This is a genomic window from Photobacterium rosenbergii (genome assembly GCF_003026455.1).
In the GTDB taxonomy this organism is placed as follows: Bacteria; Pseudomonadota; Gammaproteobacteria; order Enterobacterales; family Vibrionaceae; genus Photobacterium; species Photobacterium rosenbergii.
Map to the genome: position 1 here is coordinate 1 of NZ_PYMB01000009.1, position 115343 is coordinate 115343.

94 protein-coding genes (1 of these 94 running past the window's edge) are annotated in these 115343 nt (G+C 49.3%); 50 read left to right on the plus strand and 44 right to left on the minus strand.

The window, feature by feature from the left end:
* Positions 1–86 precede the first annotated feature (86 nt).
* Positions 87–686: a TetR/AcrR family transcriptional regulator gene (locus C9J01_RS17370; RefSeq protein ID WP_107299405.1), complete on the plus strand. Its 600-nt coding sequence runs from the start codon at positions 87–89 to the stop codon at positions 684–686.
* Between the two features lie 76 nt (positions 687–762).
* Here the strand turns inward: C9J01_RS17370 and C9J01_RS17375 are convergent, their stop codons facing one another.
* On the minus strand, positions 763–1644 hold the full coding sequence (locus C9J01_RS17375) for a LysR family transcriptional regulator (RefSeq protein WP_107299406.1): 882 nt from the start codon (positions 1642–1644) through the stop codon (positions 763–765).
* A gap of 231 nt (positions 1645–1875) precedes the next feature.
* On the opposite strand from C9J01_RS17375, the gene C9J01_RS17380 reads away from it, so the two are divergent.
* From C9J01_RS17380 to C9J01_RS17390, 3 genes are all read left to right on the plus strand, one after another.
* Positions 1876–3093 (plus strand): MFS transporter, encoded by a 1218-nt coding sequence (locus C9J01_RS17380; RefSeq protein ID WP_107299407.1) that lies wholly within the window; start codon positions 1876–1878, stop codon positions 3091–3093.
* Positions 3094–3480: 387 nt separating this feature from the next.
* Positions 3481–4416: a DMT family transporter gene (locus C9J01_RS17385; protein WP_107299408.1), complete on the plus strand. Its 936-nt coding sequence runs from the start codon at positions 3481–3483 to the stop codon at positions 4414–4416.
* Positions 4417–4425: 9 nt separating this feature from the next.
* Positions 4426–5886 (plus strand): sodium:solute symporter family protein, encoded by a 1461-nt coding sequence (locus tag C9J01_RS17390; protein WP_107299409.1) that lies wholly within the window; start codon positions 4426–4428, stop codon positions 5884–5886.
* 61 nt (positions 5887–5947) lie between these two features.
* On the opposite strand, the gene C9J01_RS17395 is transcribed toward C9J01_RS17390, so the two are convergent.
* Positions 5948–6862, minus strand: coding sequence for a helix-turn-helix domain-containing protein (locus tag C9J01_RS17395; RefSeq protein WP_107299410.1), 915 nt, complete (start codon positions 6860–6862; stop codon positions 5948–5950).
* A gap of 361 nt (positions 6863–7223) precedes the next feature.
* Here C9J01_RS17395 and C9J01_RS17400 point away from each other — a divergent pair, with 361 nt between their 5' ends.
* Positions 7224–8456 (plus strand): serine/threonine protein kinase, encoded by a 1233-nt coding sequence (locus C9J01_RS17400; RefSeq protein WP_107299411.1) that lies wholly within the window; start codon positions 7224–7226, stop codon positions 8454–8456.
* A 99-nt stretch (positions 8457–8555) separates the two neighbouring features.
* Here C9J01_RS17400 and C9J01_RS17405 read toward each other — a convergent pair whose 3' ends face one another.
* The 5 genes from C9J01_RS17405 to C9J01_RS17425 form a co-directional block, all read right to left on the minus strand.
* Positions 8556–8900, minus strand: a complete 345-nt coding sequence (locus C9J01_RS17405) for a hypothetical protein (protein ID WP_107299412.1) — start codon at positions 8898–8900, stop codon at positions 8556–8558.
* A gap of 141 nt (positions 8901–9041) precedes the next feature.
* Positions 9042–12137, minus strand: a complete 3096-nt coding sequence (locus C9J01_RS17410; protein WP_107299413.1) for an efflux RND transporter permease subunit — start codon at positions 12135–12137, stop codon at positions 9042–9044.
* A complete protein-coding gene (locus C9J01_RS17415) occupies positions 12137–13108 on the minus strand; it encodes an efflux RND transporter periplasmic adaptor subunit (protein WP_107299538.1) in 972 nt (323 codons plus the stop codon). The genes C9J01_RS17410 and C9J01_RS17415 overlap by 1 nt, the downstream gene beginning before the upstream one ends.
* Positions 13109–13623: 515 nt before the next feature.
* Positions 13624–15906, minus strand: a complete 2283-nt coding sequence (locus tag C9J01_RS17420) for a patatin-like phospholipase family protein (protein ID WP_107299414.1) — start codon at positions 15904–15906, stop codon at positions 13624–13626.
* A gap of 118 nt (positions 15907–16024) precedes the next feature.
* Positions 16025–18025: a replication initiator protein RctB domain-containing protein gene (locus C9J01_RS17425; protein WP_107299415.1), complete on the minus strand. Its 2001-nt coding sequence runs from the start codon at positions 18023–18025 to the stop codon at positions 16025–16027.
* A gap of 1336 nt (positions 18026–19361) precedes the next feature.
* Here C9J01_RS17425 and C9J01_RS17430 point away from each other — a divergent pair.
* From C9J01_RS17430 to C9J01_RS17455, 6 genes are all read left to right on the plus strand, one after another.
* Entirely contained in the window at positions 19362–20576 is a 1215-nt protein-coding gene (locus C9J01_RS17430) for an AAA family ATPase (protein ID WP_107299416.1), read from the plus strand.
* A gap of 7 nt (positions 20577–20583) precedes the next feature.
* On the plus strand, positions 20584–21558 hold the full coding sequence (locus C9J01_RS17435) for a ParB/RepB/Spo0J family partition protein (protein ID WP_107299417.1): 975 nt from the start codon (positions 20584–20586) through the stop codon (positions 21556–21558).
* Between the two features lie 142 nt (positions 21559–21700).
* Complete coding sequence (locus C9J01_RS17440; RefSeq protein ID WP_107299418.1) at positions 21701–23827, plus strand: tRNA(Met) cytidine acetyltransferase TmcA; 2127 nt, start codon at positions 21701–21703, stop codon at positions 23825–23827.
* Positions 23827–24570: a phosphatase gene (locus C9J01_RS17445; RefSeq protein ID WP_107299419.1), complete on the plus strand. Its 744-nt coding sequence runs from the start codon at positions 23827–23829 to the stop codon at positions 24568–24570. Before C9J01_RS17440 ends, C9J01_RS17445 begins: the two co-directional genes overlap by 1 nt.
* 244 nt (positions 24571–24814) lie before the next feature.
* On the plus strand, positions 24815–25219 hold the full coding sequence (locus C9J01_RS17450) for a PIN domain-containing protein (RefSeq protein ID WP_107299420.1): 405 nt from the start codon (positions 24815–24817) through the stop codon (positions 25217–25219).
* A 175-nt stretch (positions 25220–25394) separates the two neighbouring features.
* Positions 25395–27047, plus strand: a complete 1653-nt coding sequence (locus C9J01_RS17455) for a DUF342 domain-containing protein (RefSeq protein ID WP_107299421.1) — start codon at positions 25395–25397, stop codon at positions 27045–27047.
* A gap of 91 nt (positions 27048–27138) precedes the next feature.
* Here the strand turns inward: C9J01_RS17455 and C9J01_RS17460 are convergent, their stop codons facing one another.
* The 3 genes from C9J01_RS17460 to C9J01_RS17470 form a co-directional block, all read right to left on the minus strand.
* On the minus strand, positions 27139–29124 hold the full coding sequence (locus C9J01_RS17460) for an EAL domain-containing protein (protein ID WP_107299422.1): 1986 nt from the start codon (positions 29122–29124) through the stop codon (positions 27139–27141).
* Between the two features lie 219 nt (positions 29125–29343).
* A complete protein-coding gene (locus C9J01_RS17465) occupies positions 29344–30618 on the minus strand; it encodes a sigma-54-dependent transcriptional regulator (RefSeq protein WP_107299423.1) in 1275 nt (424 codons plus the stop codon).
* Positions 30615–32447 carry a sensor histidine kinase gene (locus C9J01_RS17470; protein ID WP_107299424.1) on the minus strand — a complete coding sequence of 611 codons (1833 nt, stop codon included), beginning with the start codon at positions 32445–32447 and terminating at the stop codon, positions 30615–30617. The genes C9J01_RS17465 and C9J01_RS17470 overlap by 4 nt, the downstream gene beginning before the upstream one ends.
* A 176-nt stretch (positions 32448–32623) precedes the next feature.
* Here C9J01_RS17470 and pdxH point away from each other — a divergent pair, with 176 nt between their 5' ends.
* Entirely contained in the window at positions 32624–33268 is a 645-nt protein-coding gene (gene pdxH, locus C9J01_RS17475) for a pyridoxamine 5'-phosphate oxidase (protein ID WP_107299425.1), read from the plus strand.
* 68 nt (positions 33269–33336) lie between these two features.
* On the opposite strand, the gene C9J01_RS17480 is transcribed toward pdxH, so the two are convergent.
* The 3 genes from C9J01_RS17480 to C9J01_RS17495 form a co-directional block, all read right to left on the minus strand.
* Complete coding sequence (locus C9J01_RS17480; RefSeq protein WP_107299426.1) at positions 33337–33510, minus strand: addiction module component; 174 nt, start codon at positions 33508–33510, stop codon at positions 33337–33339.
* A 155-nt stretch (positions 33511–33665) separates the two neighbouring features.
* Complete coding sequence (locus C9J01_RS17485) at positions 33666–34376, minus strand: helix-turn-helix transcriptional regulator (protein WP_107299427.1); 711 nt, start codon at positions 34374–34376, stop codon at positions 33666–33668.
* A 760-nt stretch (positions 34377–35136) separates the two neighbouring features.
* The gene (locus tag C9J01_RS17495) at positions 35137–36096 is read right to left on the minus strand and encodes an AEC family transporter (protein ID WP_107299429.1); all 960 of its coding nucleotides are present in this window, start codon (positions 36094–36096) and stop codon (positions 35137–35139) included.
* A 59-nt stretch (positions 36097–36155) separates the two neighbouring features.
* On the opposite strand from C9J01_RS17495, the gene C9J01_RS17500 reads away from it, so the two are divergent.
* The 7 genes from C9J01_RS17500 to C9J01_RS17530 all read left to right on the plus strand — a co-directional run bounded on the left by C9J01_RS17500 (position 36156) and on the right by C9J01_RS17530 (position 45591).
* Entirely contained in the window at positions 36156–36437 is a 282-nt protein-coding gene (locus tag C9J01_RS17500) for a hypothetical protein (RefSeq protein WP_107299430.1), read from the plus strand.
* Between the two features lie 212 nt (positions 36438–36649).
* Entirely contained in the window at positions 36650–37441 is a 792-nt protein-coding gene (locus C9J01_RS17505; RefSeq protein ID WP_107299431.1) for an AraC family transcriptional regulator, read from the plus strand.
* 503 nt (positions 37442–37944) lie between these two features.
* On the plus strand, positions 37945–41079 hold the full coding sequence (putA, locus tag C9J01_RS17510) for a bifunctional proline dehydrogenase/L-glutamate gamma-semialdehyde dehydrogenase PutA (protein ID WP_107299432.1): 3135 nt from the start codon (positions 37945–37947) through the stop codon (positions 41077–41079).
* 28 nt (positions 41080–41107) lie between these two features.
* Positions 41108–41800: an aldehyde dehydrogenase family protein gene (locus tag C9J01_RS17515; protein ID WP_237157004.1), complete on the plus strand. Its 693-nt coding sequence runs from the start codon at positions 41108–41110 to the stop codon at positions 41798–41800.
* Positions 41801–41937: 137 nt separating this feature from the next.
* Complete coding sequence (gene putP, locus C9J01_RS17520; protein ID WP_107299434.1) at positions 41938–43434, plus strand: sodium/proline symporter PutP; 1497 nt, start codon at positions 41938–41940, stop codon at positions 43432–43434.
* A 325-nt stretch (positions 43435–43759) separates the two neighbouring features.
* Positions 43760–44881 (plus strand): porin, encoded by a 1122-nt coding sequence (locus C9J01_RS17525; protein ID WP_107299435.1) that lies wholly within the window; start codon positions 43760–43762, stop codon positions 44879–44881.
* A 146-nt stretch (positions 44882–45027) separates the two neighbouring features.
* On the plus strand, positions 45028–45591 hold the full coding sequence (locus C9J01_RS17530; protein ID WP_107299436.1) for a sugar O-acetyltransferase: 564 nt from the start codon (positions 45028–45030) through the stop codon (positions 45589–45591).
* Positions 45592–45704: 113 nt separating this feature from the next.
* On the opposite strand, the gene C9J01_RS17535 is transcribed toward C9J01_RS17530, so the two are convergent.
* On the minus strand, positions 45705–47075 hold the full coding sequence (locus C9J01_RS17535; RefSeq protein WP_107299437.1) for an L-serine ammonia-lyase: 1371 nt from the start codon (positions 47073–47075) through the stop codon (positions 45705–45707).
* Positions 47076–47084: 9 nt separating this feature from the next.
* Complete coding sequence (locus C9J01_RS17540) at positions 47085–48644, minus strand: sodium:solute symporter family transporter (protein ID WP_107299438.1); 1560 nt, start codon at positions 48642–48644, stop codon at positions 47085–47087.
* Between the two features lie 352 nt (positions 48645–48996).
* Between C9J01_RS17540 and C9J01_RS17545 the strand changes: the two genes are divergently transcribed.
* From C9J01_RS17545 to C9J01_RS17560, 4 genes are all read left to right on the plus strand, one after another.
* Positions 48997–50289 carry an MFS transporter gene (locus C9J01_RS17545; protein ID WP_107299439.1) on the plus strand — a complete coding sequence of 431 codons (1293 nt, stop codon included), beginning with the start codon at positions 48997–48999 and terminating at the stop codon, positions 50287–50289.
* Positions 50290–50383: 94 nt separating this feature from the next.
* Positions 50384–51400 (plus strand): nuclear transport factor 2 family protein, encoded by a 1017-nt coding sequence (locus tag C9J01_RS17550; protein WP_107299440.1) that lies wholly within the window; start codon positions 50384–50386, stop codon positions 51398–51400.
* Positions 51401–51567: 167 nt separating this feature from the next.
* The gene (locus C9J01_RS17555) at positions 51568–52656 is read left to right on the plus strand and encodes a porin (protein WP_107299539.1); all 1089 of its coding nucleotides are present in this window, start codon (positions 51568–51570) and stop codon (positions 52654–52656) included.
* Positions 52657–52895: 239 nt separating this feature from the next.
* On the plus strand, positions 52896–53906 hold the full coding sequence (locus C9J01_RS17560) for a LacI family DNA-binding transcriptional regulator (protein WP_107299441.1): 1011 nt from the start codon (positions 52896–52898) through the stop codon (positions 53904–53906).
* Between the two features lie 352 nt (positions 53907–54258).
* Here C9J01_RS17560 and C9J01_RS17565 read toward each other — a convergent pair whose 3' ends face one another.
* The gene (locus C9J01_RS17565) at positions 54259–55389 is read right to left on the minus strand and encodes an HlyD family secretion protein (protein WP_107299442.1); all 1131 of its coding nucleotides are present in this window, start codon (positions 55387–55389) and stop codon (positions 54259–54261) included.
* Positions 55389–55826 (minus strand): DUF3302 domain-containing protein, encoded by a 438-nt coding sequence (locus C9J01_RS17570; RefSeq protein WP_107299443.1) that lies wholly within the window; start codon positions 55824–55826, stop codon positions 55389–55391. Before C9J01_RS17570 ends, C9J01_RS17565 begins: the two co-directional genes overlap by 1 nt.
* Before the next feature lie 270 nt (positions 55827–56096).
* Here C9J01_RS17570 and C9J01_RS17575 point away from each other — a divergent pair, with 270 nt between their 5' ends.
* Positions 56097–57407, plus strand: coding sequence for a tetratricopeptide repeat protein (locus C9J01_RS17575; protein WP_107299444.1), 1311 nt, complete (start codon positions 56097–56099; stop codon positions 57405–57407).
* Positions 57408–57473: 66 nt separating this feature from the next.
* On the opposite strand, the gene yieH is transcribed toward C9J01_RS17575, so the two are convergent.
* Positions 57474–58139 carry a 6-phosphogluconate phosphatase gene (gene yieH / locus C9J01_RS17580; protein ID WP_107299445.1) on the minus strand — a complete coding sequence of 222 codons (666 nt, stop codon included), beginning with the start codon at positions 58137–58139 and terminating at the stop codon, positions 57474–57476.
* 205 nt (positions 58140–58344) lie between these two features.
* Positions 58345–58782, minus strand: a complete 438-nt coding sequence (locus tag C9J01_RS17585) for a hypothetical protein (protein ID WP_107299446.1) — start codon at positions 58780–58782, stop codon at positions 58345–58347.
* A gap of 72 nt (positions 58783–58854) precedes the next feature.
* Between C9J01_RS17585 and C9J01_RS17590 the strand changes: the two genes are divergently transcribed.
* Positions 58855–59517: a CatB-related O-acetyltransferase gene (locus C9J01_RS17590; protein WP_107299447.1), complete on the plus strand. Its 663-nt coding sequence runs from the start codon at positions 58855–58857 to the stop codon at positions 59515–59517.
* Between the two features lie 62 nt (positions 59518–59579).
* Here the strand turns inward: C9J01_RS17590 and C9J01_RS17595 are convergent, their stop codons facing one another.
* On the minus strand, positions 59580–60542 hold the full coding sequence (locus tag C9J01_RS17595; protein ID WP_158264555.1) for a helix-turn-helix domain-containing protein: 963 nt from the start codon (positions 60540–60542) through the stop codon (positions 59580–59582).
* A 677-nt stretch (positions 60543–61219) separates the two neighbouring features.
* On the opposite strand from C9J01_RS17595, the gene C9J01_RS17600 reads away from it, so the two are divergent.
* The gene (locus C9J01_RS17600; protein ID WP_107299449.1) at positions 61220–62413 is read left to right on the plus strand and encodes an acetate/propionate family kinase; all 1194 of its coding nucleotides are present in this window, start codon (positions 61220–61222) and stop codon (positions 62411–62413) included.
* Between the two features lie 89 nt (positions 62414–62502).
* Here the strand turns inward: C9J01_RS17600 and C9J01_RS17605 are convergent, their stop codons facing one another.
* Together C9J01_RS17605 and C9J01_RS17610 are read right to left on the minus strand one after the other, a co-directional pair.
* Positions 62503–62946, minus strand: coding sequence for a PACE efflux transporter (locus C9J01_RS17605; protein ID WP_107299450.1), 444 nt, complete (start codon positions 62944–62946; stop codon positions 62503–62505).
* 115 nt (positions 62947–63061) lie between these two features.
* Positions 63062–63985 carry a LysR family transcriptional regulator gene (locus C9J01_RS17610; protein ID WP_107299451.1) on the minus strand — a complete coding sequence of 308 codons (924 nt, stop codon included), beginning with the start codon at positions 63983–63985 and terminating at the stop codon, positions 63062–63064.
* A 118-nt stretch (positions 63986–64103) separates the two neighbouring features.
* On the opposite strand from C9J01_RS17610, the gene C9J01_RS17615 reads away from it, so the two are divergent.
* Genes C9J01_RS17615 through C9J01_RS17625 form a run of 3 tightly spaced genes read left to right on the plus strand, consistent with a single transcriptional unit; the run spans position 64104 to position 68156 of the window.
* Positions 64104–65405, plus strand: coding sequence for a cytosine permease (locus tag C9J01_RS17615; RefSeq protein ID WP_107299452.1), 1302 nt, complete (start codon positions 64104–64106; stop codon positions 65403–65405).
* A complete protein-coding gene (locus tag C9J01_RS17620; RefSeq protein ID WP_107299453.1) occupies positions 65392–66531 on the plus strand; it encodes a DUF917 domain-containing protein in 1140 nt (379 codons plus the stop codon). The genes C9J01_RS17615 and C9J01_RS17620 overlap by 14 nt, the downstream gene beginning before the upstream one ends.
* An 11-nt stretch (positions 66532–66542) precedes the next feature.
* A complete protein-coding gene (locus C9J01_RS17625) occupies positions 66543–68156 on the plus strand; it encodes a hydantoinase/oxoprolinase N-terminal domain-containing protein (protein WP_107299454.1) in 1614 nt (537 codons plus the stop codon).
* Between the two features lie 129 nt (positions 68157–68285).
* On the opposite strand, the gene C9J01_RS17630 is transcribed toward C9J01_RS17625, so the two are convergent.
* The gene (locus C9J01_RS17630) at positions 68286–69341 is read right to left on the minus strand and encodes a LacI family DNA-binding transcriptional regulator (protein WP_107299455.1); all 1056 of its coding nucleotides are present in this window, start codon (positions 69339–69341) and stop codon (positions 68286–68288) included.
* A gap of 219 nt (positions 69342–69560) precedes the next feature.
* On the opposite strand from C9J01_RS17630, the gene C9J01_RS17635 reads away from it, so the two are divergent.
* Complete coding sequence (locus C9J01_RS17635; RefSeq protein ID WP_107299456.1) at positions 69561–71663, plus strand: alpha-galactosidase; 2103 nt, start codon at positions 69561–69563, stop codon at positions 71661–71663.
* Between the two features lie 49 nt (positions 71664–71712).
* Positions 71713–73422, plus strand: coding sequence for a solute:sodium symporter family transporter (locus C9J01_RS17640; protein WP_107299457.1), 1710 nt, complete (start codon positions 71713–71715; stop codon positions 73420–73422).
* A 96-nt stretch (positions 73423–73518) separates the two neighbouring features.
* Here C9J01_RS17640 and C9J01_RS17645 read toward each other — a convergent pair whose 3' ends face one another.
* The 3 genes from C9J01_RS17645 to C9J01_RS17655 form a co-directional block, all read right to left on the minus strand.
* Positions 73519–74913, minus strand: a complete 1395-nt coding sequence (locus tag C9J01_RS17645; RefSeq protein ID WP_107299458.1) for a glycoside hydrolase family 1 protein — start codon at positions 74911–74913, stop codon at positions 73519–73521.
* Positions 74914–75017: 104 nt separating this feature from the next.
* A complete protein-coding gene (locus tag C9J01_RS17650; RefSeq protein WP_107299459.1) occupies positions 75018–75935 on the minus strand; it encodes an ROK family protein in 918 nt (305 codons plus the stop codon).
* 192 nt (positions 75936–76127) lie between these two features.
* A complete protein-coding gene (locus tag C9J01_RS17655) occupies positions 76128–77411 on the minus strand; it encodes a PTS sugar transporter subunit IIC (protein ID WP_107299460.1) in 1284 nt (427 codons plus the stop codon).
* Between the two features lie 186 nt (positions 77412–77597).
* Here C9J01_RS17655 and C9J01_RS17660 point away from each other — a divergent pair, with 186 nt between their 5' ends.
* The 5 genes from C9J01_RS17660 (at position 77598) to C9J01_RS17680 (ending at position 81960) form a co-directional block, all read left to right on the plus strand.
* Positions 77598–77906 carry a PTS sugar transporter subunit IIB gene (locus C9J01_RS17660; RefSeq protein WP_107299461.1) on the plus strand — a complete coding sequence of 103 codons (309 nt, stop codon included), beginning with the start codon at positions 77598–77600 and terminating at the stop codon, positions 77904–77906.
* A 29-nt stretch (positions 77907–77935) separates the two neighbouring features.
* Positions 77936–79264, plus strand: coding sequence for a PTS sugar transporter subunit IIC (locus tag C9J01_RS17665; RefSeq protein ID WP_107299462.1), 1329 nt, complete (start codon positions 77936–77938; stop codon positions 79262–79264).
* 81 nt (positions 79265–79345) lie between these two features.
* Complete coding sequence (chbA, locus tag C9J01_RS17670) at positions 79346–79651, plus strand: PTS N,N'-diacetylchitobiose transporter subunit IIA (protein ID WP_107299463.1); 306 nt, start codon at positions 79346–79348, stop codon at positions 79649–79651.
* A 220-nt stretch (positions 79652–79871) separates the two neighbouring features.
* Complete coding sequence (locus tag C9J01_RS17675; RefSeq protein WP_201797835.1) at positions 79872–80786, plus strand: ROK family protein; 915 nt, start codon at positions 79872–79874, stop codon at positions 80784–80786.
* 208 nt (positions 80787–80994) lie between these two features.
* Entirely contained in the window at positions 80995–81960 is a 966-nt protein-coding gene (locus C9J01_RS17680; RefSeq protein WP_107299465.1) for a LacI family DNA-binding transcriptional regulator, read from the plus strand.
* Here the strand turns inward: C9J01_RS17680 and C9J01_RS17685 are convergent.
* Positions 81952–82686: an alpha/beta fold hydrolase gene (locus tag C9J01_RS17685; RefSeq protein ID WP_107299466.1), complete on the minus strand. Its 735-nt coding sequence runs from the start codon at positions 82684–82686 to the stop codon at positions 81952–81954. The two genes, C9J01_RS17680 and C9J01_RS17685, sit on opposite strands and share 9 nt — an antisense overlap.
* A 324-nt stretch (positions 82687–83010) precedes the next feature.
* Between C9J01_RS17685 and C9J01_RS17690 the strand changes: the two genes are divergently transcribed.
* Both C9J01_RS17690 and C9J01_RS17695 read left to right on the plus strand, forming a co-directional pair.
* Positions 83011–84885: a putative nucleotidyltransferase substrate binding domain-containing protein gene (locus tag C9J01_RS17690; protein ID WP_107299467.1), complete on the plus strand. Its 1875-nt coding sequence runs from the start codon at positions 83011–83013 to the stop codon at positions 84883–84885.
* Between the two features lie 12 nt (positions 84886–84897).
* Positions 84898–85644 (plus strand): 3'-5' exonuclease, encoded by a 747-nt coding sequence (locus C9J01_RS17695; RefSeq protein ID WP_107299468.1) that lies wholly within the window; start codon positions 84898–84900, stop codon positions 85642–85644.
* 88 nt (positions 85645–85732) lie between these two features.
* Here the strand turns inward: C9J01_RS17695 and C9J01_RS29640 are convergent, their stop codons facing one another.
* Complete coding sequence (locus C9J01_RS29640) at positions 85733–85882, minus strand: hypothetical protein (RefSeq protein WP_158264556.1); 150 nt, start codon at positions 85880–85882, stop codon at positions 85733–85735.
* A gap of 106 nt (positions 85883–85988) precedes the next feature.
* On the opposite strand from C9J01_RS29640, the gene C9J01_RS29515 reads away from it, so the two are divergent.
* Positions 85989–86204 (plus strand): hypothetical protein, encoded by a 216-nt coding sequence (locus C9J01_RS29515; protein WP_158264557.1) that lies wholly within the window; start codon positions 85989–85991, stop codon positions 86202–86204.
* Positions 86205–86405: 201 nt separating this feature from the next.
* Here C9J01_RS29515 and C9J01_RS17700 read toward each other — a convergent pair whose 3' ends face one another.
* The 4 genes from C9J01_RS17700 to C9J01_RS17715 all read right to left on the minus strand — a co-directional run bounded on the left by C9J01_RS17700 (position 86406) and on the right by C9J01_RS17715 (position 90224).
* Positions 86406–87029 carry a bifunctional 4-hydroxy-2-oxoglutarate aldolase/2-dehydro-3-deoxy-phosphogluconate aldolase gene (locus C9J01_RS17700; protein ID WP_107299469.1) on the minus strand — a complete coding sequence of 208 codons (624 nt, stop codon included), beginning with the start codon at positions 87027–87029 and terminating at the stop codon, positions 86406–86408.
* Positions 87030–87055: 26 nt separating this feature from the next.
* Entirely contained in the window at positions 87056–87982 is a 927-nt protein-coding gene (kdgK, locus tag C9J01_RS17705) for a 2-dehydro-3-deoxygluconokinase (RefSeq protein WP_107299470.1), read from the minus strand.
* A 59-nt stretch (positions 87983–88041) separates the two neighbouring features.
* Positions 88042–88371: a cupin domain-containing protein gene (locus C9J01_RS17710; RefSeq protein WP_107299471.1), complete on the minus strand. Its 330-nt coding sequence runs from the start codon at positions 88369–88371 to the stop codon at positions 88042–88044.
* A gap of 86 nt (positions 88372–88457) precedes the next feature.
* Positions 88458–90224, minus strand: coding sequence for a sodium:solute symporter family transporter (locus C9J01_RS17715; protein WP_107299472.1), 1767 nt, complete (start codon positions 90222–90224; stop codon positions 88458–88460).
* Positions 90225–90534: 310 nt separating this feature from the next.
* Between C9J01_RS17715 and C9J01_RS17720 the strand changes: the two genes are divergently transcribed.
* Positions 90535–92676, plus strand: a complete 2142-nt coding sequence (locus C9J01_RS17720) for a heparinase II/III domain-containing protein (protein WP_107299473.1) — start codon at positions 90535–90537, stop codon at positions 92674–92676.
* Complete coding sequence (locus tag C9J01_RS17725) at positions 92676–94826, plus strand: heparinase II/III domain-containing protein (RefSeq protein WP_107299474.1); 2151 nt, start codon at positions 92676–92678, stop codon at positions 94824–94826. Before C9J01_RS17720 ends, C9J01_RS17725 begins: the two co-directional genes overlap by 1 nt.
* Before the next feature lie 1063 nt (positions 94827–95889).
* Here C9J01_RS17725 and C9J01_RS17735 read toward each other — a convergent pair.
* The 3 genes from C9J01_RS17735 to C9J01_RS17745 all read right to left on the minus strand — a co-directional run bounded on the left by C9J01_RS17735 (position 95890) and on the right by C9J01_RS17745 (position 97506).
* Positions 95890–96315, minus strand: a complete 426-nt coding sequence (locus C9J01_RS17735; protein ID WP_107299476.1) for a bifunctional diaminohydroxyphosphoribosylaminopyrimidine deaminase/5-amino-6-(5-phosphoribosylamino)uracil reductase RibD — start codon at positions 96313–96315, stop codon at positions 95890–95892.
* A gap of 78 nt (positions 96316–96393) precedes the next feature.
* Complete coding sequence (locus C9J01_RS17740) at positions 96394–97005, minus strand: LysE family translocator (protein ID WP_107299477.1); 612 nt, start codon at positions 97003–97005, stop codon at positions 96394–96396.
* Positions 97006–97098: 93 nt separating this feature from the next.
* Positions 97099–97506 carry a DUF1330 domain-containing protein gene (locus tag C9J01_RS17745; RefSeq protein ID WP_107299478.1) on the minus strand — a complete coding sequence of 136 codons (408 nt, stop codon included), beginning with the start codon at positions 97504–97506 and terminating at the stop codon, positions 97099–97101.
* 238 nt (positions 97507–97744) lie between these two features.
* Here C9J01_RS17745 and C9J01_RS17750 point away from each other — a divergent pair, with 238 nt between their 5' ends.
* Positions 97745–97987, plus strand: coding sequence for an EF-hand domain-containing protein (locus tag C9J01_RS17750; protein ID WP_107299479.1), 243 nt, complete (start codon positions 97745–97747; stop codon positions 97985–97987).
* A gap of 61 nt (positions 97988–98048) precedes the next feature.
* Here the strand turns inward: C9J01_RS17750 and fabG are convergent, their stop codons facing one another.
* A complete protein-coding gene (gene fabG / locus C9J01_RS17755; RefSeq protein ID WP_107299480.1) occupies positions 98049–98828 on the minus strand; it encodes a 3-oxoacyl-ACP reductase FabG in 780 nt (259 codons plus the stop codon).
* 351 nt (positions 98829–99179) lie between these two features.
* Here fabG and C9J01_RS17760 point away from each other — a divergent pair, with 351 nt between their 5' ends.
* Positions 99180–99836, plus strand: coding sequence for a Crp/Fnr family transcriptional regulator (locus C9J01_RS17760; protein ID WP_107299481.1), 657 nt, complete (start codon positions 99180–99182; stop codon positions 99834–99836).
* Between the two features lie 53 nt (positions 99837–99889).
* Positions 99890–100528 (plus strand): Crp/Fnr family transcriptional regulator, encoded by a 639-nt coding sequence (locus C9J01_RS17765; protein ID WP_107299482.1) that lies wholly within the window; start codon positions 99890–99892, stop codon positions 100526–100528.
* Positions 100529–100531: 3 nt separating this feature from the next.
* Here the strand turns inward: C9J01_RS17765 and C9J01_RS17770 are convergent, their stop codons facing one another.
* Positions 100532–101035 carry a hypothetical protein gene (locus tag C9J01_RS17770; RefSeq protein ID WP_146157092.1) on the minus strand — a complete coding sequence of 168 codons (504 nt, stop codon included), beginning with the start codon at positions 101033–101035 and terminating at the stop codon, positions 100532–100534.
* A 146-nt stretch (positions 101036–101181) separates the two neighbouring features.
* Between C9J01_RS17770 and C9J01_RS17775 the strand changes: the two genes are divergently transcribed.
* Positions 101182–102588, plus strand: coding sequence for an alkyl sulfatase dimerization domain-containing protein (locus C9J01_RS17775; protein ID WP_107299484.1), 1407 nt, complete (start codon positions 101182–101184; stop codon positions 102586–102588).
* Positions 102589–102705: 117 nt separating this feature from the next.
* Positions 102706–103239 carry a hypothetical protein gene (locus C9J01_RS17780; RefSeq protein WP_107299485.1) on the plus strand — a complete coding sequence of 178 codons (534 nt, stop codon included), beginning with the start codon at positions 102706–102708 and terminating at the stop codon, positions 103237–103239.
* Between the two features lie 48 nt (positions 103240–103287).
* Here the strand turns inward: C9J01_RS17780 and C9J01_RS17785 are convergent, their stop codons facing one another.
* From C9J01_RS17785 to C9J01_RS17795, 3 genes are all read right to left on the minus strand, one after another.
* Positions 103288–103695: a GNAT family N-acetyltransferase gene (locus tag C9J01_RS17785; RefSeq protein WP_158264558.1), complete on the minus strand. Its 408-nt coding sequence runs from the start codon at positions 103693–103695 to the stop codon at positions 103288–103290.
* A 163-nt stretch (positions 103696–103858) separates the two neighbouring features.
* Positions 103859–104575, minus strand: a complete 717-nt coding sequence (locus tag C9J01_RS17790; RefSeq protein WP_107299487.1) for a FadR/GntR family transcriptional regulator — start codon at positions 104573–104575, stop codon at positions 103859–103861.
* A 201-nt stretch (positions 104576–104776) separates the two neighbouring features.
* Positions 104777–105466 (minus strand): oligogalacturonate-specific porin KdgM family protein, encoded by a 690-nt coding sequence (locus C9J01_RS17795; RefSeq protein ID WP_107299488.1) that lies wholly within the window; start codon positions 105464–105466, stop codon positions 104777–104779.
* 438 nt (positions 105467–105904) lie between these two features.
* Between C9J01_RS17795 and C9J01_RS17800 the strand changes: the two genes are divergently transcribed.
* Genes C9J01_RS17800 through C9J01_RS17810 form a run of 3 tightly spaced genes read left to right on the plus strand, consistent with a single transcriptional unit; the run spans position 105905 to position 110638 of the window.
* Positions 105905–107686, plus strand: a complete 1782-nt coding sequence (locus C9J01_RS17800) for a sodium:solute symporter family protein (RefSeq protein ID WP_107299489.1) — start codon at positions 105905–105907, stop codon at positions 107684–107686.
* Between the two features lie 9 nt (positions 107687–107695).
* Complete coding sequence (locus C9J01_RS17805) at positions 107696–108952, plus strand: alginate lyase family protein (RefSeq protein WP_107299490.1); 1257 nt, start codon at positions 107696–107698, stop codon at positions 108950–108952.
* A 57-nt stretch (positions 108953–109009) separates the two neighbouring features.
* Positions 109010–110638, plus strand: a complete 1629-nt coding sequence (locus tag C9J01_RS17810; RefSeq protein WP_107299491.1) for a polysaccharide lyase 6 family protein — start codon at positions 109010–109012, stop codon at positions 110636–110638.
* Between the two features lie 84 nt (positions 110639–110722).
* Here C9J01_RS17810 and C9J01_RS17815 read toward each other — a convergent pair whose 3' ends face one another.
* Entirely contained in the window at positions 110723–111886 is a 1164-nt protein-coding gene (locus C9J01_RS17815; protein WP_107299540.1) for a C45 family autoproteolytic acyltransferase/hydrolase, read from the minus strand.
* Positions 111887–112193: 307 nt separating this feature from the next.
* On the opposite strand from C9J01_RS17815, the gene hpaC reads away from it, so the two are divergent.
* The gene (gene hpaC, locus C9J01_RS17820) at positions 112194–112700 is read left to right on the plus strand and encodes a 4-hydroxyphenylacetate 3-monooxygenase, reductase component (protein WP_107299492.1); all 507 of its coding nucleotides are present in this window, start codon (positions 112194–112196) and stop codon (positions 112698–112700) included.
* A gap of 80 nt (positions 112701–112780) precedes the next feature.
* Here the strand turns inward: hpaC and C9J01_RS17825 are convergent, their stop codons facing one another.
* The 3 genes from C9J01_RS17825 to C9J01_RS17835 all read right to left on the minus strand — a co-directional run.
* A complete protein-coding gene (locus tag C9J01_RS17825; protein WP_107299493.1) occupies positions 112781–113359 on the minus strand; it encodes an outer membrane beta-barrel protein in 579 nt (192 codons plus the stop codon).
* 160 nt (positions 113360–113519) lie between these two features.
* A complete protein-coding gene (locus C9J01_RS17830) occupies positions 113520–114206 on the minus strand; it encodes an endonuclease III domain-containing protein (RefSeq protein WP_107299494.1) in 687 nt (228 codons plus the stop codon).
* A 60-nt stretch (positions 114207–114266) separates the two neighbouring features.
* Positions 114267–115343 carry the 3' portion of a GGDEF domain-containing protein gene (locus C9J01_RS17835; RefSeq protein ID WP_107299495.1) on the minus strand. 144 nt of this gene lie beyond the right edge of the window, so the window shows 1077 of its 1221 coding nt (coding positions 145–1221); its start codon lies off the right edge, out of view — the gene reads right to left on this strand; it ends in the stop codon at positions 114267–114269.

Consider the following 115343-nt stretch of genomic DNA (forward strand, 5'->3'; position numbering starts at 1 on the left):
GGCTCGGGAATAAACATAGATTAGACTTGAGTCCATGTTCAGCTTAAAATTGAACTATCGTTCACTTATTAGGCTGGAAACTCATCATGGCAAACCATGCAAAATTTGACCGTCAGCAAGTCATCGACAAAGCCACGAGCCTGTATTGGGAAAAAGGGTTTCACGCTACATCTATGCGTAACCTGCAAGACGTCATAGATATGCGTCCCGGCAGCATTTACGCCGCCTTCGGCAGCAAAGAGGGGCTATTCAAAGAAGCCCTGCAACATTACACCGAACAAGGGGTGGCGAGATTGGCCGCTTGCCGAGCAAATAGTGCCTCACCCATAGCTGCTCTGAAACTGTTCATGGAGCAGTTGGTGATCAACACCCAGCAGGGAGCACCGAGTGGGATGTGTATGCTGGCCAAAACGGTGGCCGAGCTCACCGGCGAGCATGAAGAACTGCTGCAAGAGGCCAAACGCTCTTTCCGCAAAATGGAGAGTGAGTTCGAAAAGCTGATCGTCGAAGCCCAAGAGATGGGTGAGATTGACAAAGAGAAAGACCCGCACCAACTGGCCCGCCACATTCAGATCCAGATCTCGGGGCTTCGTACCTACGCCCGCGTCAACGGCCCGGATGACGGTGAAAATGGCGCTCCCCTCAAGCAAATGATTGAGGATGTGTTCAAGCACTATCCGTTCTAGGCGATAGCTCTATTGCCATTACCTATCAAGCCAGCCTCCAGTGCTGGCTTTTTGATATTCACAGCAAACCACGCACCTATAGCGTCAATTGCGGCTGGATAAAATCTATAAAGGCCGAGATCCGCCTAGCAACCGAGGATGATTTATAGAATACGGCATTGACCTGCTCGCGGCCGGTATTGACCAGTTTTTCTGTTTCCAGCAAAGAGACCAAACGCCCTTCCTCCAAATCCTTGTTGACCATAAAGCCCGACAGGCACGAGATGCCATTACCGGCCAGTACCAGCTGGCGGACTGTCTCGCCGTTGCTTGAGATCATTGAAGGGGTGATGGACTCCAATCCTTTGAGCGGCCAGCGATTGAGAATTTTAGCACCGGCAAAACCAATCAAATCGTGCTGGTGCAACTCGTTGACCTGCTTGGGGATACCACGCTTGGCGAGGTATTCCGGCGCAGCGACAATATACAGCGGACTCCTGCCAAGTGGCCGGGCATGCAAGGTGGAATCATCTAGCTTGCCGATACGGATCGCCACATCGGTTCGCTTTTCCAACAAATCAACGAAACCTTCATTGGATGTCAGCTCAAGCTCTATCTCGGGATAAGCGACTTTGAATGGCTGGATCAACGGGACAAGCTGGTGGAATACAAAGGGGCTGGCTGCATCTACCCTCAGCCTCCCCTTTGGCAACTCTCCCCGCTGCATGATGTCTTCTTCGGCCTGTTGGATATGCTGCAGGCCTGTCCTCACCGCCTCGATAAACTGCCGTCCTTCATCGGTCAGCTCGACCCTACGGGTGGTGCGGTTGAGAATAGACACGCCAAGTTGTTTCTCGACCTTACTGACGGCCCTTGAGACCCGTGCAACCTGGATGTCCAATGCCTCAGCAGCGGCAGAGAAACCGCCGCTATCGACCACGGTCAGTAAAATTTCCAAATCATCAGAGCGCGTTAGCATGGCACTTTTCCTTTCAACGTCTTTTATCACCTTTGCATTTTTTCATTTATAGCAAAAATCATTTGTAAAAGGTGCTGTTTTTAGCAATAGCATTTTTTTGAATAATGCCTGCCAACAAAGAGAGTGCCGCGAAGGGTTAGCGATAAAGCTGAAAACCTTGAGACCTTAAAGCTTGAAACCTAAAAGCAGGGTTGTAGCGGCGGTTTGATTACATCAATAGAGAGAAAGACTATGCCTTTAGCACTATTGGCATTGACGCTAAGCGCCTTTGCTATCGGAACCACAGAATTCGTCATCGTGGGCTTGATCCCAACCATGGCAGCCGACCTTAATGTTTCACTACCTTCTGCCGGCCTGCTAGTCAGTTTGTATGCCCTGGGTGTTGCCGTAGGCGCCCCAGTATTAACCGCCTTAACCGGTAAATGGAACCGCAAGGTTGTCCTGCTATCAGTCATGAGCCTATTTGTTGCCGGTAACCTGCTGGCATGGCAGGCCCCGGGGTATAACACTCTGGTATTGGCACGTATCCTGACCGGTCTGGCCCATGGGGTGTTCTTCTCCATTGGCTCGACTATCGCAACCGGCCTGGTATCGAAAGAGAAAGCCGCCAGTGCGATTGCCATCATGTTTACCGGCCTAACTGTGGCCCTGGTAACCGGTGTACCACTAGGTACCTATATCGGCCAAACCTTTGGTTGGCAGGCAACCTTCTTGATTGTTGCTCTGCTTGGCTTGATTGCCCTGATTGGTAGTGCATTTTTGGTCCCAGGCAACCTCAAGCAGCCACCAGCGGCCAAGCTATCGTCACAGCTTAAAGTGTTGACCCAGCCTCGCCTGCTGCTGGTATATGCCATCACTGCGCTAGGTTACGGCGGTACCTTCACTGCCTTTACCTATCTGGCACCTATCTTGGAAGATGTGTCTGGTTTCAACTCCGGTGCGATTGGCCTGATCATGCTGGTATACGGTGTATCCGTGGCTATCGGTAACATCTGGGGCGGTAAGATGGCTGACAAGATGGGCCCAATCAAAGCCCTGACCATTATTTTCACCGGCCTAGCGGTAACTCTGTTGGTGTTCAATGTGACCGCTTACAACCCGATTGCTGCTGTTGCGACAATCTTGGTATGGGGTGCCTTCGCCTTCGGTAACGTACCGGGTTTGCAGGTCTACGTGGTAAAACTAGCTGAGAAAGTCAGCCCGGATGCAGTCGATGTCGCTTCTGGCCTAAACATCGCGGCCTTCAACATCGGTATTGCCCTAGGTTCATGGGGTGGCGGCCACATCGTCGCCGAAGCTGGACTGATGCATACCCCTTGGGCCGGCGCTGCAATTGTGATTGTTGCCTTGCTGCTAACCCGCCTAAGCGGTCGCTTAGACAAGAGAGCATTGAGCAACGAAGTCGAGCCAAACAACAAGGTTGTGACCAATACGACCCAAGTGGTTTAAAGCACACTTCAAGCCTTAACACTCAACACCCAAAAGCCTGACGGCACTGCCGTCAGGCTTTTTGCTTTTCCCGCATTGTTCAACCGACATCACACCAATCCGCCAAGGGCAGCAATCAGCAGTTTTGCAGCAGCTTTTAACTAGTTTATTACCTGCCTGACGGCAATATATTGAGTGATCTGTATATATCTGCCGGCGATATATCGAGTACTTCCATTTCAAGATAAGGGGAAAGAGCATGCTAACGGGGTACTGGTCCACTGATGCCTTCATTATTGCGATGGTGACGCTTTGTATCATTGTCACAATAATTTTTGGCTACCTGGAATGGACAGGAGGAGGCAACTTAGAGCCGTCCCACCACCAGCATAGCTCCAAGGAGTGAACATGAATACGAAGACGCTAGGATATAGCACCATGATCGTCTCGGCGACGCTGATGGGGTTTGTTGGCTTATTTGCCCGTAATATCAACACCTCCGGAGACGTCATTGCATTTACCCGAATGACAGTCGGTGCTATCTGTATTTTGGCTATTTTGTTGTACAAACGGAAAGTACCTTTACTTTCCTCGACCAAGTTAACCCCAAGTGTTATTGCCAGTGGCGCATGCCTTGGCCTTTGCCTTGCAGCGTATGTATCGGCAACGCAATACACCACCTTGGCCAATGCGGTATTTCTGATTTACTCTGGCCCGGTGTTTTCAACCATTCTCGCAGCTATCTTCCTCAAAGAGAAAATATCACGGCTGACTGCGATGCTTCTTACTGCCGTTTTCATCGGCTGCCTTTTTGTTATCGGCATCATCAGTTATGACAGCCAGTCCGGCTTGATAATCACCCTATCTTTCTCAAGGGAAACCTTTATCGGCGACATGCTCGGGCTTGCATCAGGTGTCGGGTACGGCCTGTATTTATTCCTGAGCCGCTACCGTGCTGACGTCAGTTCAGATGTGCGTTCGTTCTTCAACTTCCTGTTTGGTGCCGTGGCAATCGGTGTCTACTTCTTCATCAGCCCGCCTTCGCTAGCAGAGATGGATACCTCCTCTTGGGTTTGGTTGATTGCGATGGGCTTCTTCATCGGCTTTGGTGCCCTTTCCTTGCTCACAATTGCTGCAAAACACCTAAAGGCCGCGGAGTTGGCATGTGTCTCCTATCTAGAAACCGTCGTAGGTGCCGGTATCGGGATCTTGCTGTTCAGTGAGTCGCTCACACTGCTTCAAGCTATCGGGGGACTGCTCGTCATTGGTGGCGGGATGGGAGAAGTGGTCATCGGCATGAGGAAAAAACAACAGCTACCCAAACACGCGCAATTTGAACACTAGGAGGCGAACATGGATGCCTGGCTAAACTGGAGTCTTTTGCTAATCACCGTCATTGTGATGGCCGGGCTCGCACTCTACAGCGATAAAATTGTCCGAAAAGGTAATGGTGAAGGCGGCTTCTTACTGGCCGCTAACACCCTAGGCCCTTTCGTCGGGGCGGCGACCATCGTCGCTACCGGCTTTTCTGGCTGGGGATTTATGGGCTCACCGGGCGTGGCCTATAAATACGGTGCCGTTGAGCTGCTGGGTAATTTTTTCTTCGCTCCGGCAATGGTTTTTGCCGTGTTGTTCTGTGCTCGTTTCTTACATCGGCGTGCGAGCAAAATTGGGAGCCTGACCATCCCAGAGTACATTGCCTGCAGCCATGATGGCCCTGAATCAATCAAGCGGCTCACCCAAGCCATTACCGCAATCATCACAGTATTACTGCTATTGGTTTTCCTCGTTGGGCAAATCAAAGCCCTGGGGCTTCTTGCCGGTCAATGGTTGGGAATTGATGTAACATCAGCCTCATTGCTAATGGTGGCAATTATTATTCTGTATACCTCGATTGGAGGCCTGGCAGCCGTTGCCTTTACCGATTGTTTTATGGTTATCGGCATGTGTGTCTCGGCTTTGATTATTGTGGTCACCATATTTGCAGACCTGTCACCCAGCCAGTTGCTTGAAGGGCTCAATGCTATTGACCCGAGCTTGCTTGCCCCAACGGACTCTGGCCCCTACGGCACTTCCGTTTGGCATGTGTTTTTGGTCTTGCCTTATGCATTCATCTACAGCGCCACTCTTCCCTATATGTCTATTAGGTTTATGGCTCTGGCTAAGACGACCAAGCTCCACCATGTCGCCGCTTATATGACCCCTATAGCCTGCTTACTTAGCCTCGTCCCCCTCGCAGGGCTGTATGTCAAAATCAAGGTCCCCCACTTGGCCACCCCGGATGAGGCCATGCCGACATTCCTGATGCTATTTCTATCCCCAGCGGTGTCAGCGATTGTTACCTTGTTTATCCTGTTTGCAATGAAGTCCACCGCCAACTCGGTGCTGCATGCCATCGCCAGTGCCGTCTCCCACGATCTAAGGCAGGCCGTTTGGCCCAAATGTACCCTCAACCACCGCCAACTTCTGAGGCTTAACCGGCTAGCGGTTATTCTGTTGGGCTTGACCGGATTCCTGCTGATGCTGGTGGCACCACCCTTTATGTTATCAATGCTGGCTATCCTGGGCTCCGGCACCTTGATGGCGGCATTAGTCGCTCCCACACTGCTGGCACAGGTGGTAAAAACCAATATATACGCCGCACTCACCTCAATATTGGTCGGCTTCTTCTCTGGCTGCCTTCTGTTTTGGAAATTCAACCTAGGGTGGGTAGAAGCTCCGCTATATGCCTCATTCCTGGCCTGCGGTAGCTACTGGTTTGTATCACTCGTTTCTCAGCGCCAACACCCTGCGCACATTCTCCGGCCAAGGTAGGCAGATACTGAGAGGGAAAACGCATCATTACGTTTTTGCGTTTTCCCGTTTTCCTCTCCAATCAGCAAACATTATCGAAAAACTGTTTGGTCACTTGGCCTTCCACAGAGCGTGAAGTATCAATCCCTTTTCTCATATCAATATGTTTGGCCCGGTATTCTCGCGGGGTCGCCTTAAGCAACCCTTTAAATTTAGCGTTAAAGTTAGATAATGATGAAAACCCAACTTCCGTACCAATATGGGAAATACTCCAATCCGTTGTCACCAAATATCGGGCAGCCTGTCTCACCCGCTGCTCAATTAAATACTGGCGGAAGGTGATACCCATATTGGCGTGGAAGAAACGGGAAAATGTGCTGTCTGCCATATGGAGCTGATCGGCCACCTTGGCAACCGATATGGGATCCCCTAAATGCTGATCAATATATTTAAGGGCCAACTGCACCCTATCTTCAGCCCGCTTAGAATTGGATATTTCAACGCAATTGTTAATTAAGCGTTGGATAGGTTGCTTAACAGCTAAATGGTTCAGTAGTCCAAGTAAGTTCAGCACTTGAATAAAGTCGAACGTATTTTGCATCGGCTCGATATATTGCCGAATAGCTTCATTTTGCCGGTCCTCAAACAATAGTCCACTGCGGGAATCATCCAGCATCTGTTTAATGGGTTTGAACTGGACACTATCAACAAAAGTCTGGCCCAATGCATTTAACCTAAAATGCAACACGTCACAATCTGCTCTCCCCTGCCCGCCGGACGAGAACAAAGATAGGCGGAAAGGGTTGAAGGGTGCCAATAACACTAACTGGCCGACCTTCAGCTTGTACTGAGTCGATGCAAGGTGCAAGGTACACCCAGCGGTACGTGGCGCAACCAAAATATAGTCGGCGCCGAATATCATATGCTCAGTTTCATTGACTTTCTGCAGGTCAAACATCAGAAACTTCGGAGTATTGGCAATAACCCGTGGACACATGGCCTTCACCTCCCTTGACAGTAGTAGCTATGTTTACCACCGTTTTCATAAATCTCCAGCCCACGAATACCAAATCGTGATATACCCCCAACCAATAGCAAAAATATAGTTAATTCGATATATAAATAATTAAAACCCAGACCTCAAATCCAATTAAATCAATATTTGCGGATAATTATTCTTTTTGAGTGACAGGAATTTCATCGCTATTTACCTAAAATTAATCCAGCAGAAAAACACCAGTTTTCGGCATTTTTCGGCTATTAGAAAACCATTATTTTCGCAAAATAGAGCTCATGGATAGCAACACAGTGTTATTCAACCAACATCATTAATCAGTTTATTTTGTGGAGTGTTTGTCATGAGTGTTTCCAATGATCTATACCCAAATGCATCTCAGCCCCTAGAGAGGAAAGAATCAGGCGTACCCTATGTCCGAGAAGGCTTGCACGTAGAGTCCCATAATGATTTTGACCCACTCCGCCATGTCATTGTCGGTATCGCCGATAACCAACATATCCCTGAAGCCTGCCCAGCTAGTAATGAAAAAATCCCCGCAGACTCCCCGATGCGTGGCAGTAAAGCTGGGCGCCGAACCCAGGAAACCATAGACCGTGCCAATGAGTGCCTCAATGGCTTTGCCAAAACTCTGGAAGATCGCGGGATCATTGTTGACCGCCCGGGAGCGGTGGATTGGCATCAACGCATTACCACGCCGGACTTCACTATCAGCTCCGGATTCGGTTGTATGCCACCACGCGATTGCTTGCTCACCATGGGCAAAAGCATTTTGATGGCACCGATGAGCTTCCGGAGCCGCTACTTCGAATATTTGGCCTACGTAGACCTATTGCGTGAATACTTCGAGTCAGACCCTAACTGTATAATCGAACAGGCCCCACGTCCCCGCCTAGCCGATGAAAGTTTCCGAATGGACTACGTTGCCGCATATGAATATTTATCCGATGAAGAGACCATGGCGCGCTCCCTGCGTAAGGAGTACAGCACCAACGAACATGATATTCTTTTCGATGCGGCGGATGTCATGCGTTTGGGCAAAGATATTTTTGTCCAGCACGGGCTGACAACAAACTTGGCAGGGATACGTTGGATTAAACGCAAATACGAGCCACAGGGATACCGCGTGCATACCCTCAGCTTTGAGGACAACCATCCAATCCATATTGATGCGACTTTCTGCCCATTACGCCCTGGATTGATGTTACTCAACCCACACCGCCCACTATTTAAAGGCCAGCGTGATATCTTCGAGAAGAACGGTTGGGAGATTGTTGAAGCCGTAGCACCAGCTTGGGATAACCCACCACCACTTTGTTACTCAAGTACCTGGCTATCAATGAATACCTTGATCCTTGATCATAAAACAGTATGTGTTGAAGCCTCTGAGCATCCTCAGATGGAACAGTTCGACAAGCTTGGCTTTGAGGTCATTCCTGTCGACCTGCGTGATGCGTATGCCTTTGGTGGCGGTCTCCACTGTGCAACCGCCGATGTTTGGCGAGAAGGTACCTGCGAAGATTACTTTGAAAACCAATTCTTTGGCGCCCACAGTATCGAGCATTGGGAATACTAATCAATCTAACCCCCAAACAAAAAGCCTGGCGGTAATATCGCCAGGCTTTTCTTTGTGTGATTCAATGTCAGAGCGACACAAAACCTATCAACACAAGAATCAATGCAAGAAAGTGCTGCCCTCGCTGGCACTGGTTGCGGTCAAATCACCCGCCGGGTTGATCAGATGCGGAAGGATTTTCGGCAAGTTTAGCTCGATGTCCTGATCTTCAACCGGGTTGATGTTGGCGTGGTACCAACCGAGCAGGCCCAAAACGGCGTAGCCGATAGCCTCATCGGTGTCACGGTGCTCGAGGATGATTTGCAAAAGGCGTAAAATCGTCTTGTCGTTGGTTTTTGCCTGCTCTAAGGTTTCACTGTAGATTGCAACGGCTTCATCTGTAAGCCCGTCGAATTCAGTTTCAATCGCGACTTTGAACGAGCCGCCATCAACAGAAATTTTCATATCAATATCACCAGAATAAGTCTTGCTGTGATAGTAACGAAATCATGCGAGATTGTCGTATCAACAGCCTCAAATTCAGTATAAAAGAGCACTTTTCTTGATGAATTCGAGGCTTTCTAATCTATTTCCCACGCCTCCTACTCAGCTTTCCTCCATCTGCTGCGCCAACTGACGCGAGACAAACTCTGGACTCTGGGTATGGCGGGCCAGCAAGCGGTACATCACAGGGATCACCACCAAGGTAAACAGGGTCGCCACAGTGATACCACATAGCACAACAATACCAATCACAATCCGGTTTTCAGCCCCCGCTCCCGTCGCCAGAATCAGGGGCACTGCACCTGCAATGGTGGTAATCGCCGTCATCAGTATTGGCCGCAGTCGCTCGGAAGCTGCCTCCAGTAAGGCTTCATCAAACGCCATCCCCTGATCGCGCAGTTGGTTGGCGAATTCGACAATCAATATGCCGTTTTTTGCTGACAGGCCGATCAGCATGATAAGCCCGATTTGCGAATAAATGTTGAGGGTCTGGTCGGTGAAATAGAGCCCGAGCAAGGCCCCAAGGGTGGCCAGCGGGACGGTAAGCATGATGATCAATGGGTGGATATAACTCTCAAACTGTGCTGCCAACACCAAAAAGACCACCAGCAGCGCCAGGGCAAAGATGAACACAATCGAGGTGCTGGAGTCCTGATAATCCTTGGAAGCGCCCTTGTAATTGACCACGGCGTCAGTGGGTAGCAACTCCTCAACCAAACCATTGAGGTAACCAAGGGCTTCACCCAAGGTATAGCCCTCAGCAAGATTAGCCTCAAGGGTGATCGCCCGTACCCGGTTATAGCGATTGAGCTGCGGCGCCCCGGCATACTCATCGACACTGATCAGGCTTGAAAGCGGAACCAACTCGTCGGCCTGCTCGGCCCGGACATACAGGTTGGCCAAGTCTGCCGCAGTATTCTGCCGCTCGCGCTGGCCTTCAATCACCACATCGTATTCTTCACCGCGCCAGGTGTAGGTTGTTACCTGACGGGAGCCGAGCATCGACTCAAGTGTCTGGCCAATTGACTTCAACGAGACACCGAGATCGCCAGCCCGGTCACGATCAATAACGATCCTAAGCTGCGGCTTGGTTTCCTTATAGTCATGATCCAGCCCGACGATATTGGCGTTACTGGCAGCAGCGTCAAGCAAGATATCCCGCCATTGCGCCAGTTCTTCATAACTGCCGCCCCCCAGCACGAATTGTACCGGCTTACCGACCCCACGGCCAAACGGCTGCCTCATCACTGGAAAAGCCGTGATCCCAGCCAAATCCCCCAGCCGCTTACGGATATCGCCAATAATGGCCCCTGCAGGACGCCGTTTTGCCCAATCTTCAAGTACCACAATGGCAAAGCCATTGGAGAAGTCGGCAACACGCCCCCAACCTCGCGGCGCTCGGATCAATAACCGTTTAATTTCGCCTGATTCCACCAAAGGCATCAAGCGGTGCTCCACCTCATCCATGTAGGGTTGGATAAAATCAAAGCTTGCCCCCTGTGGGCCATTGATGATGATAAACATCGCCCCCCTGTCTTCGCGCGGGGCAAATTCAGACGGCAGTTTATGCTGCAGCCAACCACAGGTTGCCAGTACTGCCAACAGCACCACGATGACCCGTACAGGACGTTGGATAGCACTGGAAAGCATGGACTTATAGTTGGCTGTCAAGGCCGCCATAGCCCGGCTGATGAACCTTACCAGACCGCGTTCCTGCTCAACGGGCTGCATCAGTTTCGAAGCCATCATCGGGCTAAGTGTCAACGCTACCAACGAGGAGAGGATGACTGCCGCGCTGATAGCAATCGAGAACTCCCGGAACAGTTTGCCCAAGTCCCCCTCGAGGAACCCAATGGGCAGGAAGACAGCAACCAGCACCACTGTTGTCGCAATGATGGCAAAACTGACCTGTTTCGCCCCGAGATATGCCGCCTTGAGCGGCGGCTCACCGGTACTGATCCTTCGGTGGATGTTCTCCAGCATCACAATGGCATCATCGACCACAATCCCGATAGCCAAAATTAATGCCAGCAAAGTCAGCAGGTTGAGGGTAAAACCAAGGGCATAAAGCACCGTGAAAGCACCAATTAACGATACCGGCAAGGTCAAGGCAGGGATCAACATGGCGCGAACGCTGCCAAGAAACAGGTAAATCACCACAACCACCAGACTAAGGGCGATCATCAGGGTCTTGTAGACCTCATCAATCGAGGCCTGGATAAATACCGATGAATCATAGGAGCGTTTGATTTCCATACCCGGCGGTAACGTGGGGTTAAGCTGGTCAACCAAAGCATTGGCTGCCCGGGCCACTTCTAGGGTATTGGCCTTCGACTGACGGGTGATCCCGAGGCCAATCATATCTTGGGTGTTACCGCGGAAGGTGATCCGCTCTTCTTCTGCGGCCAGCTCAACTTCAGCTACGTCTCCAAGACGGATCAGATAACCATCATCTCCCGTACCCACCACCAGGCGCACGAAGTCCTCCGGGGAAATAAAGCTACGCTGGGTTCGCACCGTAAATTGACGGCTTTCGGATTCCACTGATCCGGCTGGCAGCTCGATATTGTCATCGCGCAGGGCATCTTCGATATCTGTCACCGTCAGGCCCCTTGCTGCCAGTTTCTGGCGGTCGATCCAGATCCTCAACGCATAGGACTTACCCCCACCAAGCCGGATCCCCGCTACGCCATCGATCACCGAAAAACGATCGACCAGATAGCGGCGGGCATAATCTGTCAGCTGCAGCGTATCCATCCGATCAGACACTAGATTGAGCCACATGATCACTTCTGAACTGGCTGCCGCTTTCTGTACTTCAGGCGGGTCCGCTTCATCAGGCAAGTTATTGAGAATGCCAGCAATGCGGTCACGGACGTCATTGGCAGCCGCATCGATATCACGGCCAATGGAAAACTCCAGGGTTACACTGGATCGGCCATCGCGACTTCGCGAACTAATCGAGCGGATCCCTTCCAGTCCGGCGATCCTATCCTCCACCAATTGGGTGATCCGCGTTTCGACAATCGCTGCCGACGCGCCGCGATAGCTGGTGGAAATATTCACCACTGGCGGGTCGATATCCGGGTATTCCCGCAGCGGCAACCTGTCGAATGCTACTAACCCAAACACCACCAGCAATAGGCTGATCACCGAGCCCAGCACCGGCCGGGTAACTGAAATGTCCGATAACCACATCAGCCCGCCTCCCGATAGGTGAAGCGCTCCTGTTCGCGGACTTCCACTTTTTGCCCCGGCCTCACCCGCTGGGTCCCACGGGTGATCACCTGCTCACCCTCACGGATACCGGTCACGACCTCTGCTTCACCCCGGCGACGAAAACCCAGTTCGACTTCGCGCTGCTCAACGGCCCCTTCCTCTCCCACCACAAACAAGAAATGTTGCTGCTGGCGGGACACCAGGGCTTCCTCCGGTACCACCAACCCCTGGTGCTCGCCAACAATCAAAGACAAGGTCATCAACATACCGGGCCGCAGCCGCAAGTCCGGATTGGCAATATCTGCCCGGATCACTATGGCCCGAGTCTGTGGATTGATGCGGCTGTCGATACTGGCGACCTGGCCTTTGAAGGTTTCATCAGGATAGGCTGCTGCACTGGCTTCGATCACCGCACCTTGGGATACCAGCCCGAGGAAGGCTTCGGGAATGGAGAAATCGAGTTTTACGGTAGCAATATCATCCAAGGTGGTGATCACCGCCCCCGGCGTCACTAGTGCACCGGGACTGATTTGGCGAAAACCCAATACACCGGAGAACGGGGCATGGATATAACGGGCTGCTAACTCGGCCTCGTTTTGTGCCAGCACGGCCCGGGCAACCTCGATGTCGGTATAGATGGCATCAAGCTCGGAGCGGGCAATAGTGTTGCGTTTGACCAAGCCTTCGATCCGCTTGTATTCGCGTTGCTGCTCCTTGAGGTTGGCTTTGGCGGCCCGTACCTTGGCCTGCTGCTCGTCGGCATTGAGCGTGACCAGCAATTGCCCACGGGAAATCGACTGGCCATCTTCAAACAGCACCCGGTCCACTTTTTCAGTCACCTTGGCCGTAAGCACCACCGACTCACGGGATTTCACGGTGCCAAGCGCTTCGACTTCACGCCGGACCAATTTTTTCTCCACTTCGGCTACCACTACACTCGGGGTAGGCATCGAACGGCTAGCAGTCGCCCCGGACGAGGAATATTCTTTGTAGGTGATGGCGCCCGCCAGCACAACGAGAAGCAATAAACTGATCAGAGTCCCTTTCAATCGCACGCAGTATCCTTCTGAGGGGGGGAGAATTACAGCTGATATAGTCAGTATAGAAAGGGAGATTGAGGTCGGCGCAAATTGGCCGGTTTTAACGAGGAATAGCAGGCAAAAAAAAGCGAGCCGGTCGATGGCTCGCAAAATAACTCATATATTGCATTCCGAGAGGGTGACTAGGAAATCCCAGTATCCTTACCAGTGAAAACCTAACTCTCGAAAGGGACAAAGGTTATATCCGATTTTCATTTTGCCCCAGCACGGCGTGCTGATGTCAGGAAAATGTCAGGAATAACAAAGCAATGTTTACCTATGAGGTAATGGTTCCACTTTTGATGAAACCTTCAAGGCATAAACCGGTATTTCAGGGAGCAACACCCACCAGCCATACCTATTTAGCTGAATTAAGTGATGTATTTTTAATCAAAGGTGGTCCCTAACGATAGGTAAAAGGAATTCTGCCCGTCTTCTGCCATGCCATAGGCGAGATAAACCGGTCCGACAGGGGTATCCAGTCCAAGGAACAAGCTGCCGGCAGTTAAACTGGAGTCAAAATCGATATCCGACTGATCATCCCACACCCCGCCACGTTCCAATGAGCCTCCGAGATACACGGGTATCGACACGGCGCCAAAGTTATTATCCAGCAGGCGGTAGCTATAGACCAACGCCCCGAACAACTTGTAGCGACCGTTGAGTTCATAGCGGTGGTAGCCAGATAGGTTGAACAAGCCTCCCAAATCCTGCACATAGACAGGTAACAGGTCATCACCGTCATATCCACCGGCTTGGAACGTAGTCACAAGGCTGTGCCTGTCATGGCTCAGCGGCTTGATCAGTTTAAGCTGGCCATACACACTGTCGCTCGATATGGTGTCTTGGTCGTTGACAGAGCTACGGCTCGAACCCAGCCCGAACTCAGTCATGAACATCACCCCTTCACGGGGGAAAAACAAGTTGTCCAGATCATCATAGACAAATGAAACATATGGCCCATGGACAGAGTAGTCCTGGCTATTGCTGACGTTGATTTCTTTTACCTCACCGGTTCCGCCCCGGTAGCCTACAGCCAGAGAACTCCACGGCTGGAGGTTCCACCCCAGTTCGGCATAACCGCTGTAGACGCTGTATTCGGTTTCAGCGCTACTGCCCGGCTCCCGGCCAATAAGATCCGCCTGCTCTTCGGACAAAATAAACTCGCGTACTTCACGGTTCCAGTTCACGCCAAACGAGGTATAGCTATTTTTCTGGTAGTCGAGCGGGAAATAAAAACTGGTGTCGATCTTCTTCCAGCTGCCCAGTTGCCATTCAAACTGCCACTCGCCCCCTTTGTCGGTGAGGTTGGTGTAGATATATTGGGTACCGAAGGCAAAATCAGACCGATTGGCAAAATCGTCCTCGAAGGCAAACTTGAGGTTGAGGTATCCCGGCCCCCAGGACTTCTCGCGAACATCCATCACCAAGACATTCTCATCATCCTGTTGCTCAATTTGATAAGTGATCCGCTCAAACACATCCTGCCTGTTGAGCCTTTTCACCGCATCATCCATCTCATGATTGGCGATCACCCGGCCAGCATCGAGATCCATAACCTCAAGCAGGGCCTGATCAGATCGCCGGGTATGATTGACAACTTCAATCCGGTCAATGTAGTACGCCGGGCTTGCCTGCACCTGGGCACGGCGGTCGAGTTTTTCACGTAGGTAGGCTTGATAGTCCGACTCGGACAACTGATAGCGCTTGAGTTCGGGCAGCGCATCCAAGGCGACTTTGCGCCCGGCAACATAGGCCTGCTCCATTTTGTCGAAATCAGGTGCCAGCATGAAAGAGACATCTGGCTGGAGGTAAACATCCCCCTCCCCCATCAGCGCCATTTGCTGGTCGGAACTGGTGTTGGTCATAAAAGTGGTCAGCTGACCGATGATATTGAACGCACTGTTGAGCTGTTGCTCTTCAAACAACGCATCACGAAGATCGACCGCGATAATAGTCTCGGCCCCTAAGGCCTTGGCCGCATCGACCGGCATATTATTAACGATCCCACCATCAACCAAGATCCGGTTATCAATCCGTACCGGCTGCAAAGCTCCAGGGACAGTCATCGATGCCTGCATAGCCGTTGCCAGATGACCACTGTCCAGCACAACCGGTTTTACGTTCACGATATCCGTTGCTACTGCGCGATATGGGATCGCCAGCTGATCAAAACTTGCCAAATCCGGTAGGTTGTCGGTGAGGTTGCCCAACAAGGTTGCCATCCCCTGCCCCTGGAAGGCGCCCGGTTTAGATTGGTAGTTCCCTTTTAGATCTATCCCGATATCGGTATAGATTTGGTAATTGTCATTTTGCTGCTTGCGCCTGAGTTCCAGGTCATTCCGGCCAACACGATCCTCATAGCCACTCAGCCAATCCGCAGACATCGTTTTGCGCCTGACCTCCTGGGCCGATAAGCCCATTGCATACATGCCACCAACGTAAGCCCCCATACTGGTGCCGGTGATCACATCAACAGGGATCCGGTTCTCCTCAAGTACCGATAACACCCCAATATGAGCAGCCCCCTTAGCGCCGCCTCCGCTGAGCACCAGCCCGATCTGCGGACGGGAATCATCCGCAACCGCATTGAAGGTTCCCGCGAACACACCGATCAATGCGAGCAGCACCCCGCCCTGCCGGTGCCGACATATTTTCAGCCACTCCATGACATATCCTAATGGTTGGATTAATAGCAATAATATACCCAAGTTAACTGAACAAGAGGCATAAAAAAATCCGGCCAGCAAAAGCTGACCGGATTTTTTTGTTATTCAATGCGCGAACTTAACTACCGCGGGCAATATCATCCAGTGCATTCATCACTTGTTCGTTGATATGGCCTTCGAACACCAGCTTGCAGACTTTGCGCCTTACAGCCAGCCCCGATATCAGCCGTTCTATCGATAGGTGGCCTTCGTCATGTTGGCTGTTGTACAACTCGATAGTTTTGCTCAATGTTTCGTATGGGACTACCTCTCCGCTTACCTTAAGCCAGTCAAGCTTCTCCAACAAGCCGTGACACTCTTCGCTGATCGAGGCAACAGAATGTCCACTCATCGCTGATAACGCCGTTATACTGCGTTGCAGGGCCTCTGAGGAGGTATATTTAGACAGGGTAATCGTCAACTCATCAGCATTGATCTCTACCAGGTGCTTACGCAGCTTCACTCGGCGCCCCAAACGGCCCTTCGGGCGACTTTCTTTACGTTGGATAGGCTCAAATTCGCCGTCAATGATCTCGGAAAGCTGATCAAGCTCCTGCTTAGGCAAAATTTCATTACGCAGCGGGTTCGGCATGGTCGGTGCCATGGTCCGCTTGCCCTCGTTGGTGGTTTTTGCCCGTGAGAAACGGATCACTTCATCGACATCACAGCGGATATCAATTTGGTAATCGCAGTAGCGCTTACCTTCCTCATGCGGCGTAATGGTTAAGTGGTAACCCCAAAGGTTAACCGCAAACACGTGATCGGTGATCTTATCATCCGCCAGCTTGCGAAGTTCACGGATCAAGTCTGATGAAAAGCGACGCCACTCGATGTTACGTGCCAATTTCTGGTTTAGTTCGCTGAGCATCATCGAGTCATTGAGACGACGTGACATCCGGCTCCGGAAGAAGGAATACAACTGGAAGACCAGGGTATGCTGACGCAAGATTTCTGGCGGGAACAGGAAGAAATAATCCCGAGTCAGTAGCTCGTCGAAGAACGAAGGTTCCCATACCAAGATATAAAGATTCGGTTTGATCCGGATCTCACCGTCATCCCCTTCCTTCGGAGCTTCCTCAGAAGCCGTGATAGTACGGGCAAGGAAACGGAACCGGTCACTCTTGAAGCCTTCCGGCATATTCTCGCTCATCCAGCGACCAGTCAATTCGTGTAGCTGGAAATCTGTAAATTCAATTCGATCAATACTTTCACGAATTGAATCGCGAGCAGGACCACTGTCTTTCTTACCACGCAAGGCCAGAATATCAGTGATGTATACCGGGGTTTTATTACCCATATTGCGCGACTGGATTTCATAGTCCGCAATGTGATGATCATGGTATTGGACCGTCAGTGTGAACAAGGCAAATAATGTCATCAGATCATCGACAGTCATGATCGACTTTGAAGATCGTGTTTCAATGATCGCCTTGGTACCGCTGATTGCCACCATTGATTTCTGGTAGCTTTTCTTGGTCCGAGGTGGGGCTAGAGCCTGGTCAATGATCCCTGCCCAGCTGGTGGGGGAGATCACAATTTGATCCGCTTCGTCAGGCATGGTTGGGGGCGTACCCAAACCATGCTCGCTCAGCAATTGCCGATTAACATGGTTTTGAGCCAAAGCTTTCGAGCGCTTTTGTTTTTCTTTCGCCTTGGATTGTTCTGAATTCAGGCTGCCAGTACCAAGCTGAGAGATCAGCATCGCTGGGTTGATGAAATGATGCAACATGGTTTTACCCGCCAGGCCCTCTTCGAACCTAACAGGTTGTTGTTTAAACAAGCCAATATTGACCGCAGCCCGCAAGCGCTGCTGGATCGCTGCCCGGGTCAGCTGGCCTTCTGTGGCTTCCACTAATTCTGTTGTTGAAACCATTCCGTCATGGCTCGACAGGCCACGCAATGAAATTAAATTCAACAACTCAATGATACTTTTGGTGACACCTTTGAAGTGTTGGTACTGCGGAAGCCAGTCGATCAAATTCGCCGGGATCGAAAACAAATGACCGTCTTTGTGGGATCGTGGAGCGGGGATCAATATCTTGTCAGTATTCTTATTGTTAGCTGAAAGCGCGGAGTTCATTTGTCATTAGCCGTAGATGCATCATTTTTCCGTAAAAGATTAATAGAAATAAAACAAGAAAGAAAGCTCTTTTATTGGCTTTTTTTAAACTGATCTTTTTGATTATTTTGATCTTATTGATTAAGTGATCTTATGATCTGGCTGACTAATTGCTCGTAACCTCATGAAATATAAAACAATAAAAAATCACCCGATCGAAAGCATGATCATAAGGATTCTGGAAAAATGATCAACGCTTTCCTGAAACGATGATCAAACAAGGGTTGGAAATATGATCATCATCAAACTGTAAGCATGATCATCATCGATTTGAAAGCATGATCATGGTGTTCACACAGGTTATCCACAGCCGATTCTTTATCTCTGGGTATAAAAACAAGGTTTAGCGGTTCCAAGCGCGGTTTGGACTGGCAATTCGGGCTTTTTGAAGCCGGAAAAATGATCATGGTTGTGTCTTTCGAGCGGCTTTCAACTCTATCAAGCGATATTAGTTTGTATTGGAGGCGCTATTTTGACCAAAGTTGATTTGACACTTTCCGTATTCTACTTAGCTTTTAACATGTGTCCGGCGTGGAAAGATGATCAAGATTTTGGTTATGCATTTCAATTTTGAACTAAAGTGCCGATTTACAGGCGATTTGGTTCTCGACTCAGTGGATATTTATGCGCTAAACCCTTATCAGACCTACACTCACCGTAAATTGTCCGTGATTTTCCATGCTTTCGGGGCCTTGTTCAGAGTCACCGATTTACACCCCCATCCACTTGATCATTTTTCCGATCCTTCTGTCTCGTTGTCAGCAACATTATATTGATATCTTTTTCCTTGATCATGCTTCGTGATCTGGCATGTCAGCAAGGAACGATGATCAAGAGTATGCGGATTGGTTTTAAGTAAGATCATGAGATTGAGCAATTTCATGCTGATCGTTTTGTGTCTCGATAAGGTGGATTATATGATCATGATGAAATTGAGTGATTTCATCCTCTTTTGGGTCGGTTTCCCAAGTTAACCGTCATCATCGGGTTTTGGTATGAAATGTAATCAAACTGGCACCCTCCGTAAAATAGCCATTAATTATCACGCTTCCGGTAAATATCTCCCAAAAGTGGATTTACATTGTAAAATAGTGACGCTGTAACACTTTTATTTTGTCAGGTATTTCAAGTTAATCACCCTCGATTTAAGATAAAAATTTAATGGGAAACGTCGGTTTTTTGCTCTTGTTAAAGCTTTATGCTGAGATAAATATCACATGGTGTTGTTCAGCTTTTTATTGTTTTGGTGTTTTTTTGCTGTACAATAAAACAAAATGTTTCAAGGTGAATAAAGACAATGAACAGGGAACAAACCATAGACAATTTGCTCAATATCGCCGAGCAGACGAAGCAGGTCCAGGCGGACCGTATTGAGATTGTATTGGAAGAGCGCCGTGAAGAAGCGTTTCCCCCAATGTCGAAGGCATTGATGGAAAGTCGTTCTGGCCTCACCCGTCGTAAACTTGATGATGCGATTTCTCGCATGGAAGCCAATGGCCATCAATTTACCAAAAATAATGCCAACCACTATTCCATTAGCCTGGAAGAAGCCCATCAGTTGATGGAAGCGACCAAAAAGCCTGCTTTTTACGAACGTGAAGGTGCTGGCCGTAAACCATGGATTGTTAATGTCCAGAACCAGAAAGGTGGTACGGGCAAGTCAATGACAGCTGTTCACCTTGCTGCGTGTTTGGCGCTTGATTTGGATAAGCGATACCGTATCTGCTTGATTGACTTGGATCCTCAGGGGTCATTGCGTCTATTCCTTAACCCGCAGATCAGTGTCGGTGATCAGGAAACTATCTATTCTGCAGTCGATGTGATGTTGGAAAATGTGCCGGAGGGGCAGGATATTGACAAAGAATTCCTGATGGGGAATGTTGTCATGCCTACCCAGTACCCTAACTTGAAAACCATTGCAGCGTTCCCTGAAGATGCCATGTTTAATGCTGATGCATGGCAGGATCTTGCAGAAAACCAAGACTTGAATATCGTTCGTTTGCTCAAAGAAAAAGTGATCGACCCGATTGCTGACGAGTTCGATATCATCATGATTGATACCGGCCCGCACATTGATCCATTGGTTTGGAACGCTATGTATGCCTCTAATGCCTTGATCATTCCATGTGCAGCCAAGCGTCTTGACTGGGCCTCAACGGTTAACTTTTTCCAGCATTTACCGACAGTTTATGAGATGTTCCCCGAAGATTGGCATGGTTTGGAGTTTATCCGCCTGATGCCAACTATGTTTGAGGATGACAACAAAAAGCAGGTATCGGTACTGACCGAAATGAATTACCTGCTTCGAGATCAAGTCATGATGGCAACGGTACCGCGTAGCCGTGCTTTCGAGACTTGTGCCGATACCTACAGCACTGTGTTCGACCTAACGGCAGCCGAATTTGAAGGGGGTAAGAAGACCCTTTCGACAGCGCAAGAAGCGATCCAACGTGTTGGCCTTGAGTTAGAGCGTGTAATGCACTCTCACTGGGCTAACCTGAACCGGGAGTAATTAACGGATGGCGATTAAAACCAAAGATCTGAATGCGCGCTTGTTCGGCAAAGCGGACAAGCGGCGAGCAACTACGCCAACGGAAGCCCAGACCGCCGCCCGCGACAAGGCGTCGGTGATTGAGCTGGCAGTTGCTGGCGAGGAAACCGTTGCGTTTGAATTGGTTAAAATCCAGGCCAATCAGGTCGCTGAAAAAACACGTGTTTTTGCTGAAAATGCCCGTGAGCAGGCCTTCCTGAACGAACATGCACTGGCTGATATTCTTAATACGCTCAAAGATCGCGGTCAACAATACCCTGCAGTGGGCCGTTGGCTTGATGATGGCCGGATTGAAGTCCTTGACGGTAGCCGCCGTCGCATGTCGTGTATCCTGGCCGAGAAAGATTTCCTTATCTATGTCGGTAAAGGGATTAACAGCGAACATGCTAAGTTCTTGTCAGATGTAGCAAATGCACATAAACCTTTATCGCTTTTTGAGCGCGGGAAGGAAATGCAGGCGTTGCTTGATGCTGGCAAAGTCGCTGATCAAAAAGAATTGGCAAAATATTGCCAGTGCAGCGAAGCCTTAGTCAGTGGTGCGTTGAAAGCGGCTTCATTGCCAATGGAGCTTTTGATGGCTTACCCAAGTGTCGGTGAACTTGGTCGTCCGACTATCGTCAAATTGCACCGTTTATTCTTCGGCCTTAGCACGGATCAGCAAAAGTTGTTTGTCAGCGAGATCTCATCCGGTGATGAGGCGATGTGGAAAAGTATTGATGCCTCAGGCATTACTCGTATTACCCGCGAAGTGACCGGCAAACTTGAGCAGATCGGTGAAACGCTGCAGCCTAAAGTCGAAGTAGAGAAGCCGAAGCCTCAAGATTTGATCAAAGGGAAAATCAGCTACCTGCGTGACGGCGATAAACTTCAACTTAAATTGAAGAAGCTGACTGAACGCCAGGCTGATGAAATCCTTTCTTACCTGGCTGATTACCTGAAGTAATGGCCGTAGCCTTCAATCGTGCAGGTTAGCACCAAGTCAGTTGATAATTTCACTGTAAACCACGCTTAAGGGCGTGGTTTTTTTTCGCACCGCTATCGGCATATTGGTATTATCAAATTGTTGTTTGCCATTGAGTCATAGCATGTCCCAACTTTCTCTTTTTTGCCGTACGCTTGCCGAGCGTGCGGCCCAGCAAAATATCCGACACCTTGTAGTCGCCAAGGGCGGTAAAGCGTGGTCGGAAAAAGTGGTTGAAGCCTTCAGCCAGCACTACGCTGATAAACTTTTCTGTGGTGAGCCATTGATTGATGGCTCCGAAAGTATTCCCTTCAAAAAAGCCAAGTTGTGGTTGGGCAGAGAATGCCAGATGCTCACAATCAACGGCCATCACGGTATTGATGCACAAGCTTTAGGTGCCTTGTCTGGTACCGTAGTCGGTGGTGGGGTTCTATTACTCTTATTGCCAGATGAATGGTTTGAGCAAACAGACTCTCACTTCTGTCAGCGTCTTAATCATCTTTTGCAGCACAATAGCGTTGTTTGGTTGGAGGCCAAGCAACCTTTACCCCCATTACCGGATGCCGATTGTGTGCTGGCAGCAATGGTCAGTGAAACAGAATCAGCGCCATTAGAAGATGTTCCTTTACCTTTTGGCGCGTTGACGGCTTGTCAGGTTGGTGCGGTGGAGGCCATCCGTAAAGTTGTTACTGGGCACCGTAAACGACCATTAGTGTTAACCGCAGATCGCGGGCGAGGAAAATCAGCAGCCCTTGGTTTGGCTGCTGCCAGTTTATTAGCCGAACGCGATATCCACATTGTTGTTACGGCACCTTCCTACCTTGCTAGCCAAACCGTTTTCCAGCATGTTGCCGAGCAGTTTGGTTTAGTTTTTTCGCAGCAAAAACGACTTGAGGTTGGTCAAGGGTGTATCGAATTTATCGCACCGGACGCATTATTGACTGAGCTTCCATCTGCTGATGTCGTGTTTGTCGATGAAGCTGCAGCTATCCCGTCACCGGTACTTCAATCTTTGTTGGCAGCTTTTAATCGTTTGGTTTTTTCAAGCACGGTTCATGGTTACGAAGGGACTGGTCGCGGTTTTGCGGTTAAGTTTCGTCAGCAACTGGACAGTGTCATGCCGCAGTGGCGTGGCGTTGAGATGAAGCAAGCCATCCGCTGGGCTGATAATGATCCGTTGGAAAAATGGATTTTCAATGCGCTGTTGTTGGATGCGGAGATTGAAACCACCGGACTTGATCCAGCTACTGCAAGTTATGAATATCTAGATAAAGCTCAGCTACTAAGTTCACCGGTTTTATTGTCTTCACTCTTTGGCTTGCTGGTCAATGCCCATTACCAGACTTCGCCTGCGGACTTAGTGAACTTGCTCGATGATGATGCCCTGCACATTTGGTTGTGCCGCAATGGCGAACACGTACTTGGCTGTTGTTTAATTGTTGATGAAGGTGGTTTTAGTAAAGAGCTTGCGCAGCAAGTGTTGCTTGGTAAACGTAGGCCTCGTGGCCACCTGCTTGCCCAATCACTTGCAGCTCATCTCGGTATTGTTGAAGGGGCCATTCAACGTTCAGGCCGGATCCTTCGTATTGCTGTCCATCCAGATTTTCAACAGCAAGGAATTGGTCAACAGCTATTGGCCTCTGTTCGTGGGTGGGCATCATCCCGTTATGATTTTATCGGTACCAGTTTTGGTTATGTGCCAGAGCTTTTGCTTTTTTGGCAGCGTGCCGGCTACCAACCTGTTCGCCTTGGATTACAGAAAGATGCTGCAAGCGGTTATCCTTCACTGTTGTGTGTACTACCTATTAGTGATGGTAGTCAGCTGTGGTTTCCTCAAGCCAGGATATTATTTGCTGCAGGGTTAATGGTGAATGCCTGCGAAGCGTTCAAAGAGATGCCAACTGAAGAGCTTCTGCCCCTTTTGCTTGATTCTGCTTCTCTTCATCCCATTCCCACATCACTGCCTCATGAATGGGTTGAACAGCAGCTGTATTTATTTGGCGTCGGCGGGTTGGGTTATGAATTAGTGCTACCCGTTTTGCAGCAGTATGTTTGGCAACGATTAGCAAGCTCTACGAATCTATCTCAGCTTTCATCATTTAACTTAGTCGTTGCTAAGGTCATCCAACGTAAATCTTGGGGCGATATAGTTAGCCAATTCAACTTCACCGGCCGTAAGCAAGCCGAGCAAGCACTGCGTGATCTTGTCAGTGCTGATATCCATAATCATTCTTTAGCAAGGAGCGAGTAATGAAATTTGTTGTCGATACCCATAGCCACACTGTTTCAAGTGGGCATGCTTATAGCACGGTATTGGAAAATGCTGCGGCTGCCGCAGAGAAAGGCCTGCAACTTTTATGTGTGACTGACCATGCTTCTTCAATGCCCGGCGCTCCTCATTTTTGGCACTTTGCCAATCAGAAGGTGTTACCTCGTTTTCTCCATGGCGTGGGGATCTTACGTGGTGTCGAAGCAAATATCATGAACACAGATGGTGAGATTGATATCTTGCCTAAAGTTGAAGAAAAGTTGGATTGGATTTTAGCTAGTTTTCACGAACCCGTTTTTACGCCGTCATCACGTGAATTACATACACAAGCCTTGCTCAATGTAATTCGCTCCGGCCGTGTCGATGCTCTGGGACATTTAGGGAATCCCAATTTTGATTTTGATTTCGAACAGGTGCTTGCAGCAGCGGCCGATGCCAATGTTTTGATCGAGATAAATAACTCTTCTCTGTCTGGGTCCCGGGTAGGTAGCCAACCTCGATGTGAGCGTATCGCCGAGATAGGTAAAGAAGTTGGCGTGAAATTTACCACTGGTTCTGATGCACACTTCGCTTATGATGTGGGTAAGTTTGATTCTGCGTTAGCGCTGTTTGAGAAAACCAAGGTTGATGAGTCGAGTATTGTCACGACAAGTGCTTCACGATTCTTGGATTTCTTGCATCAACGAGGACGTGAACCAATTAGTGAATTTCAGCCATTAAGATAAGCTGATTTACACTGTAAATTTCAGTATTGGTTATTTCACGAAAGGCAGCGTTGGCTGCCTTTTTTTATTGTTGGAATTTACACTGTAAATCCTACCTAAGAGTCTAATGTGATCCAAATTTGAATTAGTTTGTCTTGTTGACTACGGTTATATAATCCCCGCAATATTTGTGGCTTGTTAGGGAAGCAACTTTCCTAACTGTTTGCTCGTAGTGGCAGTCTCAAAATAATAATAAGGAGAGAGCATGAGTTTAGTTAAAGATTTATCCCCTGCGCTAAAAGAATTGTTTCATCCCTCCCTTTATAACGATGCCTGCGTTGAAAAATGCTTTTCTGTTGGACGAGGAGGGATCGCTGGTCGGCTATATGGGCACTTACTGAGCAGCGGCGAAACCATTGATAGCCATGACGCAGGAATCAAGGTGACGGCTAACCGCCTTAGCCGACAGTGTATCTATATTGAATCTTCCGCAGTATTACCGCTTACCGCTTGTTACCAGCTTTATCTACAGCCGGTAGGTATGCTGGAGGGATTCCTGCGCAAAGATGCTATCTCGGTAAACAAGAAGCACCCCTCGCACCATAGTTATATTTTTGTCACTGATAGCTGGCTCAGCGAACAACAGATTAAAGCAATTGCTCTAGTCTGATCTGCCATCAATTACTTGCAATAACCAATATGCAATCTATTGTTTATGATAAGGCTATAGATGTTTTTCAGATAAAATTGTGACTTAACAAATACTTGGTAACGGTTTCGTTACTGTACTATTGAGGAGCTACATTACGTTCAGTGTTCGCTAATAGCAGTTAAAAGGAGTTGATATGGCAGAACTTTTTCTGCGTATCTCTGATGATGGACAATCAGTGTTATTCGCGGCGACCCCCAGCCAAGAATCGGTTCCGACGAGGGAATTGTTACTCGAACAGCTTCATCGCCTTGGGGCTGGGGCATTTTATCTCTACGAAAAAGCTATAGATTCAGCACTAGCGACAACGTCCCCTGACCATCAACTCGATGTTGATAGTGCACCAATGGACCCTATCGTTATCGCTGAAAGGCGCGATGCAAGCTTAGTGGTTAAGGCAGACCCCGATTTTATGCGCGCCTCTATCACCGTTATTGCACCTTTTGGCGGTAACCCTCTTATGGGGGCTGATATTCTTGAAGCCCTCAAGCAAAACCGCATTGTGAAAGGCATCCGTAAAACCCAGCTTCATCAGTTGCTTGAGCAAACACAACAGCTGGCACCTGGTGAAAAGCTTACCCTTCCCATTGCCTTTGGCCGCTTGCCTGAACATGGACGCGACGCGCGTTTTGAACCCTTAGTTGAAGACGCCAGTCACCGTATACTCAAGCCTAAACTTGGCGATGATGGCAAGGTGGATATGCTTGATTTAGGTGAGCTCGTTACGGTTAAAGTCGGCCAACCCTTGCTGAAACGTATTCCAGCTACAGAAGGTGTGCCAGGTTTTACTGTCCAGGGTAAAGTTTTGCCGTCCAAGCCTGGTAAAGACAGTGAATTTCAACCGGGTGAAGGCACGATGATAAGTGACCAAGACCCTAACCTTCTATTGGCTGAGCAGTCAGGAATTCCAGTCCGTAAAGGCCGGGGAATGCAGGTTGATGAAGCATTGACCTTGAAAGGGGTAAATGTTGCTACTGGACACATTCATTTCGATGGCAGCATACTCATTACCGGTGATGTAACACCGGGAATGCGTGTTTCTGCCACTGGTAATATCACGGTAGCTGGATTTGTTGAATTGGCTGAGCTGAAAGCCGGTGGTGATATCTCTATTATCAAAGGGATAATAGGACGCAAACAACATGACGCCAAGCTAGCGTGTAAGGTTGAAGCCAAAGGCAATGTAACCAGTAAATTTGCCCAATTCGCTGAAATTTCTTGTGGCCAGAACGCACAGTTCACGCTTCATGTTATGCACTGTGTGATCCGGGCCGAAGGTGAAGTTGTTGTGATGGATCAGTTCAAGCGCCAGGGGACGCTGAGTGGGGGAATCACTGAAGCGGGATACAGTATCCGTACCGTAAACCTCGGCGCCCTCGCGGGTATCCCAACCGTGGTTAATGCGTTTACCAAGTTTGAATACCTCCAGCAGCAAGTGCAGGACAAGCATCGAGATTACCAAATAGAACTTCAGAATGTCGAAAAGATAAGGCAGGCACAGCTTAAGTTACTCAAACTGCCTGAACATAAGCGTCCAGTGGAATTAAGCGAGCGTATCCAGCATGCAGCTGAACAGCACAAATCACAAATAACGTACTTGGAAGCGGATTATCAGCAACTCCGTGATGAGTATGAAGAGCTGCGAACTCGGGTCACGATTACTGCTTTTAATCGTTTATATTCAGGTGTACAGAGTCAGCTTGAAAAAGAAAAACTAGTAATAGATCAAGACCACGGCCCTTCCAAACTTCATATTTCAGAGCAGACATTCCAGTGTTCCCCACTTTAGTGGGTTGCGCTGATTTACAGTGTAAATTTGATTTACACTGTAAATCACCTTCCAGCGTTCATCTCCCCCAACCGTCTCCTTAACCAAAATGCTAATGGCTTGCTGTAAGGGAACGTTTAGCTGCTTGTTTATCCCTTTGTTTCTGTTCTGTATAAAAGCCTTGGAAACCACTCACAAATAAGTCTGATAACCTATCGAGCTGCGTTTCTGTTTCTACCCGGGTGGCAATCGTCATGATATTGAGGCTATGTGCGCTACGACAGATAGATGAGAGCAACTGCTTTTTTAGCTCATCATTTAATTGGTGGGTATATGAAAAATCGACTTTTGCATAGTCTGGTCGAAACTCCTCTAAATAAGCTAACGACTTGAAGTAGCGACCATAGCCATCTACGCCATAGTGAAATTTGTAAAAGCGAATGGCAGAGCATAACAAGCTACAGGCATCCGGTGTTTGGATGAAACAGGATTCAGGGATGTCGAAATGCAACCGTTCAGCGAGGTGTTGATTGCGAGACAGGGCTTGCTCAAGCCAACGGTTGAATGATGGATCAGTGATACTGTTGGAGGTGAGGTTGATTGCAAAGGGGCCTCGGCTAGGGTCTGCATTCAATTTATTGATGTGCTGGGCTATGACATGTTTATCCAAAAGTACACCGGCTCCGACATCTTCGATAGCGCCTAAGAATTGGTTCGCTTGGTAACTGGATTGCTTCGCTTTCAGCGACGAGAAAACCTCGAGGTGGTATTGCTGATGATGTTCGTTGAGTACGGGTTGGTATTTGTAATCCATCGTATCGTGTTCAATGGCTTCTAGCAGTAACGACTTCCATTGTTGTTTGCCGAAGCTGGGGACTTGGTGCGGGTTTGCTGCTAACAATATAGGCTCTGCTGGGTTACGGGTTGCCTGGGCCAGAATGTTGTCAAGTTGGCCAAGGACACTGCTTGCTTTGGTGGGTTGTTCGATAGCCAACAGGCCGATAAAGACGCTGTCGGATATATCACCACGATAGTCTTTCTCTAGCTGTTGATGAACATTGCGCATGCTCTCGGCAATATACTTGAGTTTTTCTGTGGGAATATTTGGTAGTAAAACTGCGAACTCGTCATAAGATAATCGGGCAAGATAAACATTTACATGGACAATATTGCTGTTGAACTCGTCAGCGAGTTGACGGGTAAAGCTATCACCTTTTTCAAAATCATGTTGTTGGTAGACTTCATCGAGCAAGGTTGTTTTAAGCAAAATGAGGCCAGCTTGCTGCGGGTTATCAAGCCATGCATTAAGCTGGTTGATGAAATAGTGCCGGTTGCCCAATCCCGACACTTTGTCTTGGTAAGCTTGTGCTTTTAGTTTGTTCGCTTCGACTGCTTGCTGCCGGAATATATCAGCCAGTTGCGTCTTGAAATGTTTTTGCATGGTTAACCACGCCTTGGCTTCGATACTGCTTGGCTCAATATTGGGAACAGGTCCTTTGAGTGATACAGGTTGCTGGGCTAACTGGGTTAGGGGGAAAAGCTTTCTCCTGAGAGCAAAAAAGAGGGCAACTATGCAAGTCAAATACAGGGCAATGGCTAGCAAGATGCCGGGTAATAATTGTTGCAGGAAGCCATTGCTGATTGTTTCGATAGGCATTGAAACGGTATAGCGTATAGCTTGTTTACTCCCTTCGAGTAGTGTTTGCTGAAGCGACAGTGAAGGCCAGATAGCCTTCATGATGTGCGGGGACAGTGATAACAATGTGTTTGCTTTCGGGCTGACGTGTGCAGCAGTAGTGAAGCGTTCATTTGTTGTCAAGACATGCAACTGTATATCGAACGAAGGTGATATAAGTTGAAGTTGCGCCAATATTGCTTGGTAGTCTGGCACCGTTGCGTAATCTCGACTTGGCTCGAGGACGGCTTGATCAGCTGGCATCAACTGGTGTTCAAGGAAAGTGGCAGTCGATTGTAGCTTAAGCTCTGATTGGTCGAGCAAGGTCGCCCTAATGCCGTTAGCATGGAGCGCAATTGAGCATACCAATAGCACGGTTAGGCAACTGGCAATCCAAGTATAGGTATAGCGGAATAAATTCATAATGTATCTCAGCAAGCTTGAAGATAATTAAGTGAAAGGAAGCGTTCAGGCGACTGAGGAGGTCATGTTTGCTTTGTCTGCTGACAAGTTAGCAAACTTTATGAGTAACTCATTCTGTTGAAATTGAAGAGATGAAATTTCCGGAAGATGCTTCGAAGAAATTTGCAATGTCGCTATGGATTGCAGTCTGGTTTGACTCATGGCGACATTGCGGTGTGGTTAGGCTTTAAATTCGTTCTTGTCGATGTGGTATTTCTTCATCTTGTCGTACAGGGTTTTGCGGGCAAGCCCAAGCTCTTGCTGGACATCTTTGAGCCTGCCATGATGTCGGTTGAGGGCATCATGTAGCACTTTACATTCGAAGTCGGCGACTCGTTCTGTCAGTGTTGCGGTCAGTGATTGCTGATTGGGATCATGGTGTTGGGGGGTAATGGCTTTGCTCCCCATTAAGGCGTAGCGCTCTGCAAACTGCCTAAGCTCACGAACATTCCCGCTCCAACTTTGCTCATTGAGCCATAGCTCAAGCTGGTTGTCGATATGGGGCGGCTCTATACCAAAGCGGCTGCAATCTGTTCGTAGGAAGTTATGAAATAGCAGGGAAATATCTTCTCGCCGCTGGTTTAGTGGGGGCAGATCAAGAGAAATGAAACCCAGTTTGAAGTAGAGGTTATGGAGGAAGCCCGCTTGGCATTGTTGGTGGCTATCGTTATCAGCGCTGACTATAACCCGAACCGGGATACTATTGCCCATGCACAGAGCTTCGATATAGGCCTGTAATGCTGTTTGAAGGTGTGATGGTGTGTTATCGATATGCTTGAGGTAAAGGGTAGCAAACGTTGTTTCAGGCTTGGCCATGAGCTCATTAAGTAGCCCTTCTGCTCCTGCAGAGCTGCAATCAATCGTCAGAAAAGGTTGTTGTGGCTGCAAGCCATGGTCATGGACAAAACGGGCGACGAGGGCCTTGCCGCAACCGCTTGGGCCATGGACAAATAATGGCGTGTGCGTTTTTGACTGGTGAGCTAAAACCCTTCGCAGCTGTTTGATTGATGGGTCATTACCCAATATCCGTGGCCCCGGCCCGCTTTGGACTTCAAGCTCTCGGCGCAGATCCCTATTTTCCATCACGAGTTCACGTTTTTCACTGGCGCGCTTGACTACATCGAGCAGGTGCTCGGTTGAAAACGGCTTTTCTAGAAAGTCATACGCGCCAAGCCGCATCGCTTCCACGGCCATTGATATATCCCCGTGTCCGGTCAGCATAATGACTGACAGCTCGGGATCCATGGCCAGAGCCTGCTTGAGGAACGTCAGGCCATCGATACCTGGCATATTGATATCTGAGATGATCACCCCGGCAAACTGATTGGTCAGTTGCTCCAGTGCGGGCTTGGCACTGGCAAAAAGGCTGACGTCATAGTCCTCGAGTTCGAGGGTCTGGCCCAGCGCATCGCGGATGGATTTCTCGTCATCAATAAACATGACTTGGGTATTCATGGGGTGATCTCGCTAGTTAATGGCAAGGAAACAGTAAACTCGGCACCACCTCCTAGGTGGTCTTTGACACTGATCGCACCTTGATAGGCATCGATAATGCGTCTTGAGATGGTCATGCCAAGGCCTAAACCATCTTCTTTGGTCGTGTAAAACGGGTCAAAAACCTGTTGTTTTTGTTCTGGGCTCAAACCCGGACCGTTATCCCATACACAGCATAACGCTTGTCCTGCGTCGGCGTTGAGGGTTATGCCAATTTGTGGTTCAGGCTGATCTTTGAGTGCTTGCAGGCTGTTCTGGATAAGGTTGACCAGTACCTGCTCAAACTGTATGGCATCGATGTTGATGACTATGTCTTCGGGAAAATCCTCCAGTCGCAGTATTACGCCTTGCTTGATCAGCGCGCTACGCATTAAAGATAACGCTGAGCGGATAGAGTCGGCGGCGTTCGCCCGTTGTGTGGTTTGCTGTAAATTCTGTTTGCGGGCAAAGACTTTGAACCGCGCAATAATCTCAGCGATCAACTTATTGAGTTGAATGATTTCATCAAGGTTGCGGCCAACAGTGTCATAGCGTTGTTTCTCCAGCAGCCTACGGCCATTTTCGGCATAGGTTCGTATTGCAGCGAGCGGTTGGTTGATCTCATGGTTGATGCTTGCTGATAGCTCCCCTAGCATCGCTAGTTTTGCCGCCTGGAGCAATTCGTCTTGAGTCTGTTTTAACTCTGCTTGGCTGTGTTCGTATTGGTTTAGCGTGATCTTGAGTTGCTCGTTGGTTTCTTGCAGCCGACGGGTGCGTTGACTGACCCGCTTTTCCAAGCGGCTATTGAGGTTAGCCAATGCTATCCTTGCTCGGTAAGTTTGCCACCAAGAATGGACGGCAATGCACAGTAAGGTGTAGATCAGCACAAACAGCAGCAGCACCTGACCCATGTATTCAAAGGCCTTGGTTTGCGGAGTTAAGCCATAGATATACCACCCGGCTTTATCCATATTGTGCTGGGCTGTGATATACGTTTTAGCTGGCGTTTCAGGAAGCTGACGTAAAGCTTGGATCTCTTGCTGATTGAATGCCGCCAGACTGGTAGCTTCGGTCAGCGCGGCAATATCGACCTGGCCATATTGTCGTGATTGTTTGACTTGTTGCCTAATGCCTTCGCTCAATAAGGTCAGGGAGTGATAAAGCCACTCAGGCTCAGAGCTATAGAAGATAATGCCCAACTCATCGGTAATGGCATATTCGATATCTTCGTATTGCCAGATATCGGCCAACAGCGACAGGTCAACCTTGATGGTCAGTACACCGATGATGCGCTGATCGTTTTTTACCGGGGCTGAGAAGTAATAGCCGCGTTTGTCTGACCGAGCACCAAGGGCAAAATACTGGCCGTTTTGTCCACTGGCTGCCTGTTGGAAATAGGGGCGGTAGCTAAAGTTTTGTCCGACAAATGAATCGGCTTGCTGCCAGTTGCTTGAAGCTAGGGTCGTTCCGGCCATGTCTATTAGGTACAGGGTGTCAGCACCGAGGGTTTGGTTCCATTGGGCGAGTAATTGGCTGACAGACTGGTACTGGCTATCCATGGGTGCCGTTTTATGGTTACTCATGGCGTCGAGAAGTGGAGAAAGCAGGCGGGGATCACTCGCAAGCACTTCGGGCAATTGGCTGTAGCGTTCAAGCTGGTTGTCTATTTTGTTACCCAGTTGGGCAACATCAGAGGTAATTTTCTCGCTGAGGTGTTGCTGGACTTGTGAGAAAGTAAGCCAGCCGATAAGCATGGCGCCAACACTGCCAACCAGCAGGGCGAAATAAAAGAATTGTTTTTTGCTCGACATATGAAGGTGAAGGCCTTTTTTAAGCCAATGTAGCAAATTAAACCTGTGGAAACGTCGAGCTTGGTTGCATAGTGGTAGGTCAAAAAGGCTTTTGGGCAATTTACTTGTGTTTCAACAAGACTAAGCGCACAATTTCAGCGTTATTAGAGACATCTAAAGAATCAGCGGAGATAACAATGGAATTGTCTGATATTCGTCGTGACTATACACAGGGTGGGTTGCGCCGTCATGATCTGCCGGAGCAACCGGAACAACTATTCAATACCTGGCTGGAACAGGCGATAGAGGCAAAACTCACTGATCCTACAGCGATGACTGTGGCGACGGTTGACGAACACGGTCAGCCTTATCAGCGTATTGTGTTATTGAAGCACTTTGATAAAGACGGGTTTGTCTTCTATACCAACCTTGGTAGCCGTAAAGCTTCGCAATTGGCTGACAACAGTAAGATCAGCCTACATTTCCCTTGGCATCCACTTGAGCGTCAAGTTCATATTACGGGTACGGCTGAAAAGCTCTCCAAAATGGAAGTCCTAAAATATTTCTCGTCGCGTCCGAAAGAGAGCCAGATTGCGGCTTGGGCTAGCAAGCAAAGCTCACGTATTTCGGCAAGGCAGGCGTTGGAAAGCAAATTCTTTGAGCTCAAAGAGAAATTTGCCAAAGGTGACGTGCCGGTCCCGACATTTTGGGGCGGCTACCGGGTTAAAATTAACTCGATTGAGTTTTGGCAGGGTGGGGCAAACCGCTTACATGACAGGTTCTTGTACACCCGAAGCGAAGAGAACACTCAGTCGTGGGATATTGAACGACTGGCACCATAATTCATGGTACCTGCCACGCTCTTGTATGGGGCACAAATCAAAAAAGAGCAGCCATCGCTGCTCTTTTTTTATGCTGCCAATTGCTGTTGGCTGGTGACAATGCTGACGCCTTCTGGGTGGCGGACTTTCAATGCCTTTTCAGCACTGGCAATAGATTCGATCTCATTCACCGCTTGGATCTGGTATTTGCAAGGGATGTTGAAATGAGGATGGACAACGTAGGTAATTGTAAATTGCTTCATGGTATTTCCAGCTGATAGTTGGCTCTTCGGCCGTTTAATTTAAGAACTGGGCGAATTATAGAAAATCGGCCCAGTACAAAAATTGATCTGGAAACAGGCTTTGGATTGCAAAAAAGTAAACTTAGTCTGCGTGTTTTGGGGTTAGCCGCGTACTGTTACTCTTTCAAAATCACTGATAGCTGGCGTTTCAACATACTTTCAGGGATATGCGAGCCAAAGCCGAGATCGAGTGCAATATCAATCAATTCATTTTTGGAGCGTGCGTTAAATTTTTCACGCAGGCGAATGACATAATTCTCAACCGTTTTGACCGATACCCCGAGCACTTTTGCGATGTACTGGGGTTTCTTGCCGTAGAGCAGAAGGAACAGGACTTCTGATTCGCGGGTATTGAGGTTGATGGCATTGTGGTTGAGATCTAGGTTGAAAGAGGCTTGCTCTTTCGGGTCGATACCGGCAGCACGGCATATCCAGTGGCCGACTTCTAGTACTGCAGTATCTTTGAGTTCGACACCTGAAAAGATGGTCCCGACTATTTCGTTTTCTTCATTTTTCCACGGCGTTTTAGTGAATAAGTGTGCACGCCAACTTCCGTCCGAATAGGGGTGAATATCTAATACCCGCATTCTTTTTCCGGAGGATACGACAAGATTATCTTGTTCTCTAAAAGCTTCTGCACATTCAACAGTAGGGCTTGGCATATCGAAATCGGTACGGCCAATACAATCTAGATGGTGATCAACACCAATGATGTTCCCGTACTCGGAATTAGCATAAACGAAGACTGAATCCTTATCTTTACATCCCCAACATCCTGGGAGTTGATTAAATATATGTAGTAAAGAGGGTTCTACTTTATTTTTCACTACGTGTGCCTGAGTTAATAGAATAGAGCAGTTGCAATCATGAAGTTTAATTGAATGGGCAGAGGTTACAATATCTGAGTGACGGGTTTTTGGGCACAATTGTAAAGTTTGACTCCGAAGAGCACAATCCTGTACGACGTGTAGAAGAGGTATCCAATCAGATTCATATTCTTTGGTATGAGGGTGTATACCAAAGTAAACCCGCTTGGCATGTATCCAAAGTTGGATACTGTAAACAGAAAGCGGTGAACACCGTCCCCTGTCTACGGAAAGTACTATAACAATAGTGTCTAGGGGGAGTAAGGGGGGAAATCACCTATTGACATCAAATTGACAATGTGGTTAAGAGCATCTGTGGCGTGTTATGAAAACCAAAGCATACAAGTGCTTAGTGTAAATCGAAGATTATACCCTAGCGAGGATGAATGAGACTGATAAAGAGAAAAAGAGAGCTTATTCAGATATTTTGCATAGTTTTTTTATGGTGAAACCAGCCTTTATAGCTCTGTTGCAAACTACGGAGATGATAAGCTGGAAGCGTGTTGTCCAGATATGCATACATCTGCAATCCTCTGCTTTTATATATCTAATTTTCACCTCACAGCACTACAATTTTATTTCCCAAGTGCAGTTATTTTCACACATAACTTATTTCACAAATAAAAAAACGACCAAAATCCCTGAGACTTTGGTCGTTATGTTGAGCTTTTTATATCCCTTTATTTGGTAAGGGTTATTAATGCCAAACCACAATGAGTGTTTAATTCACGAAATTAAATGTCCTTAACAAGGTGATACCTAAGCTACTGGAGAATATGGAACCGAGTGTCGTGACTGCGATTATATTGGCTGCCAGATAGGCGTTGCCTCCCATATTCCTTGCCATGACATAACTGGCGGCGGCCGTCGGCGCTGCACTCATTAGGAAAATAAGGCCCAATTCTAAATCCCTGAAACCAAGCCCAATTCCAGCAAGGGTGATAAGCAATGGGGCAATGATCAATTTACCGACGCTGGCAAACTGCGTATTGGTTGGTTCTTGGCGCAATTGGTTAAAGTCCAAACTTGCCCCTGTGCAAAGCAGTGCCAACGGCAGCGTCATCCCTGCAAAGTAGCCGCCAGATTTGGTAATGATCTCTGGTAACGGGATGGTAAAAACAGAAAAAGGCAGCGCGCAGAGAATACTGATGATCAGCGGGTTTTTAATAATCGAGCGAAGGAGGAAACTCGCATTGAGGCTAGGTAGGTTTGGGTTTGAACGCGACAGGGTGATAACCGCAAGGATATTGTAGGCAACAGTAATCACGGCGACGTAGAGTGAACCCAATGCCAGGCCGGTATCACCAAACGCGTTACTGGCATAGGCCAAACCAATGATGCCGGTGTTGGCACGGAAAGCCCCTTGGACAACAACCCCACGATCTTTTTTCTGTTTTATTGCCTTGTTGGCCAGTAACTCGAACAAGATATAAGTCAGGATATTGGCCGCGAGTGCAAACAACAACAAATCAGGGTTACCAATTTCTGAGATATTGGAGCGGGCAACACTCAAAAACAGCATTGCGGGCAAAGTGAGGTTGAAAACCAGTTTGGAGCCGGTTTCGATAAAGTCTTCCGTCAACATGCCAATACGCTTGAGATAAATCCCGAGGCCAAGCATTAGGAAGATGGGGCCGGTAATAGAAAATGAATAATGTAATTGTGCAAGCAGTTCTGTCATGGTCGCCTATCCCTATTAAGAATGCTATTTGTAACACAAATAGCACCTAGGGAGGAAACATGATCAAGGATCATTGTATCGATCTGTTTCTTAATGGCCAGCAGTGGCGAAGATGCGCTCGATATAGTGGCAACATACTGAAACTAGATGGAACGATGATCAAGGGAAGTGGTTTAACGGGTGATGTCTTTCCGACTGGAACGATGATCAAGCCAGATCATGATCAAAGTGATTTAGCCCAGAACAATGATCAAGTTGCTTGTCATTTCCGGTTGCGTAAAGTTTCAGCAAGCGGGCAGTTGATAAAAACTCAAACAGCGTATATCGACTTAAATGATTGAAAAGTAGTCTATTAATTCACATTACTTTGGTTAGGTCGCCGTTGCTTTGCTATTGGTGTTTGCAATTAACTGGTTCTAAAATCAGCAAAATAAGGTCAGAATGACACTGGCCGTAAAAACTACTCACTTGATCATTGTTCCGAAGTATAGCTATGTGAGGAAGTATGATACTATCGCTCCAAGAATCACCGTTATATCCTCGGTTATTTAGCATGAAAGAAAAGCTAAACTCGTCAATATTCAAACCTTCAGAAATTGTTAAACTGCCAGAGCAGATGGATCACCACAATCACGGCTATAATCAGGTGGTTATTGGGCTATCTGGTCAGACTGAGTTTGATATTGAAGGGGCGGGAAACCTAGTTTGCCCCGGCCAGGGCTGTTTGGTTACGGCGGACTCGGAACATGCCTTTTCTGGTATTGGCAATAATGAAATTTTGGTGCTCAATGTCGCCTCTGATCAGTATCAGGCTAGTTACACTCAGGATCATATCGCCCGTTTGTTTGATCAATCTGGCTATTTTCATCTTGACAGACAGGCCCAGAACCTCATTCAGGCTCTGACCGCTGAGATGGCTGCCCATCCTGATGACCTGCTGCTTAGCAGAGCTTGTACCGATACCCTGATGTGTGTGCTGCACCGCCATTTTAAACCGCTTAAAGACGATCGCCAGTCATACCGGCTGAATATGGATGTGATTGATCAGTACATTCTCCAGCACCTGACCAGGAAAATATCGGTTGCCCAATTGGCGGGACTGGTTTTTTTGGGCGAGAGTCAATTCCATTTCTTGTTCAAAGAGCAAACCGGCGTAACGCCCCACCAATATGTGCTGAAGAAGCGACTGGAGCTCGCCCGGGATCTGATTGAGGAGTCCCAACTGAGTGTTGCCCAGGTGGCACAAAGTACTGGATTTGCTAGCCAGAGTAGTTTTACCCAGGCCTTCACCCGGTTATTTGGCAAGCCCCCGGCACGCTATCGCCGTGAAAACCCATCTGGCTAGTAGAGTCAGGCTTCCCTATTATTTTAGTTACCCTCTTTTTCTTAACTCCCTGTTTCTTTCTACCTTGCTTCATTTTGCCCAGTTAACAAAGTCGTTATCGCGTTACTTTGCAGCGACTGGGTTTGTTGCCTGTATGTAGCAAACAACATCAATCCCGCTTCTTTTTTACATATTTATTAGATGTAGTGTGCATATTTCCCTGTGGATCACTCTTGATCATGTTTCCACTTTCTCTTGATCATTGTTCCGACGTTGTGTGTTTCTTCAGCAAAATTTGGCTGCTGGTTACGGAAAAATTCACGTTTTCTAAAAAATCCCTGTCAATTTTTGTTAAAGGCCGGACTTTTTCTAAAAAGTATCGGAGAATATAGCAAGACTATCGGAGTGGCGGAAAATAAAATCCCCTCAATGGTAACACTGATGTAACATTTTTCTTGGGTAGGGGGCAGCAAGTAATGGAAAATGCTGTTTGCCTGATCCGGTATACTATTGAGGGAATCACTATGTTCAATGCGGCAGAAGTACTTCAGCCTAGTTTTATTGGGCGTCCACTGGATGAGCTCTGGTCACAGATTTCACCCCTTTACAGCGTGGATGAATCACAATGGCTAGCGCAGTTGATGCCGTTGGCCGAGCCAACAGAGCAAGAGAGGCAGTTCACATCAGAACAAGCCACTAGCTTGATTGAGCGGGTTAGGGCTGATCAGAATGCAATTCAGATGATTGATGCCCTGTTGCTTGAATACAGCCTGGACACCAAAGAAGGGATCTTGCTGATGTGTCTGGCAGAAGCGCTGATGCGTATCCCAGACGCGGCGACAGCCGATGCCCTGATCCGTGACAAGCTCAGTGTGGCGGATTGGAAGTCCCACCTGAAAAACTCCGATTCATTATTCGTCAATGCTTCCACCTGGGGGCTGATGCTGACTGGTAAAGTGGTCAGCCTTGATGCCAAGGAAGATGGCGCGCCTAGCCATGTCATCAACCGCTTGGTTAACAAGATGTCCGAGCCGGTGATCCGCCAGGCCATGAACCAGGCCATGAAAATCATGGGCCACCAATTTGTACTAGGCCGTACCATTGCCGAGGCGATGAAGAACGGTAAAGGCAAACGCGACCAAGGCTTTACCTATTCTTTCGACATGCTGGGCGAAGCGGCACTGACTGCCCAGGATGCACAAAAATATTTCAAAGATTACGTAATGGCTGTTGAGGCGGTAGGCCGTGACAGCTATGCCAGCGAACAAGGTAGCAATACCCGCTCGCCGGACCCAACAGTCTCTATTAAGCTTTCTGCCCTGCATCCTCGCTATGATGTGGCGAACGAAGCCCGTGTACTGGAAGAAATGTACCAGTCGGTCCTTTCGCTATTGAAGCGTGCCCGCGAACTCAATGTTGGTATCACCATTGATGCCGAAGAAGCCGATCGCCTTGAACTGTCGCTAAAGTTATTCGAAAAGCTTTACCGCTCGGAAGAGGTAAAAGGCTGGGGTCGCTTTGGCCTAGTGGTACAGGCATACTCGAAGCGTGCTTTGCCGGTACTGGCATGGTTGGCTGCATTGGCCAAGGAGCAAGGGGATGTGATCCCGTTGCGCTTGGTAAAAGGGGCTTATTGGGACAGCGAATTGAAACTGTCACAGCAGAGCGGTTATAGCGCTTATCCGGTGTTTACCCGCAAAGAAGCCACCGATGCGTCATACTTGGCGTGTGCCCGTTTCTTATTGGCGTCTCACCTCAACGGCCTTATCTACCCGCAGTTTGCCAGCCACAATGCCCACACCGTGTCGGCAATTATGGCGATGGCACAATCACACCGTAATTTCGAGTTCCAGCGCCTGCATGGTATGGGGGATGCGCTCTACAACCATGTGATGGAGATGCACCAGACCAATGTAAGGATCTATGCGCCGGTCGGTAGCCATAAAGATTTGCTGCCGTACTTGGTTCGCCGTTTGTTGGAAAACGGTGCCAACAGCTCGTTTGTCCACCGCTTGGTCGATGCCAACTGTCCAGTGGAAAGCCTGATCCAGCACCCGGTTGATACCCTTAAATCCCGCCCGACCTTGCACAACAGCTTGATCCCGCTACCGCCGCAAATTTTCGGTGAAGAGCGTAAGAACTCTGCGGGTGTAAATATCGAGATTGCTTCGCAATGGCAGCCATTCAGTGAATCTGTCCAGGCATTTGCCAACCATCAGTGGCAGGCTGGCCCTATCATCAATGGGGTTGCCTTGCAGGCCGGTGAAAGGGTTTTTGCCGTCACTGCGCCTTATGATCGTCGCGAAAGTGTGGGTAACGTGGCATTTGCCAATGCAGCCCAAGTCAATGAAGCGATTTCCATTGCGGCGGAGACCTACCCGCAGTGGTCAGCCCTGCCTGCCGCAGAGCGTGCAGCTTGCCTGCAACGCTTGGCTGACTTGCTCGAAGAAAATACCGGTGAGCTCGTTGCCCTTTGCCACCGTGAGGCGGGTAAAACCATCCAAGATGGTATCGATGAAATTCGTGAGGCGGTGGACTTCTGCCGTTTCTATGCCAACCAGGCCGCCGAGGAGTTTTCCCAGCCCAAGCCTGTAATGGGCTTTGACGGGACGACCCGCCAGTTGAGCTACCAAGGTCGTGGTGTCTTTGCCTGTATCAGCCCATGGAACTTCCCATTGGCGATCTTCCTTGGTCAGGTTTCTGCCGCGCTAGTTGCGGGTAATACCGTCGTCGCAAAACCTGCCGAGCAAACATCGCTGATTGCTTTCCGTGCCATTGAACTGATGCTTGAAGCTGGCGTTCCTGCTGGTGCTATCCAGCTGCTGCCGGGGACCGGTGCTGAAGTGGGTGCACCACTGACATCTGATCCGCGTATTGCCGGGGTGGCATTTACCGGCTCAACCGAAACGGCCCAACGTATTAACCGCAGCCTTGCTGCTCGTGACTGTGAGCCTGTGCCATTTATTGCTGAAACCGGTGGCCAGAATGCCATGTTGGTAGACAGTACTGCCCTGCCAGAGCAGGTGGTACGTGATGTAGTGCGTTCAGCCTTTGCTTCGGCAGGCCAGCGTTGTTCTGCTTTGCGCGTGCTGTTTATCCAACAAGATATTGCTGACAGGGTGATTGGCCTGATTAAAGGGGCGATGGCAGAACTGTCTGTCGGCCGTCCTGAGCTTCACAGCACTGATGTTGGCCCGGTGATTGATGCAACGGCCCGCGACAAGCTGCTGACCCATATCCAGTCACTGAAAAACCAAGCCAAGCTGGTGGCGCAGGCCACTATTCCTCAGAGCTGCCAGCATGGTGACTTTGTGCCACCGTCAGCGTTTGAAATTCCATCTATTGATGTTCTAAAAAATGAAAACTTCGGCCCGATCCTCCATATCGTCCGTTTCAAAGCGAACGAGCTGGATCAGGTCATCGACCAAATCAACCAGACCGGTTTTGGACTGACAATGGGCGTACATAGCCGAAACGAGCGTACCTATAGCCATATCGAGCGCCGTGCCCGTGTCGGTAACTGCTACATCAACCGTGATCAGGTTGGTGCGGTAGTGGGTGTCCAGCCATTTGGTGGTCAGGGACTATCAGGCACTGGCCCGAAAGCCGGTGGCCCGCACTACCTATACCGCTTTACCCAAGACTGTGTTGAAGCCTAATGGCCGTCGAGAAATTTAAGGAGTGATCATGACTATTCAAACATTGGTAAATACAAGCTCGGCGGCATGGGAAGGCTGGAACAACCTGGGCTATGAAGCCCGTACCCGTATTTTGCGCCATTGGACCGACCAACTGGCTGCAGAATGCCGCGCCATGGTGGAATTTCAGTGCAGCCATGCCGAAGAACATGTGGCACCGACTTTATTGATGCCGGGTCCAACCGGTGAAACAAACGAGCTTTACTGTGCCGGACGTGGCAGCTTTATCGTCACTGCCGACACTGAGACCCCATTAGTGGCATTGGTCGGCCAGCTTACGGCTGCACTGGTGACAGGTAATACTGTTTTTGTTTGCCTGCCTGCAAACTACCCACTAAAGGCCAAAGAGATCGTGGCACAACTGGAGAAAAGCGGTTGTGCCGGCGGTGTGATCACCGCTATCGATAATGATCAGCTTGCCGACTTGGTCAGCCATCCTGCTATTGCAGGTGTGGCCTATGCCGGCAAACTGTCGACAACCCAGGCGCTTGCGCGCCAACTTGCTGCCCGAGACGGCCTGCTTGCCCAGCTGATCAGTGAAACTGATACCGACAAGCTACCGGTGATCGGCAGCCCGACATACTCACTGCGTTTTGTGACCGAAAGGACGCGGACGATCAACATCACGGCAGTTGGTGGTAATGCCACTTTGCTTGAGTTGGGGAGTGGTGAGGAACACTAACCCGGGTTGGGCCGCTTGAAGCAGGGAACTAGCTTGCAACCTGCCTGCGGCCACTAAGCAACCCATCGCTGATTGTCAGCGCTATAACCAAAATGCCCCCGCTATGGACGGGGGCTTTAAGTGAGGGAACTCAAACAATGATAGAGAATAGCTTTGCTATTACAGCAACGTTTATCGCCTACCTGATCGGTATGTTGGCCATTGGCTACATTGCGTATAAACGCACGTCGAACTCAGCGGATTACTTCTTGGGTGGCCGTACACTCGGACCATGGCCTGCTGCGCTGTCTGCCGGTGCGTCGGATATGAGTGGCTGGTTGCTACTTGGCCTGCCGGGTTACGCCTATGCCGCGGGGATAGAGTCACTGTGGTTGGCGGGTGGCCTGCTGCTGGGTACTTGGCTGAACTGGCTGATCTGTGCCAAGCGCCTGCGTACCTACAGTATTACCACTGATAACGCATTGACCATGCCGGAATTTCTGGCCCGTCGCTTTGACGATAAATCCAAGCTGATCCAAACTATTTCAGCATTCTTTATCTTGCTGTTTTTCCTTTTCTACACCAGCTCGGGTTTGGTTGCCGGTGGTAAGTTGTTCGAGACCGTCTTCGGCCTTGATTACACTATCGCGGTGGTTGTCGGTACGGTTTGTGTGGTGTCGTATACATTATTCGGTGGTTTCCTTGCAGTATCGTGGACTGACTTGGTGCAGGGTTTGTTGATGTCTGCGGCACTGCTGATTGTGCCGATTGCCGCAATGAACGGCTCGCCAAGCGATTTGGCAATGGCACTGGAAGCGAAGAACCCAGAATTGATGACATTGTTCAATGACGTCAAAGGTGAGCCGCTATCAGCAATTGCGATTATCTCGCTAGCAGCCTGGGGCTTGGGTTACTTCGGCCAACCGCATATCCTGGCGCGATTCAAGGCAACCCGTAGCAATGCCGACATCGGTACTGCTCGTCGCATCGCAGTGGGCTGGACAGCACTGTCTATGGCCGGTGCAATCCTTGTTGGCCTAGTCGGTATCTTGTTTGTCGATAACCAGCTAGCAGGTAACCTTGATGACGGTGAGCGTATCTTCATGCTGCTGGTGAACTCGATGTTCCACCCAGTAATTGCCGGTATTTTGCTGGCGGCGATTCTGGCAGCGATCATGAGTACTGCTGACTCCCAGTTGTTGGTGTCATCATCGGCTCTGGCTGAGGATTTCTACAAGCAGGTATTCCGCCCGCAGGCGACATCTGAAGAGATTGTGAAGGTTGGCCGTATTGCGGTTATTGTACTTTCGATTATTGCCCTGATGCTGGCGATGAACCCTGACAGTACAGTACTGGGCCTTGTATCTTACGCATGGGCTGGTTTCGGTGCGGCATTCGGTCCGGCTTTGCTGTTAAGCCTATTCTGGAAACACATGAACCGAAACGGCGCGTTGGCAGGCATTGTTATCGGTGCCATGACCGTAGTGATCTGGAAGCAGCTAACTGGCGGTATCTTCGATCTCTATGAAATCGTCCCAGGCTTTATCTTTGCGACAGTCGCCATTGTGGCGGTGAGCAAGGCAACAGGCGGTGCGTCGAAAGCGGTTGAAGAGCAGTTCGAGGCTTACCAGAAGAACTTGGTAGAGTTTAAGTAATTTGGTGGATTACTTAACCGGCTAAGCCAAATTATGGAAACGGCTTCCCAGCAGGGAAGCCGTTTTTTTTATCTGCGAAGCAAAGCTTTGACAGTGTTTTTGACTAAATAGTAACCACTCAAACAAATCGGACCAAAAAATAGTGCAGTACTTATATTCTGTTTAAGTTTATGATTTAAATGGATATATATTCTTATCCTGAACAATTGGATACAAATTCAACCCATCTTTGTACTAGTTTACTATTACATTGTTGCGGGGGTTCTGATAGTTTGTGCTGGCAATCACGCATTACTGTCACACTATCACTAGAAGTACCTGATAAATGAAGTTGAAAATCTGCTCTGCTGTCATCTCTACACTTTTACTGGCTGGTCAAGCGTCAGCCTTCACCCTTTATGAAGATGAGCAAACCAAGTTTGATATCGGTGGTGTCTTTGTTCTTGATGCCTTCCAGCCTGTGTTCGGCGAAGATGATATTTTCTCTGCCAGCCGTAGTATTTTGAACATGGGTGTTGAGCGTCAAATCCAACCGGGTTTGACTATGGATGCCAAGTTTGAATGGGATCAGTTCCTCAATAGCCCAACTTCTGGCCGCAACAATTTCCGTAACCGTCTAGGTTATGTATCTATTAACAGTGATGAACTCGGTAACCTGCGTTTCGGTAAGCAGTGGTCGGCATACCACGATGTTGCCCGCTACATGGATAACTTGATCATCATCGATCCGGATGCGACACCGATTTACTCTGAAGGTACTGACGGTGGCTTCGCGGCAACAGGCCGTGGTGACAACCTGGTGGCATACCGCTACAGCAATAACGGTGTGAATGTATCGGCGCACTATGGTTTTACCAGCGACGGTGAAGAGTCAGCACCTTTTGAAGATGCTGGTGAGACTAAAACAGTTAAGGTAAAACGTGATTACAACTATGCGCTATCGACCAGTTACGACTTTGAATCGGGTCTAAGCCTAGGTGTGGCTTACCTTGAGAACAAAGTAGAAATCACTAATAGCCAGGAAGTTAATGGCTTAGAAGACGGTGACAAGCAAACGGCACTGACTGTCGGTGGCCAGTATGTTGCTGGTGGCCTGAAGGTCGCCGCGGTTTACACTAAGGGTGAAAACATCCACAAAGCGGGCCTACAGGGTACATCAAACCCTGAAACTTCTGCTAAGTGGGCTGATGCCGATGCGGTAGACGTATACGCACATTACGCTCTTGAATCAGGCTTCCGTCCATATGCTTATGCTTCCCACGTTGATTTCGACGGTGAAGATGGCGTAGATGGCGACCGCCAAGTGTACGCTGTGGGTCTATCCTACGCCTTCACTCCGGGTGCAACACTGTCAGTGGAAGTTAAGCGCAACGAACTGAATGAGTTCAGTGGTGAATCTAGCCGTACTGACAACGGCGGTGGTTTCAACTTCGCTTGGGCATTCTAATCCCCGCAAAGACGTTGTTGATCTAACCATTGAAAGGCTGGCATTTTGCCGGCCTTTTTTGTCTCTGTTGTTTGATGGTTGATGTAACGCAACTCAGGAGCTTTGCGGTTTATGGTTAGATACGTGGACTTTATGGGAGAGATTTCATGGCATTATCAGATAGAGAAAAAAGCCTGATCGCAGGTATGTTGTATAACCCGGGGGCTGATGATTTGCCCCAAGACCGCCAAAAGGCCCGCAGCCTGTGCCGTAAAATCAGCAATTGTGATGACAATAAAGAGCGTAATGCGTTAGTTCAGCAATTGTTCGCCAAATCAGACGACTCAACGACGCTCAATGGCAATTTCATGTGTGATTACGGCTATAACATCGAGGTTGGCAAAAGTTTCTACATGAATGCCAATGGGGTGATCCTCGATTGTGGCAAAGTGATTATCGGTGATGAAGTGATGATTGGCCCTAATGTGACCTTGTGCACGGCAGGTCATCCGATAGACGCGGCTACCCGCTATACCTACGAAGAGTTTGCCAAGCCAATTACAGTTGGCAACCAAGTGTGGATTGGTGCCAATGTGCTGGTGCTGCCGGGGGTGACGATTGGTGATGGGGCCGTTGTCGGTGGTGGCAGTGTTGTGACCAAGGATGTCCCTGCCCACACGGTGGTGGTGGGTAACCCTGCCAAAGTCGTCAAAGAGAACATCAACGATTAAGCGGGCGGCTAAACATCGCTTAATCCTATCGGGTAAGGCTCACCGCCGCGCTGCGGGGGAAATACGCGACGGTGAGGGTTATTGAGCAACAGCAGCCTGAAGCTGCCGGTGACTTACTCGCAAGGTGGAGCGAGGTGGATCATCGCAAGGCCGCCGAGTGAGGTTTCGCGGTATTTCTTGTTCATGTCCTTACCCGTTTGGTACATGGTATCGATGACCTTATCGAGCGAGATACGCGATTTGCTGTTGCGCTTGAGGGCCATGCGCGAGGCATTGATCGCTTTCATCGCGCCCATGGCATTGCGCTCGATACAAGGGATCTGGACCAAGCCGCCAATAGGATCGCAGGTCATGCCTAGCGAGTGCTCCATAGCAATTTCAGCCGCCATGCAAATTTGCTCATTGCTGCCGCCACGAATGGCCGTCAGGCCTGCGGCTGCCATTGAGGATGACACGCCGATTTCACCCTGACAGCCCACCTCAGCGCCGGAAATTGACGCATTCATCTTATACAGCATGCCAATGGCAGCAGAGACGGCAAGGAAGTCCTTGATTTGCTTTTCGTCCAATTCCCGGATGAACTTGTTGTAGTACATCAGTACCGCAGGGATCACCCCGGCAGCCCCGTTAGTCGGTGAGGTCACCACCTGGCCACCTGCGGCGTTTTCTTCGCTCACGGCAAAAGCAAAGAGGTTGACCCAATCAAGCACCACCATAGGATCGTTCTCGATCTCTTGGTTGGATTCGAGTTTTTTCAGTAGCGCTGGCGCACGGCGCACTACATGCAAACCACCCTCCAGTACCCCTTCGGTCTCAAAGCCTCGGGCCATGCAGTCCGACATCACTTGCCAGATCTGATTTGCCTTGGCATCCAACTCTTGCTGACTGCGAAATGCGAGTTCGTTGCGCAGGAACATGGCCCCGATACTAAACCCTTCGCGCTCTGTAATGGTGAGGATATCTTCTGCCGATTTGAACTCGAACGGTACGGCCACTTCGCTGGTGGCTTTACCGTTTTGCAGCTCGTCAGCCGTCGCAATGAACCCGCCGCCAATCGAATAGTAGGTTTCGATGAAAAGTTGGTTGCCGGCGGTGTCGAAGGCGGTAATGGTCATACCGTTTTCATGCAACGGCAGGTTGTCGCTATGGAACAGCATGTCAGTATCGACATTGAAAGTAATGGTCTTCTTACCAGCAAGCAACAGGGTTTTGTTGGCAATACCCTCAGCCATGGCTTGGTTGGCCGCCTGGATATCGATGGCATCAGGCTTGTTGTTCATCAAGCCAAGGATTGAAGCGCGGTCGGTGTGGTGGCCTTTGCCTGTCAGCGACAATGAACCGTACAAATCCACTTGTACCCGGGCCACATCATCCAGCATACCATCCACTTTCTGGCAGAAATCAAAACCGGCCAGCATCGGGCCGTTGGTGTGGGAACTGGACGGGCCTACACCCACTTTGTAGATATCGAAAATAGATAACATGGTCTTTCCTTAAAAAATCGCTTCTGCTAATAAGTTTGGCAGAAAGAAACACGCCAATACGGTAAAAGCGGCAAAAACCAGCAGCATGTATTGGCTGGTTTTTGGCGCTGTATAGAGGCTTTTCTGTTGCTCGAAAAAGGCAAGCTGGCTTGCCGTTGTTTGTCCTTTCACCCGGCTGACAATCAGCCCGGTGGCAATGAATACGACAGTGCCGGCTGGGGCATACCATGGCCAGGCAATCCCTGCTGACTGGCAGACCAGAATGGCTAAGATGCTGGTGATACTGGCGGCGATGATGCCTGCCTCGTTTGAGGAGCGTGAAAAGATCCCCAGCAAGAATGAGCCAAGGCGGATACCGACAAAGATGGATGTCAGGCTGGCAATACTTTTGAGTACGCTTTCATTGGATATTGCCAGCATAGCAGGGATCACCACTAGCACCGCACAGCTCAGGCTTAGCCGGCGGGCAACCTTTTCATAATGGGCATTATCGTGGTCTGGCTTGATAAAGCGCTTGTAGATATCAAAGGTAGCCACGGTCGCCATCGAGTTGTAAGACGAATCCAGTGTCGACATCGCAGCAGCGGAGAGGGCGGCCATGATCAGCCCGACAATCAATGGGTGGGTATGGTTGAAGACAAAATCGAGAATGACATCGTTGCTGTTTTCAAACGGTTGCCCTTGGTAAAACACAAACAGCAGCACGCCCATCAAGCTGAAGAACAGGTAGATGAAAAAGGCGCCGTAACCGCACACCAACATCGACTTCTGGGCCGTTTCCACCGAACGGGTTGCCAGCGTGCGCTGGATAATCAACTGATTGGAGCCGTATACGCTCAAGTGGAGGAAGCTCACGGCGATTAGGCCTGCCATTAGCGTTGTATCATCGCCAAAGCTGGTGGATAGGTTTGCCATCGACAGCTTGGTTTCAACCGCTTGAGATAATTCTGGGAGCGCACCCAAATCTGGTAGGTTCATCACCAAAGTCGCAAATACCGCAATACATCCTGCCAGCAGGAAGCCAGACTGCATCACATCCGTCCAAATAACTGTGGAGATACCGCCAGCATAGGTATAAAGCGCGGTAAACAAGCTGATATAGATGATCGCTTCTTCAACACTGATAGGTAGGATCCGCACCAGTATTAGCGAGACGGCGTACAGGATAATACCGGAGGCAATACACTGAACAACGATAAAAACCAATGAGTTAATGGTTCTAGTGATCACCCCGAAGCGGTGCTCCAGATATTCGTAGATAGATGTCAGCCCCAGCTTGTAAAAGATAGGGATGAAGAACACCACACTGAAGAAAATCACAATGGGGTAATTGAGGTGGATAGCAATAGCCTGCATGCCATCACTGTATACCCAACCTGGCATACCGACGAAAGTCATGGCACTGATATAGGTCGCCAAGATGGAAATTCCTACCGTCAGCCAGCCAAATTGCTTTCCACCGGTAGAAAAATCTCCGCGATTAGATGATCTTTTGTTCACTAAGTAACTGATAAAAATGGTAAATGCCAGATAAACCAACACTACCAAAATGCTTGAATACGCAACCATAATGGGTTTGCCTTGTTGTTTCTATGGGCGTTGCCCGATAATTATCGCTGTGAATAGTACATAAAACCGCCTCAAAATGGGAATTTCTTGGTGGATTTGCGTGATCGGGATCAATCTTGACGGCTTTTTGGTCTTTCCTGGCTGAAATGCAGACAGCATGTGATCAAGATCTCATGAAAATCATTTTTGGGTGCGCATTCATGCAAAATTGATTTGTGTCACGGTTTTTACCCTTTCGAACTGTGTAATATCTGCCACCAGAAAGCGGAGGGGGCAAAACCTCCCTACACGGTTTCGGTCACCCAAGTTGTTAACACGGGTGATACAAATAAATTTAGAGGATTATTCGCTCATGACAACCAAGAAACACATGAACGAAGTTCCAATGGTGCAACGCGCAGCTGCCTACCTGGCGATTTTGGTCGGTTACGTGTTCTACTGTTACAACTTCGTAGTAATTGATTACGTCCGTCCCTACATTGTCGATGCTTATGACAGCATCACCCTTGCCCACACTGCCCAGTTCTATACATGGCAGTCACTAGGCGCTTTGATCGGTGCATTGAGCTGTGCATGGTTTGCCAGCCGCTTCGGTAAGAAAAACGTATTGATCACCATTACCGCCATCAACGGTGCTGCGACAATTCTTAACATGACTTTTACCAGCTATGAAGGCTGGGCAGCAATGCGTTTTATCGTTGGTATCGCCCTAGGCGGTTACTTTACGGTTGCGGTCTCATTGATGATCGGCCTGTTTACCGACTCTGTACGCGGTAAATTGACGGCATTTGCGTCATCCATGTTCTCTGTGGCGGTCATGGCGATGGGTGCGTATGCAGCCTATCTATCAAGCATCAACGCAGCATGGGAAAACATGATGCTAGTAGGTGGTATCCCGCCGCTAGTGGCTGCGGTAGCAATGATTTTCATCCTGCCAAGCGACAAGAAAGTAATTGCGTTTGGTGAGGAAGTCGCAACTGACGACAGTGGTAAAGAAGTTGAAGCGAAGAAGGGTTCTTGGGGCGAGATGTTCCGCGGCCGCAACCTGCGCATCACGCTGACGTGTCTACTACTGTCTGGCCTTAACTTCTACGGCTTCCAGTTCTTCAACGGTTTCGTAACGACGTACCTGAAAGAAGTACGTATGTTCGATGGCCAAACAATGGGCATCATCTTCTCAATCTCTGCATTCGGTAGCCTACTGGGTGCATGGGTATGGGGTGCGATTGCTGATAAGTGGGGCCGTAAGGTTAACGCATTCGGTTTCATCTTGGCCGGTATCATGGCGTCTATCTTCTTCGTAGCGCCGTCTGATGTGAGCTTCATGGGTCTTAACCTGCTGGCAATCCTTGGCCTGATTTACAACTTCGGCCTGGCTTCAAGTGCGGTATGGGGTGGTTACTTCTCTGAACTGTTCCCTGCACACCTACGCAGCTTCGGTGCAGCACTGTTCCACGGTGGCCGTCTAATCGGTATGTGGGCGCCAATGGTACTGGTATTTATCCAAGAGCGTTCAGACCTTCAGACAGCAATGTGGGGCTCACCGATTGTTTGGGTACTGGCCGGCCTACTATGGCTATCCCTACCTGAAACGCTGAAAAAAGGCATCTTCTCTAAGAAAGAGAAAGCAGCAGCGACCGCTTAATTGAATACATGGGCTCAGCGCCGCTGGGCCCGACACTGAATAACAGAATTCTGGCTAGCTAATTAGCCACTGAGTAAAAATAGGAATTTGCAAAATGAGCAAGTATCAAGAAGCTAAGCGCATCGTACGTGAATATTTCGATGCAATGGAAAAAGCAACTCACGAGAACGTTGCTGAAGTACTAAAAGCACACACTTCTGAAGATTACCTATGGCGCGGTGTTTACCCGTTCCGTGAGCAAGAAGGCGCACAAGCCGCTGCTGACGTATTCTGGGCTCCACTAATGAAGTCAATGACTCGCATGCAGCGTCGTCAAGACATCTTCATCGGCGGTGAGAACGAAGTCACTCCAGGTGAAACTTGGGTAATGAGCATGGGTCACTTCCTAGGCCTATTCGACGCTGAATACCTAGGCATGCGCCCAACTGGCAAGATCATGAACATCCGTTACGCAGAATTCAACTGTGTTGAAAACGGTAAAATCACTAAAACTGGCCTATTTCTAGACCTACTAGGCATGATGGACCAAGCGGGTTGCTACCCACTACCACCATCAACGGGTAAGCACTTTGTATACCCTGGCCCACGTAACCACGACGGTCTACTATTCGAAGACGCTGCGCCGGAAGAAGGCCAGGCGACTCTAGATCTAGTTAACAAGATGGTTGCTGACCTATCTGCCCTGAACGACAGCGGCGCAATGGGTTGCCCACCAGAAGTACTAGCGAAGAGCTGGTCTGAAGACATGCTATGGTACGGCCCATGTGGTATCGGTGCATCTTACACTATCCCTCGTTACCAGCAGCAGCACCAGCTACCGTTCCGTAACAACCTGAAAGACAAGAAGTTCAACGGTCACGTATGTCGTTTCGCTGAAGGTAGCTTCTCTTGTTTCTTCGGCTGGCCAAACCTATCTAACACGCCAATCGGTGGTTTCCTAGGTATGCCTGGCGGTGAAATCCGTGCTGACATGCAAGTAGTTGATGTTTACTACCGTGACGGTGACAAACTGTCTGAGAACTGGGTTCTTATCGACCTACCATACTGGCTGAAGCAGCAGGGCCTGGACGTATTTGAGCGTACTCAAGCGATCCTAAACCCAGCGCTTTAATTAACCAAAGCTCCACCATTTCCTCTTGTGAAAGATAGCACGCCTGTGCGACGTCGGGCGTCCCTTCGGGGCGCCCTTTTTTACGACTAAAAAAACAATATTTATCAATTTGTCGGGATGTCAGCCTGAGGGTGGCTGACGCCTGATGTTTTAAGACAAGTAGTATGATGAATAAGACAAAATTATCTCTGATTGTAATGGCAGCTATGGCTTCTGGCTCTGCTGTCGCAGCCCACACATTTGTAAACGACAATGGCGACAGCCTGACTATTGATGGCCGTTTTGAAGCGCGCTACCAAGATAACGGCGGCGACTCTGATCCGGTATGGAACAGCGGTAGTTCGCGTTTCGGCCTTAAGGGTGTTAAGCAGCTAGACAACGATTGGGAAGGTTTCGGCCACGCAGAGTGGGGTTACAACTCCGGCTCTAACGGCAGCGAAATTTATGACCGCCTTCTATATGCAGGTGTCGAACACGAAAAATACGGTAAAATTGCTGCCGGTACCAAGCAGTGGTCGACATTCTACGATGTTGCATGGTTTACCGATATGGGCCGTACTTACGGTACTCGTGGTTCAAACGTATACAACCTTACCGATTGGGGCATCAGCAGTGGTACTGGCCGTGCGGCTAACTCGCTGACTTACCGTAACAACCTAGGTGATTTGAAATACGGTTTCACTTACCAGACGACACGTACTGGCGTAGAGTTGACGGGTACTGGTAAAGGTGCGCCAACAGCAACTTTGAAAAACGGTATTGGTGCATCGGTACTTTACCCGCTAGCACCAGGCCTGACTGTCGGTGCGGCATACCACCAGAATGAAGTGACAGATCTGGTTGGTATTGATCCGAGCAATATGAAGGATGGTGATACTGCCCGTATTGGTTTACTTGGCCTTAACTACTCTACCGACAATTACTTCTTAGGTTTAACCTATCACGTGGCAGACAGCTGGGAAGTTGCAGGGAATAGTGAATTCTTTGATTCCCGTGGTGGCGAATTATATACCCATTACCACTTCGATAACGGCTTCCGCGCGACGTTCAACGCCAATTATATGACCGAGACAGATGGTCGTGCTGAAGGTTATGAGCGCAAGACGTTTACCCCGGGTGTGGAATACCACTTCACCAAGAATACCTTCCTTCTTTGGGCTGAATACCAGTTCGACGAGGGTAAAGATAAATGGAACGGCAGCGAGTTTGTTAACTCTGATGACAAATTCTCTGCGGGTATCCGTTACTACTTCTAATTGGCTACCCACCAAGCAGAAGATATCCGCCAAGCGGAGTTGAAATAGGAACCTACCGATCAAACCGCCACCAGTCCGGACGCTGGTGGCGGTTTTTTATAAGTGGCTTTTTTGTAAGTGCGATCGCAGTATAGCGTGCTGGGGCATTATTGTTTTTCCTCGCGGTTTATAAAATTTGCATGCGCATTCAAAGGGTTGTTTGATATAATTAGCACAGTAATTTCAAATGAATTCCCAATATGTCTGTTAAAAAACAACCAGTTACCGCGAGTGATGTAGCAAAGCTTGCTGGCGTTTCCCAATCAACTGTGTCCCGAGTATTCATTGATGGGAGTTCTGTTTCTGCGGCTGCCCGAGAAAAGGTGTTTGCCGCTGCCAAAGAGCTGAATTACCGTCCCAATGCCTTTGCCCGCAGCTTGACCACCAATGAGTCCAAGCTGATTGGATTGGTCTTCCCTGATTCGGATTACCCGATCCACATGGAAACCCTGCAGTTGCTTAGTAAAGAGCTGCAGAAGAACGGCTATTCAGCGGTGCTGATCCCTTGGGAGCTCGATGCCCAGCAACAGCACTCGATCCCGAATATTTTCCAGTACCGTGTTGACGGGGTAATGGCGGCATCAGCCCAGTTCAATACTGCGCTCTACGAAGAGTGTCGTGACTTCAATATCCCTATCGTCCAGTTTGCCCGCATTGAAGAGGGCACCAAGTGCAGCTCGGCGATCAGTGATAATTACAGTGCAGGTAAGATGGCTGCCCGGTTACTCGTTGAGCGCGGTGCCAAGCAACCGGCTTACCTGACCGGTGATATTCCGGCTTACACCAATGCTGAGCGCCTTGATGGTTTTACCGATGAACTACAGTCGCTGACGGGCCAGACCCCGTGTGATATCCAAACCAGCTATGTCTACGAGCAAGCGCTAGACGGTATTCGTGAGGTCTTGTCGAAAGAGGATCACCCTGATGCGTTTTTCTGCTCGACCGATACCTTGGCTATTGCCCTGATGGATGTGGCGCGCAGTGAATTTGGTTTGTCGATCCCGGAAGATATTCAAGTAATTGGTTTTGATGATATTCCTCAGGCTAACTGGTTGGGTTATCAATTGTCGACCTTCAAGCAGGATTTCAACCGCCTGGCCAAAGAAGCCGTTAAGTTATTGCTTAACCAAGTCCAGTCCGAAGACCGCGCCTTGGTTAAACTGATGATCCCGGTAGAGTTGGTAGACCGAGGCACGCTGAAAAAAGCTTAGTATCTGTGTCGGTGAACAGCAGTGGCTTTGGAGAGAAAAAAGCCAATTGCGATTGCAATTGGCTGAACTAAAGTACGCATATATATCAATCAACACCCGGTGTTGATTTGCCGCCAAAATGACCAATCGCAGTAATGACTGGAACAGGAGAGAGATTGACTGCGATTGGCTAAAGTACAGCAAACAAATAGGCTTGCTAATGTTCTCATTGGCTAGGTGACCTTCGAGTCAAGGTCACCCACATCTTAGGCCAGGCCGTTTTTTATAAATGCACTGACAGTGCATTCCTTATCTTGTACTGCAATCACCTGATAATCAGTATCTTGCACTTGTTTGGTGAAGCCTTTCCAGATTAATGATCAAGAAACAGGTAATTTTGCCAGCTCTTCATCCTGATCAGCACTTTTCGCATCACTGACACATGCTCGAAACTGTCAGAATAAACGGCGATTTCGACATTGGCCCCTTGCGGTAGATTGTACTCGCTCAGATCATCGGTGATTTTTAATTTGACCAAAGGCCGACCTTGGCGCAGTAACAAGTCGCTGCCGTACAACACCCCAGCGGCTTGGATTTGGCTCTCACCGATAGCGGGCAACACTTCAACTACCTCACCTTGGAACGTTTTGCCGGGCAGGGCACGGAAAATAAAATCCGCCTTGAAGCCGGGGCGTAACCTGAGTAAGGAGTTTTGCCTAAATGCGCCAATAAAGAACTGCTCCTCCTGGTGGACGAACGTCATTACCGGTTTGAGCGGCAGCGGTACGGCCATCATTCCTGGGCGTAAGGTGACCTGAGTGACATAGCCGGCGGTAGGGGCATGTACTACGGTCTCCTCAAGATTGAACTGGGCTTGGATTAACTGGGCGCGCACCTTGGCGATAGCCGTATTCTCCCCCATAATTTGTGATTCATAGGCTAACTTTGCCCGTTGCTCTTCGGCACGGGCTGCAGAGAGCGATGCCTCGGCACTGCGATAGAACTGGCGGCGGTTGTCCACTTCCGATTTGGTAAAGGCACCGCGCTTGTAACCCTTTTCGTAGCGCTGGAACTGGGTAAGGGTCCTATCCCGTTCGGCAACTGCCCGCTCGGTACTTGCCTTGGCAGCGTGGTAAGCCGCTTCAAGCCCCATCACATTTTGCTTGGCTTCGGCCAGTGCCGCTAATTGTAACTGGACTTCGGCTTCATAAGGGGTCGGGTCGATGCGAAACAGCACATCGCCTTCCTTCACTGGGATATTGGCCTCAACGGGAACCTCCACCACTTTGCCCCTAACGCCAGTCACTATGGGGGTGGTGACATAGAACTGGCCCCCCAAATTACTGTGTGGATGGTTGTAGTTCATCAGCAGAATCAGGGTGCCGATAAGGACAATACCCCCGAGTACCGCTGTTGGGACTGTCCATTTGTTTAGCGGGATGTTGAAGATCTTAAAGACGGCAATACACAGTGCGGCGTAGGTCAGAATGAGTAATAGATCCATTAGCGCTCATCCTCCTGAGAATTATTGTCCGTATTGTCACCCTTGGTATTCTGGGTGTCTGCGTTCTTGGTGTTTATATTGGGCGCTGTTCCATTCTTGGCTTGCATGACTTCCAGTTCAGCGACCTTTCCGGTCAGGTGCTCGACCTGCTCAGAGAGCTTGAGGATTTCATGGTGGAGCTCATTCTGCTCATTCTGGATTTTGGTAAAGCCCCAGCCCCTGTCTTCACGCCACAAAGTGGCCCAGATCCAAAGAAAGGGCCATAAGGCATGCAGGGTGAACAAACTGACCCAGCCGGCATAGTGAATGGCATCCTGGTGGGGATGGTTGCGCTTTTTGGAGATTTCGTAGGGGATATCATGGATGGCGATGATCCCGTAGAACAGGAAGATCGCGACAAAGCACAATACGCCCAAGGCAAAATAGTCGAGAAACATCCTTGCTCCTTGTCCTTGGTAACCACATTAAAATTTAGCACCAATTTACTTTTATGCTTGTTTTTGTTGGGTTTATTTTGATTGTCCTCAGCAATCTAAACATTGGGTAATGATGACCTTTTGGCGAATTTGTTCTCCAGTTTTTGACATATTGGTCGATATAGAGAGTCAGCGAGAGAAATACCGCCGTTTTGCAAAAATAGCGCGCTCTCACCGAATGCCAGAGGGTTTCGGTAACATAGAACAATGAATACTGAGTGTAGAGGGGATATGCCTTATCTAATGGTTATTACTGGCCTGTCAGCGGGCCTATTGGCGTGGATCCTGTATCGCGTGTTTACTTCTCAGGGTAAACACCAACAGTCGTTAGAAGAGAAACGACAGAAAGAAGCCCGATATCAGCAGGTACTGGAAAAAGCCAAGATAGCCGAGCGCGAAGAAAAAATCTTCAAGGCTCAGACTGGGCATGTTTCCAGCCAGTTATCCCTCGCCAAAGAATATGAGCTCACTAATATTCGTGAGGCGATTAACTGGTACGAGAAAGCCGCTAATCTCGACAATATCATTGCTCAAAATGCCTTGGCTCGACTGTGTCGTGCTGATATTGACGATCCGGATGGAGAAGCCAAATCGATATATTGGGAGCAGGTGGTCAAAGCCAAACGTGGCGAAGCCAAAGAGTTATTTGAGCTAGGCTTACTGCAGATACGCGGACAGGGAACCGAAATTGATGTCGAGGCCGGGTTGGGCAATGTCCTGCAAGCGGCTGATAAAGAGTTGTTGGACGCAATGTTGTTCCTTGGCGATTGGTATCTATCGGAGTTTTCTCAACCCCATGAACCGTTGGAGGCCTTCTTATGGCGTTTCCGGGCTGCCAAACAGGGTAATATCAATGGCTTTATGAAAACGGCATTTTGCTATCAGGCCGGGATTGGAGTGAGCAAGGACAGTAGTCGCGCCCTGTACTGGCTGGAGCGCGCTGCAGAGCGAGGCGAAGGTGAAGCTCAGATGCTGGTGGCTAAAATGCACAACAAAGATACGATGGCTGATGCCGCAATCGCCTATATTTGGTACTCCTTGGCGTATGTGAATGGTTACAAACAAGCGAAAGAAGCCCGGGACGAAGTGGTTCAGCAGTTTGATATCGATACGATTCTCGGGGTACAGAATGTGGCTAATAGGGTTTACAAGATGCTCAAGCAAGGTGAGAGGCTGGAAGCTCACTCGGTGATCAACTTGCTCGATAAGCTGTACGGACGTGAAGGCTACCGGCCAACGGATGAGATGCTTGAAACCTTGGCGCTAGGCGAGCTGGAAACGGAAATGGCAACGTTACAGCCCGTGGCAAAGGGAGGAGCTGCTGCGGAGGTTTCACCAGAAACGACATTCCCCGCTTCCGATGCAACAGAAACTGCTTCTCCATCGGCCGAGCGGATTATGGACTCCGCAGTAGGGTTGGGTGCCGATAGTCGCCAAAGCCACATTGCAATGTCAGGTTACCAGCAGCAATCATGGCAGACATCATGGGATAGCTTGCTAGCCGGTAGTGAAAACAAGCCAAAGCCTAAAAATAGCGATTAACGGAGTGGGTTGACTGAATAGGTAAAGGCCCCACGTTGGAATTCAAACGTGGGGCCTTTCTGGTTATTAGGCTCGGATATAGTCCAGTAACTGCGGCATTTCAGTCAGGGTGATCACCCTTGGGTCATTGATTTCCGGCGCATGGGGAGCCGCGTAGTGGAAGGTCGGGATCCCGGCATTAAGCCCAGCCTGGACACCGCGAGAAGTATCGTCGACAAATACGCAGTCTTTCAGCCGGTAGCCCATATTCATGGCGGCAAAGTGCAGCAAGTCTGGGTCTGGCTTCCAACTGCTGGCTTCGAAGCCGCTAAACAGCTTACCTTCGAAAAAGTGCAGCATATTGGTCAGGCCGAGGGTGTGCTCCATCTTGTGGACCGGTCCGTTGGATGCGATGCACATGTCGATTCCGAGTTGGGTTAACTCCTCGAGTAAATCCGGTACACCGTCAATGGGTTTTAGGTACTCGTTGAAGAGCTTGCGGCACTCTTCGCGGTACATAGGTTCGAGGGTGTCAATAGACACGGTTACCCCAGTACGACGCCGGGTTTCGGCGAGGATGTCAACAATCTTGCCGCCTTGGAAGTGCTCAATACACTCGTCAAGGCTCAGCTCTCCGCCAAGCCGGGAAAAAATGTTCACTAATGCTTGGTTACACAGCCGTTCGCTGTCTACCAAGGTACCGTCACAGTCAAATATGACGCAGCGGGTTTGATAGGGCTGATCCTTACTCATATTCTTATCCTGTATATCTCGCTGCTTTGATTGTTAATCCAGCCCTGCGATTTCGACAATACAGAATTTGGCGTTTTGCTAGCTACATCGCCTACCGCCTATAAAATGACAAGAATTATTTGAATCAGCGCGCATTAAGCGGGCTACCGGCAGCCTTATAGGGCCGCTGGCCTATTGTCATGAACTGTGCTTATCGATGAAGGCTTCATTCAAGTATGGTTACCCCTGAGCCAACATCATTTTGCTCAGCGTGCAAAAAGGCCCAGATCACATCCTCATGCTCAGCGACTAACTGATATAGATCATGGTAGTTGGTGGCGTTAGCGGCCTGTTGACGGTAGCGCAGGGCATAAGGCTCAACCCAGTTAGCCAGGGTGTCGACCAAGCTGTTCCATTCAAGATTGAGCCAGTTTTCGGCGTCACGTTGGCCTTTAATTTCCATTTCACTGTCGTGGTCTGGGCAGGCGATATTGATAGCGTTTAATCCTGCTTTCAGTTTAATTGCAGTGATTTGCTCCACTTTTATCAAAAGTTGCCATTTATGGATGTGGTTATCGTCACTATACTTGTTGGCAAAAGTAGTAAAAAAGGCAATGCCGTAAAGTTCACCGAAATAGGCAGAAAGCAACAGATCTGTTTGCATGGGCGGGGCCTGTGTTGATGGTTTGGTTGAACATGCCGGGTGAGGCAGTGGTGGCAATTATAAGGGGTGGCTATGACTTCATCCATTTTTCCTTCATGGCTTGGCGGCTATGAAGTTAGGGAACATGTGAAGAACCCGAATATCTCGGTCGGGGAGCATACGTATTATTCGGGTTATTATCATGATAAGCATTTCGAGGATCACTGTGTCCGTTATCTGCTGGGGGACCACTCTAGCCGGGCGGTATGGGAGTCGGGGATCTTCGGCGAAGTTGACCAGCTTATCATTGGCAAGTACTGCTCGATTGCATCAGGCGCCACATTCATGCTGGCGGGCAATCAGGGCCACCGCCATGATTGGATTTCCTCGTTTCCATTCGATGTGGGCAAATTCGGTGATAAAGTGAAATCCGGCTTCGAACGGGCTGGCGATACCGTGATTGGTAACGATGTCTGGATCGGCAGTGAATGCGTCATTATGCCAGGGGTGACCATAGGTGATGGTGCGGTCATTGGCGCCCGGACAGTCGTGACCAAAGATGTTGCTCCCTATGCGGTGATCGTAGGTAACCCGGGTCAGGAAATCAAAAAGCGGTTCAGTGACGAGCACATTGCTAAGTTACTGGAGATGAAATGGTGGGACTGGTCAATCAAACAGCTGCAGGAAAATATGGACGTTATGTGTAGTAATGATATCGATGCCCTGTATGAGCGCTACAAAGGTTTCGATTTATAACCCATAAATTTATCCTATAAGAAAACGGTCAGCTTGCTGGCCGTTTTTTGTTCAAGCGGGCCTCACAAAAAATGCGTGGGGCTATGGCCGGTCCAGCCTTTGAATGCCCGGGAAAAACTGCTGAGGTCGGCAAACCCGAGCCGGAAGGCGATATCGGTCAGGTTGATATTGGGCTGACTGATAAGCAGCAGTGCTTTTTCCAGCTTATATTGTTCCAAGACCTGGCGGTAACTGGAGCCTAAGACTGCGAGTCGGCGGTTGAGGGTCCTGACACTCATCAGCATCTCTGCCGCAATTTTTTCCCGTGAGATATCCTTTAGGTTGGGCTCGTTATCAAGCAACTTGTAGATAAGTAGAATGATATCGTGACTTTCCAATTGGCTAACTGCTTGGCGCAAGGGGGGGATTGTGACGGAATAGATATTAGGATCACGGCCTTTTAATCGGATTTCTCTCGCATTGCTGGGGAAGCAGATTTTTAAAATCGGCGAGCCCGTTTTGATTTGGCACCCCATCAACTGCTCGAACTGTGGCTGTAGTAGCTGGGGGAATGGCCAGCGGGTAATCTTTAGAATCAATTTATCTACCCCACCTGTCGATTGCTGGATCATCTCGATTAAAGTCGCGACATACATCATGAACCCATGATCGGATACCTTTGACTTGTCATTGAAGGGATCATGGTTGATCACCCATAGTTCGCTGTTGCCTTTGGGTGTGATGTGGTGCTTGAGCCGGATAGGTGAGCCTATCAAAATGCAGTACTGGCAGGCATCTTGGATGAAGGTATTGAGATCATTGCCGGTCCACAGTGCCAGTGAGTAGCAACTAAAGGTGAGCGGTGAGACATGCTTGGCGGCAAATGCCGGAAAGAGTGGCTCGCCACTGTCTTGGCACAGTTGGTTAAACCGAGTGCTGAAAGCGCGCAGGTCGGCAGGGCGTATCCGGATCCTTTCACTTGATGTTTCATCGGGAAAGTAATCGTTAGGCTCTAGGCCGAACTGAAGGGCGGCCTGCTGGAGCATTTCCCGCCATCCTTTGTGGATTGACATGGAAGCACAGGGGACTTGTGGCATCGAGGCTTGATAGGTTATGTGTCTTAATGAATATCGTATTGATTTTACAGAATGAATGCATTTGTACATTCAACAAAATGTGACTTGCTTGGTGCTTGTCACCGATGTGTTAAGTATTTGTTCAGCGAATGCCGCCCTTGATTCGATAGATTGGTGCGGCCTTGAGCAGGAGTTGCTCCCTTTGTCAGGTATCACCTTACCATGCTTAAAATAAAATCCTGTTAATCAGCTGGTTACGCTTTATCCTTTGCTCTTTTTATGAGGGATTATGTGCCACCTGACTCATATGTGTTTTTCTTCCCCTTTTTGCGCCTGCTTTTTTCTATAATTTGTTTAATGCAATAAACATTTCTTTATGTGTTTTTGTCGTCTCTGGTTACAAAATAGACGCACGAAAACGTTTTCGTTGCTTTAAACTTGATCTGAACCAGTGAATTTTCAATTTTTTTCAAAATTATCGAAACAAAAGTTGAGTTATTCAAAAAAAATTGAATAATGTAATCAAAAGCTATAAATCAGAAGAAAATGCTGCTCCACACTTTTTCTTCTGGATAGGTCAACAGACCGGATAGACGTGTAACGGAACTTATTGTTCTTGAGCCCAATTTAATCTGATGAGATAACCCATGAGCAACTCTCTAGTACTTGTAATCAACTCTGGCAGTTCTTCACTTAAGTTTGCCCTTATCGACACTGTAAGCGGTGAAGCGACCCTGAGCGGCCTTGGCGAATGTTTCGGCCTGCCTGAAGCAGTAGTCAGCTGGAAAATCGATGGTGAGAAGCACGAGCACATGCTTGATGCTGAAGGTAACCACCACCAGCAAGCCGTTGATCGCATTGTTGCCCTGCTTGAAGAACTAGGCATGAAGCAAGACATCGTTGCTATCGGTCACCGTGTTGTACACGGCGGTGAGAAATTCACTAAGACGGTTAAGATTGACGAGGCTGTACTGGAAGAGATCGACAACCTGAGCGATCTGGCTCCTCTTCATAACCCTGCACACGTAATCGGTATGCGCGCTGCAATGAAGGCGTTCCCAAGCCTGTCTCAGTACGCGGTATTCGATACAGCTTTCCACCAGACTATGCCAGCTAAAGCATACACTGGTGCTATCTCTCAGAAGCTATACAACGACTACGGTATCCGCCGTTACGGTTTCCACGGTACTAGCCACTTCTTCGTAAGCCGTGAAGCCGCTAAGATGATCAACAAGCCAGTTGAAGACAGCAACTTCATCTCTGTTCACCTAGGTAACGGTGCTTCAGTATGTGCTGTTAAGAACGGTAAGTCAGTAGACACCAGCATGGGCTTCACTCCACTTGCAGGCCTAATGATGGGTACTCGCTGTGGTGACCTTGACCCAAGTATCATTGAGTTCCTACTGAAGAAAGGTTGGTCTCAGGAAGAAGTGTTCGACGAGCTTAACAAGAAGTCTGGTCTTCTAGGTGTATCTGGCCTGACTAGCGACTGTCGCGGCATCATCGAAGCGATGGAAAACGGCCACGAAGGCGCAACACTGGCATTTGAACTGTTCTGCTACCGTGTAGCTAAGTACATCGGTTCTTACATGGTTGCACTAGACGAGCTAGACGCGATCATCTTCACTGCGGGTATCGGTGAGAACTCTCAGCCAATCCGTAGCAAGATCCTAGAGAACCTGAAGATCTTCGGCTACCGCGAAGACGAAGAAGGCAACGCTGCAGCACGCTTTGGCAACGCTGGTATCATCACCAAACCAAATACGCCAGTTGCTATGGTTATCCCAACGAACGAAGAGTGGGTAATCGCCAAAGAGTCAATGGAACTGCTACACGCTTAATTGCAAGTTCCGGTATAGACACTATAGAAACCGCCAGCAGAGATGCTGGCGGTTTTTTTATCGCTAGAACTCATCACCATCTGGGAAGTTTATATCGATATCGGCGGAACAGATGAGGAAAGACGCTTTTTTACGATAGCCGCCCTGATGTGGTCGTAGATGAAGTTGAACACGAAGGCATAGAGAGTAATAAATACCGTCACACCAATATCCATAATCAGCGCTTGGTAGAGGCTCACCCCCAAGATCACAGCCATGACAGGGATAGTCAGCACCAGCAGGCCAAGCTCGAACAAAATCACATGGAAGACTCGCATCGCGATAGTGCGCTGGGTTTTGTCCCCCGGAAAAAACTTGTCGAATATCCAGTTGAAGACAAAGTTCCAGGCCATGGCTATGGTCGCAATGATTATCATAGTTCCTGATAAGGCCCCGACCTGATGGTCTGTAAAGGTCATCAGCAACACAATCGACAGCGATACCGCCAACACTTCGAACAACACGGCGTGGAACACGCGCTCTATAGCACCCATCAATCTATCTCCTCTTGTTTCATGGGCTACAAAAGAGCGTGCATTTTGGCAGCTTGAAACCTAACAGCAAGATAGTGCTCATCACACATCGTGATAGCTTATCTGCGTTATTGCTCTAAGCGTTCCTTTGGGGGTTACAGAGTAGTTCTGTGAATGCCTGAACCGCCGAGGACAGGCTGTCGGGCTTGGCCTTGGTAATTAGGTAGAACTGGCTCTCTAGTTTCCATTTATCTGGCTGTAGGGCGATTAGGTGCCGGCAGGCGTGATTTTGCTCTATTAGGTGCGTTGGCAGGAAGCTGAGGTGGCTGCCTGCAAGCGTGAGCATCAAGCCAGATTCGACATGCCAACCGCTATAGAGTTTGGCTCCGGGGTGTTGTTCGATTTCAAGCAGGCGCTTCATGGACTCGGCTGCGTAGCCCCCCATATTGATCCGGCAGCCTGAAAGCGCATAGTCATTGACGGTTATCGCCTCTGCCAAATCTCGGCGGGCATATAAGTGGCTTTGCTCGACAAACAGCGGGGTAGCAAATTCAAAGGCTGCGAGTTGGTGTTCACCGAGTACGCAGATCATCATGTCCAGCTGGCCGCTTGAGAGCTTTTCGTTGAGCTGGGTGAAGTCACCGACATCCAAGGTCACCTCGACATCGTCACTGAGTTGGTAGAATTGCTCTATTGCCCCGAGCAGCGGGTTGTGGGTTAGTGTCGCAGTATTATCCAAGCAGCCAACCCGCACATGGCCTGATAAAGTTGACTGTACCCCTTTGAGTTTGAAGGCATATTCAGTCAGCATTGCGCTAATTTCATTTGCATAATTATACACCGACCTCCCTTCGTCAGTCAGCTCGAAGCCGCTCCTTCCCCGCTTGCAAAGGCTGACCCCCAAGCTTTTTTCCAATGTGATAAGCTGGTTGCTCAGCACGGGTTGGCTCAGTCCTGTGCTATGGGTAGCGTTGCTGATCCCGCCCTGTTCAACGATTTCGCGGAATAACTCTAGGCGGCGTAAGTCTCTTTTGTCCAGTGATGGGGCTTGGATGGCCATGGCGATTTTCCATATTATTTTTCGAATGTTTGCATTCAATAATATGTATTTATTCGAATGTAACAAGCTGCTAACTTTTTTTATGTGATATTTAGGGATAAAAATGCAGGGTGGCTGAATGACCGAGAAAGGAAAGGATTCAAAAATAAACGACTTCGAACTGGAGCCGGTACCGCAGCAGGCAAAGCGGAGCTGGATAGTGATCAGCTTGATTTGGCTAGCGATCGGGATTGATATCTCGGGTTTGTTCCTCGGGGCTTTCCTCAGCAGCGGCCTGCCGATAGATCAGGCCCTGACCGCCACATTTGTCGGTTCGGCGCTTTTGGCGGTACTCGCTATGCTATGTGCCAACATCGGTTATCAGGCAGGGGTATCGACCCCTCTGGTCAGCAGCGCAGTGTTTGGCCGCTTAGGTGGAAAAACCATGGGTGCCATCACCGGGATCTCACTGGTGGGGTGGTTTGCCTTCCAGGCAGATTTCTTTGCCTTGATTATGGTAGATGCCCTGGCGAAATATGATGTCGTGGTTTCCCACGGGACTGCCCTGGTGGGTGGCGGCCTGTTGATGATGGTGACTGCCATTTATGGGGTACGGGCTCTGGGTAAGCTCAGTACCTATTCTGTCCCTCTGATGGTGACGTTGATTACGATTGGTTTGTATATGGCCTCTGGTGCCACGTCGTCCTCAACCAAGGCCATTGAGTCACCATTGTCGATGGGTGAAGCGATTTCCTTTGTGATGTCTATCTGGATCCTTGCGGCGGTCGCTGCACCGGATATTGCCCGTTATGCCAAGACCCGCAAAGATGCCATTCTCGGCGCAGGGTTCGGTTTCTTGTTTGGTAACAGTGCCATCATTGTCGTTGCGCTGCTGCTAACCCAGATGACCGGTACCGATAACCTTGTTGATGTTTTCTTCTCGCTAGGTCTGGGACTGGCCGCGATTATCGTATTGGTGTTTGCCCAGTGGACGACTAACAGCAGTAACCTGTGCTCCGGCGCACTGGGTATGTCGGTAACGCTGCCGTCAGTACCGCGCCCGCTGCTTGTGGTGCTGATGACCATTGTCGGCTTGGCGATTGCCCAGTTTGGTATGGTGGATATGTTCACGGCATTCCTGACCTTGCTGGGTGTGACTATTGCCCCGTCAGCCGGTGTCTATCTGGCGCAATACTACCTGATTGACAAAGAAGCCCTGACTTTCGAGCGGATCTCCAATGCCCCTGACTGGATGTTCAAGGGCTTGGCTGCGTGGGGCTTCGGTAGTGTGATCAGTGCCTGTACGGCAGGTGAGTTTTTCGGATTGTTTACGCTAACCAGTATTTCGGCCATTGACGGCATCCTTGCCTCGCTGGTGGCTTACATGGCGCTCGTAAAGTTGTCAGTCGTTGAAAAGGAGACAGCGCGTGATTATCAATGAACAAATGATCGATGATATTGCCCTTGGCGCAACAGTGCTGGGGACGGGGGGCGGGGGCGACCCTTACAGTGGTGCCCTGATGGCCAAAGTCGCCATTGCCAATGCCGCCAAACCGGTTGAGATCATTGCTCTCGATGATGTTGAAGACGGCTGGATGACAGTGCCTTCATCGATGATTGGCGCGCCTACGGTGGCAATTGAGAAAATCAATTCACGGGATCAGATGTTGGTGGCGTTCGAGGCCATGGAACAAGCTGTGGGGTGTGACATTGAAGCGACCTATCCGATCGAGGTCGGCGGGTTTAACTCTTTGATCCCTATTTTGGTTGCGGCGCAGAAAGGTATTCCGGTGATCGACTGTGATGCCATGGGAAGGGCATTCCCTGAATCGCAGATGGTGACGTTTTATCTCGATGGGTTGCCATCGGCTCCCAATACTCTGGCTGATGAGAAAGGCAATGTCGTGACCTTGCACCCGCTTGATGGGGTATGGTCAGAGCGATTTGCCCGTCCGATCACCGAGCAGATGGGCGGTTCGGCAGCGATGTGCGACTACCCGATGCGCGGAGAATCGCTCAAACGCAGCGCCCTGCCGGCAACCCTGACCAAGGCGATGAAGATAGGTCAGGCAATCCGCAAAGCGAACGATGAAGGCAAGAGTGGCGTGGCGGCAGTGCTGGATATCGTCGGGGGCCACAAAATTATCAGCGGTAAAATTGTTGATATTGAAAGGAACACCAGCGGCGGCTTTGTCAAAGGCGGCGTGACGATTGAACGGCTCAAACATGCAGGCCCAGAGTCAACAGTTGATAATGTGTACGTCCACTTCCAGAACGAGCTGCTGCTTGCTCACGAAGGGGTAAAAGCCGGTGATTTAGCCGAGGATAACCTATTGGCGGTGACGCCGGATCTGATCTCGATTTTGGATCACGAAACCGGTCACCCTATTACCACCGAGCAGCTGCGCTACGGCCAGCGGGTGGATCTTATTGCCTACCCTTGTGATGAAAAGTGGCGGACCGACAAAGGTATCGAAGTGGCAGGGCCGGCTTACTTCGGTTACCCAGCCCAGTATTGTCCGGTGGAATTATTGAAGCCGTTAACCCCAACGACCCAAGCGAAATAGGAGTACGTGATATGGAAGAGAAACAGTTTCGCTTAGGCCAATTTCGTCTAGGGATTGATGTGGGCGGTACCAACACCGACGGAGTGTTGTTGGATGCTGCGCTCAACTGTGTTGCCAAGGTCAAAGTGGCGACCACTGCCGATATTGCCTCTGGGATTGATGGGGCTATCTCTGCATTGTTGCAGCAGGCAAATATCACCGGCGATCAGGTTCAGCATGCCATGTTGGGCACGACCCAGTGCACCAATGCGATAGTCGAGCGCAAGGGGTTGGACAGGGTAGGGATGATCCGTCTCTCACTGCCAAGCGGCAGCAGTGTGCCACCACTTTGTGGTTGGAGCCGAGAGTGGCAGGATTTGCTGGGAGGTCATTTTTACGAGGCGCATGGTGGTTATGAATACGACGGCCAGCTTATTGCCGAGATCCAACAAGCCGAAATCCGCCAGTTGTGCCAGCAAATGCGCGGCAAGGTTGATTCGGTAGCGATTTGTGGTGTGTTCTCGCCGGTAAACAACCAGCAGGAGTTGCAGGTTGCGCAATGGCTGCGTGAAGAGTTGCCGGGCGTAGGGCTTTCCCTGTCGCATAAAATCGGTAGCCTTGGCATGCTCGAGCGCGAGAATGCCACCATCCTCAATGCTGCCTTGCAGGGAACAGCCAAACGTTTTGTCGAAGGTTTCTGCCATGCACTCGAGGCGCACCGCATCAATGTGACACCATATTTCGGCCAGAATGACGGCACCTTGATGTCGCAGGAGTTTGCCCTTAAATATCCGATATTGACTGTGGCCTGCGGGCCGACCAACTCAATCCGTGGTGCCAGTCACCTGACTAAATTGGCCGACGCAATTGTGGTCGATGTCGGCGGCACTACGTCAGATATTGGCGCGTTGACCCACGGCTACCCGCGTGAATCGAGTGCAGCGGTGGAGCTTGGCGAGGTCCGCACTAACTTCCGGATGCCGGATATCCTAGCTATCGGCATTGGCGGCGGTACGGTGGTCAAAGGGGTTGAAAGCGGAGTTGATGGCAGCATTCAAGGTAGTGATGCCCGTTCGCTGGAGCTAGGCCCGGAGAGTGTCGGCCACCAGTTGACCCATAAGGCACGCAGCTTTGGTGGTGATACCCTGACTTTGACCGATATTGCGCTGGAAATGGGTGCCATGACATGGACAGGCGAGCCGCAGGCACAGCCCCTTGGCATTGACATGATCACTGCCGATCGGGTTTACCAACAAATGGTAGAGCGGGTTGAGGAGGGGATCGATAAGATGAAAACCTCGGCCGCCAAGGTGCCGGTGATACTGGTAGGTGGCGGCAGTGCCTTGCTACCCGATAGCTTCAGTGGGGTGAGTGAAGTTGTCCGTCCCGAACATTTCGAAGTCGCCAATGCTATCGGGGTAGCGCTTGGTGAGATTTCCGGTCAGCTGGATAAAATCGTTGAGGTCGCCCCGGATCAACGCCAGGCAATACTGAAGGCACTGGAAATAGAAGCAGAGCAGATGGCAGTAGAAGCCGGCGCTTGCCCTGACAGTGTGCAAGTGATCGAGCGCCATGAAATTCCTCTCAGTTACCTGCAGGGCAACCGGGTCCATGTGAAGATCAAAGCGGCGGGAAAAATCGCCTAGCCATTATCGATCCAGCTTAATCGAAAACCTATTGCAGCAAGCAATAGCCCACAGTAAGAAACGAAGGAGCCCGGTGCGGGATATCGCCCCGGGCTTTGTTTTCTATCGTTGGAGTATCAAGTGTCCCTGTTATTGGTCAAGCAACCTTAGCGCCTTATCCAGTAACTGCTTGGCTTGTTGGATATGCTCCTTGCCTTTATGTTGCGCAGCTGTACTTTCTCGCTCGATGAGCGTGACATCGATATGGGTGATGTCTACTTGATCTGCAGGGGCTGTGAGTAGTTTGTTGACTGCCGTTTGGCCGAGTAATTTGAAATCCTGCTTGATGGTGGTCAGTGGCGGGGTGAAAAATGCACTGTCCTCTGTGCCATCAAAGCCAATTACCGATACGCTGCCTGGCACGTCGATACCCATCTCATTGAGTGCGCGAAGTGCCCCAAGGGCCATCTGGTCATTGGCGACCAGCACACAGTCGAAGTGGCGGTTTTGCACAATTGCTTGGCGCATGGTTTGGTAGCCGCTCGAGGCAGACCAGTCACCTTCGTATTGGGCGACAATACCTATATGGTGGCTGGCGAATACATCCTGCCAAATTTGGGTCCTTTGCTGGGAAGCATAGGAGGCATTGGGGCCGGTCAGTAAAACAGGCTGGGTCCGTCCATGCTCCAGAAGCAGTTTGGCTCCTTGCTTTGCACCCTTGCCGTTGGCACTGCACACTGCATTGACCTGAGTGCCGTCCGGCACATCAATAAATAGCAGTTTTACCTTGGTGTATTTTTGCACCAGTTCGCTAGCAAGCTCACTGGATACCGGTGCGTTGATAATTATCGACTCAACCTGTTGGGCGATCAGCTCCCTGACGGCACTTTCAATGTCCTGATCATCAAGCTTGTCCACTGCCGAGATGGCCAGTGTATAGCCAGCGTCATGGGCTTGCAGGCGAACCCCATTGGCTATCATCGCCGCACCATGAAATGCCATATCCAGAGTGATTAAGCCAATGATTTTATTCTGGACTTTTAGTGCCTGCGCCGCTTTGTTTGGGATATAACCGAGCTCTTCAATCGCCGCCAGCACCCTCTCCCTGGTTTTGCTCGAGACATTTTCCGCTCCGTTGGTTACCCGGGATACCGTTTGGGTAGAGACACCGGCCAAACGGGCGACATCTTTGAAAGTTGCAGTCATTGCTTGCCATCCATTTTGAACATCTAAGCATTCTATCATGAACACGGAGAAAGGCATTTTTGATGCTTTATGTTTTCGAAAACATTTAGTGATGAGTCTCACGTAACTCAATTATCAAAAGGATCTTTGATCACATTTTCATCGGTTTTGGCTTTTTAAGTGAGGTGTTAGTGATCTAGTTTGTTTTTAAATGTTATCGAAAACAATTTTTGAGAGACTATGACAAAGCTACTTCATTTGCAGAGCCAGAACCTGAGCTTGGTGTTTAAGTTGGGGCGTATTCCGGAAATTATCCATTGGGGTAAAAAGGTATCCGCCATTGATGAGGATTTATTTCTGGCTACCGAACGCCCGGTGAGCCAGGCACGACTCGATGTGGATGTGCCGCTGAGTGTTTGTCCGGAGCTTGGGGCGGGGCACTTCAATGCCCCGGGCCTCGAAGGTAACCGCCAAGGCCATGATTTTGCTCCGGTGTTTACGATGGAAAACTACCGCCACCAAGGCCAGAGCGTGGTGTTCGAACTGGTTGATGACGTGGCCATGCTGCAATTGGATGTGGAGTTTGAACTGGATGCCAGCAGTGATGTACTGCGCCAGAAGCTCACCATCAAGAACCTCGGCGATGAAGCCTACTCGCTGGACAAATTGGCATGCACCCTGCCGGTCCCTTATCACGCCAATGAGTTGATGACCTTCCATGGCCGTTGGTGCCAGGAGTTCCAGACCCATCGCGTTGCGTTCGAACATGGTGGTTTTGTTCAGGAAAACCGCCGTGGCCGTACCTCGCATGAGAATTTCCCTGGCTTGTTTGCCGGTGCCAAAGGGTTTACTGAGCAATCCGGCCAGGTATGGGGCTTCCATTTTGCCTGGAGTGGCAACCACCGCATGCGTGCAGACGTTCGCAGTGATGGTCGCCGCTTTGTCCAAGCAAGTGAGTTGCTGTTCTCCGGTGAGGTAGCGTTGGCTCCGCATCAAAGCTACTCCACCCCAGAGCTCTTTGCGACATACAGCAATGCCGGTTTAAATGGGATCTCCGAGCGTTTCCACCGCTATGTTCGCGAAAACATCCTGGCGTTCACCCCAGATCAGCCCCGCCCGGTACACCTCAATACCTGGGAAGGGATCTACTTCGACCACGATCCTGATTACATCATGAAGATGGCCAGTGAAGCGGCACGTATGGGCGTCGAGCGCTTCATTATCGATGACGGTTGGTTTGTCGGTCGCGATGGCGAAAAGGCGGCTCTGGGGGATTGGTACCTTGATGAAACCAAGTACCCGAATGGCCTGGAGCCGGTGATCCAGCATGTGATTGATAACGGCATGGAGTTCGGCCTGTGGGTTGAACCTGAAATGGTCAGTATGGACTCGCACCTATACCGTGCCCATCCTGATTGGGTGTTGGGCATCGAGGGTTACCAGCAGCCGTCTGGCCGTTGGCAGTATGTACTCGACCTGCAAAACCAGGACTGTTTCGATTACCTGTTCAGCCGTTTGGACGATTTGCTCAGCCGTTACCAGATCAGCTACCTCAAGTGGGATATGAACCGCGAGCTAGTACAGCCGGCCCATAATGGTAAACCGGCAGTGAAGGGGCAAACATTGGCCTTTTATGCCCTGCTTGATGCATTACGGGCCAAGCACCCAGAAGTCGAGATTGAATCATGCTCGAGCGGTGGTGGTCGTATCGATTTCGAAGTGCTCAAGCGCACCCATCGTTTCTGGGCATCGGACTGTAATGACGCCCTGGAACGCCAGACTATCCAACGTGGTATGGGATATTTCTTCCCGCCGGAAGTGATGGGTGCCCATATCGGCCCTGCCGAGTGCCATTCAACCAACCGCATGCACAATATCAACCTGCGTGGGGTAACGGCACTGCAAGGCCATATGGGGGTCGAGCTGGATCCGGTTAAGGTCGGTGAAGAAGAGAAGGCGGCCTTTGCCCACTATATCGAGCTGCACAAATGCTTCCGAACCCTACTGCACAATGGCCGTGCCTTCCGGATCGATCCAGCTGATGAGCGGCAATACATTTATGGCGTCGAGCACCAAGATGAAATGCTGATCACCGTCTGCCAGCGGGCGATGCCATCCCATGCCCTGCCAGCCCCGCTTCGTTTGAGCTGCTTGGAGCCAGAGGCAATGTACTCGGTGAAAATTGTCGAGATGCCACAAAGCTCGTTCCAGTTGATGAAGCACCGCCCAGCTTGGATAGATAAAACCCTACACCTACGGGGAGATAACCTGATGGAAATCGGCCTTATCCTGCCGATCCTCGATCCCGAATCTGCCCTGATCCTACACCTACAAAAAGATTAATACGTACCCGGTGGCACCTCAGGTGCCACCAAACAAAAGGAACTGAAAGATGGAAATTACACTCATTTCATTCTTCTTGTTCACCGGCTTTGTGGTTTGGTTTACCTACAGCAAAGTGAAGAACTCGAAGAATGACTCCCACGATGGCTTTTTTCTCGGCGGCCGTTCACTGACCGGTGGTTTGATTGCCTCATCCCTGATTCTAACCAACCTTAGTGCAACCAGTTTTGTCGGGATGTCTGCCCAGTCCTATACCCATAATATGTCGGTTATGGGTTGGGAAGTGGCCAGTGGTGTCACCCTGGTGATGATCGCCCTTTACCTAGTGCCCCGCTACCTCAAGCAGGGGATCACCACGGTGCCGGACTTCCTCGAAAGCCGCTACGACCTCGGGGTGAAAAAATTCGTAACCCTGCTGTTCCTGTGCCAGTACGTGATTAATATTTTGCCGACGACTCTGTATGCGGGGGCGGTGGTGCTGACCGGTATTTTTGACATCGAGTCAATACTGGGTATTTCGGAATTCCAGGCCATTGCGTTGATCAGTGCACTGATTGGGTTGTTAGGCTTTTTCTACGCCATTTACGGTGGCCTGAAAGCGGTAGTGATTGCCGATACCATCAACGGCGTGGGCTTGATCACCGGTGGTTTGATGATCCCGGTATTCGGCCTGTTTGCCCTAGGTGGCGGCAGTTTTGGTGAAGGTTTGAATATCCTGCTGACTGCTGCGCCGGAGAAACTGGAATCGGTTGGTGCTGCCAGCGATCCACTGCCGTTCTCGACCTTGTTTACCGGTCTGCTATTGGTGAACCTGTACTACTGGGGTACTGACCAGTCGATTATCCAGCGAGCGCTGGGTGCCAAGAACCTTAGGGAAGGCCAGAAAGGGGTGATATGGGCCGGTGCCATCAAGGTGATTTCACCGCTGTTCCTGATCATTCCGGGCATCATCGCTTTCCACCTGTTCGGTGCCGATGCCGGTAACCCGGATACTATGTACACCCGCTTGGTGAACGAAGTGTTGCCTAAGCCATTGGTTGGTTTCTTCGTGGCCGTCATGTTCGGTGCCATCCTGTCGACTTTCAATGGGGTACTGAACAGCTCAACCACCTTGTTTGCCCTGAATGTCTATAAACCTATCTTTGCCAAGGAAGGTCTGACAGACAAAGAGTTGGTTGCCAAGGGCCGGGTGTTCGGTGTACTGATTGCGGTTGTCTCTATCTGTATTGCGCCGTTTATCATGTATGCCCCTGAAGGCTTGTTCCAGTACCTACAGATGGTAGCGGGCTTCTTCAGCGTGCCAATCTTTACCATTGTTTTCGTTGGCTATATTTCCAAACGCGTACCAGCTATTGCAGCAAAAGTGGCGCTGGTGGTGTTCGTTAGCTCCTATGCCTCGATGCAGCTTATCTTCAAAACACCGTTGCACTTCCTGCACCAGTTGGCGATTTTGTTTGTGGTCTGTACCGTATTGATGTTCGTGATCGGCCACTTTGCGCCGCGCAGCAGCGATTATGTGATGCCAGTAAATGAAAGCATGGATGTAACGCCATGGGAGTTCCGCTTCGAAGCCTCGGCGGTCATTCTTTACATGGTATTGGGTGCCTACATCATGTTCAGCAAGGTGGGCTTTGTGTCCGATGACCCAACCTTTATGCAGGTCTACGGCTTGTGTGGTGTAGTGATGCTGGTGGGTGTTGCGGTGAGGTATTTCAAGAAAAAGCAGGTCTCGCAGCAAGTGTTAGCCTCTGAATCTTGAGAAGATCTATTTAAGCGATAGCTTATTGTAATGAAAGCCCGGCAGTGAAAACTGCCGGGCTTTTTATCTTTCAATCGAGGGGGAGTTCGGTGCGATTTACACTGTGAATTGGTTGGTCGTCGCCAGTTCCTTGAACCATGTCGAGTGGCGTTTCGGGATACGGTTGCCGGTTTCCAAATCCAGTCGGTAGAAGCCGTAGCGGCGCTTGAATGAGTTCAGCCATGACCAGTTATCGATGAAGGTCCATTGGTGGATACCGAAACAGTTAGCCCCTTCCTCCATCGCACGGTGCAGTTGGATGAAGTGCTCTTTCATCAGTTCGGTACGGAAGCTGTCGTCAATCATGCCGTCTTCTTGGACCGGGCCTTCCGATTCCAAATCCATCGCGATGCCGATCTCTGCCAAGTACCATTTGATGTTGCCGTAGTTGTCCTGGATGTTCTTGGCGATATCGTAGATTGCCGTTGGCAGGATCTCGTTGTTATCGCGGTATGGGTTGAAGCGGCCTTCCGGGTTGATGTAGTTCTCGAAGTATTTCTCTGGCGTGAAGTAATCCAGGGTGTATTCGGCTTCACGGGCTTTAACGCGGCGTGGCACGTAGTAGTTAACACCCAGGAAGTCGACTTCGGCTGCTTTGATTTCATCGATTTCAGTGTCGCTGAATGCCGGCATAATGTCGTTGTCACGTAGGACTTGGCATAGCTCATCTGGAATGGTGTTCTTCACCATTGGGTCAAGGAAGCTGCGGTTGAACAGCAGGTCGGCATACCATGCCGCTTCTTGGTCGGCATCGCTGTCGTTGCGGGTGTAAGACGGGGTCAGGTTGAGCACCACACCAATCTCACCGTCCAGTTTCATTTCGTGGTAAGCCAATACTGCCTTGGCATGGGCAACCATGATATTGAAAGCGACCTGGACTGCCAGTTTGCCGTCTTTCTTGCAAGGGTAGTGGAAGTCATACAGGTAGCCGCCTTCAACAGGAACAATCGGCTCGTTGAAGGTGATCCAGTGCTTAACTTTATGACCGAACAGCTTGAAGGCGGTACGGGCAAATTTCTCGAACAGTCCGATAACGTGTTTGGACTCGAAGCCGCCGTATTGGTCTTGTAACTCGGCAGGCATGTCGAAGTGGTAGAGGTTGATCATCGGCGTGATGCCGTTGGCAATCATCTCATCGATGTAGGCATCGTAGAAAGCAACGGCATCCGGGCAAGCCTCACCGGTTTCGAAGTCTTTGATTAGGCGCGACCACTGGATTGAGGTACGGAAGGAGTTCATGCCGATTTTTTTCATCAACGCGACGTCTTCCTGATAGCGCTCGTAGCTTTGGCAGACTTTCGCAGGACCGATTTCCTTGAAGAAACGCTCAGGGCTATTTTGATGCCAGGTATCCCAAATGGACGGGTGGGCTTTGTTGGTGGTGCCCTCCGTTTGAATGCCAGATGCTGCTGCACCCCACAGGAAACCTTCCGGGAAAGTGTAAGTTGTCATAGTTGCCTCAGTCTTTTTCCGCTCAGCTGTTGAGCGATAGGAGTTATCGGAAAAAATAGTGCTATCGGGAAATAGCTTTGTCGGTTAGCTCTTTGTGGCCCGGCTTAAACGCCGGGAGTCAGGCCTGCCGCTGTAAAAAAATGGAACAGGGCCCCTATCAGGTTGGCATCATTGCCTGCCTGACAGGTCGCGAGCTTAGGTTTGATATTGGCAATAGGGATTGCCTGCATCAGATCATCAAGATGGCGGTTGAGGTGCCCGAGCAAGTCCGGCCTTTCGCTAATTGCCCCACCCAAGATGATGGTCTCGGGATCAATGCAATATTGGATATTGAACAGGCCAGTGGCTAGCGTGCGGTACCATTGCTCGATGACCTCTTGAAGGCGCTCATCACCTTGCTCGGCGGCTTCGAATACAGCCTTGCCATCTAGGCTTTCAACCTCAACATTCAGTGCTTGCGCTGCTGCTTCAACCAAGGCCCGGGTGGAGGCCTTGTTACTGAAGGTTACGGGTAAGCCGTTTTCCTCACCGGCGATCATGTAGCCGAATTCGCCGCCATGGAGCTGATGGCCGTGTTGGATCTGGCGGTTGTTGATGACCGCACCGCCGATGCCACTGCCAATAACCACCAAACAACACTGGTTGACCTGCTGGGCAGATCCCTGCCACAGCTCGGCAAGTGCGGCGCAGCAAGCATCGTTCTCAAGCTCTGCAGTGAGCTGGTAACGTTCGAAAATCAATGATTTGAAATTGGGGCCATGGATGTAGGGCAGGGCACTGGCACCGTGGATAACACCGCTGTCGCAGTCCACCGCACCGCAGGTACTAATAGCTATGCCGCTGAGGGTGTATTTGTGGCGCAATGTCAGTACAACCTTGTCTAATGCCAGCCAGAAGTCATCGAGCGATGCTTTGGGGCTGGTGAACCGGCCTTTGTGCAGCAAGGTAGCGTGGGAGTCCATCACAGCGTATTTGACGGCGCTGCCGCCGATATCCAGTACAAGAAAGTGTTGGGTCGTCATTGTGTCCTGCCTGTTTGATGTTCTGGTGGGGAATCTACGGACATAAACTGAGAAAAGATAGATTAGAATGGAAACCGGTTTCCATAAAATGAGTAAGGTCACAAAATAACGGTAGGAGATCTCTGGATCTGTGATTTTGATCGAAACAAAAAAGCCGCCTGAATGTGGCGGCTAAGAAGGGATGGGAGCAGCTTATCGCTGGCGTAGGGCCTCTTGCTCGAGCAGTTGCTTTTCATGGACCTTGAAGAACGGGCGGTAAATCATCCATGAATTGAAAATGGCAAACAGGCACATAAACATATTTTTCCAGCTGCCGTTGGCGGCCCATGCCGCACCGAGCGGAGCCGGCATTGACCATGGCAGTAGCGCCACCATCCTGTCTAGAATACCGATATCAGTGAGGTACCAAGCGATGCAGGCGTTGATCAGTGGCACCCCGACAAAAGGGATCAGGAACAGCGGGTTCATGATAATCGGGAAGCCGAACAAGATCGGTTCGTTGATATTGAAAAGGGATGGAATAAGGCCGATTTTACCCACTGATTTCAATTGCTTAGACTTGCTTCTCATCGCCATGAAAATCAGCGGCAAAGTGGATCCAATCCCACCAATTAACAGGTAAAAATCCCAAAACCCCTGCAGGTAGATATGTGGCAACTGTTCGGCACCATTGGCCAGAGCCTGCTGGTTTTCAACCAGATAGGTTATCCAAAACGGGTTCATGATACCGGTGATAATGAGTGCGCCGTGAATACCGATAAACCACAATAGGTGGCAGATCAACAGCGATACCAAAACCGCCGTTAGAGTATCGGAAGCAACGATCAATGGTTGTAATGCAGAAGCGATTAGTTCGGGCAAGATGAGCCCAGTGTGGACCTGCAAGTAAGCGTTAATCATGCTGATGGAGAGCAAGATAACCATCAGCGGGACGATCAGCTGGAAACCATTGCGGGTCATCAGCGGGACTTCGTCCGGCAGTTTGATGTACCAACCTTTTTTATAGAAAAATCTAATTATCTCAATTGCATAGGTGCTGGAAATCAATGCGGTGAAGATACCCATACCGCCAAGGTAGACATTGGGCATCTCGTTGCCGCTAAAACCGATAAATAACAGGAAAGCCAAACACCCGGTGAGGCCGGATAGGCGTTCGGGGAGCTGGTATTGCTTGGCCAGGCTGGCACTGGCTCCAAAGGCAACAATCAGGGCTATTAAGCCGATTGTCAGCTCGAAAGTCGGCGCCAGGAGCGGTTTCAGGGTGAGGTAGAACTGGCCGAAACTGCTGGTGTAATTAATCGCAAATGGCGGAAAAATATAGGGAACCAGTAAGCTGCCGACTATCACAAATGGCATAGCCAGGGAGAAACCATCTCTCAGTGCGGTAACGTGGTTGCTGCGTGTCAGCCAGTTCGCCAGCGGCGAAATACGTTGTTCGATGACACTTGCCGCGACATTCATCACTTGAATGTTCATAGGTTTTGCTAATCCTTTGGAAACAGTTTCCGGTCTCAATATTGAACGGATCACATTTTGCCAGAACATTTGGCGTTTTCTGGTGATCGTACTCACAAATAGAAATGGATTGCCTGGAAACCGGTTTCCAATATTTTCCTTTGGTCGTATATTTCAAACCGAAATCATTCGATAGAGGACTTAAAAATGAAAAAAATTATGTTGTGTTGCTCTGCAGGTATGTCGACTAGCCTTCTGGTGAAAAAAATGGTTGCCGAGGCGGAGAAGCGTGGCCTGGATGCCGAAATCAAAGCCTACGGCGCAGCGGAGTTCGACCAGCAGGTGGGTAACTACGAAGTGGTGCTGCTTGGCCCACAGGTGAAATACATGCAGCAGGATCTGCAGAAGAAAGCTGACGCCCACGGCATCAAGGTAGAGCCTATCAACATGATGGATTACGGCATGCAGAAGGGTGACAAGGTGTTGGACTTTGCCCTGTCGCTCATTGACGGTTAATCACGAACTACAACAATAAAGGAATCGTTATGAGTGCCCTATACGACAAGTTAATCGGGGTGATAGAGCAGAAAATCACCCCTATGGCCGGTGCTATCGGTCAGCAGAAATACGTCACGTCGATCCGTGATGGTTTTATTGCCGCGCTACCTTTCATGATTGTTGGTTCTTTCATGTTGGTATTTATCTTCCCGCCGTTCTCGCAGGATACCACTTGGGGTTTTGCCCGCGCATGGCTGGATTTTTCCGAGCGCCACTTTGATACCCTGATGCTGCCGTTCAACTTCAGCATGGGGATAATGACCTTGTTCATATCGGTCGGGGTCGCTGCCAGTTTGGCTCGCCACCATGATCTGGACCCGTTGACCACAGGTATGCTGTCATTCATGTCTTTCATGCTGGTGGCGGCACCGCTTGATAACGGCATGATCTCAACGGCTTACTTCTCTGGTCAGGGTATCTTTACCGCATTGATCGTGGCGATTTACGCCACCGAGGTATACGCCTTCCTAAAACGTAACAACATCACCATTCGCTTGCCGCCTCAGGTACCGACCGGTGTTGCCCGTTCGTTTGAAATTCTTATTCCGGTGATGGTGTTGATCCTGACCCTGCACCCGCTGAACCTGCTGATTGAATCGCAAACTGGCATGATCATCCCGCAGGCTATCATGGCGTTGGTTGAGCCGCTGGTTGCTGCCTCTGATACCTTGCCTGCACTGCTACTGTCGGTACTGGTGTGTCAGATCCTTTGGTTTGCCGGTATCCACGGCGCGCTAATCGTCACCGGTATTATGAACCCGTTCTGGATGGCAAACCTTTCGGTTAACCAGGCTGCAATGGCTGCCGGCGAAGCTATCCCGCACATTTACGTTCAGGGTTTCTGGGATCACTACCTACTAATTGGTGGTGTAGGTTCTACCCTGCCACTAGCTTTCTTGCTACTGCGCAGCAAAGCCATTCACCTGCGTACTATCGGTAAGATGGGCGTGGTACCGGGTATGTTCAATATCAACGAACCTATCTTGTTCGGTGCGCCGATTATCATGAACCCGCTGTTCTTCCTGCCGTTCGTACTGGTGCCGATGGTTAACGCTACCTTGGCTTACATTGCACTTGACCTGAACCTGGTAGCCCGCGTGGTATCGCTGACACCTTGGACAACCCCTGGCCCTATCGGTGCGTCATGGGCGGCTAACTGGTCATTCAGCCCGGTCATCCTGTGTCTGTTGTGTATGGCTTCGGCAGCCATTATGTACCTGCCATTCCTCAAGGCCTACGAGAAGCAACTGCTTGAGCAGGAGGCGGCTAGCAAAGCGGAAGAAGAGGCGGCAGAAGGCCAGCCGGTGACCGCTTAATAGCATGAAGTCATAGTTTTATATCAAGTTGTACCAAGCCCTGCTGCCAGGCAGCAGGGTCGCAGTAAAGTGGAGAGAAAGATGGATTTAGAAGAACAGGTAATGGGTATTATCATCAATGCCGGTCAATCGCGTAGCCTATGCTATGAAGCCCTTCGCCATGCCAAACAGGGCAATTTCGAAGAAGCTGAAGGCCTGATGAAAGAAGCCCAGGAATTTGCCAACCAAGCCCATTTGGTGCAGACCCAGCTGATTGAGGCCGATGAAGGTGAAGGCAAAACCAAGATGACGCTAGTTATGGTCCACGCTCAGGATCACCTGATGACCTCAATGCTAGCTAAAGAGCTTGTCGCTGAACTCATTGAGCTTCACCGACGCGTGCAGTAATGCCAATCAAGCAGCAGTAAATCCAGGTTAACGCGAAGTCGCAACGCCTGAGAAGATTAGAGAGGGACATCAGACCCTCTCGTTCACCGTTTCCATCACCAGAACCTTTATCCCCGTACCTTTCATTATTGCCGAGTTTTTTGTAGCGCAACTTACTGACACAGAATACTCGGCAATGCTGAAACGCACAGAGCTAATAACAAAAGAGGGTAGGCAGATGTTGCAGTTAGGACTGGATATCGGTGGGACAAAAATCGAAGGCTTGGTATTGGATGCCAATGGGGAGCAGGTGTTCCGCAAGCGTATTCCAACAGTGAAGTCGAGCTATCAGGCCTTCATGGATAACTTACTGACCTTCATTGCCGATATTCGGTTAACCGTCGGACAACCTCTGTCTATTGGTATCGGTTTGCCGGGTGCGGTGGATCCGGTGACTGACAAAATCAAGAACTGTAACTGCCTTGTCCTTAACGGCCACGACCTATGGTCGGATTTAATCCAGGCACTGGAGCAGGATGTCTACATAGCCAACGACGCAGATTGCTTTGCGCTGTCAGAGGCGGTTGATGGCGCGGGTGCCAATGGCAACACCGTGTTTGGCGTCATTGTTGGCACCGGTTGTGGTGGCGGAATGGTGGTTAACCGCCAGTTGCTAATGGGACCCAATGCTATTGCCGGCGAATGGGGCCACAACACGCTGCCCGGTTACGACATTCAACTCGATGGTTTGAGCCAACCCTGCTATTGCGGTAAAGACAACTGTATCGAGCGTTTTATTTCCGGAACAGGTTTTACCGAACGCTTTAACCAACGTCTTGGTAGTAACCTGACTGCGCAGGAAATCATTGCGGCGGCTGAGTTGGGGGACGGGGAAGCCAAGGGATACTACGACCACTTTATTGATGCTTTCGGCCGAAGCCTTGCCTCGGTGATTAATGTGGTCGACCCGCATGTCATCGTTCTCGGAGGCGGCCTGTCGAACGCCGATGCGATATATCGAGACTTGCCAAAGGCCGTCGAGAAGTATGTGTTCTCCAAGCACTGCAATACCCAGATAGTCAAAGCCAAGTTCGGAGATAGTAGCGGTGTGCGCGGCGCAGCATGGCTGCCATCGATGCATGCTGAAGCAGCCTGAAAGGCTCTGGGGTATTAACTGCTGTTTCCGTCAGTGGGAGTGATTACGGAAACTGATGGAAACTGTCCGAGATAAAAGAGGTTTTTCTTCATGGTCGAATGACTGTGGGGGTGACTATGATATGATAGACGCTTGCTGTGTCAGCTGGCATTAAAGACGGTATGGCGCAGTGGGAATTTTTTGGGTAACAACGATGTAGTACGGATCAATGGCAACCATCACTGATGTTTCAAAGCTAGCAAATGTATCTAAAGCCACGGTATCGCGTGTGCTGAGTGGTACGCGTGGGGTCAAGGAAGAGAGCCGGTTGGCGGTATTGAGAGCCGTCGAGGAGCTGAACTACCGGCCTAACGTTGCGGCGCAGAACTTGGCTAAGCAAGCCTCGCACTATATCGGTGTCGTATTGCCATCGGCTGAAGCGACCAATGTTGCCAACTACCTACCGTTGTTATCCAAGGGATTAAAATCACTCAATAAATTCATGTTGCTGCACTACGCCAGCGATGCTGAAGACCAGCGCCGGGTGATTGATGAGCTGCAAGATCAGTGCGAAGCCATTATCGTGATGGGCGCACCGCCAGCCGGCCCACAGCCTGCCAATGTAGTCCATTTCGATAATGTCTGTATCGAAGGCAGTATCGTCAGTGGTTACAACTTTGCCTTTGCCACCGAAAGCGCCTGCCGCTATGTGCTTGGCAAGGGCCACCGCCAGATAGCTTTGCTGATTGATGATGCCGAGGAAGCCGCCAGCCAACAGATGCTGGAAGGTTACCGCAGCGCGCTGCAAAACCTCTCGATCCCGTTCAACCGCCAACTGGTCGTCGAAGCGAAGAACGATATTGAGCAGGGCTTGCTGGCATTGATCAACAGCTTCACAAAATATACCGCGCTGGTGGTCAAGCGAGATAGTCATGCAGCCGAAGCCATGCGCCTGATGCGGGAGTTCAATATTGCGGTGCCGCAGGAAGTGTCGATCATCAGTTTGGAAGATTCGCCGCTGGCCACCTTGCTCTACCCACCGCTGACCTGTATCAGCTATCCAACCGAATCCTTGATTGATGACTGCCTGAAAAGGGTTAAGAGTATTGTCGATGGCAATCCCCTACAGATAGAGCAGGTACCTGCCGCCTCAGGCCGTTTGGTAGCCCGCGCCTCGGTAATGACCCTAGCGTAAACTACCGGTATGGTCGAATTGGCCATGTTTGAGATAGTGGATTGCCTGATCTGAGACGCTCTGGCTATAGCGCATTGCGGTATGGCTCACCTTCAAGGCGATAAAGTCGTCCATACTGGCAACCTTGGCCGAGTCAACCGACACCAAACCGTCATTGGCTACATCAAAATAGGATTTGGTAGCGAACGATGATTTGGTGCCGGCAATGATCCCCACCGGATAGTCGGGGACAGGTAGCTGGTTGCCTAAACTCCTTTCTCCTGAAATCAGGGATTGGCTGACCTCCCCGCCGATACCCATTAGGAAGTTATCCTGCATGTGATCAGCGACCTCACTGCCTTGGTTTGGCGTGCCCATGAAAATGACTTTGCCCAACTGCTGCGTGTCGACTGGGTGCTGTGCTAGGTAATCCCTGATCACCAAGCCGCCAAGCGAATGGCCGATAAAGTGGGTTCTGCCCCCTCTGGATATACAGCCTTTGATTTGCTGGCGGGTATCATCGAGCATATCGTCCAGTGCAACACCGATGGTTGAATAATCAATCGTACAAACCGCAAAACCTGCTTGCTCCAGGTTATCCTTCATCTTCCACATTGCATTGCTACTGCGTGCTAGGCCATGGGCAAGCACGACCACATCACTGTTATCGGTAACCTCCGGCTGGGAGGAGCAGGCGGTCAGCAGGCCTAAGAGTGAGAGGGTAATCAGGGAGTGTTTTGGCTTCATAATCGGATGTATGGCTGGTTGAGCTGATTAATTATTATACCGAGGTCACCTGAATACATATTGACCTTGCAAGACATAGGTAGGAATCTGGCTAGAGGCTAGAGGCTAGAGGCTAGAGGCTAGAGGCTAGAGGCTAGAGGCTAGAGGCTAGAGGCTAGAGGCTAGAGGCTAGAGGCTAGAGGCAATGCTGGAAGCGTGATGTGGAGCCATGTTCTGGGGGCTGGATGCATTCCGAAATACACCCAATTGTATTATTATATTTCCTATCGATTGCCGGTCTTGTGATTGGCGTCGCTCGACTTTTCTCCCAACCGGATATCGCTCATGTCTCACACCTTGCTGCCGAACATCATTGAATTTCTGACCCATGTCGACCCGTTCGATAAGCTGCCTCAGGACTGCCTCGAAAAAATCGCGGGCTGTATCAAAATCAATTACCTAGGACAGGGTGAGCGGATTGCTTTCTCGACCGATCAGGAAGAGTGCTACCTCTACATCATTCGAACCGGCGCAATGGAGCAGCGTAAGTCCGATGGGGTATTGCGTGCCAAGTTGGGTGAGCAAGATATTTTTGGCTTTAGTTTCCTGCAAACGGAAGGGGATAGTAGCCATGCCGAGATGGCCTATACCGCAACGGCAATGGAAAATAGCCTGCTGTATTTGATCCCCCATGCCAAGCTCAAGCACATCCTGCGCTCCTACCCGGAATATGCCCAGCACTTTGCGGCACAGGCACAGGTCCGAATTCAGTCGGCGTTGAGTGTGGTGTGGTCAGATGATGAAAAGGGCTTGTTCTTCAAAACCGTGGCAGAAGTCGCTAGCGATAGGGTGACAGTGGTACCGGCGACATTATCGATCCAGCAAACGGCATATCGGATGACGGTTGAAACCCCATCCCCGCTGGCGGTTGTTAAAGATGGCAACCAGATTGTCGGGGTGATGACCGACCGCGATTTGGCCAAGCGGGTATTGGCAAAATGCGTCAATGCCGACAGGCAGATCAAGGAAGTGATGACACCGAACCCATTGATTGTCTCCCCTGATGATTTGGTCATGAAAGCCGCCTCATTGATGATGCAGCACAATGTCAGAAGCCTGCCTGTGGTTAAAGACGGGCAGGTTGTCGGTGTCTTGTCGACGACCCACTTGATTCAGAAGCACCGGGTACAGGCCATTTTCCTGATCGAGAAAATTAACTACACCGACTCGCTGGAAGACTTGGTCGAATTGGCTTCGGAACGTCAGGCGATTTTCGAGGCGTTGATTGAAGGCAATGTTGGGTCGGAAATCATCGGTCAGGTGATGGCGATGATCATGGACACCTTCAACCGCCGTATCTTGCAGCTGGTGGAAGCCAAGATGGGACCACCACCCTGCGAGTATGCTTGGGTGGTGGCAGGTTCTCACGCGCGTAATGAAGTCCATGCCCTGTCAGATCAGGACAATGCCATTATCTTGTCCGATGATGTGACCGATGATCAGCGTATGTATTTCAAGTTGCTGGCAATGGACGTCTGCAAATGGATGGACGCTTGTGGCTATAGCTTGTGTAGCGGTAACTATATGGCATCGGTACAGAAATGGTGCCAGCCGCTATCGGTTTGGAAGGCGTATTATACCAAGTGGGCAGAAAACCCAGAATACGATCGCTTGCTCAATATCACCGTATTCCTGGAAGTGCGGGCAATCCATGGCCATGAGGCGTTTTCCGAAGAGCTACAGGCTCACCTGATGAACCTGTTGGGTGAAAATAGCAGCTTCTTGAGTATCTTGGCCAGAGACACAGTGGAGACCCAGCCGCCGCTGGGTATCTTCAATAAGTTTGTCTTGGAGAAGAACGGCGAGCAGAGTAATACCCTTAATATCAAGAAATATGCCCTTAACCTGATAGTAGACTTAGCGCGTATCTACAGCTTGTCGGTGGGATGTACCCTGACTGGCACCGAGGAGCGTTTCCAATATGCCTTTGAGCATGGCAGCCTCAGTGAGGAGAGCCTCAAGGATATTATTGGCGCCTACCGCTTCATTACCCGGGTGCGCTACAGCCATCAGCTTCAGGCGCTTAAGAACGGTGAGGTGCCGGATAACCACATCTCACCGGATATGTTCGGTAGCTTCGAGCGTAAGCACCTCAAGGATGCATTCCGGATTATCGCCGAGCACCAAGACGCGGTAAAACTGCGTTACGGTCAGGCGTAAGAGGTGTTAGGGATGAAACGAATGCTGTCGTACTTCAAACCACTTAACCGTCTGGCGAGGGCTCAGACCAAGTGGCAAGCTAACTATGGAGCTATTGATTCTGCCCAGCAGGTAGTAAATCTACTCGGCGTTGAACTGCCAGCCCCTGGCACCCCGTTGCTAGAGAAAGATATTATCAGCCTCGACTTTGAAACTACGGGGCTGAACCCTGACAAGGATCAGATCCTCAGTATCGGTTATGTTGAAATGCAAAACGGGATGCTCAATCTCAGCAGCTGTGAAGAGACCTTTATCAAGGACAGTAGCGGGATCAATGCCCAGTCGGCGATTATCAACCAGATCACCCCAGAGATGCTGAAGTCCGGGGTGGGATTGGACGAGGCAATGGATAACTTGTTTGCCAAGATGGCCGGTAAGATAGTGTTGGTTCATGGCCTCACGGTTGAGAAGTCTTTTCTCGAACACTATCTGCAACAGCGCTTTGGGATCCCACTTCCACCGCTGTTATGGCTCGATACCTTGCTGATTGAAAAGATGTTAGTGACCAACCGCCATATTCGCGAAGAAGGGGACTATCGTTTGTCATCAATCCGCCAGCGCTATGGCCTACCGGAGTACCCGAGCCATGGTGCCTTGATTGATGCAGTGGCCACAGGTGAACTGCTATTGGCCTTGCTTAATAAGTGTTTTGGCCGCGTAACACCTAGGCTCGAAGAGGTGTATGACATGCACCACTATGATTTGACGATGAGCGAGTAAGGGCTACTCACCATCGTAAACGAGCAGGGGCCAATGTGGCCCCTGCTTTTTTGTATCATGTTTTATGTGGTAGTACTGGACGGATACGCTATGACAGAGAGGCGTTGTAGAGTAGGTAAGCAATGAGCAGCAAGAACAAAAAGAACACGCCAATGACCGCTTTAACACGGCGTGACAGCAAGTGCCGCTTGGAAGTCAGCAGGTAATAGGTCGAGACAATAATCAAGAACGTCGTCATGGAACTCCCTCCACTCACTACCTTTCACTATAGGCTGTTTTTCACTGCCCTCCAGAAAGTGAGAATCTGACTTATAGTTAAGATGTCTTCCATTGTGTGAGAGCCTATGATGAACCGCCAGTCAACGTTGAGGGTATGCTTACAGGCCTCCGTCGCAGGCGCTTTCCTCTTGGTGCTTACTGGCTGTGAAAGCAGTATGTTCACCCGCAGTTATGCCGAGCCGCCGGTAAACCGCCAGTATATGGAGCTCTACCGTACCAGCGAGATGCTGGATAGGCCCCCGCCCCATATCTACCAATACCCACGTCCCTCATCTAGCTAGGGCAGATATCGCCTGATTGCTTTTCGCTTTCAACATGACTGTAATTTGAGCATTGATTTGGGAACTGCAGATAAAAAAAGCCCCAGCTCATGGCTGGGGCAACTGGATCAATTAATGTAGTAACTTTGGCAAGTAACTAAACAAATTAAAAAAATCAAAAATGATCGACTAAAATCAGAAAATTCATCGGGGGTGAAGCAATTACTGAACTTTGGCTACAGCATCTTTAACTAGCAGGCCAAGCTCATCCCACTGCTTGTTGTCAATCAGGTTGCCTGGAACCATCCAAGTACCACCACAAGCCAGTACAGAAGGTACCGCTAGGTAGTCATCGATGTTGCTCAGGCTAACACCGCCAGTAGGCATGAACTTAACAGGGTAAACAGCTGTTAGTGCTTTAAGCATTGAAACGCCGCCAGAAGGTTCAGCTGGGAAGAACTTAAGGGTACGTAGGCCCATTTCCATCGCTTGCTCAACCAGGCTTGGGTTGTTAACACCAGGAACGATAGCAACGCCTTTCTCTTGGCAGTATTTTACTGTCGTTGGGTTGAAACCAGGGCTTACGATGAAGTCAACGCCAGCGTCGATAGCTTCGTCAACTTGCTCTTTAGTCAGAACAGTACCTGCACCGATTAGCATCTCTGGGAATTCTTTACGCATGTTGCGGATAGCTTGGGCTGCCGCTTCAGTACGGAAAGTAATTTCAGCACAAGGCATGCCGTTGTCAACTAGGGCTTTACCTAGTGGGATTGCGTCTTCAGCGTTTTTGATAGCAATAACTGGGATTACTTTCAGCGCAGCTAGTTTATCGTTTAGGTTGCTCATAATTCTTTACTCTCACTTAGTGTGTGTTAAATCGTTGGCATCGCGTCGGCAGGGATCACTGCACCACGGTATTGGATAACCGTTGATGCAACCTGATGGCCTGCATGAGCTGCTTGGGTTGCTGAACCGCCGGTGAAACGCTTGGCTAGGTAGCCACCGCTAAATGAGTCACCTGCTGCTGTGGTGTCAATAACCTTGTCAGCAACTAGGGCAGGGACGAATACATTCTGTTCTGCGGTAACAACAAGGCAGGCATCTTTACCACGCTTGATAGCGATTTCGGTAACGCCGGCACCTTGGGTACGTTCGATACACTCTTCTAGCGTCTCATCGCCGAACAGCAACTGCTCGTCGTCGAAAGTCAGTAGCGCAATGTCAGTTAGGGATAGCATGCGAAGGTAAGCTTCCTGTGCTTCTTTCACACAAGCCCAAAGTTTTGGACGGTAGTTGTTATCAAACAACACCTTGCCACCTTTGCCTTTGAAATCTTCAAGGAAAGTAAATAGCTGTTCACGGCTTGCAGCCGTTAGGATAGCCAGGCTGATGCCACTTAGGTAAATCGCATCAAAAGCCATCAGGTTGTTTAGCAGCTCTGCACTTTGCTCTTGCTCAAGCAGGTATTTTGCTGCTGCATCGTTACGCCAGTAGTGGAAGCTGCGCTCACCTGTGCTGTCGGTTTCGATGTAGTAAAGGCCAGGTAGTTTACCTTCTAGGCGTAGCACCAAGTCAGTATTGATCCCTTCCTTGTTCCAAGCTGCCAACATTTCATCACTGAAGCTGTCGTTACCTAGGGCAGTTACATAGGTGGTGTTGATGTCCTTGTCCTTGGTTAGGCGAGATAGGTATACCGCTGTGTTAAGGGTATCGCCACCAAAGTTACGGGTTAGTTGGTCATTGGCTTGTTGCAGTTCAATCATGCACTCGCCAAGAATGGCAATGTTCATAGTAGCCATACATACTCCGGAAAAAGGGGATGGGAAGATGCACTAGCGTGCCCTTCCCATCAGGGTAATTACTTCAAAAAGTCCTGACGAACTGGAGAGAACATGTCTAGAAGGATGCTGCCTTCTTCTAGTGCAACTGCACCGTGAACCGCTAGTTTCGCAGCGATGTAAGCGTCGCCTTTTTTCAGTACGCGCTTCTCACCGTCAACTTCTGCTTCGAAGCTACCTTCAACCACGTAGCCAATCTGGTCATGGATATCGTGGGCGTGTGGGTGGCCGATAGCACCTTTTGCGAACTCTAGGTGTACTGCCATAAGGTCTTCAGTGTGGCCTACGATTTTACGCTTGATGCCATCGCCTAGGTCTTCCCACTCGTTTTTGTTGATTTCGAAAAACATTGTGTGATTCTCCCGAAAAATTAATGTGTTAAAATATTACAATTTAAAATAGGGTACAAAGGTCCAGCCTTTGCTGTTGTTATTGGTTAAGCCGCACTCGTCTCGGCTGCGGCTTCAGGCTTTTTTCGAGAAGCACTCACCAGCAGGATACCGACCGTTAGTACGATAGAGCCACACAAAATAAACAGTCCACGGCCTGATGGGTCATTTGGAATCAGGGCCATAGCCAGAATACCGAAGCCTGCTACGCTGATTAGGTTACCCAGCATTGAACGCTGCGCTGTATCTAGCGATTGTTGCTCGTCGCCACCAGAAACTAGTGGTGTATTCCAGTTTTCAAATAGTTTCTCTACTTCTTTCTCACGCTCAACCGTTAGGCCTTTGTAGAAGAACTTAGTCATGATGAACCAACCACCAGTGAACACTACGTGTGCTGCTAGGCTTAGGCCAACAACCAGGTCACTCCACTCACGGCCAGTTAGCGGCTGCTCTAGACCGAAGAGGCTTTCTACATGGTGGGCTTTCAGTGCGATACCGAATACGAAAGATACAACACCACCAACGATTAGCGTTGACCAACCTGCCCAGTCTGGGGTCTTGCGAATCCACATACCTAGTAGGACAGGGATTAGCATTGGGAAGCCAATCAGAGCACCGATGTTCAGTACGATATCAAACAAGCTCAAGTGACGCAGAGAGTTAATAAACAGACCAATCGAGATGATGATGAAGCCCATCATGATAGTGGTCAGTTTACTGACGATAATTAGCTCTTTCTGGTTTGCATGCGGTCGGAAGATTGGCTGGTAGAAGTTACAAACGAAGATACCAGCGTTACGGTTCAGACCTGAGTCCATAGAAGACATAGTTGCGGCGAACATTGCTGACATCAGTAGACCAACCATACCTGCAGGCATGATGTTCTGTACGAATGCTAGGTATGCTGCGTCACCCGCTTTGTCACCCATTGAAGCATACTGTGCTGCGAAGTCAGGCATGAAGGCACTTACATACCATGGTGGAAGGAACCAGATAATTGGACCTACTACCATTAGGATACAAGCAAGGCCAGCTGCTTTACGCGCATTCTCACTGTCTTTTGCAGCAAGGTAGCGGTAAGCGTTGATGCTGTTGTTCATTACACCGAACTGCTTGATGAAGATGAACACTACCCAAAGGATGAAGATACTGATGTAGTTCAGGTTGTTACCTACCAGGAAGTTGCCCTGGAAGTTGTCAACGATGTTACCAATACCACCACCGTGGAAGTATGCTGCAATCGCACACGTGATTGTTACTGCCATGATTACCAGCATCTGCATGAAGTCAGACGCGATAACGGCCCACGAACCACCCGTTACCGCCATCAGCATCAGTACGATACCGGTGAAGATAATGGTTGCTTCCATTGGGATGTTGAATACTGCTGCAACAAAGATTGCAAGACCGTTCAACCACACACCTGCCGAGATAAGGCTATCTGGCATGCTGCCCCAAGTGAAGAATTGCTCTGTGGTTTTACCGAAACGCATACGGATGGCATCAATTGCTGTTACCACACGTAGCTGGCGGAATTTTGGTGCGAAATACAGATAGTTGAGGAAATAACCGAAAGCATTTGCCAAAAACAAAATAACTACGGCGAAACCATCTGTAAATGCTTTCCCTGCTGCACCGGTGAACGTCCATGCTGAAAACTGTGTCATGAAAGCGGTAGCACCTACCATCCACCACAACATCTTACCTCCACCCCTGAAGTAATCACTGGTCGAGGTGGTGAATTTCCTAAACATCCACCCAATCGCGATTAGAAACAGGAAGTAGGCCAGAACTACGAAAGTATCAATGGTCATCTTTTTCAGCCTTAAGTTTATCGAACTGGTGCTAGTGTAATAATTGAAAAGTTATATTGTAATACAAGACCGCTATTTTCGTGACCTCAATCAAATTTATTTTTTAGTGCCGCAGCGGTTGATGTGTATGGTTTTATGCTTATTTTTATTAAAAACATGGGTTTATATTTGTTGATTGACATGGATCAACTCGCAAATTGAAATGTGATAATGGTCAGGTTTTTTCAAAACGGTAGTGAAACAAAAATCAATTTGTATTATTTTATGTGTATCGAAGGGGTGCAGTATACGCTCTAACCTAGAGGTCAATATGAACACAACGACACTGCCAGTGTTACTAACTTATGAAGAAGCTTCTGATTTACATAAAGAAATCGGGAGCTCTTCTTTAATGGGCCATACCATTGCAAAGCTGCAGGCAGAGCTTGAGCAATATATGGCGTTGCCAATGGATGTTCCCGGCCAAAGCGAAGCTGGTGGCTATGAACATAATAAGCACAGGCAAAACTACCATTACATTAATCTGGCTGGTCGTTTGTTCCTCATCACCAAAGATGAGCGTTATGCCGAATATGCTGGTCAACTCTTGACCCAATATGCCGACAAATACTTGCAGCTAGATTTCCATGTCCAGCGCAATACCAACCCTCCGGGCCGTTTGTTTCACCAGATGCTCAATGAGCATATGTGGCTTATGTATGCAAGTTTAGGCTATTCGTGCATCAGTGCATGGCTTTCTGATTCGCAGCGTGATCACATCGTTGAAAACTTGTTCAAGCCCATGTTGCATGTCGCGACAGAGAAGTATGACTTTGATTTTGACCGTATTCATAACCACGGCATTTGGGCGGTGGCTGCGGCGGGTATCTGCGGCTTAGCCATTGGCGAGCGCAAGTATTTGGAAATGGCGGTCTATGGCTTAAAAGGAGATGGTAAGGCAGGGGGCTTCCTTGCCCAGTTGTCGGAACTGTTTTCGCCATCGGGCTATTATATTGAAGGTCCCTATTACCACCGGTTTGCGATTCGCCCGTTGGCCGTGTTTGCCGAGGTGCTGCATCGCCATATGCCTGAGTTGGATATCTACAACTACAAGGATCAGGTGATCAAGAAGACCACCCACGCCTTATTGGCCACGGCATACCCGAATGGTGTGTTCCCAGCCCTGAACGATGCTTCAAAGAGTATGGGCATTACAGATATGGGTGTCGTGGTGGCTGTAAGCATGGTCTTCAAGCGTTACGGTTTTGATGAAAACCTGCTGGGAATGGCACAGATCCAAGATCAGGTCTGGATGCACCCTTGTGGCTTAGCTCTTTCCAAAGCCTGTGATGCTAAAGAAAACATCGAGCCGCCGTTATGGCCGAGCGTTGAGCTGAACGAAGGTCCAGATGGTAACTGCGGCGCGCAAGGCTTCCTGCGTATGCAGGCGAAAGACAAAGATATCTGCCAGCTATCGATGAACTATGGCCAGCACGGTATGGGTCACGGCCACTTTGATACCTTGGGTATCGCCTTCTACAACCGTGGTCAGGAAGTGCTGCGCGAATACGGTTTTGCCCGCTGGGTGAATATCGAACCGAAATTTGGCGGCCGCTACCTGGATGAGAACAAAAGCTACGCTCGCCAGACCATCAATCACAATAGCGTGACGGTAGACGAAGGTTGCCAGAACCAGTTTGATGTCAACCGTGCCGATAGCGTACATGGCCAGCCACACTTTTTCATGGGTGAAGGTACCGAGCTGCAGGCAATGAGTGCTTTTGCAGATGAGCATTACCCAGGCACAGGTATGCAGCGCACAGTGATGCTACTGAAATCCGATGTGCTTGAGAGCCCGCTGCTGATCGACCTGTACCGTCTGACAAGCGATAAACCGCACCAGTACGACTATTCGCACCAGTACCAGGGCCAGATCATCCGTACCGATTTCGAGTACAAGACGAACAACGAACTTCACCCATTGGGTGATAGCAATGGCTATCAGCACCTCTGGAACCTCGCTCGTGGCGAAGCAGGTAACAATGCTTTGGTTAGCTGGCTGCAGGGCAATAGCTACTACACTTGGCTTGGTACTAGCTCAAGTGCTGACAACGAGATGATTTTCACCCAGACCGGTGCCAACGATCCGCAGTTTAACCTGCGCCATGAAACCAGTTTTATTATGCGAACCACGGGCAGAGACCTGCTGTTCGCTTCTGCATTGGAGACCCACGGTTACTTCAATGAGGCAGTAGAAGCCTCTGTTGATGCTCGTGGCGCACTAAACAAGATTAATGTTCTGGCTCATAACGAGACAGGTTCGGTGGTTGCTATCGAAGGGGAAAGCATCCGCTTCACCGTCATGGTAAGCAACCAGCCGAATGTGACCGACACGACCGAACATCGAATTATCATTAACGACACAACCTATAGCTGGAAAGGATTCCTTGCTGTTGAGCAGGAGACGAAATAATGACGTATCAACCACTACTGATGAGCTTCGATGAAGCCTCAATCCTTCGTGAAGATCTGGGTAAAGATACCCTGATGGGCAATGCACTGGCCCGTGACATTGCAAAACTAGAAGACTACATCGCAACGGTTGGTATCGAAGTACCTGGCCACGGCGAAGGTGGCGGCTATGAGCACAACCGCCATAAGCAAAACTACATCCATATGGATATTGCTGGCCGTCTGTACCTGATCACTGAGAACGAAGCTTACCGTGATTACATCCGCAACCTGCTGGTGGCGTACGCAGAGGTTTACCCTAAGCTAGAGCTTAACGTCAGCCTAGACAGTAACCACCCTGGCCGTATCTTCCACCAGACTCTGAACGAGAACATGTGGATGCTTTACGCGTCTTGTGCGTACAGCTGTATCCACCACACGCTGTCTGATGACGAGCGTCGCCTGATCGAAAACGATCTGTTCCAGATCATGGCTGATATGTTCGTCGATACATACGCCCACGACTTCGATATCATCCACAACCACGGCCTATGGGCTGTAGCCGGTGTGGGTATCTGTGGTTACGCAATCCAAAACCAGGAAATCGTTGATAAGGCGCTTTACGGCCTGAAAGGCGACAGCGTAAGCGGTGGCTTCCTGGCCCAGCTTTCCCAGTTGTTCTCGCCAGACGGCTACTACATGGAAGGTCCTTACTACCACCGTTTCTCACTACGTCCTATTCAGCTGTTTGCCGAAGCTATTGAGCGTCGTCAGCCAGAAGTGGGTATCTTTGCCCATAAAGACGGTGTGATTAAGACAACCAGCTATGCGGTAATGTCAACGGCCTTCCCTGACGGTACGCTTCCGGCTTTGAACGACTCGTCTAAGACCATCGACATCAACGATGAAGGTGTTCTGATCACGACAAGTGCCTGCTTCGGCCGTTACGAAGAAGACGCCAACCTACTAGCGATGGCTGCTCACCAGAAAGATGTGTGGGTACATATCTCAGGTAAGAAACTTTCTGACGCGGTAGCAAAAGAAGAGAATATCCCGGCATTTAACTGGGGTAGCCTGTTTGTGACTGATGGCCCTAATGGCGACAAGGGTGGCCTGACTATCATGCGTCACCGTGACAGCAAAGACCAAGATACCATGGCATTGCTATGGTTCGGCCAGCACGGTTCTGATCACCAGTACCACTCGGCACTGGATCACGGTCACTACGACGGCCTGCACCTAAGCGTATTCAACAAAGGCCACGAAACCCTGCATGACTACGGCTTCGGTCGCTGGGTTAATGTTGAGCCTAAGTTCGGTGGCCGCTATATTCCTGAGAACAAGAGCTACTGTAAGCAAACTATCGCTCACAACACTGTGGTTGTTGATCGCAAGACCCAGAACGAATTCAACACTGCGCTGGCTGAATCTCGTAACGGTGAACTGCACTTCTTCAAAACTGATAACGAAGACTTCCAGGGCATGAGCGGCATCGTACGCGAATACTACGCCGGTGTTGATATGCAGCGTAGCGTGCTACTGGCGAAAGTTGACGGTATCGAAAGCCCATTGATCATCGACCTATACCGTTTGATCTCTGATGACGAGCACGAGTATGACTTCCCTGTACACCACACGGGCCAGATCATCCGTACCGATTTCGATTACCAGGCAAACGCTAGCTTGAAGCCAATGGGTGAAAGCGATGGCTACCAGCACATCTGGCAGGTTGCCCAGGGTGAAGTATCAGGCAGCACGCTGGTGAGTTGGTTGCATGACAACAGCTACTACAGCATGGTGAGCTCTGCGGGCAACCAGGGTGAAGTGATCTTTGGTCGCCTTGGTGCTAACGATCCTGATTTCAACCTACGCTCTGAGCCAATGTTCGTACTGCGCCAGAAAGCGAAATCTCACCTGTTTGCTAACGTGTTAGAAACGCACGGTTACTTCAACGAAGCGGTAGAAGCATCAGTTGATGCACGCGGTAAAGTAGAGCGTGTTGAAGTGGTGGGTATGGATGATGTGGCTTCTGTTGTCCGCCTGCACCTTGTAGACGGTCAGGTACTGACTTATGCGGTATCGAACCAAACTGGCGGCCTGCAAGATGGCAAGCACGAAGTGAACTTCGCTGGCGAGACCTTCAGCTGGGAAGGCCCATACGCACAGCTATAACTAACACTTGGTAAGTGATTAATGGAAAGCCGGGCTCGCCCGGCTTTTTTACGTTTATACCCAAGCGACTTCAAGATGCAGGCTCACTGCGCCCTGAGGCAGTTTAATTATATAAGCCCTGATGCATAATGTGTATCAGGGCTTTTGTATTATTAATTGATTGTTTGTTGCGTTGTAAATGAGATCTAAGTCACGTTATAGCAAAGATAATGCCAATCGATGATAAGTTTAGCAATAACGGGCTTTGGGTATATTGTATTACAAGAAGGCTGATCATATAATGCCTCCATCAATCAAGATAGCCGTTCCTCAAGTGGCTACCCTGAACTGACTTATTATAACAATCTACTTCCTAACTTAAGCTTTGCCTTGTCTAACAGCGCTCTAGGACGGAGCGCTATTTTTTTGCCTGTTTTTCAGTCCCTCTTGATGTACGGCCTTTTCTTCAACCTCATATTTCCAGCCATTTTGCCTAAGCCATAAAGCGATGACCTGATACACCCAAAAGGGTGTTGACTCTGGGTTTGTTCGAGGGTTTATCCTTGTTTCCAGATTCAGCGAGCTAGGTTTAAATAAATGATTTTAATTGTATTTTTTGTAATATGGTTAGTCTGGTTTTTCTATAATCTGCAGCGTTTCGAGCAGGCCTCACATGAAGAAATGGAGGAGGTAACCGAAGAGCGAGAATGCCTGGAATTATGCCGATGCAGCCTTGGCAACTATGGACCTGTGTTGCCCGAGCATATCCAGGACTTTATCGAAGCTAAGTATTTCTATTCAAGGTTCGATGCTAACTCTGAAGACGGTACAGATCGTTCTTGTAGGAGCTAACGGTAGGCAGGTTTGATGATTAAGAAGCTAGATAAGCGAACTTTGAAAGTATCAAGCCTAGCCACTTAAAGCCTGTCGAAACACTTCTCTTTGCTCACGCATAAACTCAATAAACAATTGCGATTTCAGTGGGAGGTACTTCTTGTCCGGGTAGACGAGCAGGAAATAAGCCACGTAACTTCCGTGACTTTGCCAGGGAGTTTGCGACTGTGATTACTCGCTAAGTGTCAAATCAAGATTTGCCAAGGTAGGGGCTAAGGAATTGGCTCACTTGCGCTTGGCATAGCCCCACTTCAACTGTCACACCTGCCTGTTCGAGGATAGCGATTCCTTTTCCGCTGTTTCTCGGGTCGGGGTCGAGCATGGCAACCACGACATGCCTTATCCCCGCTTCGGCCAGTGTTTTGGCGCAGGCGGGAGTCCGGCCGACAAAAGAGCACGGCTCTAGCGTAACGTAGGCTGTTACCCCTTCCATAGCGCCTGAATAGGCATTCAACGCCTCGACTTCGGCATGGTTACCCCCAATCTTCTGGGTATGGCCTTCGGCGACTATCTGGTTGCCTTTAACCAACACACAGCCAACCGGTGGGTTGGGTTGGCAGTCTGGCAAAGCTTGCTGTGATAGCTCTAGGGCGCGAAGCATGAATTTTTCAGGCATTGATTGTGTATCTCTGTAACGGGGATCAGGTGGGTATATTACCTGAACCATCAGAGAACGGGGTAATGCTAACGGGTATTAGCCAAGTTGTTCAAACAGTTCGCCAATCACTGGCAAGATAGAGAGAACCAATAAACCGGACATGGATAAATTAAACCATTTGCGGTAGGTATCATTGTTCAAATATCGCTTGAGCCATGAGCCGAAATATAGCCAGATTCCCACACTGGGAAAGGAAATAATCAAAAATGTACTGGCTAAAATCAGCGTCTGGGTGGTGAATTCACTGCCTGAAACGGTAAAAGCAGCAATGGCTCCAGTTGCAACTACCCAAGCCTTGGCATTGACCCATTGAAATAAAGCGCCGTTGAGGAAAGTCAGTGGTTCAGATTGATCTTTTGCTCCAAAACCGTCCTTTGAGCTTGAAATCAACCATGCCAAGTAGAACAAATACAATACGCCTGCAATTTTGATGATGGTGTGTAGGCGCGGGAAAAGCTCGAAAATCTGGCCGAAGCCAAAACCGACAAGTAGCAACATGAAAGAGAAGCCAACGCATATTCCGCATAATACAGGCAGGCTCTTTTTGATGCCGAAATTAAGCCCCGAGGTCATCACCAGAATGTTATTGGGACCGGGTGTTGCGGATGATACGACCGCAAATAATATTAACGAGAACAAATAGTCCATTACATCCCCACAGTTGATGATTTAATACAGGTAGGCAGTCTTTCTCTTATTTATATATAGGCAGCTACATATGTGCAATTAGTACCATTGACTTTACGGGATACTGGTTTCGATATTTAATTGCCCTTCTAGCCCAGCTTCACGGTGGATGCTCAGGGTCTTAAATTCCTCTGAAGAGGTCATATCCAGTAGGGCTTGCCTAGAAGGGTACTTTACAATGACAAAGGCATCCCATAGCTCATCCACTTCGCCTATTATTAATCCGGTTATATCCGAATAGAAAACGACTTCAGCACCGTATTTATCCAAAACTTCCAGCATAGGCTTGCCATAGAGTTTATAAGCCTCTTTACCGGTTAATGTGGTTTCACGGCCATCGGGATAAATGGCTTTTTCCTTGAACCGGAATAAATTAAGCAGGTGAATTTCGCCACTATCAGGATCATTGCTTAGCCTTTCCACCTGTGAATCAGATGGATATAGCTGATTTAGAACTTCCATATTCTCTCCAAGCTTCCAGTGATAGATTAATTGCTGGTACTTTTGCTACTAGCAAAATCTTAATATGAAGAGATGTTAAATAAAGGTAAAGTTTATTTTTTAATTGAGGCGATCTTTTTCGAATAATTAACAGCTTCAATGGCATCAAGTGGCCATATAGTGGTATGGGGTAGCTGTTACACATACGGCAATGGGCAAATCATCTATGCTTATCCTGACGTTGAGCAAATGAGGTGAGATGATGAAATCGGTGTTGTATGCAATGGTGTTATCGCTTCTGTCTTTTGCCGTCTTGGCTGAACATCATGGCAAGAAAAAACCATCGTTTGACGAGCTTGATACCAATGGGGATGGCGTGCTGTCACGAGATGAGGTGAAAGGCCCCTTGGCTGATCATTTTGATACCATTGATGCTGATGGCGATGGTGTGATTACTAAAGATGAAATGCCAGAAAAGCCTCCTAGGAAGAAGACTTACTAGCGGGGCTAAAATAGCTTATCGGAAATGCTGAGCAGCGCCATTGCCGGCGCTGCCTTTATTGTTAGAGACCCTCTAGCGCTTCCAGTGACTCGGGTAGGATTTGCCCGCCATCCACGACCATGGTCTGGCCGGTAATATACCCCGCTTCATCTGAAGCAAAGAACAGGGCGGTATTACCGATATCCTCAACATCTCCCAATCGGTTGAGCGGGATGGATGCTGCCATGGTATCGAGGTAGTCCTGCCCGAGATCCTGCAACCCTTCGGTGTAGATATTCCCCGGCATAATGGCATTGATCGTAATGCCGGAGCGAGCCAATTCAATTGCAGCAGTTTTGACAAAGCCTAGTTGACCAGCCTTAGAGGCGCCGTAGTGCGACCAACCCGGAAAACCGGTTACAGGCCCAGTAATGGAGGAGGTAACAATGATCCGGCCCTTACTTTGTTCTTTCATAAATGGGGTGACGGCTTTAACGCTCAGGAACAAGCTTTTGAGGTTGGTGTTCATTACTTCATCCCAATTTTCGGGATCCATATCGTCAAGGCTTGCTTGTGGGAAGATCCCTGCATTGGCACACAGCACATCGATACGGCCATATTTCTCCCTGACAAATTCAGCCATTTTCTGCATTTCCTGCCAGTTGCTGACATCAGCCAAGAAGTATTCAGCGTTGAATCCGTGTTGATGAAATTCAGCAATGGCCTGTTGGGCGGACTCTTCACCACGGGCGACAATAACAAGGTTGGCACCCTGACGGGCAAATACACGGGCGATCCCTTTGCCGATCCCTTTGCTTCCACCTGTGACTATGACGGTTTGCCCTTTGATTGTTTTGAGCATAATAGACTTTCTTCCCAATTAACGGTGTATAGTAAATTGGGCATGATAATGCGTAATAAGTATATTTTACTGGACTTAATTGTAAGTTTATTTATACAGCGACATTGGTTCAATTTCTCTGTAAAAAGCTGGAAAAGAAAATGATTTGCAATGATTTATGATTGGTTACAAATACAGTGAAGTTCTTGTTACTTTGCCCGCGGTATTGCCCGGCTAAAATTGTACCATGCAATTTTGGCCACAGTGCCAATTGTTAAAATGCACCGCAGGTATCAGGATTTGTCATTTTCAGCAGCAAATATATCGGTATCGCAAGGAGGCGGTGGGCACAGTAGGAGTAGATAAGTTTCTATGAAAGAACGACTTCAGCAAATATATAACCTCTCTGATGACCTGACAGAACAACTCACCCAAGCTGGCACCTTCCGCACTTTCTCGCGTGGGAAATACCTAGGTTTCCAGGGCGAAATTCCTGATGTCCTCTATCTTCCACTCGACGGTATTCTCTCGCTGCAAGCGCCTTGCGAATCTCGGGATGATTACTTTTATGCAGTGTTCTGCGCGGGGATCCCGGTTAATGATTTGTTTTTGCTCAACCCGCAGCCGCGGTTTGAATCATTAAAGGCGTTGACGGATGTTACTCTGTTGTCTGTCCCCTTCACTAAAGCCAGGGAGTTGATGGCGGACTCGTTGGAGTTTTCACATATGATGATGAAGTCAGTATCCAACAAACTCTATACTTTTGGCTGCCTTAATTATATCCAGTCGGAAAAGAACCCAGAGCAGAAGATACTCAAGTGCCTGCAACAGTTGGCGAGTCTCAACCCCAGAAACCGGGTGTACTTAAATTATCGCAATATTGCCTCCTTGATGGTTATCTCTCGTAACACCGTGGCTAAAGTGGTGAAGGATCTCCATAGCCGGGGTGTGTTGGTAGTAGAAAAAAGCTACATTACGTTTCCTGAACAGAGCGAACTGTGCCAAGCCCCCAGTCATTCGCTGTATTGAGTATGTACTTCATTTTGCTACGATCAAATAGATAATAGAGGCGAGGATGCAATATGCAACTTGAAAACAGGGCTGAACTGGAGCACTTCTGCTCATTATTGACTGAGCAGGACTACCCGAACCTGTACACGGCTTTTATGAAAAATGCTGTCGCCAAGCGTTTTGAGCCTGGAGAAGTAATAGTTTTTCAGGAAGAGATATTACAGCGTCTGGGTTACTTGAGTGCAGGCGAAGCGGAGATCCACCTTACTTCATTTGAGGGCGACACTATTATTGCTGAACGGTTTCCACCGGGCTCTTTGTTAAATGCCCCAAGGTATATCGATGGTAAAGGCTCGCCTGCTGATGTCATTGCAGTCAAACCATGTACTGTCCTTTTTCTGCCTTACAGAATGCTGAGAAGCGATTCCATCTTGGATGCAGAAACATTACGGTTGGCAGCGCATACAACGGCGGTACTGTACCGGTTGACTGAAAAAGTCTACCGGGCGGCTATGTTGCTGCCTTTGAAAGAGAGAATTATTCATCGCCTTTTTTTGCTAAAAGATGAAAATAATAGTGTAGATATTACCGCTGAAAAATTAGCAAGCTATCTTGGGGTAAGTAAATATAAAATCCACCGCTCGTTGAATGAGCTGGAAAAAGAAAGCCGGATTGTAAATACCTATGGCTCCGTAACCTTAGTTGAATGAAACTTAACTGCGCATCAGTTTTTCTTTTATTTTTATATTATCTTGATGAATAAGGATAATGTTATTTTCAAATGCCTCTTGTAGTGAAACGCTGCCGTTAATTATTGCCTGTAAACTGACATGCGTAAGCATGATGGTATTGGCAAGATCCTCCGGCGGCGTAATATCAATCTCAAGCCTACCTTCATTACTGATACCGTAACTCGACCAAATTGGCACATCTGCCAGCAGTATGTGAACCCCTTCAACCCCATGTAATTCAAGCTTTCGAGAGAATAACGTTAGCCACCAAGAAGCTCTTTGGAAGGCTGGTAAGCCTTCAAGCTGAGTGACAGGTTTGATGATGCCTGTTTGCTCGGCATACATACCAGCTAGGGTGAGCTGCATAGTGCCTGGAAGGACTGGGCTATTGTCATCGTATTCCATACTCAGATGAAATGGACATGCAAAAGTGACAGTAGAAAATATAAGGGCTGCGAAAAAATATGAGACTTTACGTTTTTTCATACATAACTTACTTCATTGCTAAATAATATTTTAGTGAAATATATCACTAAATATTGGAATGGAAATTGTACCTTGCAATATTCAACAAGAGCATGGTTGATATGCTTTGTGTGAATTGATTATTTCGAAAATGCAAGGGTAAGACTATGTATAAACTTACTTGTGTTGCAGCGTTAGTTGCAGCCGTCACATCCGCTTCAGTATTTGCCAGCACTTCACTCTCTGTGGACGCTCAAAATGTGGTGAGCCCAACCGGCGCGATTCTCGCTGAAAGTCTGAATAATAAAGATCAGCAATACACAGAAGCTGTTTATGAAGTATTGCCAGGTGTATGGTCGGTCACCGGCCTTGGCATGGATAACATTAATGTGATTGAAGGTGAAACCGGCCTCATTGTTATCGACGGTGGTATCAGCCGCGCTTATGCCCAGAAAGCCATGTCGATGCTGCCTGAGAAGGTTTCCTCCAAGCCAGTAAAAGGCTTTATCTATACCCACTGGCATTACATCTTCGGTGCTGGCGAGTGGAATGTTAGCGATGATACGGTTGTTGTTGCCCACGAGAACCATCAGAGCGAACTGACGACCTCGACAGATGCATCCTCACCAACTGCACCAGCCCGTGTCCTTCGTACTCAGATCCAGCTAGGCACCTTCTTGCCGAAAGAAGGGCAGGATTCGCCATCGGTCACTGGCCTGGTGAATGTTGATATGTCTGATATTTCTGGGTATATGGCACCTACCAAGCTGGTGGGTGATGACGAAACCGAGTTCGAAATCGATGGCGTGAAATTTGTTACTCATGCCGGTCATTCGGATACCCTGGATGGTCTGAGCATCTACATGCCAGATCAGAAGGTCAGCATCGACAACACATACTGGGCACATGGCTTGTTCAACTTCTCTACCCTGCGCGGCGACCGTTGGCGTGAAGTGGAGTTGATGACCCAGGCAACCCAGTGGCTGCTTGACCAGGATGTAGAGCATAGCCTGAAAGTGCACGGCAAGCCGGTGTCTGGTGAAATCTTCAAAGAGCAGCTGACGGCACAGATGAAGTCTATCGAACTACTGGTTTCTGAAACAGAAAAAGCCATTGGTAAAGGTATGTCACCGGATGAAATCCAATACAACGTGACGTTCCCTGAAGAGCTGGCTAACTCACCACACCTAGAGCAAAACTACGGTGAATGGAGCTTCCATACCCGCCGTTACTACAACCAAGCGATGCATTGGTTCGGTAACGACTCTGTCGACCTGCATCCGTTGGAGCGTAACGATGAAGCACGCCGGATGGTGAAGGCTATGGGTGGTGTGGATCAAGTGATCAGCCAAGCCAAGGAAGCCCACCAAGAGGGGGAATACCAATGGTCTGCACAATTGGCGACCTACGCGATCCGTGCCGGAAGTGACGAAGCCAAACAGGTGAAAGCAGACGCGCTGCGTAGCAAGGCACAGTATGCGACGGCTTCAAATACCCGTAACTGGTACCTGACCCATGCATTGGTACTGGAAGGAAAGCTTGAGCTGCCGATCGTACTGACTGGCGAATACTAATCCCTTCGACACTTTTTGATTGCATATCAAGTGATTAAATCGCAATTGTTGACATAACAAGCTCACCCATTTCGGGTGGGCTTTATGCCATCTGGACACCTTGATAAGGACACTGTTATGAAAACCCTCTTTGCTTACTATCTACACTATTCGATTATTCTCGCCCACCATGTCAAGCCATTTAGAAAGGTGCTTCAGGCAGGTAATACGCTGCTGATAAAGCTGGTTGTGCGCCAGTATGAGCGTGATGGCCTCAAAGCCTGGCAATCATTTTGGCTCCCTGCTTTTGCCAAGTTTGGTCGCTCGCGGGCGCCCTATCTTGCCAAGAAAATGGCGATTGATATCAACGACCCGAAATCACTGGGTAGCTACCACGATTTTGAAGATCCGATTCTGGGCGTTGAAGGGCATTGGGAAACAACAGAAAACGGCCATCCAGTGCGTGTTGAAACCGCCTGTGTGGTGTGTGACGCGCTAAAAGCGGCGACAGAAAACAAGCAATGCCGTGCTGACTTTTGCCGCCATGTGGTTGCGGCTATGGAGCAGAATACCGGTGAGGCGCTCAACCCTGACTACCGGGTGGAAATCCATGACTTGATGACAGAAGATGCTGAGGTGTGCCGTTTTGTCCATAAGATCGAGATAAAGTAAATATTGCTGATCTATCTAAACCTCGCTAATGCGAGGTTTTTTAGTTGTTTATACTTCAAGCGTATAGCGCAACGAGCGTTTCTCAAACCCATTCTTGGCATAAAATTCTTGGGCTTGGTAGCGACTCAGTGATGTCGTCACTTCCAATAGTTGGCAGCCATGCTTTTTAGCATGGTTTCTGGCTACTTCTATGAGCGTTGAGCCAATGCCTTTGCCGCGCTTGTCTTTCTCTGTCACTAGGGCGGTGATACGGCAGATTTGCTCGCCAGTAGGAAAATACGGAAAGATGATCAAGGCTATCAACCCAAGTAATTCATCTTCGCTATCGAAAACCATGGTTGCTTGCCTGTTGTCGTCTAGCATTGACTCGAGAATCTCAGGTGAGGTTTGGTAGCCAAGCTGAGTCAGCAATTTTCCAATCGCTGGGCCATCATCTATGTTGGCTTGTCGGATCATATCCACTCCCATTTAAGTATGACTAACCCAGCCTAGCAGAACGATATGACAAGTTTGTGGAGTGAAAACTCAAAAAAGAATAATACGAGCAGATTTAGAACTGTATATATCCAAGCGGCTTAGGGTGCCTATTGGATATATACAGTACAGGTAGGGGCGCGGCTTAAGCCACTTCGCTTGGCAGGCGGTGCTTCTCTTCTTTTAGCAAGAACTGAGACGCAGAACGGGCTTTGTCAGCATTGCCGGCCATGATGGCATCGTAGATAGAACGGTGCTCATTGATACAAACGCCACCATCTTTGGACGAGTGGTGAATGAAGCTCATGAAAATCGTCGCCATTACGTTGCCGAATGGAAGGTAGAAGTCGTTACCGGTTGAGAAGAAAATCAAACGGTGGAAGTGCATATCGACTTCTGCCCAGCGTGCTTGGTCAAAGTCATCCGCAATTTCACACATTTGCTGGAAGGTCTCTGATAGCTCGATACGCTGTTCGGCAGTGGCATTGCGTGCTGCTAGGGCACAGGCTTCTGGCTCGATGGCTTTACGCAGGCCAAGGAACTGATGGTAGAAGACTTCCGCGTTCTGCAGGCCTTCCATCCATTCTAGAAGTTGTGGATCAAGGAAGTTCCAGTTCAGGCGGTCAACAACCTTGGTACCGATTTTCGGCTTTGACTCAAGCAGGCCTTTTGACGTCAGAAGCTTAACTGCTTCACGCAGGGCGGTGCGGCTGATGCCGAATTGTTCACAGAGCGTCATTTCTCCAGGGATCACTTGGCCTTGCGCGAGCTGGCCAGAGAGAATGCGACGGGCGATTTCGCGGGCTACCTGTACATGCAGGCTGCGTTTGGATCCCGCAATCGCGGTAAAACTAGAAGACATGTTAATCCTTGGTTCAATAACAATATGTATGACTATATGACTACAGTATACTGGATTTCGTGTTTTAGCTTGAGTAGTTTTGAATTTTTCAGGCAAAAAAGCCGACTTTCGTCGGCTTTTTATCGTAATAAAATTTACCGCTAGGGGCAATTTTTAGCTGTAAAACAGTCTATCTGTAGCCGATATCCTATGAGCGAACCATTAGAAGCTGTACGTAATACCTACACGGCTACGAAGTTCGCGTTTATCACCACCTTCGTTCTCTGGGCGGCTGTAGCTAACATCACCAAACTCAACATATGGGCTCCAAGCACCTGGACGGTAACGGATGCTGATGTTGTTCTCGTAGTTGGTGTCTTTGCCGTCGTATAGCTCGTAACCTTCAGCCTTGTAGTAGTTCATTTCAAGACCGAACTGCCAATCGTTCATGCGGTAGCCAACGTTACCGGTTACACGGTGGCGTTTTTCTGTACTGTCGCCGTTGCTGTAAGTTTTAAAGTCGTGGCGGTAACGACCGCTTAAGGTTAGGCCTTCTACTTGATCAAATGCATAAGTCAGACGAACCTGTGGCTTATAGGTCATACCACCAGTTCGGCCTTCAATTGGCATACCTGGTTGCAAAGTCCAGTTGTCGTTCAGACGGAAGCGGTATCCCCAGTCAAATTCCCAACCATTGTTTTTCAGGTCTTCCATGAACTTGCCGTTTTCACCGTTGAATTTCAGCTCACCACTGAAATAAAGGTCACCAATACTTTCATTGATTTTTACACGGCTTGAGTGACGCTCAGATGAGCCGCGGTATTCATGACGGAAGTCGATAGAAGCAGCGCTGACCTGGCCCGCAATAAGAGCTGAACCAATAAGTAGCATCAGGGGAGAATGTTTGAACATAGTGTTTATTCCTGAATTGTAGGGCGTTCCCGAAAAAGTAATACAATAGTATTGTTTTGTTTTTTATCGTCAATCAGGGGTAAACGCTAATTGTGATCATGATCTATAGTGATCGGTATCACAAATAAAATTTCAAGTTTTTTAATATCAGTGGTTTAGTTGTTTTTTTAGAAGTTCTTTTTATATTTTAACTCTTGGCAATAAACGTGAAACCGATCAAAAAAAGTATGACATTTTGATTTCAGTCAATATTTATTATTAGTATAACGGTTGCTTATTTGATTTATAAGTCATTGTTTTAATGTGTTTTTATTGTTTTGTGTTACTTTTATCCTAAAATATTCGTGATCGTTATCGCGATTAATGAATATTGTAGTACAAGAAACTCGGCGAGGTTTTTATAGTATAAGCAAATTACTACTCAAAAGGACTTCAACGATGGATCTAAATACCATGATCGTCGGCATCTACTTTTTGTTTCTAATAGCAATTGGTTGGATGTTCCGAACATTTACCAATACCACCAGTGATTACTTCCGGGGGGGAGGTAGCATGCTTTGGTGGATGGTAGGTGCTTCAGCATTTATGACCCAGTTCAGTGCGTGGACCTTCACCGGTGCAGCCGGTAAAGCGTATGACGACGGTTTCGCTGTTGCGATCATCTTCCTGGCTAATGCCTTCGGTTATCTGATGAACTACCTGTACTTCGCACCGAAGTTCCGTCAGATGCGTGTGGTTACCGTAATCGAAGCCATTCGCCTACGTTTTGGTAAGCATAACGAGCAGGTATTTACCTGGTCGGGCATGCCTAACAGCGTGATCACTGCGGGTATCTGGCTAAATGGTCTGGCGATCATTGCCTCTGGTATCTTCGGCTTTGATATGACCATGACTATTATCCTGACCGGTCTGGTTGTACTGGTGATGTCGGTAACCGGTGGTTCATGGGCGGTTATCGCCTCTGACTTCATGCAGATGGTTATCATCATGGCGGTAACGGTGACTTGTACTATCGTTGCGGTTATCCAGGGCGGCGGTGTTGGCGAGATCGTTAGCAACTTCCCACTGGAAGAAGGTGCATCTTTCGTATCAGGTAACAACCTCAACTACCTAAGCATCTTTGGTATCTGGGCATTCTTCCTTTTCTTCAAGCAGTTCAGTATTACCAACAACATGCTGAACTCATACCGTTACCTAGCGGCCAAAGACTCTAAAAACGCGAAAAAAGCAGCGCTTCTTGCTTGTATCCTGATGACCATGGGTCCATTGATCTGGTTCATGCCTTCTTGGTTTATCGCAGGCCAAGGTGTTGACCTTGCAGCACAATACCCAGACGCAGGTTCTAAAGCCGGTGACTTCGCTTACCTATACTTCGTACAAGAATACATGCCAGCAGGTATGGTGGGTCTTCTGATCTCTGCTATGTTTGCCGCGACCATGTCTTCAATGGACTCGGGTCTGAACCGTAACTCAGGTATCTTCGTTAAGAACTTCTACCAACCAATCCTACGTCCTAACGCACCTGAGAAAGAGTTGGTGGTGGTATCTAAACTGACATCTACCTTCTTCGGTATCGCGATCATCCTTGTTGCCTTGTTTATCAACTCGCTGAAAGGTCTGAGCCTGTTCGACACCATGATGTATGTCGGTGCGCTGATCGGCTTCCCAATGACTATCCCTGCATTCTGTGGCTTCTTCATCAAGAAAACACCGGACTGGGCTGGCTGGGGTACCTTGGTTGTCGGTGGTATCGTTTCTTACTTTGTTGGTTTCGTTATCACAGCCGACATGGTACAGAACTGGTTCAACCTAGAGCCGCTAACTGGCCGTGAGTGGGCTGACTTGAAAGTCGCTATCGGCTTGATTGGTCACCTGATCTTCACCGCTGGCTTCTTCATCCTATCAACTGTGTTCTATAAGCCGCTATCTGAAGAGCGTCAGAAAGACGTTGATCGCTTCTTCAATAACCTGGCAACACCGTTGGTAGCAGAGTCTACTGAACAGAAGAAGCTGGATAACAAGCAGCGCCGTATGCTTGGCTCACTGATTGCTGTAGCCGGTGTTGGTGTCATGGCGATGTTTGCCCTGCCAAACCCATTCTGGGGCCGAATGATTTTCGTTCTATGTGGTGCGATTGTCCTTGGTGTCGGCTTGCTATTGGTGAAAGCGGTAGATGGCAAAGTTGAAGAAGCTGCCGAGTTGGCTACCGAGCAGGACTAAGGAGCGAGCATGTTGAAACGTACTCTTACCTCAATGGCGATTGCCGGAGCCCTGTTCGCAGCCCCAGTATTTGCCGTGGACGGTACCCCTAACACTGTATTCTTCGATGCAGACTTGATTGCCGAGAGCAAGGCGCGTATCCACAACGATACTGCGACAGAAGAGGCGCAGGCGAGCTACCAGCGCCTGTTGGATGAAGCAGAAGATGCAATGAAAGTGGGTCTGCTGTCAGTGACTGACAAGACCCTGATGCCACCAAGCGGTGACAAGCATGATTACTTCTCTATCAGCCCATACTGGTGGCCGAACGAGGAAACGGAAGATGGCCTGCCATGGGTACGTCAGGACGGTAATACCAACCCTGACTCGAAGACTGATGCTACAGACTCCGTGCGTATTGGCTTGTTTACCCGCTCGGTTCGCGCCTTGGGCGTGGCGTACTACTTCTCTGGTGAGGAAAAGTATGCCGAGCAGGCTGCAGAGATGCTGCGCCATTGGTTCATCAACCCTGAAACGCGCATGAACCCGAATATGCGCTATGCCCAGGCGGTACCGGGTGTTGATGACCAACGCCGTAGCGGGATGATTGACTCGCGCAGCTTCTCGGACCGTTTGGTTGACGCATTGGCACTGATTGAACTGTCGGAACACTGGACCGAGCAGGACGATACCGCAATGCGTGCATGGCTCGGTGACTTCCTTGATTGGTTGATCACTTCCGAGCAGGGTACTGCCGAGCACTTTGCATCGAACAACCACGGTACCTGGATGCAGGCGCAGATTGCCGGTATTGCTTACTACCTTGGTCGCGAAGACATCGCCAAGATGACGGTTGCCCAGACCAAATGGCGCATCCGTGAGCAGCTCGATAGCAAGGGCACGCAGCCAGAAGAGTTGGCGCGTACCCGTGGTTATCACTACAGCTACTTCAACCTCGATGCCATGGCCTATCTGGCACAGCTTGGCGACAAACTGGGCGTCGATATCTGGAACCACGAGTACCGTGGCCGTAGCCTGAAGTCAGCGATTGATTACGTGGCGCAATACCAGCGTATCGAAGACTGGCCGCACCCTGACAACGACGTGAAGAAGGGCCGCTTCCAGACATACCGCATGCTGACGGTGTACCGCAAGGCTGATTTGGCCTGGGGTACAGACCACTACGATCAGGTTATCGACAAAATCGGCTTTGACAATGCCGAGCTAAATAACCTGTCACAGGTTTGGGCCGAGCGGGACGCGTACCTGCTGTATCCAAAACTGTAAACCCTCTCCGTGAAACACCCGGGCGGCAATACTGCCGCCCGGTAAAAGGAAAACACCATGAAAAAACACACGCCTATCGCACTGGCTTTGCTAGCTGCGCTATCTTTCAACGCCCATGCTTCTTCACCGACGCCGGTACAACTGCCAGAAACAGCGGTTGAACAATCCATCGCTCAGGTTTCATTACAATCTTTGACGGCTGAGCAATTGGTAGCCGGCCAAAGCCGTGAGCTTGTTGATGCCAGCAAGGTTGAGGCTGCGGATAACGCTGCCGTTGAGGCGTTGAAGCAGCAGCTGGAAAATGCCAAGCCGGGTGAGGTGATCAGCATTGCCCCTGGCCGTTATGCCAACTTGGGTGTGGTTGAATTGACAGCTGATGGCATCACTGTCAAAGCCGAGCAGCCAGGCACGGTGTTGCTGACGGGCTTGGTTCAGCTTGTCGTTAAAGGCGATGATATTACTTTGGATAGCCTAGTGTTTACCGAAGGTGGCCCGGCAGAGCGTTTTGGCGGTGTGCGTCTGGAAGGTATGCGCAATACCTTACAGAACTCGACCTTCTACTACTTCAACGATGATTACGAGTACGAGCCGGACGAACGCCGCAGTGAGTACCCACGTTACCTGTGGGTGTCGCTATGGGGCAAGGATGGCAAGGTGATCAACAACCGTTTCGAGGGCAAGCATAAGCGCGGCACCTTGATCGGTATCCAGAAGAACATTGACGATAAGGCGGATAACCACCTGATCGAAGGTAATATTTTCTACTCGCAGAAAAAGAACCAGTATGACGAGCTAGCGATTGAAAAAGCGATCCGTTACAACGGTAACAGCTGGGAAGCGATCCGTATCGGTGATTCGAAGAGCAGCCAGTGGCCGTCAGCGACCCAGTTCGTCAATAACCTGCTGGTGGATTCAGACGGCGAGCGCGAGCTGATCTCAATTAAATCGGGCGAGAACCGTATTGCCGGCAACACCATCTTCGAAAGTGCATCGATGATTTCCCTGCGTCACGGCAAGGCGAACGTGGTGGAAAACAATGTGATCATCGGCAACAACAAGCAAGATACCGGTGGTATCCGTATCTACGATGAAGATCATGTGGTTCGCAACAACTACTTAGTTGGCCTTCGTGGTTCAGGCGGTCAGATCGCCGGTAATGCCGATGTCCGTGGTGGCGTGGTGATCAACACCGGTATCATCGATGTGAAGAACAACGAACAGCTCGATCAGGAAGTGAAGGGCAAAGAACTCAACAAGCAGTGGACGCCGAAAAACGTCACGGTGGAAAACAACACCATGGTTGATGTGGAGTTCGGTATGGTACACGGCAACCAGGGCCACCGTGTCAGCCTGTTCGATAACAGTGAGGTAGAGACTATCTTCACTGGTGACGAGATCACCTTTAGCAGTAATGTGGTGTTCAACCTGGACGAAACATTGCAGGCATTGCGTGCAGACCCTGCGACTCCGTTGACCAACCCGACATACAGCGGTGAGGTTTACTACGGTCAGGTACACGGTGTTGACGGGGTGCCGGCAGGCGTTTCCCAGCAAAAACCAACCTACACCAAGGTGGGCGATTTTTACCAGTTTGCGGAAGGTGGTGCCGATGTATCGAAACTGCATGTGCTGACGGCTGACGAAATCGGCCCTAGCTACCGTTTGCAGGTTGCACCGAAGAGCTAGTTCTACATTTTGCTAGTTTGACATTTTGTTAATTGTCGTATTTTGCCCGGGTACATTCCAAGGTTGTGCCCGGGCTTTTTTTTGTTAGTAGTTCTTGATAATGACCGGCTCATGGTCGCTGTCGGTGTAGATTGTCATATCTACCTTGTTGCCATCAATCTGGTAATAGGTGGTGGTCACCGTGCCCATCAACTCGCCGCGACCTTTCCATAGAGGTTTACTATGCATCGCTGCAACGGCCTCGTCCTGTGTCGTTTTTGCCGTGGCACTGGCCATGAACTCGTCCAATGCGGCCTGGCGATCCAGCGTCTTGGCAGCGAATTTGCTGTCTACGAAGTTGTGCTCGACAAACTTCGAGTGGTTGGCATGTGATTGTTTCTGGTTATAGCTGTATGAGTAACGTGCTTTGTAGCCATTTTCTACGTTCAGTGCCTCGCCGTCAGGGGCCAGCATTACGTAGGAGAAATACGCCGAGTATTTACCCGGGCCGCTGCGGTACATATCAAGCAACTCTTCAGGACTGGTTGCATTGTAGGCATCCCATGACAGCACGTAGCTTGGCGCATTGCCCTTGAGGATATCGCCACCGTCTTTTTCACGGTAGGTGCCTTCGTCTGCCATGGTGTTCATTAGCAGGGGTTGGCCGCCTTTGGCAATACCGCCGTAAGGGATCAAGCCGGCCCAGGTTTGGATGACCTTGGTTTTGCCATTTTCGTCGGTGTGGTTAAGGACAATCAGGCCTTCATAGTTCACCGCCATGTAGTCGAAGTTTGCGACACCCCAGCCTTTGCCCTTGCCATCTGTCATACCCATTACCGAACACTTCGCCGGCGCTTCGGCCTGCAAGAAGCCAATCCCACCGTTGCGCTGCGACTCAAGGATAGCTTCATCACTCATACCCACTGCGAGCAGGAATGACGGTGGCAAGTTAAGGGATTCAGACAGCCCTTTGATGTAAGAGGCGGCCTCTGGTGATTGTTGTTGCAGGTTCTCGAAAACCTGCTCACCATCATAGCTTTTTCCAAGGCTTGCCACGTTGAGGCCCGGCAGCATCACGCCCAGTGTGTCATCAAAACGTGCAATAGAATCAAGGATATCATCTTTGGCTACATCACCGACATGCTTGCCAAGCTCATAGGTACTACCGGTAAATTTCACTTCGGCAATCTGGTCTGTGTGCTGAATAAGTTCAGCATTTACGCCTGCACTGAGTAACGCGATGAGTGAAGCAAACAATGTCTTTTTCATGTCAAAAGCCCTAAATAGCATGATTCCAGAATATGGGTAAGCGACAATCCGCTTTGATGGAATATATATTAGGTTTGATGTTGAACCTTGTAAAGGGTTTTGTTTTACATTAAACCTTGTATTCAGGATGTGTACAGCAGCCTTCAACCCCGAACTCAATCTGAATCAGGCCCCGAAAAGTACAAGTGATTGGATTTTCTGTCTATGTCGCTTTGGCTTGGGCTGGTTAACAATAACTACATGCTCAACGCAATACAAAATCAACAGCATCCAATATCAATAAATCAGCTCTAGGAAGGAACGAACTATGCCTATTCAACAACAGTTTCGCGATGCCATGTCTAACCTTGCTGCCGCCGTTAATGTGGTGACCTCTGGAGGTGAAGCGGGCACCGTTGGCCTGACAGCGACAGCCGTATGCTCGGTAACCGATAGTCCAGCTACGGTGTTGGTGTGTGTAAACCGCAATAGTGCCTCCAACCAGATATTCAAGGACAATGGCCGTATCTGCGTGAATGTTTGTGCTGCCGAGCATAAGGAAATGTCGATGCATTTTGCCGGTATGACAGGCATGGCGATGGAAGACCGCTTCCAACTGCCGGGTTGGGAGTTCAACCAGCATGGCGTGCCAATTTTGACGGATTCACTGGCAACACTGGAGGGTAAAATAGCCTCTGTAAGCGAAGTGGGTACTCACAGTGTGTTCCTTGTTGAAGTTGAGTCTATCACCACTACCGAGAGCGATGCGCTGGTGTACTTCTCGCGTGAGTTCAAATCTGTCGAAGCGACAAGGAAGATGCCGGAAGTGGCTTAAAAGTACCAGCTTGTTAGTTTTGTCTGTATTAGATAGGCCGCCAATGCTTCCGCTATGAAGCTTTGGCGGTCTTTTTGCGCTTAGAATTTCAAGCCAAAAGTGACACCAATTTGGTCTGGTTCGTAGCGGTAAGGCCCAACATCAAATTTCAGGACTTCGTTGGAGACATTGATGTAGAACATATCTGCTGTGAGACGTACGCCGATACCGTAATAGGTGTTGGTATCAGAGTAATTGGTGGAGTAACAATTTTTACTTGAACACCATCTGTCATCTTCTGTTGTACGGTGGAATCCCAGCGAAACATAAGGCTTGAGTGATACTGTCGGGCTTAGCGGGAAAGCATAGCCCAGATCCGTGCCAAACTTCACTGTACTGTAATCTACCGAGCCACGGTAGTAGTCATATCCGGATTCTTCATAGGACAGGTTGAAACCGACAATGCGGTTGAAATCGTAACCCCCTTCTAGCTTGAAGCCGGTGTCGGTGTCGATGTAACGATCAGACAGATAAGATATCCCCAAGCCAACCCGCGGCCCCTGGTAAGCGTTAGGACCGCCATGATGGTAATGGTGGTGGGTATGGTGCTGGTTGGCGCTGGCGACCATTGGTGCTGTAGTTAGCAGGGTTAAGGCTGCGGTTGCGAGTAACTTTTTCATTGTCTGCCTTACTGTGGAATTGGGAAGCGGGCAGATTATGGCGATCAAGTTTGGGGTTGTAATTAGCCTGATGGGTGAAATAACAGAAAGCTGACAAAAGGCGTCATTTTCAAAGCATTTGGCTGCTAAATGGCGTCAAATGTAAGCAGTTGTTGCTAGTTTATCTGGCGTTATTCTGCTTTCCGGTAACACATGAACTGCTAAGCGGGCATGAAGTACAGCGAGGGGTTTTGTTGCAAAATTGCTGGCCATGTTCGACCATCAGCCCGTGGTAAAAAGCATAGCGCTTGGTATCTGCCGGTATGGCTTGCTCAACCAGTAGCCTGAACTTTTCATAGCTTTTTGGCACTTCAAGCCCGTTACGTTCGAATATCCGCCGGGCATAGGCGTCGATGACAAAAGAGGGCTTGCCGATGGCATAAACCAAGATGGCATCGGCGGTTTCCCCACCCACGCCCTTTATGGCTAATAGCTCCTTTCTGAGCGTTGAGAGCTCAATGGCTCTAACTTGTTTGATATCGTACTGATAATTTTTAAACCACTCCGTTAACGCTTTGAGTTTGATCGCTTTTTGATTGAAGTACCCGCTGGGCCTGATTGTCAGCGCCAGTTCATCGAGAGGAAGCTGTTCAATTAGCTGCGGATCATTGGCGGCCTTGCCAAGATTATTTAATGCCTTATCGGCGTTTTTCCAATTGGTATTCTGGACGAGGATAGTGCCCAACATGGTTTGGTAGGGTGGGGTATCCGGCCACCAATCGAAATAGCCATAATGGTTCTCTAAACTGGAGAAGACGGTTTTTATCAGGCGTGTTTGGCCTAAGACATCATTAGAAAGCGTGCCCATTGATTATATTTCTGCCCTGTTTCATGCCCGAAATCAGCGTAGCCTATCCATTCACCTCTGTCACAAGGCTTTGTCATAAACTTCAGATTGCTTATGCCGTGTGTGGTCGATAAGAGGAGGAGCCGGAACGCCTGAACAGTTGACGACGGTATTTCTACCTGCTTGCTTGGCCTGATATAGGGCTTGGTCTGCCCTTGAGACGACTTGTTCCCAACTTTCACCGTCGCGAAGGGTGGCGACACCAAAACTGGAGGTTAATACAAAGTTTTTAATTACCCCACCTATGGAAATATTAACCCTTAGCGAGTCAGCAAGCTTGCTGGCATCTTCCGTGTTGGTTTTGGGGAGTATAATTAATATCTCATCCCCGCCAAAACGGTAGGCCGAATAGGTGTTTCGAGTTTGCGCTCTGATGATTTGGGCGACGCGCTTGATTGCTTCATCTCCAGCCAAATGACCATGCTTATCATTAATCGTTTTGAAGTTATCAATATCAGTCATGATGATACTCAGTGGCTGCACTGTATTTAACTTAGCCATTAATTTGGGCAGTTTTCTCTCTAAGGCATGGCGATTGTAGAGTTGGGTAAGCGGGTCCCGCCGGGAAAGGTCATGGATGGATTTGACCAAGCGGGCGTTGATCATCCATAACATGCTGAAGCTCATCGCAACGACTAAAACAATACTGAATAAGAAAGTGAGTTGGTGGATCATTCCCGCATACATAAAGCTATGTAATTCTGCTGAAGATAAGGTCCAAATAACTCTTAAAGCCATGAATGAGCTATAGAGGAATAAGGACGCCGACATCATCCAAACCGCGCTCTTTAAGTCTTTGTGCTTTCCGTTGATGGCAGCAAATGCCGAGAGCAATGTGGTGACAGCCAGAAAAACACTGACAACGATAATCCGTGCCTTTATCGACGGTGAGACATGTGAGAAATAATAAAATAGCCAGATAGAGAGCGGGATGCAGATATAGGTAAATACGGTATATCTCAGTGAACACTTCCTGAAAAGGCAAAGGCTATGCAGAACTAACTGAAAGCCTAACAGAATGATGGTATTGGCAAGCACAATGCTAAACCAGTCTGGTGTTGTCCCTCTCATACCAAGGAAAAAAGGACCGACGCCAAT

Bases quoted from the DNA above. Each gene is read 5' to 3' on its own strand.
- C9J01_RS17370 (WP_107299405.1), top strand. From the start codon at position 87: ATGGCAAACCATGCAAAATTTGACCGTCAGCAAGTCATCGACAAAGCC.
- C9J01_RS17375 (WP_107299406.1), bottom strand. From the start codon at position 1,644: ATGCTAACGCGCTCTGATGATTTGGAAATTTTACTGACCGTGGTCGAT.
- C9J01_RS17380 (WP_107299407.1), top strand. From the start codon at position 1,876: ATGCCTTTAGCACTATTGGCATTGACGCTAAGCGCCTTTGCTATCGGA.
- C9J01_RS17385 (WP_107299408.1), top strand. From the start codon at position 3,481: ATGAATACGAAGACGCTAGGATATAGCACCATGATCGTCTCGGCGACG.
- C9J01_RS17390 (WP_107299409.1), top strand. From the start codon at position 4,426: ATGGATGCCTGGCTAAACTGGAGTCTTTTGCTAATCACCGTCATTGTG.
- C9J01_RS17395 (WP_107299410.1), bottom strand. From the start codon at position 6,862: ATGTGTCCACGGGTTATTGCCAATACTCCGAAGTTTCTGATGTTTGAC.
- C9J01_RS17400 (WP_107299411.1), top strand. From the start codon at position 7,224: ATGAGTGTTTCCAATGATCTATACCCAAATGCATCTCAGCCCCTAGAG.
- C9J01_RS17405 (WP_107299412.1), bottom strand. From the start codon at position 8,900: ATGAAAATTTCTGTTGATGGCGGCTCGTTCAAAGTCGCGATTGAAACT.
- C9J01_RS17410 (WP_107299413.1), bottom strand. From the start codon at position 12,137: ATGTGGTTATCGGACATTTCAGTTACCCGGCCGGTGCTGGGCTCGGTG.
- C9J01_RS17415 (WP_107299538.1), bottom strand. From the start codon at position 13,108: ATGCCTACCCCGAGTGTAGTGGTAGCCGAAGTGGAGAAAAAATTGGTC.
- C9J01_RS17420 (WP_107299414.1), bottom strand. From the start codon at position 15,906: ATGGAGTGGCTGAAAATATGTCGGCACCGGCAGGGCGGGGTGCTGCTC.
- C9J01_RS17425 (WP_107299415.1), bottom strand. From the start codon at position 18,025: ATGAACTCCGCGCTTTCAGCTAACAATAAGAATACTGACAAGATATTG.
- C9J01_RS17430 (WP_107299416.1), top strand. From the start codon at position 19,362: ATGAACAGGGAACAAACCATAGACAATTTGCTCAATATCGCCGAGCAG.
- C9J01_RS17435 (WP_107299417.1), top strand. From the start codon at position 20,584: ATGGCGATTAAAACCAAAGATCTGAATGCGCGCTTGTTCGGCAAAGCG.
- C9J01_RS17440 (WP_107299418.1), top strand. From the start codon at position 21,701: ATGTCCCAACTTTCTCTTTTTTGCCGTACGCTTGCCGAGCGTGCGGCC.
- C9J01_RS17445 (WP_107299419.1), top strand. From the start codon at position 23,827: ATGAAATTTGTTGTCGATACCCATAGCCACACTGTTTCAAGTGGGCAT.
- C9J01_RS17450 (WP_107299420.1), top strand. From the start codon at position 24,815: ATGAGTTTAGTTAAAGATTTATCCCCTGCGCTAAAAGAATTGTTTCAT.
- C9J01_RS17455 (WP_107299421.1), top strand. From the start codon at position 25,395: ATGGCAGAACTTTTTCTGCGTATCTCTGATGATGGACAATCAGTGTTA.
- C9J01_RS17460 (WP_107299422.1), bottom strand. From the start codon at position 29,124: ATGAATTTATTCCGCTATACCTATACTTGGATTGCCAGTTGCCTAACC.
- C9J01_RS17465 (WP_107299423.1), bottom strand. From the start codon at position 30,618: ATGAATACCCAAGTCATGTTTATTGATGACGAGAAATCCATCCGCGAT.
- C9J01_RS17470 (WP_107299424.1), bottom strand. From the start codon at position 32,447: ATGTCGAGCAAAAAACAATTCTTTTATTTCGCCCTGCTGGTTGGCAGT.
- pdxH (WP_107299425.1), top strand. From the start codon at position 32,624: ATGGAATTGTCTGATATTCGTCGTGACTATACACAGGGTGGGTTGCGC.
- C9J01_RS17480 (WP_107299426.1), bottom strand. From the start codon at position 33,510: ATGAAGCAATTTACAATTACCTACGTTGTCCATCCTCATTTCAACATC.
- C9J01_RS17495 (WP_107299429.1), bottom strand. From the start codon at position 36,096: ATGACAGAACTGCTTGCACAATTACATTATTCATTTTCTATTACCGGC.
- C9J01_RS17500 (WP_107299430.1), top strand. From the start codon at position 36,156: ATGATCAAGGATCATTGTATCGATCTGTTTCTTAATGGCCAGCAGTGG.
- C9J01_RS17505 (WP_107299431.1), top strand. From the start codon at position 36,650: ATGAAAGAAAAGCTAAACTCGTCAATATTCAAACCTTCAGAAATTGTT.
- putA (WP_107299432.1), top strand. From the start codon at position 37,945: ATGTTCAATGCGGCAGAAGTACTTCAGCCTAGTTTTATTGGGCGTCCA.
- C9J01_RS17515 (WP_237157004.1), top strand. From the start codon at position 41,108: ATGACTATTCAAACATTGGTAAATACAAGCTCGGCGGCATGGGAAGGC.
- putP (WP_107299434.1), top strand. From the start codon at position 41,938: ATGATAGAGAATAGCTTTGCTATTACAGCAACGTTTATCGCCTACCTG.
- C9J01_RS17525 (WP_107299435.1), top strand. From the start codon at position 43,760: ATGAAGTTGAAAATCTGCTCTGCTGTCATCTCTACACTTTTACTGGCT.
- C9J01_RS17530 (WP_107299436.1), top strand. From the start codon at position 45,028: ATGGCATTATCAGATAGAGAAAAAAGCCTGATCGCAGGTATGTTGTAT.
- C9J01_RS17535 (WP_107299437.1), bottom strand. From the start codon at position 47,075: ATGTTATCTATTTTCGATATCTACAAAGTGGGTGTAGGCCCGTCCAGT.
- C9J01_RS17540 (WP_107299438.1), bottom strand. From the start codon at position 48,644: ATGGTTGCGTATTCAAGCATTTTGGTAGTGTTGGTTTATCTGGCATTT.
- C9J01_RS17545 (WP_107299439.1), top strand. From the start codon at position 48,997: ATGACAACCAAGAAACACATGAACGAAGTTCCAATGGTGCAACGCGCA.
- C9J01_RS17550 (WP_107299440.1), top strand. From the start codon at position 50,384: ATGAGCAAGTATCAAGAAGCTAAGCGCATCGTACGTGAATATTTCGAT.
- C9J01_RS17555 (WP_107299539.1), top strand. From the start codon at position 51,568: ATGAATAAGACAAAATTATCTCTGATTGTAATGGCAGCTATGGCTTCT.
- C9J01_RS17560 (WP_107299441.1), top strand. From the start codon at position 52,896: ATGTCTGTTAAAAAACAACCAGTTACCGCGAGTGATGTAGCAAAGCTT.
- C9J01_RS17565 (WP_107299442.1), bottom strand. From the start codon at position 55,389: ATGGATCTATTACTCATTCTGACCTACGCCGCACTGTGTATTGCCGTC.
- C9J01_RS17570 (WP_107299443.1), bottom strand. From the start codon at position 55,826: ATGTTTCTCGACTATTTTGCCTTGGGCGTATTGTGCTTTGTCGCGATC.
- C9J01_RS17575 (WP_107299444.1), top strand. From the start codon at position 56,097: ATGCCTTATCTAATGGTTATTACTGGCCTGTCAGCGGGCCTATTGGCG.
- yieH (WP_107299445.1), bottom strand. From the start codon at position 58,139: ATGAGTAAGGATCAGCCCTATCAAACCCGCTGCGTCATATTTGACTGT.
- C9J01_RS17585 (WP_107299446.1), bottom strand. From the start codon at position 58,782: ATGCAAACAGATCTGTTGCTTTCTGCCTATTTCGGTGAACTTTACGGC.
- C9J01_RS17590 (WP_107299447.1), top strand. From the start codon at position 58,855: ATGACTTCATCCATTTTTCCTTCATGGCTTGGCGGCTATGAAGTTAGG.
- C9J01_RS17595 (WP_158264555.1), bottom strand. From the start codon at position 60,542: ATGCTCCAGCAGGCCGCCCTTCAGTTCGGCCTAGAGCCTAACGATTAC.
- C9J01_RS17600 (WP_107299449.1), top strand. From the start codon at position 61,220: ATGAGCAACTCTCTAGTACTTGTAATCAACTCTGGCAGTTCTTCACTT.
- C9J01_RS17605 (WP_107299450.1), bottom strand. From the start codon at position 62,946: ATGGGTGCTATAGAGCGCGTGTTCCACGCCGTGTTGTTCGAAGTGTTG.
- C9J01_RS17610 (WP_107299451.1), bottom strand. From the start codon at position 63,985: ATGGCCATCCAAGCCCCATCACTGGACAAAAGAGACTTACGCCGCCTA.
- C9J01_RS17615 (WP_107299452.1), top strand. From the start codon at position 64,104: ATGACCGAGAAAGGAAAGGATTCAAAAATAAACGACTTCGAACTGGAG.
- C9J01_RS17625 (WP_107299454.1), top strand. From the start codon at position 66,543: ATGGAAGAGAAACAGTTTCGCTTAGGCCAATTTCGTCTAGGGATTGAT.
- C9J01_RS17630 (WP_107299455.1), bottom strand. From the start codon at position 69,341: ATGACTGCAACTTTCAAAGATGTCGCCCGTTTGGCCGGTGTCTCTACC.
- C9J01_RS17635 (WP_107299456.1), top strand. From the start codon at position 69,561: ATGACAAAGCTACTTCATTTGCAGAGCCAGAACCTGAGCTTGGTGTTT.
- C9J01_RS17640 (WP_107299457.1), top strand. From the start codon at position 71,713: ATGGAAATTACACTCATTTCATTCTTCTTGTTCACCGGCTTTGTGGTT.
- C9J01_RS17645 (WP_107299458.1), bottom strand. From the start codon at position 74,913: ATGACAACTTACACTTTCCCGGAAGGTTTCCTGTGGGGTGCAGCAGCA.
- C9J01_RS17650 (WP_107299459.1), bottom strand. From the start codon at position 75,935: ATGACGACCCAACACTTTCTTGTACTGGATATCGGCGGCAGCGCCGTC.
- C9J01_RS17655 (WP_107299460.1), bottom strand. From the start codon at position 77,411: ATGAACATTCAAGTGATGAATGTCGCGGCAAGTGTCATCGAACAACGT.
- C9J01_RS17660 (WP_107299461.1), top strand. From the start codon at position 77,598: ATGAAAAAAATTATGTTGTGTTGCTCTGCAGGTATGTCGACTAGCCTT.
- C9J01_RS17665 (WP_107299462.1), top strand. From the start codon at position 77,936: ATGAGTGCCCTATACGACAAGTTAATCGGGGTGATAGAGCAGAAAATC.
- chbA (WP_107299463.1), top strand. From the start codon at position 79,346: ATGGATTTAGAAGAACAGGTAATGGGTATTATCATCAATGCCGGTCAA.
- C9J01_RS17680 (WP_107299465.1), top strand. From the start codon at position 80,995: ATGGCAACCATCACTGATGTTTCAAAGCTAGCAAATGTATCTAAAGCC.
- C9J01_RS17685 (WP_107299466.1), bottom strand. From the start codon at position 82,686: ATGAAGCCAAAACACTCCCTGATTACCCTCTCACTCTTAGGCCTGCTG.
- C9J01_RS17690 (WP_107299467.1), top strand. From the start codon at position 83,011: ATGTCTCACACCTTGCTGCCGAACATCATTGAATTTCTGACCCATGTC.
- C9J01_RS17695 (WP_107299468.1), top strand. From the start codon at position 84,898: ATGAAACGAATGCTGTCGTACTTCAAACCACTTAACCGTCTGGCGAGG.
- C9J01_RS29640 (WP_158264556.1), bottom strand. From the start codon at position 85,882: ATGACGACGTTCTTGATTATTGTCTCGACCTATTACCTGCTGACTTCC.
- C9J01_RS29515 (WP_158264557.1), top strand. From the start codon at position 85,989: ATGATGAACCGCCAGTCAACGTTGAGGGTATGCTTACAGGCCTCCGTC.
- C9J01_RS17700 (WP_107299469.1), bottom strand. From the start codon at position 87,029: ATGAGCAACCTAAACGATAAACTAGCTGCGCTGAAAGTAATCCCAGTT.
- kdgK (WP_107299470.1), bottom strand. From the start codon at position 87,982: ATGGCTACTATGAACATTGCCATTCTTGGCGAGTGCATGATTGAACTG.
- C9J01_RS17710 (WP_107299471.1), bottom strand. From the start codon at position 88,371: ATGTTTTTCGAAATCAACAAAAACGAGTGGGAAGACCTAGGCGATGGC.
- C9J01_RS17715 (WP_107299472.1), bottom strand. From the start codon at position 90,224: ATGACCATTGATACTTTCGTAGTTCTGGCCTACTTCCTGTTTCTAATC.
- C9J01_RS17720 (WP_107299473.1), top strand. From the start codon at position 90,535: ATGAACACAACGACACTGCCAGTGTTACTAACTTATGAAGAAGCTTCT.
- C9J01_RS17725 (WP_107299474.1), top strand. From the start codon at position 92,676: ATGACGTATCAACCACTACTGATGAGCTTCGATGAAGCCTCAATCCTT.
- C9J01_RS17735 (WP_107299476.1), bottom strand. From the start codon at position 96,315: ATGCCTGAAAAATTCATGCTTCGCGCCCTAGAGCTATCACAGCAAGCT.
- C9J01_RS17740 (WP_107299477.1), bottom strand. From the start codon at position 97,005: ATGGACTATTTGTTCTCGTTAATATTATTTGCGGTCGTATCATCCGCA.
- C9J01_RS17745 (WP_107299478.1), bottom strand. From the start codon at position 97,506: ATGGAAGTTCTAAATCAGCTATATCCATCTGATTCACAGGTGGAAAGG.
- C9J01_RS17750 (WP_107299479.1), top strand. From the start codon at position 97,745: ATGATGAAATCGGTGTTGTATGCAATGGTGTTATCGCTTCTGTCTTTT.
- fabG (WP_107299480.1), bottom strand. From the start codon at position 98,828: ATGCTCAAAACAATCAAAGGGCAAACCGTCATAGTCACAGGTGGAAGC.
- C9J01_RS17760 (WP_107299481.1), top strand. From the start codon at position 99,180: ATGAAAGAACGACTTCAGCAAATATATAACCTCTCTGATGACCTGACA.
- C9J01_RS17765 (WP_107299482.1), top strand. From the start codon at position 99,890: ATGCAACTTGAAAACAGGGCTGAACTGGAGCACTTCTGCTCATTATTG.
- C9J01_RS17770 (WP_146157092.1), bottom strand. From the start codon at position 101,035: ATGAAAAAACGTAAAGTCTCATATTTTTTCGCAGCCCTTATATTTTCT.
- C9J01_RS17775 (WP_107299484.1), top strand. From the start codon at position 101,182: ATGTATAAACTTACTTGTGTTGCAGCGTTAGTTGCAGCCGTCACATCC.
- C9J01_RS17780 (WP_107299485.1), top strand. From the start codon at position 102,706: ATGAAAACCCTCTTTGCTTACTATCTACACTATTCGATTATTCTCGCC.
- C9J01_RS17785 (WP_158264558.1), bottom strand. From the start codon at position 103,695: ATGATCCGACAAGCCAACATAGATGATGGCCCAGCGATTGGAAAATTG.
- C9J01_RS17790 (WP_107299487.1), bottom strand. From the start codon at position 104,575: ATGTCTTCTAGTTTTACCGCGATTGCGGGATCCAAACGCAGCCTGCAT.
- C9J01_RS17795 (WP_107299488.1), bottom strand. From the start codon at position 105,466: ATGTTCAAACATTCTCCCCTGATGCTACTTATTGGTTCAGCTCTTATT.
- C9J01_RS17800 (WP_107299489.1), top strand. From the start codon at position 105,905: ATGGATCTAAATACCATGATCGTCGGCATCTACTTTTTGTTTCTAATA.
- C9J01_RS17805 (WP_107299490.1), top strand. From the start codon at position 107,696: ATGTTGAAACGTACTCTTACCTCAATGGCGATTGCCGGAGCCCTGTTC.
- C9J01_RS17810 (WP_107299491.1), top strand. From the start codon at position 109,010: ATGAAAAAACACACGCCTATCGCACTGGCTTTGCTAGCTGCGCTATCT.
- C9J01_RS17815 (WP_107299540.1), bottom strand. From the start codon at position 111,886: ATGAAAAAGACATTGTTTGCTTCACTCATCGCGTTACTCAGTGCAGGC.
- hpaC (WP_107299492.1), top strand. From the start codon at position 112,194: ATGCCTATTCAACAACAGTTTCGCGATGCCATGTCTAACCTTGCTGCC.
- C9J01_RS17825 (WP_107299493.1), bottom strand. From the start codon at position 113,359: ATGAAAAAGTTACTCGCAACCGCAGCCTTAACCCTGCTAACTACAGCA.
- C9J01_RS17830 (WP_107299494.1), bottom strand. From the start codon at position 114,206: ATGGGCACGCTTTCTAATGATGTCTTAGGCCAAACACGCCTGATAAAA.